61 protein-coding genes and 1 other RNA gene are annotated in these 86,013 nt (G+C 65.0%); 36 read left to right on the forward strand and 26 right to left on the reverse strand.

All coding sequences use genetic code 11. From position 1 onward, the window contains the following. The first annotated feature begins 493 nt into the window (after positions 1–493). The 13 genes from HZB53_00005 to HZB53_00065 all read left to right on the forward strand — a co-directional run bounded on the left by HZB53_00005 (position 494) and on the right by HZB53_00065 (position 14,518). Entirely contained in the window at positions 494–1,549 is a 1,056-nt protein-coding gene (locus HZB53_00005) for a hypothetical protein (GenBank protein MBI5876003.1), read from the forward strand. An 85-nt stretch (positions 1,550–1,634) separates the two neighbouring features. Beyond that, positions 1,635–2,564: a proline dehydrogenase family protein gene (locus tag HZB53_00010; protein ID MBI5876004.1), complete on the forward strand. Its 930-nt coding sequence runs from the start codon at positions 1,635–1,637 to the stop codon at positions 2,562–2,564. Between the two features lie 12 nt (positions 2,565–2,576). Continuing rightward, complete coding sequence (locus HZB53_00015) at positions 2,577–3,629, forward strand: peptidoglycan DD-metalloendopeptidase family protein (protein MBI5876005.1); 1,053 nt, start codon at positions 2,577–2,579, stop codon at positions 3,627–3,629. Positions 3,630–3,701: 72 nt separating this feature from the next. Next, positions 3,702–4,457, forward strand: coding sequence for a glucose 1-dehydrogenase (locus HZB53_00020; protein ID MBI5876006.1), 756 nt, complete (start codon positions 3,702–3,704; stop codon positions 4,455–4,457). Positions 4,458–4,814: 357 nt separating this feature from the next. Further along, a complete protein-coding gene (gene aspS, locus HZB53_00025) occupies positions 4,815–6,575 on the forward strand; it encodes an aspartate--tRNA ligase (GenBank protein MBI5876007.1) in 1,761 nt (586 codons plus the stop codon). 56 nt (positions 6,576–6,631) lie between these two features. Continuing rightward, a non-coding RNA gene (ssrS, locus tag HZB53_00030) (6S RNA) lies at positions 6,632–6,801 on the forward strand. Positions 6,802–6,971: 170 nt separating this feature from the next. After that, entirely contained in the window at positions 6,972–8,198 is a 1,227-nt protein-coding gene (locus tag HZB53_00035; protein MBI5876008.1) for a TIGR00300 family protein, read from the forward strand. Between the two features lie 5 nt (positions 8,199–8,203). After that, positions 8,204–9,358, forward strand: a complete 1,155-nt coding sequence (locus HZB53_00040; protein ID MBI5876009.1) for a geranylgeranyl reductase family protein — start codon at positions 8,204–8,206, stop codon at positions 9,356–9,358. Between the two features lie 10 nt (positions 9,359–9,368). Continuing rightward, entirely contained in the window at positions 9,369–9,992 is a 624-nt protein-coding gene (locus tag HZB53_00045; GenBank protein MBI5876010.1) for an MBL fold metallo-hydrolase, read from the forward strand. Position 9,993: 1 nt separating this feature from the next. Next, positions 9,994–11,445: a tRNA lysidine(34) synthetase TilS gene (gene tilS, locus HZB53_00050; GenBank protein MBI5876011.1), complete on the forward strand. Its 1,452-nt coding sequence runs from the start codon at positions 9,994–9,996 to the stop codon at positions 11,443–11,445. A gap of 14 nt (positions 11,446–11,459) precedes the next feature. Further along, the gene (gene hpt, locus HZB53_00055; GenBank protein MBI5876012.1) at positions 11,460–12,005 is read left to right on the forward strand and encodes a hypoxanthine phosphoribosyltransferase; all 546 of its coding nucleotides are present in this window, start codon (positions 11,460–11,462) and stop codon (positions 12,003–12,005) included. Beyond that, a complete protein-coding gene (locus HZB53_00060; protein ID MBI5876013.1) occupies positions 12,005–13,972 on the forward strand; it encodes a glycosyltransferase family 39 protein in 1,968 nt (655 codons plus the stop codon). Before hpt ends, HZB53_00060 begins: the two co-directional genes overlap by 1 nt. A gap of 318 nt (positions 13,973–14,290) precedes the next feature. Next, positions 14,291–14,518 carry a DUF433 domain-containing protein gene (locus HZB53_00065; GenBank protein MBI5876014.1) on the forward strand — a complete coding sequence of 76 codons (228 nt, stop codon included), beginning with the start codon at positions 14,291–14,293 and terminating at the stop codon, positions 14,516–14,518. Positions 14,519–14,738: 220 nt separating this feature from the next. Here the strand turns inward: HZB53_00065 and thiO are convergent, their stop codons facing one another. The 8 genes from thiO to HZB53_00105 all read right to left on the reverse strand — a co-directional run bounded on the left by thiO (position 14,739) and on the right by HZB53_00105 (position 22,601). Next, a complete protein-coding gene (gene thiO / locus HZB53_00070) occupies positions 14,739–15,854 on the reverse strand; it encodes a glycine oxidase ThiO (protein ID MBI5876015.1) in 1,116 nt (371 codons plus the stop codon). Between the two features lie 32 nt (positions 15,855–15,886). Then, positions 15,887–17,053, reverse strand: a complete 1,167-nt coding sequence (locus tag HZB53_00075; protein ID MBI5876016.1) for a pyridoxal phosphate-dependent aminotransferase — start codon at positions 17,051–17,053, stop codon at positions 15,887–15,889. 30 nt (positions 17,054–17,083) lie between these two features. Next, a complete protein-coding gene (locus tag HZB53_00080) occupies positions 17,084–17,695 on the reverse strand; it encodes a hypothetical protein (GenBank protein ID MBI5876017.1) in 612 nt (203 codons plus the stop codon). After that, on the reverse strand, positions 17,692–18,738 hold the full coding sequence (locus tag HZB53_00085) for an ATP-binding protein (protein ID MBI5876018.1): 1,047 nt from the start codon (positions 18,736–18,738) through the stop codon (positions 17,692–17,694). Before HZB53_00085 ends, HZB53_00080 begins: the two co-directional genes overlap by 4 nt. Before the next feature lie 15 nt (positions 18,739–18,753). Next, positions 18,754–19,065, reverse strand: coding sequence for a hypothetical protein (locus HZB53_00090; protein ID MBI5876019.1), 312 nt, complete (start codon positions 19,063–19,065; stop codon positions 18,754–18,756). A gap of 406 nt (positions 19,066–19,471) precedes the next feature. Then, positions 19,472–20,575, reverse strand: coding sequence for a glycosyltransferase family 4 protein (locus HZB53_00095; GenBank protein MBI5876020.1), 1,104 nt, complete (start codon positions 20,573–20,575; stop codon positions 19,472–19,474). Further along, complete coding sequence (locus tag HZB53_00100; GenBank protein ID MBI5876021.1) at positions 20,575–21,090, reverse strand: GtrA family protein; 516 nt, start codon at positions 21,088–21,090, stop codon at positions 20,575–20,577. The genes HZB53_00095 and HZB53_00100 overlap by 1 nt, the downstream gene beginning before the upstream one ends. Beyond that, on the reverse strand, positions 21,087–22,601 hold the full coding sequence (locus tag HZB53_00105; protein ID MBI5876022.1) for an O-antigen ligase family protein: 1,515 nt from the start codon (positions 22,599–22,601) through the stop codon (positions 21,087–21,089). Before HZB53_00105 ends, HZB53_00100 begins: the two co-directional genes overlap by 4 nt. Positions 22,602–23,114: 513 nt before the next feature. Here HZB53_00105 and HZB53_00110 point away from each other — a divergent pair. From HZB53_00110 to HZB53_00190, 17 genes are all read left to right on the forward strand, one after another. After that, the gene (locus HZB53_00110; GenBank protein MBI5876023.1) at positions 23,115–27,638 is read left to right on the forward strand and encodes a glycosyltransferase family 39 protein; all 4,524 of its coding nucleotides are present in this window, start codon (positions 23,115–23,117) and stop codon (positions 27,636–27,638) included. 13 nt (positions 27,639–27,651) lie between these two features. Beyond that, positions 27,652–29,931 (forward strand): hypothetical protein, encoded by a 2,280-nt coding sequence (locus HZB53_00115; GenBank protein ID MBI5876024.1) that lies wholly within the window; start codon positions 27,652–27,654, stop codon positions 29,929–29,931. Between the two features lie 4 nt (positions 29,932–29,935). Then, a complete protein-coding gene (locus HZB53_00120) occupies positions 29,936–31,852 on the forward strand; it encodes a glycosyltransferase family 39 protein (protein MBI5876025.1) in 1,917 nt (638 codons plus the stop codon). Between the two features lie 101 nt (positions 31,853–31,953). Continuing rightward, entirely contained in the window at positions 31,954–35,172 is a 3,219-nt protein-coding gene (locus HZB53_00125) for a TIGR03663 family protein (protein ID MBI5876026.1), read from the forward strand. Between the two features lie 20 nt (positions 35,173–35,192). Further along, entirely contained in the window at positions 35,193–38,888 is a 3,696-nt protein-coding gene (locus HZB53_00130; protein ID MBI5876027.1) for a glycosyltransferase family 39 protein, read from the forward strand. Then, on the forward strand, positions 38,885–40,804 hold the full coding sequence (locus HZB53_00135) for a glycosyltransferase family 39 protein (GenBank protein ID MBI5876028.1): 1,920 nt from the start codon (positions 38,885–38,887) through the stop codon (positions 40,802–40,804). Before HZB53_00130 ends, HZB53_00135 begins: the two co-directional genes overlap by 4 nt. Positions 40,805–40,828: 24 nt before the next feature. Continuing rightward, the gene (locus HZB53_00140; protein ID MBI5876029.1) at positions 40,829–41,836 is read left to right on the forward strand and encodes a flippase-like domain-containing protein; all 1,008 of its coding nucleotides are present in this window, start codon (positions 40,829–40,831) and stop codon (positions 41,834–41,836) included. Between the two features lie 39 nt (positions 41,837–41,875). Further along, entirely contained in the window at positions 41,876–43,012 is a 1,137-nt protein-coding gene (gene sucC / locus HZB53_00145) for an ADP-forming succinate--CoA ligase subunit beta (protein MBI5876030.1), read from the forward strand. Between the two features lie 36 nt (positions 43,013–43,048). Next, on the forward strand, positions 43,049–44,380 hold the full coding sequence (locus HZB53_00150; protein MBI5876031.1) for a M20/M25/M40 family metallo-hydrolase: 1,332 nt from the start codon (positions 43,049–43,051) through the stop codon (positions 44,378–44,380). A 41-nt stretch (positions 44,381–44,421) separates the two neighbouring features. Then, a complete protein-coding gene (locus HZB53_00155; GenBank protein MBI5876032.1) occupies positions 44,422–45,762 on the forward strand; it encodes a M20/M25/M40 family metallo-hydrolase in 1,341 nt (446 codons plus the stop codon). 6 nt (positions 45,763–45,768) lie between these two features. Further along, positions 45,769–47,097, forward strand: a complete 1,329-nt coding sequence (locus HZB53_00160; protein ID MBI5876033.1) for a M20/M25/M40 family metallo-hydrolase — start codon at positions 45,769–45,771, stop codon at positions 47,095–47,097. Between the two features lie 52 nt (positions 47,098–47,149). Continuing rightward, positions 47,150–48,022, forward strand: a complete 873-nt coding sequence (gene sucD, locus HZB53_00165) for a succinate--CoA ligase subunit alpha (GenBank protein ID MBI5876034.1) — start codon at positions 47,150–47,152, stop codon at positions 48,020–48,022. A 60-nt stretch (positions 48,023–48,082) separates the two neighbouring features. Further along, positions 48,083–49,333 carry a CCA tRNA nucleotidyltransferase gene (locus tag HZB53_00170; GenBank protein ID MBI5876035.1) on the forward strand — a complete coding sequence of 417 codons (1,251 nt, stop codon included), beginning with the start codon at positions 48,083–48,085 and terminating at the stop codon, positions 49,331–49,333. A gap of 30 nt (positions 49,334–49,363) precedes the next feature. Then, positions 49,364–50,074, forward strand: a complete 711-nt coding sequence (locus HZB53_00175) for a SpoIIE family protein phosphatase (GenBank protein MBI5876036.1) — start codon at positions 49,364–49,366, stop codon at positions 50,072–50,074. Positions 50,075–50,078: 4 nt separating this feature from the next. Further along, entirely contained in the window at positions 50,079–50,450 is a 372-nt protein-coding gene (locus HZB53_00180; protein MBI5876037.1) for a hypothetical protein, read from the forward strand. A gap of 64 nt (positions 50,451–50,514) precedes the next feature. After that, positions 50,515–51,522, forward strand: a complete 1,008-nt coding sequence (locus HZB53_00185) for a cation transporter (GenBank protein MBI5876038.1) — start codon at positions 50,515–50,517, stop codon at positions 51,520–51,522. Between the two features lie 287 nt (positions 51,523–51,809). Next, positions 51,810–53,414: an acetolactate synthase gene (locus HZB53_00190; GenBank protein ID MBI5876039.1), complete on the forward strand. Its 1,605-nt coding sequence runs from the start codon at positions 51,810–51,812 to the stop codon at positions 53,412–53,414. 57 nt (positions 53,415–53,471) lie between these two features. On the opposite strand, the gene glgB is transcribed toward HZB53_00190, so the two are convergent. Further along, positions 53,472–55,739, reverse strand: coding sequence for a 1,4-alpha-glucan branching protein GlgB (gene glgB / locus HZB53_00195; GenBank protein MBI5876040.1), 2,268 nt, complete (start codon positions 55,737–55,739; stop codon positions 53,472–53,474). A 66-nt stretch (positions 55,740–55,805) separates the two neighbouring features. Next, positions 55,806–57,278: a glycoside hydrolase family 13 protein gene (locus HZB53_00200; protein MBI5876041.1), complete on the reverse strand. Its 1,473-nt coding sequence runs from the start codon at positions 57,276–57,278 to the stop codon at positions 55,806–55,808. A gap of 349 nt (positions 57,279–57,627) precedes the next feature. On the opposite strand from HZB53_00200, the gene HZB53_00205 reads away from it, so the two are divergent. The 4 genes from HZB53_00205 (at position 57,628) to HZB53_00220 (ending at position 61,412) form a co-directional block, all read left to right on the forward strand. Next, on the forward strand, positions 57,628–58,185 hold the full coding sequence (locus HZB53_00205) for a sigma-70 family RNA polymerase sigma factor (protein MBI5876042.1): 558 nt from the start codon (positions 57,628–57,630) through the stop codon (positions 58,183–58,185). Next, positions 58,182–59,321, forward strand: coding sequence for a hypothetical protein (locus HZB53_00210; protein MBI5876043.1), 1,140 nt, complete (start codon positions 58,182–58,184; stop codon positions 59,319–59,321). Before HZB53_00205 ends, HZB53_00210 begins: the two co-directional genes overlap by 4 nt. A 141-nt stretch (positions 59,322–59,462) precedes the next feature. Beyond that, positions 59,463–60,080 (forward strand): hypothetical protein, encoded by a 618-nt coding sequence (locus HZB53_00215; protein MBI5876044.1) that lies wholly within the window; start codon positions 59,463–59,465, stop codon positions 60,078–60,080. A gap of 321 nt (positions 60,081–60,401) precedes the next feature. Beyond that, the gene (locus HZB53_00220; GenBank protein MBI5876045.1) at positions 60,402–61,412 is read left to right on the forward strand and encodes an MBL fold metallo-hydrolase; all 1,011 of its coding nucleotides are present in this window, start codon (positions 60,402–60,404) and stop codon (positions 61,410–61,412) included. Positions 61,413–61,853: 441 nt separating this feature from the next. On the opposite strand, the gene HZB53_00225 is transcribed toward HZB53_00220, so the two are convergent. From HZB53_00225 to HZB53_00265, 9 genes are all read right to left on the reverse strand, one after another. Beyond that, positions 61,854–62,825, reverse strand: a complete 972-nt coding sequence (locus HZB53_00225; GenBank protein MBI5876046.1) for a hypothetical protein — start codon at positions 62,823–62,825, stop codon at positions 61,854–61,856. Positions 62,826–63,063: 238 nt separating this feature from the next. Next, positions 63,064–66,627 carry an isoleucine--tRNA ligase gene (locus HZB53_00230; protein ID MBI5876047.1) on the reverse strand — a complete coding sequence of 1,188 codons (3,564 nt, stop codon included), beginning with the start codon at positions 66,625–66,627 and terminating at the stop codon, positions 63,064–63,066. A gap of 31 nt (positions 66,628–66,658) precedes the next feature. Continuing rightward, a complete protein-coding gene (locus HZB53_00235; protein ID MBI5876048.1) occupies positions 66,659–67,219 on the reverse strand; it encodes a GNAT family N-acetyltransferase in 561 nt (186 codons plus the stop codon). 1 nt (position 67,220) lies between these two features. Beyond that, complete coding sequence (locus HZB53_00240) at positions 67,221–67,616, reverse strand: RidA family protein (GenBank protein MBI5876049.1); 396 nt, start codon at positions 67,614–67,616, stop codon at positions 67,221–67,223. Between the two features lie 12 nt (positions 67,617–67,628). Beyond that, complete coding sequence (locus HZB53_00245; GenBank protein ID MBI5876050.1) at positions 67,629–68,159, reverse strand: GNAT family N-acetyltransferase; 531 nt, start codon at positions 68,157–68,159, stop codon at positions 67,629–67,631. Between the two features lie 40 nt (positions 68,160–68,199). Next, complete coding sequence (locus tag HZB53_00250) at positions 68,200–69,378, reverse strand: beta-aspartyl-peptidase (GenBank protein MBI5876051.1); 1,179 nt, start codon at positions 69,376–69,378, stop codon at positions 68,200–68,202. 42 nt (positions 69,379–69,420) lie between these two features. Then, positions 69,421–70,350: an SPFH domain-containing protein gene (locus HZB53_00255; protein MBI5876052.1), complete on the reverse strand. Its 930-nt coding sequence runs from the start codon at positions 70,348–70,350 to the stop codon at positions 69,421–69,423. A gap of 30 nt (positions 70,351–70,380) precedes the next feature. After that, positions 70,381–71,097, reverse strand: a complete 717-nt coding sequence (locus tag HZB53_00260) for an alanyl-tRNA editing protein (protein ID MBI5876053.1) — start codon at positions 71,095–71,097, stop codon at positions 70,381–70,383. Between the two features lie 33 nt (positions 71,098–71,130). Beyond that, positions 71,131–71,616: a GNAT family N-acetyltransferase gene (locus HZB53_00265; GenBank protein MBI5876054.1), complete on the reverse strand. Its 486-nt coding sequence runs from the start codon at positions 71,614–71,616 to the stop codon at positions 71,131–71,133. A gap of 669 nt (positions 71,617–72,285) precedes the next feature. Here HZB53_00265 and murJ point away from each other — a divergent pair. Further along, positions 72,286–73,836: a murein biosynthesis integral membrane protein MurJ gene (murJ, locus tag HZB53_00270; protein MBI5876055.1), complete on the forward strand. Its 1,551-nt coding sequence runs from the start codon at positions 72,286–72,288 to the stop codon at positions 73,834–73,836. Here murJ and HZB53_00275 read toward each other — a convergent pair. Genes HZB53_00275 through HZB53_00285 form a run of 3 tightly spaced genes read right to left on the reverse strand, consistent with a single transcriptional unit; the run spans position 73,813 to position 77,587 of the window. Further along, positions 73,813–75,378 (reverse strand): M20/M25/M40 family metallo-hydrolase, encoded by a 1,566-nt coding sequence (locus tag HZB53_00275; protein ID MBI5876056.1) that lies wholly within the window; start codon positions 75,376–75,378, stop codon positions 73,813–73,815. The genes murJ and HZB53_00275 overlap by 24 nt on opposite strands. A 19-nt stretch (positions 75,379–75,397) precedes the next feature. Further along, entirely contained in the window at positions 75,398–76,471 is a 1,074-nt protein-coding gene (locus HZB53_00280) for a P1 family peptidase (GenBank protein ID MBI5876057.1), read from the reverse strand. A 33-nt stretch (positions 76,472–76,504) separates the two neighbouring features. Then, positions 76,505–77,587, reverse strand: coding sequence for a P1 family peptidase (locus HZB53_00285; GenBank protein ID MBI5876058.1), 1,083 nt, complete (start codon positions 77,585–77,587; stop codon positions 76,505–76,507). 311 nt (positions 77,588–77,898) lie between these two features. Between HZB53_00285 and HZB53_00290 the strand changes: the two genes are divergently transcribed. Continuing rightward, entirely contained in the window at positions 77,899–78,795 is an 897-nt protein-coding gene (locus HZB53_00290; GenBank protein ID MBI5876059.1) for an MFS transporter, read from the forward strand. Positions 78,796–78,877: 82 nt separating this feature from the next. Here HZB53_00290 and ggt read toward each other — a convergent pair whose 3' ends face one another. The 4 genes from ggt to HZB53_00310 all read right to left on the reverse strand — a co-directional run bounded on the left by ggt (position 78,878) and on the right by HZB53_00310 (position 85,660). Beyond that, positions 78,878–80,479, reverse strand: a complete 1,602-nt coding sequence (gene ggt / locus HZB53_00295; GenBank protein MBI5876060.1) for a gamma-glutamyltransferase — start codon at positions 80,477–80,479, stop codon at positions 78,878–78,880. A gap of 8 nt (positions 80,480–80,487) precedes the next feature. Continuing rightward, a complete protein-coding gene (locus tag HZB53_00300) occupies positions 80,488–81,240 on the reverse strand; it encodes a hypothetical protein (GenBank protein ID MBI5876061.1) in 753 nt (250 codons plus the stop codon). Positions 81,241–81,545: 305 nt separating this feature from the next. Further along, entirely contained in the window at positions 81,546–84,023 is a 2,478-nt protein-coding gene (locus HZB53_00305) for a VWA domain-containing protein (GenBank protein MBI5876062.1), read from the reverse strand. A gap of 134 nt (positions 84,024–84,157) precedes the next feature. Beyond that, on the reverse strand, positions 84,158–85,660 hold the full coding sequence (locus tag HZB53_00310) for a glycosyltransferase (GenBank protein ID MBI5876063.1): 1,503 nt from the start codon (positions 85,658–85,660) through the stop codon (positions 84,158–84,160). Between the last annotated feature and the right edge of the window lie 353 nt (positions 85,661–86,013).

The raw sequence follows: 86,013 nt of genomic DNA on the forward strand, positions 1-86,013 counted from the left end.
ATTGGGCTGCGTCTGCTGGCGGAGGACGAGTGGCACGTGTATTTCTGCCAGCATGCGCTGGGCAGCCTCCATCTACGCACGCACAGCACCACTGGCCATGTAACCTATGTCCCCGAACGAGTGTAAACCATGTCTCCGGTCCATACACTCATCCCCTGGCCCCTTCTCCCCCGCGCGCGCGGGGGAGAAGGGGAAAAGCTAACGGGGAGGTGCGCGGCGGCTGCGCCGCCGCGCACCTCCCCTTAGAATCTCGCCCCCTCCCAACTTCGTTGGGAGGGGGTCGGGGGGAGGGCAACGCCGCTTTCTTGTCGAGCCAGCATGCGTGGCAAGCACCAGGGGGGCCAGTTCATAGCAAGCCGGCAATGGAAAGTACCCGCCCAAAGCCAAAATGAGAATTGCTGAGCGCGCGGGCTTGTCAGCGACTTACTGTTTATGCTAATATAGTGTGGCAGGAGCAACGGAGCTTCAAACTCATACTGGAAGGGAATACGCCATGTTCAACGCTTCCGGCAACCGCAACATGCTCATCGCCGGCGCAGTCGGCGGTATCGCCGGATTGCTGATTGGCTTAATCTTTGCGTGGATGATCTGGCCGGTCAGTTACAATCCGGGGTACCCGCCCACACTCGCCCAGAAATACAAGGATGACTACGTGCAGATGGCGGCCGACTCGTACGCCATCGATCAGAACAAGGCGACCGCGCAGGCGCGCTTGAAGGGCTTGGAAAGCGAACTCCCGGACATCTTCGGGCGGCTGAAGGCACAGGCGCAAGCCGACCGGCAAGACGTTCGCGCGGCGCGCGTGCAGAAGACGGCCGACGACCTCGGCGTCAAGATCACCAGTGCCCCGGCGACCGCCGACGGCGGCGGATTCCCGCTACAGATAGTGCTGGGACTGGTGTTGTTGATGGTCGGTGGGGCTGGCATCGCGTTCTGGCTGTACCTGCGCCGCCAGGCGCCGCCCGCGCCATCGGCGCCCTCCCCGCGTGTCGAGCGCGAGACGGCCGCCACAGCCACCATGCAGGCCCCGATGACCGTTACGGCTGAAGCGCCCGCCCCGGCGATCTTCAAGCCGGCCGCGGTCGCGCCCGTTTCGATCCCCGCCCGTCGCGATGCCGGCGAGCCGCCGCCCGGTCACTTCGTCACGACATACAAGCTCGGCGATGACGGCTACGACACATCATTCAGCATCGAAACGCCGGCCGGCGACTTCGTCGGCGAATGCGGCGTCGGCATCTCCGACACCGTCGGCGACGGTCCGCAAAAAGTGACGGCCTTCGAGGTCTGGCTGTTCGACAAGAACGATATCAAGACGGTCACCAAGGTGCTGATGAGCGACTACGCCTTTAACAACGAAGCGATCCGCAAGAAGCTGCTGGCACGCGGCGATGCGGTGCTCGTGACGCCCGGCCAGGAGCTCGTGCTCGAGACGGAGGCATTGAGTGTGCGCGCGGTCGTGACCGATTTCGGTTACGGCTCCGGCGGCGCACCCGCCAGCTTCTTCGCACGTCTCTCGATGGAGTTGGCGCCGACGATCAAGGGCGCATAGGCGTAACCTGTGCCATGAATGACCCGCATCCGCCCTTCGGATGCGGGTTTCTTTTCTGGGGGCGCTATGCCCTGGAGCTATATTAATGACGCGTGCGTTATTCATCAACCTTTCTCGCAACGACGCGTTCCAGCGCTTCGTGATCCGTTTTCCGCTCTCCCGGCGCGTCTCCCGCCGGTTCGTCGCCGGCGAGACACTCGCCGAGGCGGTGGCGGCCATTCAGCGACTGAACGCTAAAGGCCTGTTGGCCACGTTTGACCATCTGGGCGAAAACGTCAAGAGCGCCGGCGAGGCGCGCGCGGCCGCCGACGCGTACACGGGGATGTTGGACGCCATCGAGCAAAACAAGCTGCGCTCAAACGTATCGCTCAAACCGACCCACATGGGGCTCGATTTCGGCGATGACGTCTGCCTCGGCAACATCAAGCGTGTGGCGGCCCACGCCCGCCACACCGGCAACTTCGTGCGTATTGACATGGAAGGCTCGCCATACACGCAGCGCACGCTCGACCTGTATCGCGCGCTGCGCGCGGACGGCGCTGACAACGTCGGTATCGTCATCCAGGCGTACCTGTTTCGCTCGGCCGACGATATTGCAGCGCTGGCCGCGATGGGCGCGCGCGTGCGATTGTTCAAATGCGCGTACAAGGAACCTGACCATATCGCCTTTCCGCGCAAGGCCAATGTCGACGCCAGCTTCCGGAACCTGATCTCTGCGCTCTGGTCGCCGGAGGCGCTCGCCGCCGGCGCTCACGCCGCGCTCGCCACGCACGACGAGCGGATCATTGCGTGGGCCATTGACGAAGCCGCGAAACGCGGCGTGGCGAAAGACCGCTTCGAGTTCCAGATGCTGTACGGCATCCGCCGCGAGCGCCAGGAGCAACTGGCGCGCGACGGCTACACCGTGCGTGTGTATGTGCCGTACGGCACACAGTGGTACCCGTACTTCATGCGCCGCCTGGCCGAGCGCCCGGCCAACGTGCTGTTCCTGATCAAGAACCTATTCGAGAAGTAGGACGCCTCCGGTATGCACGTTCTGAACTCCCGCGTCATGCGCCACACGACGGCCTGGTGCGCGGTGCTCATGCTGTTGAGCGCCGCCGCAGCGCAGCCCGCCGATGCCGCCGAGGGGTACTACAACGGCCTCAAGTTGCCATACATCGCCGGCGCCGCGCGCATTGTGGTGCGCACCACCAGTCACGGCCCCGGCCGGCACGCGGTCGACTTCGGCCTGATCTACGAGCCGGTGCTTGCCATGTATGGCGGGCGGGTTGTGGTCGCCTCGCAGAGCGTCAACGAGGGGCGCTATGTGGTCATCGATCACGGCGATGGCTACTGCGCGAACTACCTGCACTTCGACAAGGTGCAGGTGAGGGCCGGGCAGCGCGTCCAGCAGGGCGAAGTGCTCGGCATATCCGGCAACACCGGCAAGTCGACCGGGCCGCACCTGCACGCTGCCGTCTTCCGCAAAGTGACCGCCTCCTGCACCGGGGCGGGGGCGGGTACCGAGGTAATGCTGCTGTTTGACGAGTTCCCATCGCGCGAATTGCGCGCCGGCGACTGGATCGTGTCACGCAACGGCCGCCCGACCGCCCCGTACTACCCCTCGGTGGATATCGCCGCCAGCGATTCGCTGCTGGTCAAGTGGAACGACTACTCCAACAACGAGGATGGATTCAAGATCGAGCGGCGCACGGGTGCCAAAGGTGCATGGGCGCAGGTCGGCACGGTTGGGGAGAACGCGACCAACCTGCGCGATGCCGGCCTGGCGCCGAGCACGCAGTTCTGCTATCGCATGCGCGCCTTCAATCGCGCCGGCGACTCGACGTATTCGAACATTACCTGCGCGTCGACCCTGGCTCGCGGCAGCGCGCCGGTCGTGTTGGCGCCCCCCACGGCGCCGCAATCGCCGCCCGCAGCCGGCCCGCTGTCGCCTGCGCCCGGAGCTGAGGCGTTGGATACAGCGGACAGCGCACCAGGCGGCGAGGCGTTCATCTACAATGGGTTGCTCGGATTGCGAATCCTGATGCAACAGATCGGTCTGCTGTCGGCGCTGCCCGACGAGAACGACGGGGAGTAGGTTTGGCCCGGGCGGCAATCAAGTCTTTGCATGGTTTGCCCGCACCAGACAGATATGCTATCCTCCCGCACCATGAATAACGAACTGTTCTCCCTCAAAGACAAAACAGCGATCATCACTGGCGCGTCCAAAGGCATCGGCGAGTCGATCGCGCGCGGCTTCGCGAAGGCCGGCGCGCGCGTCGTCGTCAGCAGCCGCAAGCAGGACGCGGTGGACGATGTGGCGCGCCAGATCAACGCGGCCGGCGGCGTCGCCATCGGTGTCGCGGCGCACATGGGCGAGCCCGGCGCTATCAGCGCGCTCATCGACGCAACGGTTGCGCACTTCGGGGGCGTCGACGTTCTCGTCAACAACGCGGCGATCAACCCGCAGTTCGGCCAGAGCATGGACATGGATTTCGGCGTGCTCGACAAGATGCTCGATGTCAACGTGCGCGGCTACTTCCTGGCGGCGCAGCAATGCGCGCCGCACATGCGCCGGCGCGGCGGCGGCTCGATCATCAATGTCGCCAGCATTGCCGGCCTCGAACCGATGACCGGCGGCGGGTTCTACTCCATGACCAAGGCCGCCGTGCTGATGATGACGCGTGTGCTGGCAAAGGAGCTTGGCCCCGACAAGATCCGCGTCAACGCCATCGCCCCCGGCGTCATCCGCACCAAGTTCAGCTATGTGCTGTGGAACACGCCGCAGATCCACGAGCGCGTAGCCGGCAGCGCCGCCCTGCGGCGCATCGGCGAGCCGGACGAACTGATCGGCACCGCGCTCTATCTGGCGTCGGATGCATCGTCGTTCACCACCGGCGCGACGATCGTCGTCGACGGCGGTTAGCGCCGTGTTGATTTTTGACATTAGTCCGGTTACGCCTATAATCTCGCATACAGGCTGTGACGGAGACGAGTAGCGCGCGGCAGCCGCTGTCCAGAGAGCGGGCGGATCGGTGAAACGCCTGCACAGCGGTCGCGCTGCGAAGACACTCCCGAGCTTCGAGCTAGTTGCTAGCAGCTAGTCGCTAGTCACTAGTCGACGGGAATCGCAATCCCGTTATAGATTGCGCCAGCCAAGCGGCTGGACGAAGGCCCGGCACGATCACCGGGCAAATGAGGGTGGCACCACGACGAAACTCGTCCCTTTCCGGGGCGAGTTTATTTTTTGCCTGCACGCTGGCAGGCTCACCGGAGGCACTCTATGCTCAAATCGATTAACTGCGGGGCCGTTCGCGCGGAACACGCGGGCCAGACCGTAACGCTGGCCGGCTGGGTCAACCGCCGCCGCGATCATGGCGGACTGATCTTTATCGATCTGCGCGACCGCGACGGGATCGTACAAGTCGTATTCAACGAGCAAGAGAACCCCGACGCGTTCAAGATCGCCCAGGGCGCCAAGCCGGAATACGTCCTGCAGATCAAAGGCGCCGTCCGTGCGCGGTCGGCCGAGATGATCAACCGCAACATCGCTTCCGGCGAAATCGAGATCGTCGCGCAGAGCATCCGCGTCCTCAACGAATCGAAGACGCCTCCGGTCCCGACAACCGACGATGTGCCGACGACCGACGAGAACATGCGCTTGCGCTACCGCTTCCTGGACCTGCGGCGGCCCAAACTGCAGCGCAACCTGTTACTGCGGCATCAAATCCTGATGTTCATCCGCAACTATCTGACGCAGCGCGGCTTCGTCGAGATCGAGACGCCGCTGCTGTTCAAGTCGACGCCGGAAGGCGCGCGCGAGTTCCTCGTGCCGAGCCGCCTGCAGCCGGGCAAGTTCTACGCGCTGCCGCAGTCGCCGCAGCAACTCAAGCAACTGCTGATGGTCGCCGGCATGGAGCGCTACTTCCAGATCGCGCGCTGCATGCGCGACGAGGCGTCGCGCGCCGACCGCCAGCCGGAGTTCACGCAACTCGACATGGAGATCTCGTTCGTGGAGCGCGAGGACGTGCTTCAGTTGATCGAGACGATGTTCACGCAGCTCGTCGAGACGGTCGCGCCGGACAAGCGTTTCGTGCAGAAACCGTGGCCGCGTTTTACTTACGCCGAGGCGATCGAGCGATTCGGGGACGATAAGTTCGACATCCGCTTCGGGATGGAATTGCAGAACGTGACCGCGCTCGCCAAAGGCGCGGGCTTCCGCGTATTTGACGACGCCGAGCAGGTCAAGGCAATCGTCGTGCCGGGCTGCGCCCACTACAGCCGCAAGCAGCTCGACGAACTGACCAACTACGTCAAAGACTTCGGCGCGAAGGGACTGGCATACGCAGCGGTGCTGGAAACCGAAGTGCGCTCGTCGTTCGGCAAGCTGATCGCGCCGGAGAAGATGCAGGCGATCCTGTCGGCGCTCGGCGCAAAGACGGGCGATCTCGCGCTATTCGTTGCGGACAAGCCGGTGATCGTTGCGACCGCGCTCGGCCGCCTGCGCGTGGAAATGGCCGATCGGCTCAAAATGCGCGACGAGAAACTGCTTGGCTTCTGCTGGGTCATCGACTTCCCGCTGTTCAAGTGGAACGACGAGGATCACCGCTTCGAACCGAGCCACCACATCTTCACGTCGCCGCTGCCAGAGGACATCCCGCTGCTGGACACTGAGCCGGCGAAGGCGCGCGGCGCGCAGTACGACCTGGTGTGCAACAACTACGAGGTCGGCGGCGGCTCGATCCGAATCCACGAGCGCGCGCTGCAGGAGAAGCTGTTTGACTTGATCTCGATGCCGCGCGACGTGGCCAAGGACCGCTTCGGTCACATGCTCGAAGCGTTCGAGTACGGCACGCCACCGCACGGCGGCATCGCGCCCGGCATCGACCGGCTGACGATGGTGCTGGCCGGCGAGCCGAACCTGCGCGAGGTGATGGCGTTCCCAAAGACGCAGAACTTCGCCGACTTGTTCCTGGGCGCGCCGTCGACGGTCACGCAGCAGCAACTGGACGAGCTCAAGATCAAGCTGGTGGTCGAGGAGTAGTGGCGCCCGCGCGACGTTCTTGCCACGCGCCATGTCCTGTGCTACCATGGGTATGAACAGCCCTACTGTGTGCGTGATGCTCTACCAAAGTTTTGAGCCAACACGTTTCGTGAGGGAACCGATCTCAGCCCGGTGATGCCCCTGCGGGGGCAGACCCGGACGGTAGGTGCCCACCTGCGTTCTCGCAGGTTCAAAACTTTCGGGCACACGGCATGGTGGGGCGAATTTGCAAGCCAAAGCCAGCGAGCAGTCGCTGGCTTTTTCGTTTTGGTGACTACTCATGTTGTGCGCCGAGACCTAACAGGTTTTGCAAACCTGTTAGGTCTGCCCAGCACGACCATTCGTCAACTTTTTCGCTGGGCCACTGCGCCCCGCCCCTGTGCTATAATCGAGTCCATGCCCACGTACAGCGAACATATCATCCTGACCGGCCACATCGTCGACTCGCTCATCCTCGCGCGAGTGATGGACCGCATCATGGATAATGGCGGCAACTTCGAAGTCGAGAACATCAGCATCGGCCGCCACAAGGACGAGACGAGCTTCGCCCAACTGAAGGTCTACAGCGACGACTACGACACGCTGCGGCGCATCGTCGGCATCGTGCAGTCGCTCGGTGCGGAGCTGTTGCACGGCGGCGATGTCGTGACCGCCCCGGCGCCCGCCGACGGCGTGCTGCCCGACGAGTTCTACTCGACGACGAACCTCGTCACCCAGGTGCGTATCGCCGGCGAGTGGATCGATGTGCAGAACATCGAGATGGACGTCATGATCGTCGTCGATCGCGCCGCGCGCGCAGCCCGCTGCGTGCCGATCAACGAGATCAAGGCGGGCGAACCGGTCGCCATCGGTCACGACGGCATACGGGTACACCCGCTCGAGCGCTCGCGCGAGGCCGAGATCTTTTCGTTCATGGGCAGCGAGGTCTCCTCGGAGAAGCCGAAGCGGCTCGTCATCAAGCAGATTGCGCGCGAGATGCGCGCCATCCGCGAGCGCGGCGGGCGCATCGTGCTTGTCGCCGGGCCGGCCATCGTGCACAGCGGCGCCGGGCCCAGCCTGGCTGCGCTCGTGCGCGCCGGGTACATCTCGGAGCTGTTCGGCGGCAACGCGATCGCCACGCACGACATTGAGAGCGCGCTGCTCGGCACCTCGCTCGGCGTCGATCTGAAGACCGGCCTGCCGGTCGAAGGCGGCCACAAGAACCACGTGCGTGCCATCAATACGGTCCGGCAGCACGGCTCGATCCGCGCCGCCGTCGAGGCCGGCGTGATCACCAGCGGTATCATGTACGAGTGCGTGAAGCACAACATCCCGTACGTGCTGACCGGCTCGATCCGCGACGACGGCCCCCTGCCCGATGTGATTGCCGACATGGGCGAGGCGCAGCGCCGTATGCGCGAGGGCGTGCGCGGGGTGCAGATGTGCCTGATGGTCGCCACGATGCTGCACTCCATCGCCACCGGCAACCTGCTGCCGGCGCACGTCAAGGTCGTTGCCGTAGACATCAACCCGGCCGTCGTGACCAAGCTCGCCGATCGCGGCTCGTTCCAGGCGGTCGGTTTGGTGACCGATGCCGAACTATTCCTGAGCCAACTGGTCGAAGAACTCGATCTGCCCGTCTGATCCCCATGCCCCACGACGTCATTGTGATTGGCGCCGGCCCGGCCGGCGCAGCGGCCGCCCGGCGGCTAGCCCAGCGCGGCCTGAGCGTGCTCATCCTCGAGCGCTACCGGCTGCCGCGCTACAAGCCGTGCGGCGGCGGCCTGACGCACAAGGTCTTCGAGCGGCTGGACTTCGATATCGCGCCGGTCGTCGAGGCGCGCACGCACCGCTTCGTGCTGTCCTACGACAGCGAGACGCCTTTCAGCCGGCGACGCGACGCGCCGGCCGCGACGATGGTCATGCGCGACCGCTTTGATGCCCTGCTGACGCAGAAAGCGGTCGAAGCCGGAGCGCAGTTGCAGGACGGCGTGATCGTCGACCGTGTCGAACCGGACGACGACGGCGTGACCGTGCGGACCAAGGCGGACGCCTTCCGCGCCCGCTTCGTCGTCGGCGCCGACGGCGTCAACGGCATTACCGCGCGGGCCGCGGGTCTCATGGCCGGGCGTCACGACGGCGCGGCGCTGGAAGCCGAAATCCAGGTGCCCTCGGCGGTCATGGATCGCTGGCACGACGCATTGTTGTTCGACTTCGGCTCCATCCCGTGGGGCTACGCCTGGATCTTCCCGAAGGCTGAGCATCTGTCGATTGGCGTAGGCACCTATTACGCCAGCAGCAAGCTCAAATTGCGCGACTACCTCGACCGCTTTATGGAGCGCCAGCCCGACTTGCGCGGCCCACTGACCATGAAGGGGCATCGGGTACCGCTGGGTGGCCGCTTCGAGCGACTGCACGCCGGTCGCATCGTTCTGGCGGGTGACGCCGCGGCCACCGTCGACCCGTTCATCGGCGAGGGCATTTCGTATGCCATCCACAGCGGCCAGATTGCCGCCGAGGAGATCGCCGCCGCCGCCGCGCGCGGCGATGCCAACCTCGCGCAGCACACACGGCGCGTCAATCGCGAAATCCACGCCAACTTCCGCCTCGCCCGCATCGTGACGCAGTTCTATTATCGCTTTCCGCGCCAGTGCTTCAACCTGTTTGTGCCCGACGACGGGACGGTCAGCCGGACGCTCAGCATCTTCGAAGGCACGAGCAGCTACCGCAAACTGCTCCTCACCGTCATGACCGCCGCGCCGCGCCTGGCGATTAGCCGGTTGCTGAAGCGCGCGTCCGCATAGGATTATCGTCATGCAGATCGAACTGATCGTCACCGGGCCTATCCAGGAGAACTGCTACATCGTCATGGACGAGGCAACCCACGCCGCCATCATTGTCGATCCGGGCGATGACGCGCCCGAGATCATCGCCGCCGTCTCACGCATGGGCGCACAGCCGACTGCCATCGTGAACACGCACTGCCACTTCGACCACGTCGGCGCGGTCGAGGCGGTGCGGCGCGCGTACGGCATTCCGTTCTACATTCACCCGAAAGACCAGGCGATGCTCGAGCGCGCCTCGGAAAGCGCCGCGCGCTTCGGCATGCCGATGGAACAGCCGCGCGTGGACCGCTTCATCCGCGAAGGCGAAACGGTTCCGGTCGGCGCGCACTCGTTGGCCGTGCGGTTCACACCCGGCCACTGCCCCGGCCATGTCATTCTCGTCGGCGATGGTTTTGCGCTGGCCGGCGATGTCCTGTTTGCCGGCAGCGTCGGCCGCACCGATTTGCCCGGCACCAGTTGGACCGAACTGGCGAACTCCATCCAGAATCAGGTTCTGACGCTGCCAGACGACACCGTGGTCTATCCGGGACACGGCCCCCATACGACCATCGGGCGCGAGCGGCTTACGAACCCGTTCCTGCAAGGACTCTGACATGCCGCCATCCGTCCCGTCCGCCATTGATGCGTTCCTGCACAGGCACGGCCTGCGCAACAGCAAGATCGTCGTCGGCGTGTCCGGCGGCGCGGATTCCATTGCGCTGATGCAGGGCTTGCTGGCCGTGCGCGCAACTCATGGCCTGCGACTGCACGCCGCGCACCTCAACCACCAGTTGCGCGGCCGCGAGTCGGAGCACGACGCGCTCCAGGTCGAGCAGTGGATGCGCGAGTGGAACGTGCCGCTGGCGATCGAGTCGCATGATGTCGCGTCGTTTGCGAAAGCGCGGAAGATCTCCATGGAAGAGGCCGCGCGCATGGTGCGCTACGGCTTCCTGTCGCAGGTGGCCGAGCGAGAAGGGGCGCAGGTCGTCGCCGTGGCCCACAACGCCGACGACCAGGTTGAGACCATCGTCATGCACTTCTTGCGCGGGGCCGGGTTGGCCGGCCTGCGCGGCATGCCCGAAGTCGCCAGCCATCCGCTGCACCCGCCGCTGCGTCTGGTTCGCCCGCTGCTCGCTGTGCCGCGCACCGCAATCGCCGCGTACGTTCAGTCGTGCGGCATCACGCCGCGTGAAGACACGACCAACGCCGACACCCGCTACCTGCGCAACCGCCTGCGCCACGAGTTGTTGCCGCTGCTCGAATCGTACAACCCCAACCTGCGCGCCGTGTTGCGGCAGAATGCCCGCTTGATTGGCGATGATTATGAATACGTGGCGCAGCGCGCGCGGGGCGCATGGACGCGCACCGTGCTCGACGAAACGGCCGACAGCGTTGCCTTCTCGATTGGCGGCTGGCGACAACTGCAGCCCAGCCTCAAGCGCGCCATGGTACGGCAGGCGGTCGCCCGCCTGCGCCCGGAACTGCGCACCCTGAGCGCCGTGCACGTCGAGGACGCGCTGCATGTCGCGGACGCCGGGCACAGCGGGTCGCGCGCGTCGCTGCCCGCCGGTCTGTGGCTGTTCCGCGACTTCGACGCCATCGTGATCGCGCCGAAGCTGGTGCAACCGGATATGCCGGGCGCGACGGCACACGCTGTTCAGTTGAAACGCGCCGGCAGGACACCGCTGGCGCACGGCTGGCACGTCGAAGCGCACTTGATGACGCGCGAGCATCTGCCGGCAGACGCCCTGCAAGGCATCGACCCGTATGAGGCGTTCCTGGATGCCGACCAGGCCGGCGAGCACCTGACCGTGCGCGCGCGCGCCGCATCCGACTACTTTCGCCCGTACGGGCTGGGCGGGCACGGCAAACCGCTGCGGCGGTTCCTGATCGATGCGAAGATGCCGGTGGCCTGGCGCGATCGCGCGCCGCTCGTCGTCGGCGCGGACGGCGCCGTGCTCTGGGTCGTTGGCTGGCGCATCGCCGATCCTGCCTGCATAAAGCCCGACACGCGTCACGTGCTGCATCTCCGCTTTGTCAAGTCCGACTACCCGCATCACGAGTGAAAGCGAGGCCAACCATGGAAGTCGACCGCGACGTAGCCGAAGTGCTCGTCACCAGCGAGCAGTTGAAAACCCGGATCGCCGAGCTCGGCGCACAGGTCACACACGACTATGCGGGGCAGAACCCGGTGCTGGTCTGTGTGCTGCGCGGCGCCGTCCTTTTTGTTGCCGACCTGATGCGCAGCCTCGACATGCACTTCGACGTGGACTTCATGTCCGTATCGTCCTACGGCGGCAAGAACACGCAGTCGACCGGCGTCGTGCGTATCCTAATGGACCTCGGCACCAATATCGAGAACCGCCCGGTGCTGATCGTGGAGGACATCATCGACACGGGCCGCACGCTCGCGTACATGATGACAAACCTACAGACGCGCCGCCCCGCATCGATCAAGGTCTGTGCGCTGCTCGACAAGCCGACGCGCCGGCAGGTCTACGTGCCGATCGCGTACCTCGGTTTCGAGATTCCCGACAAGTTCGTGGTCGGCTACGGGCTCGATTTCAACGAGCACTACCGGAACCTGCCCTATGTCGGCGTGCTGAAGCCGGAACTCTACGCCTGATGGTCTTGCTGGTCGCGCTGCTGCTGGCGTTCCTGGCCCAGAACCTGCTGACGCCGTATGCGCCCGATTTCGCGGGCGTGTGCGGCGTCTTGCTTGTGCTGGCGCTCTGCATGCCGCGCGCCCGCGCGCCCGTGCGTAATACGGGCGGGTGGCTGGCAGCGCTAGTGGTTCTGCTGGTAGCGCTGTGGCAGTTCGTACCCCGGCCGGTCGCCGCCATGGTGCTGTTTGCGGTGGCAACCGTGCTGTTCGTACGCGAGACGCGCACATCCGCGCCGGAACTGGCCGCCCCGCCGGCGCCGGTGCGTTACCGGACGTTGGAAGCGGTTGCCGTCGCGCTGATCATCGCAGTGTCCGCCGTCCTCTGCATATACGACAATGCGCACATCCAGCCCGGCCTGCACGGCGACGAGGCCGAGTCCGGTATTGAAGCGCGTCACCTGAACGAGGGACGGTACGGCGATCTGATCGGCGTCGGCTGGTACGATCAGCCGCTCGCGTCGTTCGTGATCCAGGCCGCCGGCCTGCGCCTGTTTGGCGACAACGTCAGCGGCCTGCGCACGACGTCGGCGGTCGTCAGCCTGCTGACTTTGCCGCTGGTCTACCTCCTTGCGCGCCGCATGTTCGGCCGCCGGGTGGCGCTGCTGGCCTTGCTACTGATGGCCACCGCCGCGTGGTTCATCGGCTACGCGCGCATCGGCATCAACTACAACCAGACGACATTCCTACAGGTGATCGCCGTCCTCTCCTTCTGGGAAGGCTGGCAGCGGCGCAGTTGGCTTTGGTACCTGATGAGCGGCATCGCGGTTGGACTGGGTCTGTACCTATATTTTGCCTCGCGCCTGGTGCCGATCCTACTCGGCGCGTGGGCGGCGTTCCGCTGGTCGGCAACGCGCATTCGCGGGCTGCGGTCGTCGCCAGACGGCGCGATCGCGCCGCCTGCGATTCGCCACCTGGTCGTCTGGGCCGCCGCGCTGCTGATCATCTTCGCACCGATGGGCGAGTTCTTCTACCAGCATGCCGCAGAGTTCAACTCGCGGGCGGCCTTCGTGTTCCTGTTCAGCGACAGCCAGTGGAACACGCGCGAGGAGAAGCTCCAGACCTATACCGGCACCACCGATGTGCCGTCGGCGCTGGCCGTGCAGGTCCAGCGGTACGTGGCGCTATTCAACTTTGGCGGCGCGCGTGACGGCCAGTACGGCAATACGCTATCGCTGCTCGACTACTACACGGCCGTCATGTTCGTGCTGGGGCTTGGGCTCGCCATCTATCGCGCGCGCGACCCGCGCTTCATGCTGCTGCTCATGTGGCTGGTGCTGACGGTTTTCGTCGGCGGCGTGCTCACGATCGAAGCACCGTTTACGCCGCGCCTGGTCGGCCTGATGCCGGTGCCGTTCATGCTGGCGGCCGTTGCGCTCGACCGGCTGATCGCCCATCTACAGCCCCGGTTTGCCCAGCCTGTTCAACCTACTCCTTTGCTGCCTGCCCGACTTCAGGCCGGGCTGGCGCGCCTGACCCCATTCATGCCTGCTGCTGCCGTGGTGCTCCTGCTGACCGGCAGCATCTACTTCAACTACTGGTCGTATTTCGAGCGATACATTCACTCGATTGACGGCTGGGCGCAGCGCGAGCCGGCCACCGTGGTCGCGAATTACGCAGTGGCGATGGGGCCGAGCGAAACGCTTTACGTCCTCAGCGCGCCCGAACTGTACGTGTGGCATGGCACTATTCGCTTTCTGGCGCCCAGCCTGCGCGGGTTCGATCTGCTCAACCCGGACTACGACCTGCCGATCCGCGACCCTGCAACCCAAAACGCATCGTTTGTGATGCTGCCGGGACATCTCCAATGGCTGGAAAACCTTAAGCTCTACTATCCCCACGGCGTCGTCCGCGAGTACACTCGGCCCTGGGGCGAGGCGTGGTTCACCATCTACGAAGTACCCGCGGAGGATATTGCGGCCAAGCGATAAAGCGCAGCGAAGGGCACCGGCGCAACGCAGGGCTTTTCCAAAGTCCAAGCGTGTGCTGCCCTATCCCTACCATCCCCCATTCGCAACTGCGGCGAACAGGGGAAGGCGTCAATTCCCTCGCCTGCGACGCCGGCGATGCGGCGGGGCGTCGGGCCCCGCCGCGCTTATCGGTCAGCGGCGCGAAGCCGCTGACCAGCGCGTCGCGGGAGAGGGTTAGGGAGAGGGCAAATCCGACGTTGAAGAGACTCTACGGCGCAACGCCGTGGCATGGTATTCTTATGAGTATGGGAATACGCAGAACAACCATAGGGGGCACAACTGGTGACGACATTACTTGATCGGATCACCATTGACCCGGCCATTAGCCTCGGCAAACCGACCATTCGCGGCCTGCGCTACCCGGTCGAATCAATACTCGAACTGCTCAGTTCCGGCATGAGCACCGAGGAGATTCTGGCCGATTACGAGGACCTCGAACGGGATGACATCCTCGCGGCCCTGGCGTTCGATGCGCGGCCGAGTCAGATCAAACGCATCAGCGCTTGAAACATACAATTGCGTCGAATTGACCCGCGTAAGTCCGATAGTTCATCGCTAAACACACGAGGCGCTTTACGGAGCTGACCTTCAACCGCCCCTGCGGCAAGGCGTGGTTCACTATCTGCGAGGCGTCCGCGGAGGATATTGCGGCCAAGCGTTGAAACACAGATCGCCATCGAGCAAGCTCGGTGGCGATCTGTCTTTTTTGTCGCGACCATCGCGGTCGCTATCCCGCTGCGCGTGCAAACCGCGCCGGTGAGAAGCGCGCCGCATCCGGGTTGACCGGCTTGCCGGTTGCCCAGTCGCGCACGCACTCGGCGGTAACCGGCGCCAGCAGAATGCCGTTTCGGAAATGCCCCGCCGCGGCAATCAGCCCCTCGTAGCCGGGCACAGGTCCTAGCACCGGCTGGTCATCGGCCGACCGTGGGCGCAAGCCAGCCCACGTCTCAATCACCGTCGCGTCCGTCAGCGCCGGCACCAGGCCGATCGCGCCGGCGACGAGTTCGTCAATCGCTTTGTCGCTGACCTGCTTGTCGAACCCGGCATCCTCGACCGTTGCGCCGATCAGCACGCGATTGCCGTGGCGCGGCACCACATACCCGGCATGGCTGTCCAGTACGCGCGTTACACGGAAATCCGGAATCTTCGCACAATCCAGCAGCAGCGCCTGGCCCTTGGCGGGGCCAACCGGCACCGCTGCTCCAACTAACTGGCTGCACCATGCGCCCGCGGCGAGGACGACCAGCGGCGCACGCTTGAGTTCACCGCCCACCTGCACCCCGCTCACCCGGCCGCCACCGATCTCGATCGATGATACCGGCGTGTTCGGGTGAATATGGACGCCGGCCTGGGTGGCCGCCATCACCAGCGCACTGGCCAACCGCCAGTTGTCCACGACGCCCGACGCCGAATAGATCACCGCGCCGGCCACCGACGGCGCCAGGTGCGGCTCCAGGCCGTGCGCTTCCTGGCGCGAAACCACGCGCACGGGCACGCCCGCCTCAGTCTGCGTGTGGCTCGATGCAGCGAGTTCGGCCATCTCGGCGTCGTTCATGGCCGCATACAGCATACCTTCGTGCTCGAATGCAATATCGATGCGGGTAGCGCGCTTCAGTTCCGCCGCCAGCGGCGCGTAGAGCGCCAGGCTGGCCTGCATCAACCGCACCAGTTCTGGCGGCCGACCCGCTGCCGCCGACGGCGACAGTACGCCGAGACCCGCCCATGACGCTTCGGTGAACGGGTCGCTCTTCTCAAAAACCTCCACGGACAGTCCGGCCTGGGCCATCCGCAGGGCCGACAGCAGACCGATGACCCCGCCGCCGACAACGATGACGTCGCTCATGATCGTGCTCCGTTTCGCGCCATGTGGCGCCATTAGCGCAGCTTGCGCACGGCCCGGTCAATGCGGTCGAGCGCCTCTTCAATGGCCTCAACCGACTGCGCATACGCAAAACGCAGGTAACCCGCCCCCATGTCGCCAAAGCCATCGCCACGCAGGCAGGCAACGTGCGCTTCCTGAAGCAGATAGCGCGCCACCTCGTCGGAGCTTTTGCCGGTGCCCTCGACGTTCGGGAACGCATAGAACGCGCCGGCTGGCATCGCGCAACGCAGGCCGGGGATCGAGTTCAGTCCACTTACAATCACGTCGCGGCGGCGGCGGAACGAGGCCACCATTCTCTCGACGTCGTCCTGCCGCCCCTTGATCGCCTCCAGGCCGGCCAGTTGCGTGAACGTGGCGACACACGAGTTGGAGTTGGTCTGCAACTTCGTCACCGCATCGGCCAGCCAGACCGGCATCACGCCGTAACCGAGCCGCCAGCCCGTCATGGCGTACGCCTTGGAGAAGCCGTCAAGCACGATGGTGCGCTCGGCCATGCCGGGCAGCGAGGCGATGCTGAGGTGCGTGCCGTCGTAGATGATGCGCTCGTAGATCTCGTCGGACAGCACCATGCAGTCGTATTGCTGCGCAGCCTCGGCGATAACTTCAAGCTCATCGCGCGTCAGCACCGTGCCGGTCGGGTTGTGCGGTGAATTTAGGATAATCAGCCGGGTGCGCGGCGTTACCGTGGCGCGGAACTCGTCCGGATCAAAGCGCCAGCCGTTCGACCCGCGCAGGCGCATCGGCCTGGCGCTCGCGCCCAGGAAGTTGGCCATCGAGGCATAGATCGGGAAGCCCGGATCGGGGTAGATGACCTCGTCGCCTTCCTCCAGCAGCGCCGTCATCACAAAGTACATGATCGGCTTGGCGCCCGGCACCACGACGACGTTTTCGGATCCAGCCTTGATCTTCCGGCTGGCTGCGATGTGTGCGGCAATCGCCTCGCGTAATTCCGGCAGCCCCGCCGAAGGCGCGTAGTGCGTGTAGCCACCGCGCAGCGCCTGCACGCCCGCCTCCACGACGTTGATCGGCGTGTCGAAGTCCGGCTCGCCGATCTCCATATGGATGACGTTATGGCCGAGCGCCTCAATCGCCCGGGCGCGCTGCAACACCTCAAATGCGCCTTCGGTGCCCAGGCGCGCCATGCGATTTGCAAGCTTCATTCGACGACCTCCAGAAACGGAGTTGGGACGCTATGCGGCGCGCCACGCCTGCGCCGCCGAAAACGCGGCCAGCGCGCCGAACGCCGCCAGCGCGAGCCAGAAGCCCGGTCCGAGCTCCGGCGCGCGGCGATAGATCTCGTCAATCGACGGCTTCAACTGCAAGAACTGGGTGGCGGGCGCCAACCCGCCGAAAACGAACAGCAGGGCCAGCACCAACGACCGGATGCGCGGCGCCACACGACGCCACAACGGCGTCACGGCAATCATCGCGGCGACAATGACGCTGAGCCGCAGTTGAGTCTGAAACTCTCCAGCTTCGAGGACATTGAAGACCGACGGTGTCAACGGCAGCGCGACGGCGAGACCGCGAACGCACCAGCGCAGCCCGGCGGGCACATCGCGTGCGGTCGCCATCCATGCGGCCAGGGCAAGTCCGAGCACAAGCAGCGGCATGTAGAATGCTTCACGCCAGACCGACAGTTCGCCTGCGCGCACCTGCGGCATGAACTTGGGGAACTCCGCGAAGTCCACCGCGGCAATCGAAAGCCCGGCCGTCGGATGCGCCACCCAGGCAAGCCAATAGCTGGCAAGCGCAAGGCACATGGCGACGACATTAGCCGAGGCAAGCGCGGCGCGTCTCACACAGATTCCCCGAGCACCGCGTGGATCTCCGTGTCTTCGCGCGTCATCTCTGCGCCAAAGCGCTCCATGAATGCGCTGCGGCGCAGGCGCAGGGCCATCGGCGCGACCGCGCGCACATCGTCCGGCCCGGCCTCGGCGCGCCCGTCGGCGGCGGCGCGCGCGCGCGCCGCTTCGAACATGGTGAACTCGGCGCGATGCGACGCGATGGCGAGTTTCTGCACGAGATGGATGCCGAGCTGGCCCGCGTCCGCCGACAACTCGATGGCGGGCAGGCGCTCGCGAGCGTCCACAATTTCCTGAGTGAGCAGCAGCGTCTCGCGCTCCCAGTGGCGTGCAAAGCCCGATGGGTCCTGCCGGAACGCGCGCACGCGCTCATAGAGCGCCAGGCGGTCGGTGGATTCCGTCAACGCGTCGACGATCACGCGCAGTCCGAAGCGATCCATGATTTGCGGGCGCAGTGCGCCTTCTTCCGGATTCATCGACCCGACGAGGATGAACCGCGCTTGAAAGGTGCCTGCTACGGGTCCGCGCCGCACGGTGTAGCGGCCCTGCGCGGCGGCATCGAGGATGACATCCACAATTGGGGCGTCGAGCAGATTCACTTCGTCCACGTACAGCAGGCTCTTGTTTGCCGCGGAGAGGATGCCCTGTTCGAGCCGGAAGTTGCCGCGCTCGAGTGCGACTTCATTGACGCGGCCCACGACGTCGGACAACCCCGCGCTGAGCGGAAGTTCGACAAAGCGCATGACGTCGGGGTATGTCAGCGCTTCCCCGCGCGCAAGTTTCTTGGCGCACTCCTCGCACACGGCATCGGGCCCGCCGCCGAACGCCATCTCCGGCTCGCAGCCCCACTGGCAGCGCGAGCGCTGCACGGTCGGCATGAGGTGCACCAGCGCGCGCGCCGCCGTCGTCTTGCCCGTGCCGCGCGGTCCGATGAGCAGCACGCCGCCCACCGCCGGGTTGATGACGCTCAGCAGCAGCGCCGTCTTCATCTCGGACTGGCCTACCAGCGCTGCGAACGGGAATGCCACGGGATCGGGCATATGGCATGCGCCGACTTACCCGCGCTCCAGGCGCTCCATCTCGCGCACGATCGTCAGTACATCGTCCTCCGGCGCCAACGTGTAAATGATCGTGGTCACGCGCCGGTTTTCCCGCGTCACGGTGATCCCGCGCCGCGCCGCCGCCGACACCGATGGCGGCTCGGTCACGCGCGAGGACGAAAACCGTACGCGGCCGCTCGTATCGACGGAGATGTCAATGGACATCGTGTCCTGTCTCGACTTGCGGCCGCGCACGCCGGCGCCGACCGTAACTTCATAGCCGGCGGCCGTGAGCCCGTCTCTGACTGCTGTGATGTTGATTGCCACTGCGTCACCTGATTGACCCGGCGTCTGCGCCGTCACGCACAGACCGCCTTGAGTTCGGCTCGCCGTTCCGGTTTCACGGCTCGGTGTGGCTCGCCTATCTGCCGAAGCGAGCCGGAACACGAGCGCGTTCAGCTGTGCATGTACCACTCATGCCGGCCCGGTGGCTGAGGTCACGTTCGACATTGTGGCTATTATAGGCGGCAACGTCACTTCGTTCAACCCGGACGGTGCGGTGATTGCCCGGATCGGCCAGACCTCACAGAGGTTGAAAACTTGCGAGGTTTTGCTGCGCGCCGTCCGCGAAGATGCTGGGAATAACGAGTGACGGATCGTCCTATAATGGGGCCACCGTGCCATCCTGCCCGGCAATGCACGATGAGCGTGATGCCGAGACCCGGCCGGGATGCTACGCCACCGCGCGATAGGCCGCCAGGAGATCCGCCGCGCCGCGCGACCATGGGAATAGCCGGGCGCGTACCAGCCCGCGCGCGATGAGGGCGGTTCGCGTACCGGCGTCCAGCACGGCGCGTCGCAAAGCATCGGCCAGCGCATCGGTATCGGACGGTGAAACCGTCAACGCCGCATCGTCGACGATCTCGGGCAAACACGGGCGATCGGAGCATACGACCGGCGTGCCGCATGCCATCGCTTCAATACAGGGGATGCCGAATCCCTCGTAGTGTGACGGCAGGCAGTACGCGGCCGCCAGCGTGTAGAGCGCAGGCAGATCATCATCGTCCACAAAACCGAGCAGGCGCACGCCGGGCGTCGAGCGCGCCGCCCTCAGAATCGGTTCATGCAGCCAGCCGGGCCGCCCCGCAATGACCAGTTCATATTCGGGCAGCGCGGCGCGCGCAAACGCGCGCATCAGGCCGACAAAGTTCTTGCGCGGCTCCAACGTCCCCAGGCCGAGCACGAACGGGCGCAGCAAGGCATATTTGGCGCGCACCGCATCGAGGCGGCTGGCATCCGTAACCGGCTGAAAGCGCTCGTCCACGCCCGCATATACCACCACAACGCGATCCGGCGGCAGGTGCAGCCATTCGCTCAGGTCAGCGCGCGTCGCCTGCGAATCGGCGACCACGCAATCGGCGCGCCGGGCCGCGCGCGGCACCGCATCCATCAGGAACGCGCGCAACGCCGGCACCGCGCCATCGGCGTAGCGCAGAAAGGTCAGGTCATGCACCGTAACTATAGCGCGCCGCGCGCGGGTCGGCGCCAGCGTGAAATTGGGCGCATGAAAGACATCCAACGGCCCGGCCCAGATCTCCACCGGCAGCGGCAACTGCGCGCGGTGCCAGGCGATCGTCAGCAGGCGTTCACTAAGCGGCAGGCGGCGCGCGCGGAAGTTCGGGCCGCACAATGCAAATGACGGCGCGTCGCGCGCCGCCAGAAGCACATACTCGTTGTTCAGGTCGAGCGCCGCCACGCCCGCCACCAGGCCTCGTGTAATTCGACCGATACCACCGCCCTGCTTGGCCGCCGAGGTATAGTCGATGCCAATACGCATTACTGGTTGAATGTCCAGAGCCGGTTAACCGCGAAGTTCCAGAATAGCACGATCAGCATGGCCAGCAGCTTGCCGATCAGCCAGTAGAATCCGAGTATGTCGGTCATCAGATACACGATGCTGAGGTTGATCAGCAGGCCGATCACCGACACGATGAAGAACTTGGACAGCGTAATGTGGTGCTGGTCGCTGTGATCCTGGTGATTATACGTCCAGAGGATATTCCAGGTGTAGTTGTTCAGCACGGCCGCGCTGAACGATATCGTGACGGCTGGGTACAGCATAATGTCCCAGGTGTCATGCCAGACAAAGAGGTGCATGACGTTGAGCAACCCGAGGTCGACGATGGCGCCGGTGGTTCCAACCACCGCAAATTTGAGGAATATCTTGACTTCGTGCAGGTTGCGCTGCACCATCGGCGGCATGCGCCGGATCAGCGGCCAGAGCAGCCGCCACAGTAAGCCGTCGCCGGCATCCGGTGTCGCGGCAGCGATGGCGTGCGATTCGTCCGTCATGATTGCCTGTCCATCCTTCCCAGCACGCCGATCAGAAACCCGAACTGGATGTTCATTGCGTGCACATAGAGGTTATCGAAGGCGTTGTGTGCGGCCAGCGAGACAAACACGCCCAGAATGCCGAACGCGAGGGCGCGCTCCATGCCCCGTGCCCGATGGGCCACGCGCCATGCGTAGCCTAGCACAGAAGCCAGCATGATCAAATAGGCCGACAGGCCCGCGATGCCGGCTTCGGCCAGCATATTCAGATAGAAATTGTGCGCGTGCCCAAGCGACAGCGGCCACTCGCGCAGGCCATACTGCGGGTAGACAACGCCGTAATTACCGATCCCGACGCCCAGCCACGGATAATCGCTGAACATATTCCACGCGGCGAACCAGTGCGCCATGCGGTCCACAATCGCAAAGTTTTCGTCGGTCAACAGCACGGCGCGCGGATCGAGCAGGTTCAGGCCGAGAAAACTCGGCACGTTCGCAATCCGGTCAGCGAGTTCGGCCGGCAATGCATTGAAGCTGCCCAGCACGAGCGTTGCGGCGCCAGCCAGAACCAGCAACGCCGCAACGACCAGCGACTGCCGCGAGCGGAATGCCAGCATGACAGCCGCCGCCAACGCGAAGCCCAGCCAGGCACCGCGCGACAGCGACAGGAAGAATGCCGCGCCGACCAGCGGCAAGGCCAACAGCGCGGATAGTTCCAGAACGCGCCGCGCCGACCTGTCAGTTCCTGCCGGACGCGTCGGCTCGGGCGTCGACCGGCCCACGCGCTCATACAACAGCCCAAGTACCAGTGATACCATGATCGGCAGCGATAAGTTCAGATACGCCGCAAACGGATTCGGCTGTTCAAATGTCCCGTATGAGCGCATGATCAGCCGGCCCGCCAGCGGCACGATGAACGGCTCCGGGCCGACATTGGCCACCGTCTGATAGATGCCAATGCCGGCCTCGACGCCCGTCGCCGCGAACGCGATTACCAGCATCGCGCGCACCTGCCGGCGGTTGAGCATGTTCGAGACACACAGGGCCATGATGATCACCTCGGCCCATTTCACGATTTCCTTCAGGCTCGCCGGCAGCGAGTGCGTCACCGTCAGCGTCAGCGCAATGACCGACAGGAAAAGCGCCAGCCCCCAGATCGGCGGAACAATTGTCCATGGTCGATCCGACCACCCTGCCGGAACGTCTCGCGCAATGATCTTGCGCGCCGCCCATGCCGCTAATAGCAGGCCAAACACCGCTTCGGTTGGCCCGGCGTTCAGGCCGCCCACCTGCACGTTGAACGGCGCGCCGAACGGCACCGAGAACAGCAGCAGCCCAACACCCAGCGCCGGCTCCACCGCCATCGCCAAAACGGCGAAAATGCCGATCGCCAGCACCGCCGCAGCGGAAAGCGGCAAGGCGGCCAGCAGCAACCCGTAGCCTGCCAGCAGTACGCAGGCAATACGCAATAAAATACCACGCAGCGTGCCATGCGTGGTCAGACCATGCAGCCGGCGGAAAACAGTTTCCATGGCTAAGTGCGATAATAGGCGCAAAGGATATGACTGTCAAATCGGCCAGCAATTCTCAATTTGACTTTGGACGCGTACTGTCCAATGCCGGCTTGTCATGCGCTGGTGTTCAGGTGTTTATCACGCAAGCCAATTCGACGAGTAATGACTGCTTCCCTCCCCCCGGCCCCCTCCCAACTTCGTTGGGAGGGGGCGAGATTCTTAGGGGAGGTGCGCGGCGGCTGCGCCGCCGCGCACCTCCCCGTTAGCTTTCCCCTTCTCCCCCGCGCGCGGGGGAGAAGGGGCCAGGGGATGAGGGGGCATACTGGCGGCCGACTCCAAAATGAGAATTGCTGCAAATCGGCGCGGCATGCGCCCGCCCATACGGCGCGACGGGCTAACCACGGTGATAACCCACATCGTTGCGTACCAAATGCTTCGAGACCTAACAGGTTTTGAAAACCTGTTAGGTCTGGCCGTTGTGCGTACTCCCCGTTTAACTCTATTGTGTGTCCCATGCTAAAATGCTGAAGTATGTTTGCGCACACGCGCCATCTGGCGGTCGTGTCCCTGCTTGGCGGCATCCTCGTTGTGGCATTCGCCCTGCGAATCTTCGGCCTGAACTGGGACGACAATCACCATATCCATCCTGATGAGCGCTGGATCACGATGGTGGCCATGGACACCTATGTCCCGGCTCAGTGGTCCGATGCGCTGAATCCGCGCCGGTCCGCGCTGAATCCCTACTGGGACCTGCGCACGAACCAGCCGCGGCATTTCGCGTACGGCAGTTTTCCGCTCTATCTCGTGCGCCTGGTCGCGACCGGCATCAGCGACGTGGCCGCCAGTGATCTCGCCTCCGGCAATCCGGCGTGGTCCGCATGGCGCAGTGCGAACGACTATGACCACATCAACCTCGTCGGGCGCTTAATATCCGCGCTATTTGACACCGCGACGGTATTCCTCGTCTTTTTGCTTGGCCGGCGCATCTATGGCCCGGCCGTCGGGCTGCTCGGCGCGGCCCTATCGGCGCTAGCGGTACAGCAGATTCAACTGGCGCATTTCTACGCCTTCGATGGGGTCACCACCACGGTGATCGTGGCCGCCGTGTATTTCGGCGTGCGGGTCGTGCAGGATGGGCAGTTATCCGACACACTCTGGCTCGGCGCGATGGTGGCGCTGGCAATTGCCTCCAAGTTCTCGGCCCTGCCGTTGCTGGCAATCGTCGGGCTGGCGCACCTGCTGCGCGTGGCGCCTGTGTGGACCCGTCTGCACCCCGCCCGGCCGGCAGGCGCACTCGGTATCGTGGCCCACCCGCCGCTGTGGGTTGCGCCCGTGCTAAGCATCGAAGTCGTACACGCCGTCAGTCGTATTCTGCTGTGCTTCCTGTTTGCGTTGCTCATCTTCTTCGCAGCCAGCCCGTTCACATTTCTCGATTTCAACGGCTATGTCGCCAGTATCAGCGAACAGAGCGAAATGGTGCGCGGCACAGCCGACTTCCCGTACACACGACAGTATATCAATACCGGTCTGTCGTACTGGTTCGAGAACTGGACGTTCTGGGCGGCCGGACCGGCGCTGGCCTTGCCCTCGCTGCTCGGACTGGGTCTGGTGGCATGGCGCGCTGTGCGACGACGCGCCGGCGTCGGCGAATGGCTGATGCTGGCTTGGATTGTGCCGTACGCGGCGGTCACGATGGCATTCCAGGTCAAATTCCTCCGCTACCTCGTGCCGGTGATGCCGTTCATGACCATCCTGGCCGGGTACGTTGTGTACCGGATCGCGCGCAGCACCTCGCAGCGTCCGTGGTGGCGCTGGGTGCGCGTGCTCCCGGCGGCTCTGGCCGTGGCGGGCACGGCGGCCTATGCCTTCGCGTTCATGCAGATATACACGCAACCCTTGACCCGCGTGACCGCGTCGGAATGGATCTACCGCAATATCCCTGCCGGGAAGTCGATCACCGACGAGGCGTGGGACGACTCGCTGCCACTCGCGCGTGTCGTGGACGGCGTGCCGCGCGCGCAGGGCGAGTACAAAGTCGTCACGATGAACCTGCACGAGCCGGACGACGCCACCAAGCTAGTCAATCTACGCCAGTGGCTCACGACCGCCGATTACGTCATTATCTCGTCGAACCGCATGTACGGCTGGCTGCCGCGCGTGACCGACCGCTTTCCGCTGACGCGCCACTATTATGACCTGCTGTTCGCCGGGCAACTCGGCTACGAGCCGGTCGCGACGTTTACGTCGTACCCGCGCCTCGGGCCGTTCGCCTTCAACGACGACCACGCGGATGAGTCGTTCACCGTGTACGATCATCCCAAGGTGTTGGTCTTTCGCAAGATTCGCAACCTGCGCGCCGACGAATTCGCGCAGTTATTCGCTGACGTGCCCGCCGCACGCCAGCCGCAGCCGTCGACCGCCGCAGTCGCCGCGCGCAGCCCGAGCCTGCTGCTCGATCAGCCGGTTGACCAGTTGCCGGTCGTGAACGACCGCGCCTGGAACGGGTTGGCCAACGCATCGCCGCTGTTCGCCATCATCGTGTGGTGGATCGTCGTCCAGTTCGTTTCGCTGGCCGGACTGGCAGCGACCGTCCGCATTTTCCACCGCTGGGCCGATCGCGGCTATCTATTTGCGAAGTCACTCGGATTGCTGACCGTCGCGTGGCTCATGTGGATGCTCGGCAGCCTGCATATTCTGATGCACACGGCGCTGGTGCTGTGGGTCATCGTCGCGCTGCTGGCCATACTGTCTGCCTATCTTTTGTATGAGCGTCGCGACGCGATATTGGCTTTCATCCGCGCAAACCGCCGCATGCTGCTCTTTGAGGAAGCGCTGTTCGGCCTGGCCTTCCTCCTGTTCGTTGGCATCCGTATGCTCAACCCGGATCTATGGCAGCCGTGGAACGGCGGCGAGAAGTCGATGGAGTTCGCGTTCCTGAACGCCATCCTGAAATCGCCTTACTTCCCGCCGTACGACCCATACTTTGCCGGCGGGTATATCAACTATTATTACTACGGTATCTACGTCGTCGGCGTGCTCGTGAAACTGAGCGGCATCACGCCGGCGGTGGCGTTCAACCTGGCGATACCGACGTTGTTTGCGCTAACCGTCTCCAATGCGTTCAGTGTCGCGTTCAACGCCGGCACAATGCGAGCCGGCCATGCGTCGCGCTCGCGGGCGATTATGGCCGGGCTGCTGGCCGCGCTCTTCGTCGCCGCCATTGGCAACCTGGACGGTCTCGTGCAGGTGGTCGACGGGCTCGGACGCGCGGGCGGCAGCGAGTTCAAGTCCAGTATTATCGGCGTCGAAGGACTCGTCAAGGGCGTGGCCGGTTTGCCCGCTGTGCTGTTCGGCGGCAAGTCGATACCGCCCTTTGATTACTGGCGCAGTTCGCGCGTGGTGCCGTTCACGATCAACGAGTTTCCGCTTTGGAGCTTCCTCTTTGCCGACCTGCACCCGCACATGATCGGCATGCCTTTTACGCTGCTGGTAATCGGGCTGGCGGCGCACGCGCTCAGGCGACCCGCCGCGAGCATGCCGCCGCCGGGCGCGGAGCTCGACGGCACGGCCGAGTTAGCCACACCGCTCGGCGCCGACAGCCTGCACGAGCGAGGCGTCAGCCTGTTCGTTGGCGCGGCACCGCCACCGGACGACAGCACGTGGCCGACGCGGATTCTGACCGGTGCGGCGCTGGCATTGACGCTGGGCGCTATCGCGGCGATCAACACGTGGGACGCGCCGACCTATCTCGGCCTGGCGCTCGGCGCGCTATTGCTGCGTCGCCACTGGACCGGCGCTGGTCACTGGCCCGGCACGTTCGTGTCTGTCGGCATCATCGGCGCGGCCAGCCTGGCGCTCTACCTGCCCTTTTTTAGTCACTACAAGGCGCTGTACGTCGGACTTGGCCTGAGCGACATACACACCGACTTCCAGCCGTTCGTGATCGTCTGGGGCCTGTTCCTGTTTGTCGGCGTGTCATTCGTCGCAGGCGAAGTCGCGCGCCGCTCGCGCGATGGATCGCCCGCCGCGCCTGTGGCCGCCGTCCTGCGGCAGTTCATGCGCCTGCCCCGCCTGCTGGAACTGGGTGAGCAGTTCGGCATGGTCGCCGCGGCCAATCAGCTTGCGCTGGCCGCCCTGGCCGCGCTCACGACCGCCAGCATCGTGTTGGTCCTGCTGAACCTGCCAGTGATCGCATTCCTGATCTGGCCGTTCGCGCTGACGGCGCTGCTGTTGACCCGGCGCGGCGTCGAGCCGCGCGCGCAACTGGCGACGTGGCTGGCGTTCTGGGCGTTCGCCATCCTGCTCGGCGTCGAGGTCGTTTACCTGCAAGACTTCCTCGGCGGCGAGTGGAAGCGCATGAACACGCTGTTCAAGTTCTATATTCAAGTCTGGGTGCTGCTGGCGCTGGTCGCCGGCATCGCCCTGCCGGACCTGTGGTCGCGCGTCAACGCACAGCGCGGCCTCTGGCCGGCGATCTGGCACACGGCGCTTGGCACGCTGGTGGCGGCGGCCATGTTGTTTTCGGTCTTCGGCACCTACGGCCGCGTGAACGATCGTTTCCCCAACGCACGCCCGCCGCTCGGCACGCTGAACGGGCTGGACTATATGAGCGTCGGCGTGTACTCGTGGCCGGATGACAAGAATACGATCGAAATGAAGTATGATCTTGATGCAATCCGGTGGTTGCAGGATAATGTCAGCGGCACGCCGGTCATTGCCGAGGCGGCTATCGGCTACTATCGTGAAGGCGGCATGCGGGTCTCGTCGTATACCGGCCTGCCGACGCTGCTGGGTATGCACCAGGGCGAGCAGCGCTACAGCGACGACGTCGGGCAGCGCGATGGCGAAGCGCGCGAGTTCTTCAACACGGTGGACACGGCGCGGGCGATGGATCTGATCCGCATGCTGCACATTCGCTATGTGTACATCGGCCAACTGGAGCGCGCCACCTATGCGCCCGGCGGGCTCGACAAGTTCGACGCGATGGTGAAGGCGGGCGTGCTCGACGTGGCTTACCGCAATCCCAAAGTCATCATCTATCGTGTGAAGGGTTAGGCGCCGTCATCTGATGATCGACTCACTCAAGTGGTACCTGGTGTTGCAAGGGTTGGGTATACTGGGACTGCCCATCGCCTTCCGTCTTTTTGCGCCGCTGCCCTCGCGTGGCTACGTCTTCGCGAAACCGCTGGCGCTGCTGCTGGCCGGCTACCTGTTCTGGATTGCGGGCATGTTCGGCTTTCTCGCCAACAGCACAGCCGGGATTGTGCTCGCCATCGTTGTCGTCGCCGGGCTGTCGGCGCGGCTGGCGTGGGAGGACCGCGCCGAGATCGCGGCGTTTATTCGAGGCAACCTGTCGCTGATCGCAGCGTCCGAAATCGTCCTAGCCGCGTTCTTTGTCTTCGGGCTTGTGTTCCGCGCCTACAATCCGGCGCTAAACTATACCGAAAAGCCGATGGACCTGCTGTTCCTGAACAGTGTGCTGCGCTCGCCGGACTTCCCGCCAAACGACCCGTGGCTGTCGGGATACGGCATCAGCTACTATTACTTCGGCTATCTGCTGGTCTCCATCGTGGCGCGACTAGCCGATGTGGGCGCGGGGGTCGCGTTCAACGTAGCATTGGCGAGCATCATAGGCATGTCGGCCGCGGGCGCGTTCACGATCACATACGATCTGATCGGGCTTGGCGAGCGCTCGCGTGCGCGGCCGCTGGCGCGCAAGGCCGTATTCGCCATTGCGCTGCTCGGCGCGCTGCTGGTGGTCGTGGCCGGCAACTACGAAGGCGTCGTGGAGTTCCTGAACGCGCGCGGCATCGGCTCATCGGAGCTCTACCAGATGCTCGGCATCAAGAACCTGCCGCCCACGCACGTCTCAGCGGCCTGGTTCCCCGACGACAACTGGTGGTGGTGGCGGGCCTCCCGCGTGCTGGCCACGCGCGACATTGAAGTCATCGACGAGTTTCCGTTCTTCAGTTTCCTGATCGCCGACCTGCACCCGCACGTCATGGCCTTGCCATATGCGCTGATGGCCGTCGCCGCCGCACTGGCGATCTTTGCCGAAGAACGCGCCGCGGCGACGATGCGCCGCTGGCAGTCACTACTGGTTCCAATCGTGTGCGGCGCGCTGGGCTTCCTCAATTCATGGGACTTTCCAACCTATACCGGCCTGGTGATCGCCGGGTTCGCGCTCAATCGGGCGCGCCGCAGCGGATGGTCGTCGCAAACGGTGAGCGACACGGCCGGATTCGGACTCTTCGTCGGCGGTCTGGGACTACTGATGTACTTGCCTTTCTATCTAACGTTCTCGTCGCAGGCGAGCGGCATCGCGGTGGCCGGCCCGCTGGTGCCGCGCACAACCTTCCCGCAGTTGATCCTATTCTGGGGCTTCTTCCTGTTTTGCGCCTGCGCGTTCATACTGGCGCATGGGCGCGTTGTGCGCGATGCGCTGCTGGGCCGTTGGGGTTGGCGCATTTTTGCCGGCGTGCTGATGCTGCTGCTCGTATTCGTGGCGCTGGTACAGTGGTGGTCGGCAGCGGCAGCCATATTGGTATTGGCGGCCGCCATCCCGCTGGCGTTGTCCCGCGCAACAGATGCAACAGACGCCGATCGCAATATGCCGGACTCCGGCGCCGTATTTGCCGCGCTGCTGCTGACGCTCGCCTTTGGACTGATCTTCGTCGTCGAGTTCGTGTACATCCGCGACAGTTTTGGCACGCGCATGAACACGGTCTTCAAGTTCTATTACCAGGCGTGGGTGCTGCTGGCGCTCGCTTCGGCGTACGCCGTGTACATCATCGCCACGCGTCCCGCGCCGGTCTGGCGCGCCGCCGGCTTGGCTCTATCCGCTCTGGCCTTTGCCGGCACACTGGTCTACCCCGCCGCAGCGTTCGCCACACAGACCAACCAGCTGCAGCGCGACGATGTGACGCTCGACGGCGCCGCGTACATGGTTCAGTATCACCGTGCCGACGCCGCCGCCATCGAGTGGCTGCGCGTTAATGCGCCGCCGTCGGCGGTCGTGCTGGAGGCCGTCGGCGGCCAATACTCAGAATATGGGCGCGTGTCGTCACAAACCGGCATCCCAACGGTGCTCGGCTGGCCGGGTCACGAGTTGCAGTGGCGCGGCAACGGCGACGAGGCGGCGCGACGCGAGCCGGTGGTGCAGCGTATCTACACGAGCCGCAATGCCGACGAAGTGCGCGAACTGCTGGGCGCCTATGGCGTTACACATATCTTTGTCGGCGAACTGGAACACGCAAAGTACGGCACCGCAATGCCAATGACCAGCATGACATCCGTGGCGGAGAAGATCTACGACCGCCTCGGCACTGCCATCTACCGGGTGAGATAGCCACATGGCCAGAAGACGCACGCGACGATCCGCAAATGCCGCACCGGAACTCCGGCGCGAGGATATCCCGCCGGTCGAGGCTGTGCCGGTGCCGGAGCCGATACCGGCGCTTGAGCGCGCGCCTGAAGAAGCAAGCGGTCTGACCGTCGAGCACGTGCTCTGGGCCGTCGTCATCGCGGTTGCGGCATTCGTCCGGATCAACGATCTCGCCTGGACGTCGCTGTCCGATGCGGAAGCAGCGCTAGCCAACGCCGGGCTCGACTTGTTGCGCGGCGGCGCGACAGCGGCGCTCGGCGCCCGCCCGCTGTTTTCGGCGCTGGCCGGCCTGGCGATGGCCATCTTCGGCGCCAGCGATGCCTCGGCGCGCATCGTCTCTGCGCTTGCCGGCATCATACCGGTAGCGCTCACGTACTGGCTGCGCCCCCTGCTGGGCCGGATCGGCGCAATAGCCGCCGCGCTGGTATTCACCGTCTCGGCCACCTTCTTGACGCAGTCGCGCACGGCCAACGGCGATATGCTTGCGTTCGCGGGCATCTATGCCGCGTTGGTCGGCATCACCCTGTGGCTGCAGACGCGCGCTCCGAGCCGGTTGTACCTTGCCGCCGCCGGCGTCGCTATCGCACTTGTCTCCAGTCCGATCGCGTACACCGCGCTGCTAATCGTCGGTGTGTTCGCTGCGCTCGCGCTCGTGCTGCGGGCGCGGCGACTGGTCGACGTTTCCAACTGGGAGCGCGCGTTCTACATGTTCCGTGGAATGCCAGGTGCAAGCCGGAAGGTGTTAGCGGTCTTCGCGCTGGTATTCGCGGGCGGCGCGACGGCCGGGCTGGTCAATCCAGGCGGCCTGCAGGCAGCGGCAAACCTGGCCGCCGACTGGCTCGGCGCCTGGGGCGGCACGCCGGCGCGGCCTGCCTCATTTGCGTTCGATGTGCTGGTGCGGTACGAACTACTCCCACTCACCTTCGGACTGGCGGGGCTGTTCTATATGCTCGCCCGCGGCGACCGGCTAGCGCTGTTCATGGCCTGGTGGCTGAGTGCGGCGCTTACGTTCACGACGCTGTCTCCCGAGCGGACACCGGCCGTTATCCTGCTTGTGTTGCTGCCGTTGGTGTGGGTCACCGGCCGCGTGGTCGACGATCTGGCGCATGCGCTGGGCCGCAGCTTTTCGGCGGCCAATGAGGGCACCTTCATAATGCTCGGGCTGATCACGCTGGGCATCATTTACATTAATCTGGCCGCCTACGCCAACGACGGCACGTCCAGTCATCTGGTCGTGGCGGCCATCGGCGCGGCGATGCTCGTTCTGATCGCGCTCATGACACTGTTTCTGGCCGCATATTACGAGCCGGCGAGCGGGACAGCCGGCGGCCATTCCGGCAGCGCGCTCATGCTGCGCGTCGCACCGGTCTGGAGAGACGGATTTGACCGCGCGTACGTGATCGCCGGTCTGCTGGCGCTGGTTGCACTGGCCTCTATGCAGGCGCGCGCCGGGCTTTTGCTGGCGTTCACGCAGTCCGACAACCCGCGCGAACTGCTCGTTTCGTCACCCGCCACCATCGACGCGCGGACCATTGCGCCAGTGCTGGCGGGACTGTCCAACCGCTGGGATGGCGATCCGACCACCGCGCCGATCGTGGCCAGCGCCGGCATCGGCCCGGCGCTGCGCTGGTATCTGCGCGATTTTCGCACCGTGCGATTCGTCGACGGCATCATCGCCACCGCCGACGAGCCGATCGTGATCGTGCCGGCCACCGACACGCAGCCGGGTTTTGGCGTGCCGTACGCGGCACAGAAGATGCGCTGGCGCTGGCTTGCCAGCGACCTGCCATCCGGAACCGGCGCATACCTGCGCTGGATGCTGTTCAACGGCATCCGAACCGTGCCGCCGTCGTATGATATAATCGTGTACGTTCAGCAAAAGTAGGCGCCGCCAGGTCTGCGTTAAATGCTGCCCGGGCCTGTTCCCCCGCAGCGCCGCGCTGAACGCGCCCGCCATACTCAAGTTTCGACCGAGGACGTTAACCCATGCAGGACACTCTCGATCAAAATCCGATTCCCATGCTTGACCGGCCATTGACCGCGCTGCTGCGCTTCACTGTCGAGTCGGCGTTGTGGCTGGGCATTGTCCTGTTCACCGTGCTGACTCGCTTCTGGGATCTCGGCTCGCGCGCGTACAACCACGACGAGTCGCTGCACACGCTGTACTCGTGGTACCTGTACCAGGGACGCGGCTATATCCACGATCCCATGATGCACGGTCCCTTTCAGTTCCACCTCAACACGCTGATCTTCTTCCTGCTGGGTGACAGCGACTACACGGGGCGCATCCTCTACGCGGTATTCGGCGTCATCGCCGTAATACTGCCGTTCTACCTGCGCCGCTATCTCGGTCGCGCGGGCGCACTGCTGGCCGCCGTCGGCATCGCCGTGGCGCCCGACATCATGTACTACTCGCGCTTCGCGCGCAACGACATCCTGCATCTCGTCTGGTCGCTGCTGGCGATCATCGGGCTGTTCGGCTTCATCCGCGAGCGCAAGCCGCGCTATTTCGTGCTGGGCGCTGCGGCGATTTCGCTGATGTGGGCCACCAAGGAAACGGTCTTCATCTTCGGCTTCAGCGCCCTCTCGTTCCTCGTCGTCGTGTTCGTGCTTGAAGGCTTGCGCCGCGGCAACTGGAACCTGATCACCGCCGTCCGCTCGCTTGACCTCGTGACAGCCGTCATCGCCATCGTCACGGCTTTGGCCATTTTCGCCATCCTCTACACCACACTCTTCACCAACTTCAAAGGCCTGGAAACGGGCGCATTTGGCGCGATCAGGTACTGGCTCGCGCAGCAGGACGTCAAGCGCGGCGACCAGCCGTGGTATTACTACCTGGTACTGTTGCCTATCTACAACTTCATGCCGCTGCTGCCGGCGCTGATCGGCACTGGCTATTACGCCTTCCGGCGCAACACCGCAACCCTGTCGTTTGGCGTGTCGGCGCTGCTGACCGCCGTCATGGCGATCGCCGTGTTCGGTCACTCGCCGGCCGCCGCCGGCGCGCCCGCCGCCGGCATCGACCCGGCGCTGATTGCGGCGTTCATCTGCGCGTTCGGCGCGCTCGGATCCGGCGTCGTGCAGTTGACGCGCGGCAAGCGGACTGACGGCATCCTGCTGCTGGCCGGCGGCTTCGGCTTTCTGGTCGCCAGCTTCATCCTGGCCGATGTGCTGCTGCTCAGGTCTGCCGTGCCGCCGGCTGCCGATGCACCGAAGGCATTCGCGATCGAACCGGGCGTCGTACTGTTCTTAATTGTCCTCGGCTGGGCCGTCGCCTCGCTGACCGTCGCGGTCCTGCGCGGCCGCAGCCGCGAGCCGTTGTTCACGGCCTTTGTGGTGCACTGGCTGCTGACGTCGTTCATCATCTACTCGTGGGCCGGCGAGAAGATGCCGTGGCTGTCGCTGCACATGTCGCTGCCGGCCATCGTGCTCGCCGCTCAGTTCCTCAACGACATGTGGTCGCCGCTGAACTGGTCCAGCCTGCGCGCGCGCGGCGCGCTCTGGCTGGCGCTGATCGTTCCCCTGGTCGGCTACTCGATCATCCGCCTGTTCGCCGTCGCGCCATTCCAGGGCATCTCGCTACAAAGGCTTGACGCAACCTTGCAGTGGTTCGCGACGGTCGTCATCGGGGCCGGGCTGATCTACGCCGGGTGGTGGGTGGCGCGGCGGCTGTCGCGGCGCGAGGCGTTGCAGGTTATCGCGGCGTCGCTCATGCTGCTGCTGCTCGCCGCCACGATTCGCTACGCGATCATAGGCTCGTTCGAGCACGGCGACGTGGCCGTGGAAATGCTCATCTACGCGCAGGGCGCGCCGGATGTGCCGGTGGTGGTCCGCGACATCGAGACGATGTCGTTCAAGCTGACCGGCGGACGGGACATGGACATCGTCGTCGAAAGCTCGGAGACCTGGCCGTTCGCCTGGTATCTGCGCAATTACACGAAGGTCGCCTACCCCGGCAGCCTGGAAGGGCCGCCGACCGCGCCGATCGTCATCGCCGGTTACGAAAACGAGAGTCGCTACAAGCCGTGGATGTCCAACTACATCGGCGTCAAGCGCAAGCTGATCTGGTGGTTTGCCGAGGACTACAAGGGCATGACGCCGCAGCGCATTGCGGACCTGCTGTCCAAGCCGGAGAATCGCGAATCGCTGCTGAACTTCCTGCTGTACCGCAAGTTCGAGGTTCCGCTCGGGCAGTGGCCGCTGCGCAAGGAGTTCACGTTCTACGTGCGGCGCGACGTCGCCAGCCTGATCTGGACGCCGTCGCAGTTGCCGCCGCCCGATGTGGAGCGCCAGGACAAGGACTTGCAGGACAAGTTCGTCACCGCTGCGCCCAAGCTCGTCATCGGCCAACGCGGGACGGAAGCGGGCCAGTTCAACGGGCCCAAGGGCATCGCGGCGCTGCCCGACGGCTCGCTGCTCGTGGCCGACTCGTCGAACCATCGCATCCAGAAGCTGGACGCCGATGGCAAGCCGCTGCTGGCCTTCGGCACGCAGGGCGGCGGCGACGGCCAGTTCCAGGAACCGTGGTCGGTGGCCGCCGGGCCGGATGGCTCGATCTACGTGGCCGATACGTGGAACCATCGTGTCCAGAAGTTCGACGCCAGCGGCAAGTTCGTCAAGCAGTGGGGCACGTTTGGCGACACGGCCGGCACGGCCGCACCGGACCGCCCGCTTGTCTTCTACGGCCCGCGCGCGATCGCCGTGGACGCGCAAGGAAACGTCTGGGTGGTAGACACGGGCAACAAGCGCATCGTCAAGTTTAACGCAGACGGCCAGCCGCTCGGCGCGTTCGGCGGCCTCGGCACCGGCGTTGGTCTGTTTGCCGAGCCGGTCGGAATCGCCGTGGACCCCAAGTCGGGCGACATCCTCGTGGCCGACACCTGGAATCGCCGGGTGCAGCGCTTCAGCAAGGACTTCAAGCCGCTGTCGCAGTGGAGCGTCCTGGGCTGGGATACCACGTCGGTCGTGAATAAGCCGTACCTCGTGCTGGACAGCGACGGCAATATCTATGCGACCGACCCGGAGGGCCAGCGCGTGGTGAAGTACGCGCCCGACGGCAAGTTGCTCGCCTACTTCGGCAAGTTCGGCGCCGACGCCAATTCATTCAACCTGCCGACCGGCATCGTTGTAGACGCGCAGGGCAACATCTTCGTCGCCGACTCCGGCAATAACCGGATCGCCAAGTTCGACCCGGTCAGCAAATGAGGCCGTAGCAACAGGGCTCCATGCCTCCGCGCACTCTCAAACGGCTCGCGGTCGCGCTGGCAGCGCTCGTTGTCGCGTGGCAAGCGCAGGTGCAGATCGGCGCTGGCGCAATGACCGAGGGCGCGCTTTTGTATGCGCTGGCGCTGGTTCTGTTTCTGCCGGCGCTGAGTCATCTGGCGCCTGCGCGCATCGCCGTTGGTCCGCTGACCGCTGACTGGGTTCCGGCGCCCAGCCTCGCGCGGTGGCAGATGGGCTTAATCGCGGCCGCGTTGCTGGTCAGCGCGGCCAGCTTCGCGCTGTTCGCGTCGCCCGCCCGCCAGCCCGCCGCATGGCTGGCACACGGCGCGGCGGTCGTCCTCTTCGCCGCCGCATTCGCGCGCCGGCTCCGGCTTACCGCGCGCGAACCGGCGCCCGGCGAGCCGTCGCGACGCATGGTCGTCGCCGCGCTGCTGGTGATCCTCGTCGTCGCGTCGCTCGCCCGCCTCTGGCAGATTGACGAGTGGCCACAGGGCACGTGGTACGACGAGGCGTTCAATGGCAACGGTGCGGCGCGCATCCTAAACGACCCCGGGTACCGGCCGATTTTCATCGAGTCCGATACCCTCCCGGCGCACTTTGCGTACCTGCTGACGCTGTCGTTCCGGCTGTTCGGCGTCAGCACCACATCGATGCGTTTCGTCACCACCGCGTTCGGCGTGGCGACGGCCGGCCTGGCCTTCTTCGTATTTCGCCGCTGGTTTGGCGTGCGCGGCGGCCTGCTCGCGGCGGCGCTGTTTGCCGTCATGCGCTACGACCTGTCGTTCTCGCGCATCGCGCTACATGGCGTCACAACCCCGTTCTACGAGCTGCTAGTGCTGTATTTCTTCGACCGCACTCTGGAGCGCCGGTCACTCAGCGACGTGGCCGCCGCCGGGCTGGCGCTCGGTTTCGGGCTGGCGTTCTACACGCCGTTTCGCCTGTTTCCGTTCGCATTGGCCGGGTTCCTACTGGTCGCGGCGGCAATTAGCTTCATGCGACACCGTCGCACCGACGCCCCAGGGCGCGAACGCGCCGCGCTCAAACAGTTCGCGGCCCCGGCCGTGTTCGTCTTCGTCGTCGGGCTGGTGGTCGCGACCACACCGCTCATCCAGTTTGCCGTCCAGTACAGCGACGTGTTTTTCGCGCGCACGGCGACCGTGTCGATCTTCGAGCGGCGCGACGAGCCCGACCTGCTGAAGGCGCTCTGGAGCAACTTCAGCAAGCATATGCTGATGTTCAACGTGCAGGGCGACCGCAACGGGCGGCACAACCTGCCGAACGAGCCGCTGCTCGACCCGCTGATGGGCGCGCTCGCGGTGCTCGGGTTCGCGCTCGCCTTGCGCCGCGCCAGAGACCTGCCCAATCTGCTGAACCTATCGGTGTTCGGCGTGATGCTGATGGGCGGCGTGCTGACGGTGGATTTCGAAGCGCCGCAGGCGCTGCGCTCCATCGGCGTCATGCCCGCCGTGGTCTACTTCGTCGCGTTGCCGCTGATGGCCGTAGGCGCGGAGATACAGCGGCTGTTCGCATCTCGCCCAACCGCCGCGCCCATCCTGGCGCTCTTTAACGTCGCGGGTATTCTGCTGCTGGCCGCTATCGGCGCATTGAACCTGAGCACGTTCTACGATCGCCAGCGCAATAACGCCGATGTGTGGACGGCCTTCTCCGGCCCGGAGACGGTCACCGCGCAAGAGATGCAGCGCCTCGGCGGCGACTACGATCTGATCGTCACCTCGCTGTGGGCCAATCATCCGACCCTGCGCTTTGTCGCGCCGGATGTGCGTGACTACGCACAGTGGACCGTCAATGATCGCCTGCCGCTGGTACACGATGCGCAGCGCGGCGTCGTGCTCTTGCTGGACCCGCTGCTTAAGGCAACCTACGACTCCGCACGGCTTTACTATCCGGGCGCTGACTTCCGTGAAATTCGCCCGCCCAATAGCGACAACGCGGCCGTGTACGCGATTACGCTGTCGCCGGGCGACCTGCAAGCCGTACAGGGCGTGGCGGTGCGCTACTACCGGGGCGAACCAGCCGGAACGCCGGCCCGCGAGGAGGCATTGTCCACGCTGTCGTTCGACTGGACGCGCTCGACGCCGCTCACCGGCACCTTCACCGCCGAGTTTCGCGCCACGCTACACGTCGCCGACTACGACGCCTACCAGTTTGCGATGGACGGCGCGCCGAGCGCGGAGATCTTCGTAGACGAAAACCCGGCCGGCGCCGGCGCGGTGACGCTGGCGAAGGGCAACCACGCCGTGCGCGTGCGCGTGCCGCCGGGCGTGCTGCGAGGTACGCTGCACTGGCAGCCATCGGGCCATACCGCGATGACGCCGGTACCCGCGTCACTGCTCTTCCGCGCGCCCGTGTCCAACAGTGGACTGCTTGGCGCGTATTACGCCAACGGCGACTGGAACGGCAAGCCGGAGTTTCTGCAGGTCGATCCCGAGATCAGCTTCTACTTTCACAATATCCCACTGCCGCGCCCCTACTCGGTGCTGTGGACCGGGAAGCTGTACGCGCCGGTGCCGGGCGTATACCGCATCGCGACCGATTCGCGCGACAATTCGCAAGTGACGATTGACGGCCAGGTGATTGTAGACAACCCGGGCGCTGCGACCATCGAGGGCACTATCCCGCTGACGGTAGGCTGGCACGATCTGGCCGTCGGCTTCGCGGACAAGACATCGCACACGCAGATCTACCTGTACTGGACGCCGCCCAGCGGCCGTCGCGAGGTCGTGCCGTCGCGCTACCTGTCGCCGCCGATGGGCCGCTACCCGACCGCCGCCGAGATCGCCGCGCTGAATGCGCCGTCGTCGCTGCCGGTGCCGCCGGGCGGCACGGGCGTCCCGTCCGCGCCGGTCAGCCCCATGCTGCTGGCGCCCGTCGCCGTGATTGGCTCCGAGGGCACCGGGCCCAGCCAGTTCAAAGAGCCACGCGCCGTGGCGGTTGGCGACGACGGGCGGTTGTACGTCGCCGATGCCGGCAATCGTCGCGTGCAGATGCTCGACGCTGAGGGTAAGTACCTGGGCGCGATCACGGGCGGCGAAACCGCGTTCGTGGAGCCGTTCGATGTGGCGGCAGCGCCCGATGGCACGATTGTCGTGCTGGACTCGGCCGAAGGCTGGCTCTACCGTTTTGATCGCGACGGGCACCCGCTCGGACGCATCGGCGGGCCGCCGCAGCAGTTCTTCCACCCGCGCGGCCTGTCGGTCGACGAAGCCGGCAATCTGTACGTGGCGGACACGGGCGGCTCGCGCATCGTCAAGCTCGCGCCGGACGGCCAGCGCCTGCAGGTGTTCGGAACGCGCGGCACCGGGCGCGGCCAGTTCATCGAGCCGAGTTCCGCGGCGGCCGATGCGTCCGGCTATCTGTTTGCCACCGACGTGCCCAACAAGCGCATTGAGGTGTTCAACCCGGACGGCCGCTTCCTGCTTGACTTCGCCATTCCGCTGGCCAATCCATTCAACGGGCCGCACATCGCGCTGGCGCCGGATGGCACACTACTGGTGACCGCACCGGAACCGCACAAGATACAGCGGTTCGCACGCGATGGCACACTGCTCGCTGAGTGGGGCGGGCCGGGGTCGGCGCTGGGACAACTGCGCTTGCCGACCGGCATCCGGGTGAACCGCAATATCGTGTGGGTCGCCGATACCGGCAATAACCGTCTCCAGAAATGGGAGATCCGGTGACGCCGCTGCGCCGCGCGGCGGGGATGGCGGGTGCGCTCGCTCTGGCGGCCATGGGATACGTCGCCGACGACCTGCTGGTGATGATCGCCGCCGCGCTCGTCGCGGCGATCGCAACTGCGCCTTCGTCCGAGGCCAGTGGTCGCCAAGCATTGAGGACCTTTCGCGCAGATACCACACTCAACAGCCGCACGCCGGTATTACTAATTGCTCTTGCCGCAGTTGCCAGCGCGAGCGCGGCACTGATCAGCCAAATTGAGCCAGCCGCAGCCGTCGCGAACTACCTGTGGCTCGGCGCGTTGATACTGGTCGGCGTCGCGGCCGGCGTCCATGATCACATCGGACTGCACTCTTTACAGATGCCCGGCAAGCGCGCCATCGCTGAAATTGCGTGCGTCACGCTCATCGCGTTGATCGCTTTCGGCCTGCGCGCATGGAACGTGCAGGAGATGCCGCCGATCATGCACGGCGACGAAGGCGAGATGGGTGTCATCGCCCGCGGCATTCTGTCCGGCGTTACGCCGCCACTATTTGAGGCCTCGCCCTTCTTCAGCCTGCCCTACGTGCTCAACTATCTGCAAGCCGCGTCGCTCGCCATCTTCGGCGTTGACGAGTTCGGCTTGCGCATGCTGTCGGTGATCGCCGGGACGGCATGCATACCGCTCATTTACGTCATCGGCCGTCAGGGGTGGGGCGTCGCGGGCGGGCTGGGCGCGGCGTGGCTGATGGCGGTCGCGCACATGCAGATCCACTACAGCCGGCTCGGCTTTGTGTTCATCGAGTCGGTTCTCTTCATGCTGGTGATGATGGCCGCGTTGGCGGTCGCGGGCAGCAATAAAGAGCCGGACAATCGCTGGTCCACATTTGCGGTGGCTGGTCTGGCGATGGGCCTCGGACAGTACTTCTACTTCGCGTCGCGGGTCATGCCGATCGTTGCCGCGCCGCTGGTGCTGCACATGCTCTTTACGCGCCGCGCCACCCTGCGCCAGGCGATCGTCATGGCGGCGGCCGTGTTGATCGCCTTTGCGCCGCTTGGCGCCTACTTCGCCACGCACCTGGATGTCTTCATCGACCGCGTCTCGTTCGTCAGCGTGCTGCGCGACGACAACATCGCGCACGTGTTGGGACGGCCCGGCACGCTATCAGGCGACTGGCCGCTGGTGCTGGCGACTCAGATGAACCACAATCTTCGTCTCTTCGTGCGCGGCGGCGATGCGGGCGGCTTCTATTTCCAAAACATTCCCGGCCTGGACCCCATCATGAGCATCCTGTTCTGGATCGGGCTCGGAATCGCCGCGTCGCAAACGCCGCGCTTTGCCAGCTTCGCGCTCGTCGTGTGGTTCACGCTCGGGCTATTCTTCGGCGGCGTGTTGACGATCGACGCGCCTTCGGCGCAACGCCTGACGGTTATGTTGCCAACCACCTGCCTGTTCGGCGCCTTGGGCCTGTCTGCGGCCTGGAACGCCGTGGCTTCGCTGCGCGTGCGTCCGGTCGCAGCGATCATGTGGAGAGCCGGCGCGCTGGGCGTGTTGCTGTCGGTGGTCGCCGTGCTCACCTGGCTCAACATCGATCTCTACTTCCGCCAGTACGCCAACGGCGCACAGGGGCGCGAGGCGATCACGGTTGCACGCCTGGCGCGCGCCGAGCCGGAGGGCACAGCGATCGTATTGATGGGACGACCGGTGCTATATTCCAATCATGGCGCGATCAAGTACCTGGCCCCAGGCATCACGTTCAGTGATCCCAAGAACGCAGCCGACGTGTCAATCGATCCGAGTCGGGGCGCGCTCATACTGGCCGTGCCGGACCGGCTGAACGACCTGAAGGTGATCCAGGCACAGTATCCTGGCACGCTGAACGATGTCGTCGACCCGCTCGGCCGGCTCGTGTTGGCGGCTTACCACATCGCCCGGCGCTGATCGGCCTATCGCCAAACACAACGCATGAACCGCCAGCGTCTCACTATTCTGATGGGCGTCGCCGTCGCACTGATCGCCACATACTTTGCCGTGAAGGATGTCAGCGGCGAACAACTGCTGGCCGCGCTGGCCGCAGCCGACTATCGGCTCGTCGTGCCCGCGCTGCTGGTCGCCTTCAGCGGCTACGCCGCACGCGCCTGGCGCTGGCAACTGCTGATCGATCCGGTCAAGCGCGTGCCGTTCGCCACGATCTTTCCGGTGCTGATTATCGGATTCGCATGGAACGTGCTCGTCCCGCTGCGCATCGGCGAACTGGTGCGCGCGCATGTGCTGGGCGTGCGCGAGCAGATCAGCCGCTCGACCTTGCTGGCCACCGTGGTCGTCGAGCGCGTGCTGGACGGTGTCGGCATCATGGCGCTGCTCGGACTGGTCGGCGCGCTATATCCCGGCCTGCCCGGCTGGGTCGAGGACTTCACGCGGATCGCCACACTGCTCTTCGGCATCGCGCTGTGCGGCCTCGTGATGCTGATCGTGAGCGAGCGTTTCTCGCTGAGGCTGCTCGGCATCGTCACGGCGCGCCTGCCGCAGGCGATTGCCAGCCGCGCAACCACCCTGGCCGAGGCGTTTGTGCGCGGCTACGTCGCGCTGCGCTCGCCGGGCCATCTGGCCGGCATCCTGCTCGGCACCGCGCTTGCGTGGCTGATAGAGATCGGCACCTACGCGATCCTGTTCGTCGCTTTCAACGTGCACATGCCACCCCCGACCTTCGCTGCCGCGTCGAGCTTCTATGCGGTCGTGCTGAATCTGGCCACGCTGGTGCCGTCGCCGCCCGGTTATGTCGCGACGATCGAGGGCTTTGGCGTGGCCGCGCTCGGCGCGTTCAACGTCGAGCCGGCGGTCGCGCTCAGCCTCACCGTCGTCGGCCACGCCGTCCAGTTGGCGGCCATTGTCGTGTTGGGCGCGTGGGCCTTGTGGCGCGAGGGGTTGTCCGCCTTTGAGTTGCTGCGCTCGGCAGGTGACAGCAAAGAGTAAAATGCGGTATAATTGCAAAGGCAACCAGAGGAGGCCCCATTGAACCTTCACGAATACCAGTCCAAACGAATCTTCTCTCAGTACGGCATCCCCACCCCGCAGGGCGAACTCGCACAAAGTCCCGATGAAGCATATGCCGCCGCCAAGCAACTCGGCGGGCGCGTTGTCGTCAAGGCGCAGGTCCTGACCGGCGGGCGCGGCAAGGCCGGCGGCGTCAAAGTCGCGAAGACACCCGAAGAGGCGCAGGCATACGCGACGCAGATTCTCGGCATGAGCATCAAGGGCTTCAAGGTCGAGCAGGTATTGATCGACCCTGCGGCCAACATCAAACAGGAAATCTACCTCGGCGTCGTGCTGGACCGGGCCATCGAGCGGCTGGTGATGATCTCGTCGGCCGCCGGCGGCATGGATATCGAGGAAGTGGCCCGCACAGCGCCGGACAAGATCGTGCGTATCCCGCTCGACCCGTCGCTCGGGTTGGCCGACTTCCAGGCCAAGCAGATCGCCTTCGGCATCGGGCTCGACCCGGCGCTGGTCAAAGAGTTTGCCGTCATCGCCAAAGGCCTGTCGAATGCCGTGATGTCCAGCGACGCCACGCTCGCCGAGATCAACCCGCTCGCCGTGCTCGGCGACGGGCACCTGATGGCGCTCGACGGCAAGATAGTGATTGACGACAACGCACTGCCGCGGCATCCGGACCTGGCCGCCCTGCGCGACGTGGGCGCCGAGGATGTGGCCGAGATGGAAGCACGCCGGCACGACCTGTCGTATGTAAAGCTGGATGGCACAATCGGCTGCATGGTCAACGGCGCGGGCCTCGCGATGGCGACCATGGACGTGATCAAGTACTTCGGCGGCGCGCCGGCCAACTTCCTCGACATCGGCGGCGGCGCGCAAGCTGACAAGGTGGCGGCGGCGCTGCGCATCATCCTGTCCGATGCGTCGGTCAACGCGGTGTTGTTCAATATCTTCGGCGGCATCACTCGCTGTGACGAAGTCGCGCGCGGCATCGTGCAGGCGCTCGGGCAGATCAACACCAAGGTCCCGATGGTGGTACGCCTGGTGGGCACCAACGAAGCCGAAGGCCGCGCCATCCTGGCGTCGGCCAACATGGAAACGGCGACAACGCTCTCCGAGGCGGCGCAGAAGGCGATCGCCGCTTCGAAGCGCGTCTGAGCGGCCGTCCTTACATCATTCGACGAGAGGCGTCCTTTGGCATCTTTCAACGAGCAGGCCACGCAGGCCGAGGCAGTCCAATTGCTGCAGTCGCTGCTGCGGCTCAACACGACTAACCCACCGGGCAATGAAATCCTGGCTGTGCAGTTCATCGCCGAAACGCTGAAGCGTGAGGGCGTCGATTCGGTCATCCTGGAGTCCGCGCCCGGACGCGGCAATCTGGTGGCGCGCATTCCCGGCAATGGCGCGCGTAAGCCGTTCCTCATGATGGGTCACGTGGATGTGGTGCCGGTCGAGGAAACCCAGTGGATTCACCCGCCGTTCGGCGCGGAAATCCACGACGGCTTCCTGTACGGGCGCGGCGCCAAGGACATGAAGAATGTCGTGGCGATCGAGTTGATGATCTTCATGCTGCTGAAGCGCCTCGGCGTGCCGCTCAAGCGCGACATCATCTTCATGGCCAACGCCGACGAGGAAGCGGGCGGCATCTACGGCGCCAAGTGGATGGTCGAGAACCACCCCGACCTGATCCGTGCCGAGTACGGCCTGAACGAAGGCGGCGGCGACGTGTTTGACATCGGCGGCCGCAAGTTCATCGAGTGCCAGACCGGCGAGAAAGGTAACTCGCGCTTTGTCGTGCGCGCACGTGGTACACCGGGGCACGCCAGCCAGCCGCACAACGACAACGCGATCCTGCACCTGGCCGGCGCCATCGACACGCTGGGCCAGGCGCACCTGCCGCACCACACCACGGCGACCGCCCGCGCATACGTCGAGGGCATCGCGCGCCAACTCGGCCCGGACGGCGAGGAATGGCTCGGTCTGCTCGACCCGAAGGCGTTCTGGAGCACGCTCGACCGCCTGCCGATCGACTACGGCATGCGCCGCCAGTTGATCGCCACGTTCCACAACACGACCGTGCCGACGATTCTGCAGGCCGGCGCCAAGACCAACGTGATCCCTTCCTATGCCGAGGCGCTGGTCGACTCGCGTATTATCCCCGGCGTCACGCATGACCAGTTCCGCGCGGAACTGCGCGCCGTGCTGCCGTCGTCGGTGGAGTTCGAGGTGACCGGCAACACCCCCGGCATCGAGGCCAAGCCCGACTCGCCGCTGTTCGACAAGATCCAGACGGTCATGGGCCGTTACGTGCCGGGCGCGCAGTTGCTGCCAAAGCTGGTTGTGGGCGGCACAGACGCGCGGCACCAGACCAAGCTGGGCACGCAGGTGTACGGCTTCTGCGCCAGCAACGCCGCGCCGGCTGAGGGCGACCGCGTGCACGCTCACAACGAGCGCATTCATGTCGACGACCTGTTGTTCGGGTTGAAAGCGATGTACGGCATCGTGTCGGAGTTCTGCGCCGAGTAGGCGCGCCGGCACATCCTACCTACCCGCGAGACCGACGCCACATGACCATTCAATGGGATTCCGTGCGCGAAGAGACGACCGCGCTGCTGCAGGACCTGATCCGCTTCGACACCACCAACCCGCCGGGCAACGAAACGCCGTGCCTCGAGCACGTCGCGGCGGTCCTGCGCCGCAACGGCATCGAGTCCACACTGATCGAGTCCAAGCCCACCCGCGGCAACCTGGTGGCGCGACTGAAGGGCAACGGCAGCAAAGCGCCGTTCATGATGATGGGCCACGTCGACGTCGTGCCCGTCGAGCGCGACAAATGGACGGTCGAGCCGTTCGGCGGCATTGTCAAAGACGGCTTCGTGTACGGGCGCGGCGCGCTCGACATGAAGAACATCGATGTCATCCAGATGATGGTGCTGCTGCTGCTGCACCGCGAAAAAGTGCCGCTCGCGCGCGACGTGATCTTCATGCTCAACGCCGACGAGGAAATCGGCGGCAAATGGGGCGCGCAGTTCATGCAGGAACAGCATCCGGACCTGATTACCGCTGCCGCCGGCGTCACCGAACTGGGCGGCAACGCCTTCGAGTTCGCGGGCAAGCGCTTCTTTATGGTGCAGACTGGCGAAAAAGCCGGTTCGGGATTCTACCTGCGCGCGCATGGCACGCCGGGCCACGGCTCGATGCCGCACGACGACAACCCGGTGCTCAAGCTGGTCCGCGCCCTGAAGCGGCTCGGGTCCGTGGAGCGCCCGATTCACGTCTCGCCCACTATGCGCCAGTATGTGGAGACCATCGCGCGCGCCGCCGGGCCGGAAGGCGAGATCTGGTACGGCCTGCTGGACAACGCGACATTCGTCGAGACGCTGAACGCGCTGCCGGTCCACGCCAGCATGAAGAAGATGCTGCACTCGCAGTTTCACAACTCGATGGCGCCAACGATCCTGAGCGCCGGCACCAAGGTCAACGTGATTCCCTCGCTGGCCGAGTGCCATGTGGACTGCCGCGCCGTGCCCGGCCAGACGCGCGAGGACGTGCGCCGCGAAGTGCAGGCGGTCGTTGGCGACGAGATTGAGATCGAGTTCCGCTCGGAGATTCAGTCGAAGGGCGTCGAGCAGGTCGAGGCGACCCAGTCCGAGCTGTGGAAATTGATGGACAAGCACATGCAGGCGGCCGCGTCCGACGCCGTGTTGCTGCCGTTCCTGCACACCGTCGGCACCGACGGGCGCTTCCAGGTCAAGCTCGGCACGCAGATCTTCGGCTTCACGCCGGCGCTCTCGCCGATCACCGAGTACGACCGCATCCACGGCCACGACGAGCGCGTGGCGATCAGCGACCTGGAGTTCGGCGTGAAAGTGCTGTACAACGTGACCAAAGAGTTCTGCGGAGCATAAAACACCATGACCACCGACTGGAATGCCATTCGCGAAGAGTCCGTGCGGCTGCTGCAAGGGCTGATTCGCTTCGACACCACCAACCCGCCGGGCAACGAGCGCGCCTGCGTGGACTACATCGCCGCTCTGCTGCGCAAGGAAGGCATCGAGTCCACGATCCTGGAATCGGCGCCGGGCCGCGCCAACTTGATCGCGCGCCTCAAGGGCAACGGCTCGCAGCGACCGTTCATCCTGATGGGCCATGTGGACGTCGTGCCGGTCGAAGCCGAGAAGTGGGACCACCCGCCGTTCGGCGGCGAGATCCATGACGGCTATCTGTACGGGCGCGGCACGCTCGACATGAAGGGCATCGACGCCGTCGAGATCATGACGTTCATCCTCCTCAAGCGCCTGAATGTGCCGCTGGCGCGCGACGTGATCCTGGAGATCAACGCGGACGAGGAGATGGGCGGGCGCATGGGCGCCGCCTGGATGATGGAGCACCACCGCGACCTGATCGATGCCGAATACGGCATCACCGAGTTTGGCGGCAACACGGTGACCATCTTCGGCAAGACGTTCGTCGTGGTTCAGACCGGCGAAAAAGGCGGCGCACAGTTCACCGTGCGCGCACGCGGCACGCCGGGCCACGCCAGCCAGCCGCACAAGGACAACGCGGTGCTGAAATTGTCCGCCGCGCTGGAGAAGCTCGGACAGGCCGAGTTGCCGATCCACGTGACCGCTACAATGCGCACGTACATCGAGTCGATCGCGCGCGCGGTGGGACCGGCCGGCAACGCCCTGCTCGGACTGCTCAAGCCCGAGACGTTCACGGCGACACTCGCCGCCCTGCCGGTTTCCGACGGCCAGAAGTCGATCCTGCACTCGCAGTTCCACAACTCGATCGCGCCGACCATCCTGCGCGCCGGTTCGAAGATCAACGTCATCCCGTCCGTGGCCGAGGCCGACATTGACTGCCGCGTGGTTCCCGGCCAGCACGCCGCCGACGTGGAGCGCGAGGTGCGCGCCGTGCTCGGCGATTCCGTCGAGCTGGAGTTCCACAGCGACCGCACCGGCATCGAAGCCAGCCCGGACACGCCGCTGTTTGCGCTGATCGCAACAACCATGCAGAGGCATATGCCCGACGCGGTGACCGTGCCGTTCCTGGTCACCGGCGGCACCGACGCGCGCTTCAATGCGCAGATGGGCACGAAGCTGTACGGCTTCTGCCCCGGCATCGCCGACGCCGACGACATGGGCGGCGTGCACGGCCACAATGAGCGCGTCAGCGTGCAGAAACTCGGCTTTGCGACCCAGGTGCTGTACGAGGTCGTCAGCGAGTTCTGCCGGGCCTGATTGGCTCCGTCGTGCATCAAACGGATTCATCACACAAAGCACTGGAGAGTTCATGAGCATCATCGTCAACAAGGACACCCGTCTGATCGTGCAGGGCGTTACCGGCCGCGAGGGCGAGTTCCACACCCGCCAGATGCTGGCCTACGGCACCAACGTGGTCGGCGGCGTGACTCCCGGCCGCGGCGGCTCGCGTGCCGCCGACGATCGGGTGCCGGTGTTCAATACGGTGGCCAGCGCCGTCGCCGCGACCCGCGCCGACGCGAGCGTCATCTTCGTGCCGGCCGGCGGCGCCGCCGACTCGGTCATGGAAGCAGCCGACGCGGGCATCAAGACGATTGTCTGTATCACCGAGGGCATTCCAGTGAAAGACATGCTGCGCGCGAAGACGTTCGTCGACCTGAAGGGCGCGCGGTTGATCGGACCCAACTGCCCCGGATTGACGACCATGGGCGAGTGCAAGGTCGGCATCATCCCAAACTCGATCGGCAAGCCCGGCCCGGTCGGCCTTGTCTCGCGCTCCGGCACCCTGACATATGAGGTCGTGCATGCGCTGGCACTGCGCGGCATCGGCCAGACGACGGTACTCGGCATCGGTGGCGACCCGGTCATCGGCACGCGCTTCGTGGACGCGCTCAGGCTGTTCCAGGACGATCCCAAGACCGAGCTGATCGTCATGATCGGCGAGATCGGCGGCAACGACGAGGAGCGTGGCGCGCAGTTCATCAGGGAGTACGTCAAGAAGCCAATCGTGTCGTTTATCGCCGGGCAGACCGCGCCCGAGGGCAAGCGCATGGGGCACGCCGGCGCGATCATCAGCGGCGGCGCCGGCACGGCAAAGGACAAAATCGCCGCGCTGACCGCCGTCGGCGCCAAAGTCGCGCGGCATCCCGACGAAGTCGCGGAACTGGTCGCAGCCGCGATCTAGGGTTGAGCATGCGAAAAAGCGGGCAGGCCGGCAGATTGGTCTGCCCGCTCCGTTTACCTCATGGATGAACTGATTGAGCGCTGCCGGGCGTTCTTTGCGGCCCGCCACGCACAAGCGTACCTGGTCGGCGGAACCGTGCGCGACGAGGCGCTCGGACGCAGCCGCCACGATATCGACTTCGCCGTAAATAACGGCGCGCTGGCGCTGGCGCGCGGCCTGGCCGATCACCTCGGCGGCGCGTATTATCCGCTCGACGCGGAACGCGAAGCCGGGCGCGTCATCCTGCGCGGCGGGTCGATCATCGATGTCACCCTGCTGCGCGGCGACTCGATTGAAGCCGATCTCGCCGCCCGCGATTTCACCATCAACGCGATGGCGCGCGGGATCGGCGTCGATTCCACGCTGATCGATCCGCACGGCGGCCTGACCGATCTGAGAACGCGCGTCGTGCGCGCCGTGTCGGATACGAGCTTTACCCAGGATGCCGCGCGCGTGCTGCGCGCGCTGCGCATCGCCGCCACGCTGGGCTTCGAGATCGATCCGCATACCCGTGCCCTGCTGCTCACCGCGCGCCCTCTATTGCGCGACGTGTCGCGCGAGCGCCTGCGCGATGAAGTGGTGCGGATTCTGGCGCTGCCCCGGAGCGGCGATACCCTGCGAGCGATGGCGGACGCCGGCCTCGTCGAGCACCTGCTTCCCGCATGGACCATCAACGACGACGCGCTGGCACGGCTCGGCCAGTTGGAAACCTACTACGCGAGACTGGGCGACCGGGCGGACGCGGAATCGATTCTGAAGACCGAACTCGATCAAACGCTGAGCAGCGAGCGGCCGCGCCTGATTGTAACCAAGGCGGCGCTATTCTTTGCCGACGCACGGGCGGCCGCGCGTGATCTGGCGGCGTTGCGCTTCGCCGCGCACGAAGTGTCGTATGCCGGCGCCCTCGTCCGCCATGCCCGAAAGCTCAGCGCGATGACGGTGGACGTGTCGCGGCTGGATTGCCATCGCTTCTTTCGCGATACTGGCCCGGCTGCGCTGACGCTGCTCGCCATCGCCCTCAGCGACGAGCGCGCCCGGCAACGCTGGCCCGTCGCGTTGCAGTTCGTAACGTGGTATCGTGACGAGCACGCGCGGGTCATTTCGCCGCGCCCGCTGATCAACGGTGCCGAGTTGTCCAGCCGGTTCGGGCTTGTTGGGCCGGCGATCGGAGCGATGCTGGTCCGGCTCGTCGAGGCACAGGTCGCTGGGCAGGTATCGAACGCGGACGAGGCAGCCGTTTATGTCGAAAGCGTGTTACGCGCCGGCCGCTAACGCGCCCGGTATGGCAGAGCGAAGGGCACCATGATTGACGTTCAGACTGCGGTAGCCAAAGTGAACAAATGGGCGATGCCCGAGAGCGGCGATACGGTCGAGATGGTGGAGCGGCCGCACGGCGGGCTCTCCTTTGTGCTGGTCGACGGCCAGTCGCACGGCAAGGGCGCCAAACGCATCAGCAACACGGTGGCTCGCAAAGCCATCGCATTGCTGGGCGAAGGCATTCGCGACGGGGCCGCCGCGCGCGCCGCGCACGACTACCTATATACCCAGCGGCAGGGCAAAGTGTCTGCCGAGCTGCAGATCATTTCGGTTGATCTGGCCACACGCACGCTGGTCATCTCGCGCAATACCCACTGCCCTGTCTTCATCGTGGAAAACGGCGAACTGCGCGAGCTGACCGATCCGTGCGAGGCCATCGGCATCCACATCCGCACGCGCCCGGCCATCACGGAGATGCCTATTAGCGTGCCGTTGACGATCATCGCGTTTTCCGACGGCTTCCTGAGTGCAGGGCAGTTCAGTGGCCGGCAGTTCGAGAGCCGCGCACTCGTGAAGTCACTATGCACTCAGCAATTGCACGCGAGTGCCATCGCCGACCAACTGCTCACAGCGGCGGTCCAGATGGATATGGGCCGCCCGGACGACGACATCAGCCTCATGGTCATGGCCACACGCGACCGACCGGAAGAAGAACAAGTCCGGCGCGTGAGCGTCTCGTTTCCTGTCGCCGGGTAGAACCATGAAGGTCGCGATCGTCGGCGTGTGCGCCTCGGGCAAGAGCACGCTGGCCCGCGCACTGAAACGATTGGGCTACGAAGCGGTTGACGTGGCACAGGAGCATTCCGACGTGCCGTATATGTGGCGCGCGATCACGCGCCCCGATCTGCTGATCTACCTCGAGGCGAGCGACGACACCGTCGCGCGTCGCTCGCCGTATCACGGCACGGTCCAATTCATAGCGGACCAGCGCGCCCGCCTGGCGCACGCACGCGCGCACGCCGATGCCGTCATCGTCGTGGACGAATGCACCGCCGAGGGCGTCCTGGCGGTTGCGCTTCGCGCACTGGCGGACTGGCACAACACCGATCAAGGAACACACGATGGCTCATGACAACTCTGCGCCGGACGCCCTCACCGCAGCCGGCGCATCGCGCAAAGACAACGATCGGTCGGAGTTGCGCCCGTCGCTCACACGGTTTGCCTGGCTATCACTCGGCGCCGCCGTCTGCACCATCGGCCTGAAGAGCGTCGCATACATGCTGACCGGCTCCGTCGGGCTGCTCTCCGACGCCCTGGAGTCGTTCGTCAATCTGGTGGGCGCACTGATGGCGCTGGCGATGCTGACGATTGCCGCGCGCCCGGCAGATGAAGACCATGCCTACGGGCATGACAAGGCCGAGTATTTCTCAAGCGGCGTCGAGGGAACGCTGATTTTGGTCGCAGCGCTCAGCATCGGCGTGGCCGCCATCCAGCGGTTGACGGCCCCCAGGCCGTTGGAACAGATCGGCCTCGGCCTGATCGTTTCGCTGATGGCGTCGCTCATCAACCTGGGCGCGGCGCTCTACTTGATGCGCACCGCCAAGCGCTACACATCGATTACGCTGGAGGCCAACGCCCAGCACCTGCTCACGGACGTCTGGACGTCCATCGGGGTGCTGGCCGGCGTCGGCGCCGTCGCCCTCACCGGTTGGGAGGCGCTGGACTCACTGGTCGCCATCCTCGTGGCCGCCAATATTTTGTGGACCGGCTTCCAACTCGTGGGCCGCTCCGTTCTGGGATTGATGGATACGAGCTTGCCGCACGCCGACCTCGAGACGCTGCAAAAGGCGCTGGATCCGTTCGCCGCCGCCGACGTGCAGTTTCATGCACTGCGCACGCGACAGTCGGGCGCGCGTCAGTTTGTCTTTCTGCATGTCCTGGTGCCGGGCGAATGGACCATCCGGCGCGGGCACCAACTGCTGGAGAAAATTGAGGCGAGCATCCGCCGGGTATTGCCCGGCGCCAACGTGTCCACGCACATCGAACCGCTCGATGAACCGGCGTCGTGGGACGACGTGCCGCTCGACCATCTGCCCGATGAAGGCGCGGACGCGGAGGCGGCGCAACCCAAGCCTCGCAATCCGGATTCGCCGCAGCAATTCTCATTTTGGAGTCGGCCACCAGTATGCCCCCTCATCCCCTGACCCCTGCTCCCCCGCGCGCGCGGGGGAGCAGGGGAAAAGCTAACGGGGAGGGCAACGCCGCTTTCTTGTCGAGCCCGCTTGCGTGATAAGCACCAAGGGGCCAGTTCATAGCAAGCCGGCATTGGAAAGTACCCGTCCAAAGCCAAAATGGGAATTGCTGGATTCGCCGCCAATCGGTGGATAAAGCGCGAGGGCTATGCTAGAATAGCACCCGGTAGCCGCTGTATGCGACAATAAAATCAATCGCTGTCACGGTTAAACATCACCCCCTACCACGGAGACCTTTTATGCCCATCCTTTCCGGCGGTGAGGCCGTCGTTCAGTCCCTCATCGCACACGACGTCAAGCTGATCTTCGGCCTGCCTGGCGTTCAAAACGACCATTTTTTCAATGCCATGTATGATGCGCGCGAGCGCATCAAGATCATCCACACGCGTCACGAGCAGGGCGCGGCGTACATGGCGCTCGGCTATGCCCTGGCGAGCGGCGGCGTCGGGGTGTTCAGCGTCGTTCCCGGCCCCGGCCTGCTCAACACGGCGGCGGCCATCGTGTCGGCGTACGCGGTCAACGCCCGTGTCCTGTGCCTAACCGGGCAGATCGCCACGACGTCGATCGGGCGCGAATTCGGCGACCTGCACGAAATCCCCGGCCAGCTCGAAATTCTGCGCACGCTGACCAAGTGGGCGGAGCGCGTGAATAGCCCGGCTGAAGCCCCGATGATGGTCGCCGAAGCGTTCCGGCAGATGAACTCCGGCCGGCCACGTCCCGTCGCGCTGGAGGTGCCGCCCGACGTACTCGAAATGCGCGTTGAAGTGGACACCGAGGTGCCGCCGCCGCCGACATTCGCGCCGCCGCTCGATCTCGACCGCATCGAGGAGGCCGCCAAACTGCTCGGACAGGCGCAGAATCCGCTCATCTGGGTCGGTGGCGGCGCGCAGGACTCCGGCGCCGACGTGCTGCGGCTGGCCGAGCTCCTACAGGCGCCAATCGGCGCGTTCCGCAACGGTCTCGGCGTCGTGGACAGCCGGAACGATCTGAGCCTGTCGCAGCAGGCCGCGCGCGAGTACTGGAACAAGGCTGACGTCGTCATTGCCATCGGCGCCAACATGCGCACGCCGCTCCAGCGCTGGGGCAAGCCGTCGTCGACCAGGCTCATCCGCATCGACGTAGACCCGACGACGCACAACAAGTTCGTGCGACCCGACGTCTCCATCACCGCGCGGGCGCAGGACGCCCTGCCGCAACTGCTGCGCGCCGTCGAGCGACACAACCGCAAGCGCGAGCCGCGTGCCGAAGAGACGCGCGCCTTGAAGACGGCCTGGGAGCAGAAGGCCGAGGCGCTGCAGCCGCAGTTGTCGTACATCAAGGTCATGCGCGAGGAACTGGGCGAGGACGGCATCTTCGTGGACGAGATGACCCAGGTCGCCTATGTGGCCCGCATGACGATGCCGGTCTACAAGCCGCACACCTACATCACGAGCGGCTACCAGGGCACGCTCGGCTACGGCTTCCAGACCGCCATCGGCGTCAAGGTCGCCCGGCCGGATGTGCCCGTGATCTCGGTCAGCGGCGATGGCGGCTTCATGTTTGGCGTGCAGGAACTGGCGACCGCCGTGCAGCAGCGCATCCCGCTGGTGGCGATTGTGTACAACAACAACCAGTACGGCAACGTGCAGATGATGCAGAAGTCGATGCATGGCGGCCGCGTCATCGCGACCGATCTGCACAATCCCGACTTCGTGAAACTGGCCGAGAGCTTCGGCGCGCTCGGACTGCGTGCCACGAACCCCGAGGAACTGCGCGGCGCAATCCGCAAGGGCTTCGCTCAAAGTGGCCCCACGCTGATCGACGTGCCGATCGGCGACGTGCCGAGCATCGATCGCTTCCGCTAAAGAACGCAAAGCGCCCCTGCCAGCAGACTGGCGGGGCGCTTATTTGTTTCGGTGCGGTTACGCGTTCGCAGCCGGCGCGCCTGCACCATTGTCCGGCGCTTGCAAGTCCACTGGCGCGGGGGCCACACACATTAGAATCGTCGTCGCCAGCGGCGGCAGGCGTAGTACCAGCGAGCATGGCTGGTTGTGCCATGGCGTGCGCTCGGCGACAAGCGCTCCAGTATTGACGACGCCGCTGCCGCCGTACGTTTCGGCATCGCTGTTCAGCAGCTCCCGATAGTCGCCCAGCACCGGTACGCCGATCCGGTAGTTCTCGCGCGGCAGCGGCGTGAAGTTGCAGGCCACGACCGTAAAATCCGCCGGGTCTTTGGCGCGGCGCAGGAAGACGATCACGCTCCGGTCGTTATCCTGAAAATCGACCCACTCGAAGCCCGACCACGTAAAATCCACCTCGAACAGCGACTGCTCGGCACGATACAGCGCATTCAGATCGGCGACGTATTGCTGCAGGCCGCGATGGCCCGCGTCCTCCAGCAGATTCCAGTCCAACGCGCGGGACTCACTCCACTCGCGCCACTGGCCGATCTCGCCGCCCATGAACAGCAGCTTCTTGCCGGGATGCGTCGCCATGTAGCCGTAGAAGGCGCGCAGGTTCGCGAACTTGCGCCACAGATCGCCCGGCATCTTGTCGAGCAGCGACTTTTTGAGATGCACCACTTCGTCATGCGACAGCGCCAGGACAAAGTTTTCGTTGAATGCGTACCAGAGCGAGAAGGTAATCAGGTTCTGATTGTTGCGGCGGAACAGTGGGTCCATCTGCATGAACTTCAGCATGTCGTGCATCCAGCCCATGTTCCATTTGAGGTCGAACCCAAGCCCCCCGACGTAGGTCGGCCGCGTCACCATCGGCCAGGCCGTCGACTCTTCCGCGATGGTCAGCACATGCCGCCCGTCGGCGTGCACCAACTCGTTGAACCGTTTCAACAGCTCGATCGCGTCGAGGTTCTCGCGGCCGCCGAACCGGTTCGGCACCCACTGGTCTGGCTGTCGCGAGTAGTCGAGGTACAACATGGAGGCGACCGCGTCCACGCGCAGGCCATCGACGTGATACTCGTCAATCCAGAACAGTGCGTTGGCCAGCAGGAAGTTGCGCACCTCGTTGCGCCCGTAGTTGAACACCAGCGTGCCCCACTCGGCATGTTCGCCCCGGCGCGGATCGGCGTGCTCGTACAGGTGTGTGCCGTCGAAGTACGCCAGACCGTGCGCATCCTTCGGGAAATGCGCCGGCACCCAATCGAGCAGCACGCCGACCCCGTTGCGATGGCAGTAATCGACAAAGTATTTGAAATCGTCCGGGGTGCCGTGGCGGCTCGTCGGCGCGAAGTAGCCGGTGACCTGGTAGCCCCATGAACCATCGTACGGGTGCTCCATGATCGGCAGCAATTCGATGTGTGTGTAGCCCATCCGGCGCGCATACTCGACTAGTTCATGCGCCAACTCGCGGTAATTGAGCCACCCTTCCAACTCAGCGCCGCGCTCGCCCGCCGGCGTCTTCCGCCATGACCCCAGGTGAACTTCGTATATTGCGATCGGCGCGCTCAGGTCGTTATGCGCGGCGCGGCCGGTCGTCATCCATTCGTCATCGCCCCAGGCGTATTGGTGCAGATCGTAGACGATCGACGCCGTGTTGGGACGCAGCTCCGACTGAAAAGCGTACGGGTCAGATTTGTCTACCTTGGAATGGAAGTCGGCGGTGCGAACTTCGTACTTATACGCTGTGCCAGCCGCTAGGCCGGGAATGAAGATGTCCCAGATGCCCACCGGCGAGTGCAGCCGCATTGGGTGCGCCCGGCCATCCCATCCATTGAACGGCCCGATCACGCTCACCCGCCCTGCATTGGGCGCCCACACCGCGAATGTAACACCGGAGACTCCGTCGACGATGGCCGGATGCGCCCCCAGCTTGTCGTATGCGCGTTCGTGCTTGCCCTCGCCCAACAGATATAGGTCGTACTCACCCAGTACCGGTGGAAACGCATACGGGTCATGGAACGCACGGGCGGAGCCATCGGGCATGATGGCCTGCAGTTGATAATGGCCGGGAATCTCACTGGTCGGCTCCTCGGTCTCAAACAGGCCGGCCTCGTGTACACAGGTCATGGATTGCGCAACGCCGTCCGGACCGGCGACTCGGCATTCGCATGCACCCGGCAAAAATGCGCGGATGACCGTCAGGTCGCCGTCTCGGTGCGGCCCCAGCACGGCGAACGGATCGCGCTCGCGCCCGGAAACAAGGGACTGGATTCGCTCTGCTGGTAGCGTCATCATCGATGAACTCCGTGCCGATCCCGCGCCCGCTTGCAGACCCGGTGCATACAACCACCCGTCGCGCTATGCCGCATCGTGCCTCCGAATCAACTGATACACCATCCCGCTGCGCGGCGGCAGCACCATATCCCACATATAGCCGCGCGTCACCTCAGCCGATTGTGGCGACCAGACATCTTTGAGCACATCGCCGTCAGTCAGTACGCCCGCCGTGCCAATATTGGCAACTTGCAAGCGGTCGCCGGCGTTGAACAAGACGACGAGAACCTCTTCTGCCGTATGGCGGGCAAACGCAAAGACCATGCCTTCAGCGTACAGGACCGTGAATGCGCCGGTGCGCAGAGCCGGATGGGCACGGCGCAGCGCAATACACTTGCGCACATACGCCTGCATGTCCGTGTCCCACTGGCGGCGATCCCACGGCATCGCGCGCCGGCTGTCCGGGTCGCGCCCGCCCGGCAGGCCAATCTCGTCGCCATAGTAAATGCATGGCGCGCCTGGGTAGGTCATCTGCATGAGCGTCGCCAGCCGCATGGCGGCCTCATCGCCGCGCGCAATCGTCACAAAGCGCGCGGTGTCGTGGCTGTCCAGCAGATTGAGCATCGTGTGCGTCGCGGCAGACGGATATCGCGATAGCAGCGTCTCGATCTGCGCAGCGAACCCGATCGCATCACACGGCAAAACGTCGCCATAGCCGCCCTGCCAGAGCGAGGCGTCGCCGCGCTTCCCGATGAAGAACTCGATGCACGCCTTCGTAAACCCGTAATTCATCACCGCATCGAACATATCGCCGCGCAGCCAGCGCTCGGCGGGGCCCCAGATCTCGCCCACAATATACGCGTCTTGGTTGCCTTCTTTGACCACCCGCCGGAACTCGCGCCAGAACGGATCGTCGTCAATTTCGCTCGGCACGTCAAGCCGCCAGCCGTCAATGCCAAAATCGATCCAGTGCCGCGCCACGCGGAAGATGTAATCGCGCACGGCCGGATTACTCGTATTGAACTTGGGGAGCGCTTTCAAGTTCCACCAGGCGTCGTAGCCCGGCGGGTGGCCGTCGTCGGCATAGGCGTTGAGCGGAAACGAGCGCACGTGAAACCAGTCCAGATACAGCGATTGCGCGCCGTTCTCCAGGATATGATTAAACTGGAAGAAACCGCGACTGGCGTGGTTGAAGACACCGTCCAGCACCACCCGCATGTCATTCCGGTGCGCCACGTCAAGCAGTTCGCGCAGCGCGGCGTCGCCACCTAGGAGCGGGTCGACCCGCACGTAGTCGTGCGTGTGATAGCGATGGTTGGCCGTCGACTGGAACACCGGAGTAAAATACAGCGCCGTCACCCCCAGGTCGCGCAAATAGCCAATCTGCTCGGCCACCCCCAGCAGATCGCCGCCTTTGAAGCCCAGCGGTGTAGGGGCGGACTCCCAGGGCTCCAGATTGGTCGGTTTTGGCACGCGGGGGCTGCGTGCATAGCGATCCGGAAATATCTGGTAGAATATGGCATCGCGGACCCAGGCGGGAGTGTGAAGGGTTTCCAAGTAGCTCCTCGCAGTGTGACGGACTGCCGTACAAGTATAGCACAGTGCGGTCGGCCGGGGCCGCGCTCGGCTGAGTTACCGGAGGAGTCTGCCGGTTAATCGAGGCGAGCACTCCGATAATGAGTAACCAGAAGCGTTGCTGCGTGTGCCCCTCGCACGGCACGCCGTGGCCAGCAAACTGAAGTAAAGATGTTGGCGCTGATAGCTCGGCGCTTTGATGTATCTTTTCGTAAACGACATCCGTTATAATCAGTGGACAGACCTATCACGACCAGAGCGACAACGCAATACTCCTGGGTGCCCGCGCCGCGTTGTGATGGGCCGATCCCGGACATCGGAAAATCAATACGTGAGTGCTGACGAAAGCCGGTTGCTGAGACGGGCACGCAGAAATGATTCGGAAGCGTGGTCGCACATATACGACTTGTATTACCCGCGCATCTATGCGTTTATGCTTGCGCGCATCCGCGACAGCATGTTGGCCGAAGATCTGGCCGCGGATGTGTTCGTAAACGCCTTGCGGGCCATCAACACCTATGAAGAGCGCGGCCTCGCGTTTATCGCCTGGCTGTACCGTATAGCGCACAACCGGTTGATTGACCATTACCGGCGCAGCGGCCGCACCGGAACCGACAGCCTTGACGAAATGGACGAAACCGGCGACCGACTTGACGATAAAGCGATCACCACCAGCGGTGGATTGGATCTGGAGCGAATCGACCTGCAGCAGGCGGTCGGGCGATTGACTGCCGAGCAACAACAGATTGTGCAGTTGCGGTTCGTTGAAGGTATGACCAGCGAGCAGGTCGCAACCGTCATGAGCAAGAGCGTGGCCGCGGTCAAGATCATGCAGCATCGGGCATTGAAAGCCCTGAAACAGTCATTGCATCATCCGAGTAATACATGAAAACCCCGTTGTACGACGGCGATCTTGAAGCAGAACTCAAGTCCGCCTTAAGCGGCGCCGGTGAGAGCGACGACGTCCATGAACTCATGACCGTTGCGGCGCGCCTGCAGTCCGAGTATCGCCCGACGCCTCCGTCGCTGGCCGGCGCTGCCCGCGGCCGTGCCCGCTTGATGGCGGCAGTTGCCGAACGGCCGGCGCGCCCCCGAAAAGTCACGGCGGTGCAGGACGCCGGCCCACTGGCCGCGTTGCAGCGCTGGCTGTCGGCGGGGAACCCGCTTGGCCGCATGGCCATCGCGGGCACGTTCGCGATTGCCGTCCTGCTGATGAGCAATTCCGTGCTGACCATTTCGGCGGATAGCCTGCCGGGCGACCCATTGTACGGAATCAAACGCGCGCAGGAGCAGGTTCGCTACACATTCACGCTGGATGAGACGGTGCGCGAACAGCTGCAAGAGCAGTTTGATGTTGCGCGCGCACGCGAAGTGGAAGCGCTGCGCAAGCAGATGCGTACGCAGCGTATCGAAATCGGCGGAGTCATCGAAGCGATCAACGGGCGTGGCATCGTCGTAGAGGGTCTGTCGATTGCTCTTCCCGACAGCTTCGATATGACCAAACTACATGTGGGCGATCGCATTGTCGTAGTCGTTCAGACGCAGAGCGATGGCACCATTGACTTTGTCGAATGGCGCTCCAGCGCACCGTCCCCGTTCCTGCCAAGTGTAGCGGAAACGTCAACCGCCACCGCGCAGCCAAGCGCTACGGCCCGTCCAACCGAAACACCTGAGCCGACACGCGTTCGGCCGCCAACAGAAGCGCCGCAGCCTTCACCGACGCTGCGCCCGACCGAGCCGCCGCGCCCGACCGCCACCGAGCGGCCGGAACCGACCAAAGCGTCCGAACCAACCCAGGCACCCAAGCCAACCGAGCGCCCCGAGACCAGCGAGACGCCACGGTCAACGACGGTAACGCCGGAACCGACTAAGGCGCCCGAATCGACCAAGGCGCCGGAGCCGACTAAGGCACCCGAATCGACCAAGGCCCCGGAACCGACTAAGGCACCCGAATCGACCAAGGCCCCGGACTCGACCAGGGAGCCGGAGTCGACCAGGGAGCCGGAGCCAACTCGCAGCCGATAGGCATGCGTTGCTTTCGCGCCTTATCGCGCCAGCGCCCCACTCAACCTACGAGACGGGGCGCTGTTGTTTTCACGGCGCGCTTTTGGCGTTCGACTGCGCGGCGATATAATCGTCTTACACTGATTCATGGAGCGTTTGCCGATGACCACGGATGCCGACATGCTGCAGCACGCGTCAGAGAATGTTCGCGAAGACAAATCGCTCGTTTCCAATTTGCAGGCGCCCGAAGCAGCGATGCTGACCGATTGGGGCGTGGCCGAGCTATCGCGAGATGACGGCGCCTTGGATGAGCGTATCAACCGCGTGACCGCCGCCATGCGGGAAATCAACGATCTGGTTGGCAACAAGATGACGCTGGTCTCCGATGACATCGAAGAGCGTATGGCGGTGCTGCTCGTGGGCGACCTCGACGCCGGCGCGCTGGTGCGACTTCAGATCGAGCGCGAAATTGCGCAGGTAACGGCCGAGAAAGACCACCTGGATCATATGGAGCTCCTGCGCCAGTTCACAGCCCTCACTTCGCAGGCGTGGCTGTCAAAGGCCGCGCATGCCAACCGGGTGCGGCCGCTCGCCCCGCGCGCGGCCGCAACAGCACAGGTCAAGGTGCACGTCGATGGCGTGGACGACACCGTTGCGCCTGCGCTCGCGCAAAATGCAGCACCGGCGGAGAAGACGCAACGCCTTCGCCCCATTCCTCGTCCAACTCCAATCCCGGCGCGCAAGACTGGTTTGCTGGCCCGGCTGTTTGGCGGACGATAGCGCAACCAGATCTCCCGATGAAGTGGGTGATCGGAACCTGGAAGACAACCACGGTTCACGGATCGCACTCACGAACCACCGGGTGATGCGCGCGCGGTGCTCACCACCGCGCGTGAAAATGGCCTGGGGCAAGGGCGTTCGATTGAGCGCTCGCACAACCAACATATTCACGGATGCTCTGTAGTTCTTGCATATTCTTAAAGTATCGAGCAGTTTCATCCCATCATCATCGTCCACACAGACGCTTTCAGAAATTGTAAAGCTGGCTTGACATACCTCTCGCAAATGTGTTATCGTTGAGTTCACCAACGAGGTCATGCTATGAAGCGAGAGCGAGTTTCTGACGACGTAGTCGTCTTTACCAGCACGCAGTACGCCCAGGTCACAGCTGGCGCCGTACTGACGCCGGCTGGCTGCGTGCTGATCGACACGCTGCCGTTCCCGGATGAAACGCGCGAGATCGCCGACTACCTCAAATCGGAAGGCTCGCGCGGCGTCGTGCGCTATGTTATCAACACGCACCGGCACGGCGATCACACGCACGGCAACTACCTTTTCCCGCAAGCCGAGATTATCGGGCACCGGCTCTGCCGCGAGACGATGCTCAAGTGGGGCATGGATAGCCTGCGCGAGGCCAAAGAAGCAACACCGCAACTGGCGGAGATCGAACTGCGTACGCCCGATATAACCTTCGAACGGGAAATGTCGATCTATCTCGGCGGCATGACGCTCGAACTGCTGTATCTGCCGGGCCACACGGTCGACAACGTCGGCGTGCTCATTCGCGGCGAGAAGATATTGTTCGCCGGCGACGCGTTGACGCCGTTGCCTTACTTTTTTTGGGGCGACTACGACATGCTGGTCGACTCGATGCGGCGCATCCGCGCCATGGAGATGGAGCACATCGTCCAGGGGCACGGCGACGTGCTGCTGCGCGGTGAGATCGCCGAAGTGATCGACGGGCACCTGGCCTACCTCGATAACATCTTCCAGAAGGTGAAAAAGCGCGTCGAAGCGGGTGCTTCCGAGCGCGATCTGGCGCGCATCACGCTGGAGAAGGTCGGCGGGTCGCCGATCGCCATGGATGGGATGGCCCGCAGCCTCCACAACGGAAACTTGATTAAGTTGTACCGCACGTTCAAAGAGGCTGAAAGCAAGGGTAAGGACGAGGCCCGCCCGAGGGAGAAGGACGCCAAGGACAAGCGCGAAACGCGCACGACGTCGCCCACACCCAAAGCACCGCGCGCGCGCGCCGCAACGAAGCCGCCCACACCGCCCAAGCGTGGTCGCACGGGTCAGGCGGCGCGCAACAGGGCGACGACCGCCACTTAGAGCGATTTCCTAATCAGTTGATAGTACCAGCACGCTGCAACGTCACTCCGGCGGAAGTTGCTAATGCGCCAGGGGCGCACACTCGCGCATGGAACTGGACGCGCCCGCGTAGGGGCGGTTCGTGAACCGCCCAGGGATGCCAGACAACTCGCTCACCCGGCCAGGTGGACAGGTCAGAGACCTGTCCCTACGGCCAAGGGTCGCGCCGGCACGCCTATTTCCATGGGAGCCGGAGTCCAGAATTACGGACTGGATGCCGGCGCTGGTCAGCGGCCTCACGCCGCTGACCGTTAAGCGCCCGCTGGCGCGAAGCCAGCGGGCAACGGCATGACGGGTTGCCTGCGGCGGTACGCTCCAGCTATCCAATCGGAATCTGCTCTAAACGCCGGCGGAATCAGATGTACTCACGGGCGGGCATCGACATGCCCGCCCGTTGCTGTGTTAGCGCAATGCGATGTAGAAATAATACGACTGTTCCGCCGCCCACAGTCCGAGGTTGCCGGCGCGATCCACCGCTCGGACGGACCAGTAATAGGTATCGCAATTGAACGTAGCGCCCGGCGGCGTCACACTGATCGCCGTGGTGCTGCCCGAGGCGATGGCAAGCTCCAGCGGGAGTCCACGCAGCGTGACCCGCTTATAGATACGCCATTCGTATCGCAAGACACCACTCAGATCGCTAACCGGCTTCCAGTACAGCGTCACCAGATTGGCAGAGCACCCGGACGAGGCGAGCCCGCCACTGGGCGCGCCGAGCGCCGGAACGGGCGGCGGTGTCGTGTCGTGCACATCGAGGACATACGGCACATCCTGCGTGCGCCCGGCCGTGATGAAGCGCAGCGTGTAAGTCGTATCCACGCGCGGGCACACGTCCCGCGAGTCGTGACCCCCGACCGGCAGCGGCGTCGTGCCCAGATCGCCGCCAAAGACGTAGACTGCCTGCACATTGTCGACCGCCCAGTATAGCGTTGAGCAGCCGCCGAGTTCCAGCGGATTCGGCTTTGCGCTGATCTGCACATTGGGTGCCGGCGTCGGCGTATAGGTGCGCGTTGGGGTGGCCGTCGGGCGCGGCGTGCTGGTTGGCGTGACGGTCGGCGTATCGGTCCCCGTCGGCACGGCCGTCGGGGTCTGCGTAGCAGTCGGGGTGGCGCTGGGTGTACTGGTCGGCGCATTGGTGGCCGTCGCTGCGCTCGTCGGCGCCGGCAGCGGGGTCGCTGCCGGTTCGGGTGTCGGCACATCCGTGTTGGTCGGTGTTGCGGTCAGCATGGGCGCAGCGCTGGGCGTCGGCGAGGCCGGAGCGCCTCCGTTGGCCGCAAAGGCGGCTGCCATGCAGAACAGGCACAAGAATAACGCGCCTGCCAGCGCCGCCCACACACGGCGGTCTGGCGTTCGCGGCAAAGCAGTTAGATTCATATCCCCTTCTCCCTGAAAGAATTATAGGGAGGCAGCGCAGATGAGTCAATTGGGGAATAGCGGCGATTGCTCACGTCGACCAGACCTCACAGGTTTTGAGAACGTGTGAGGTCTTAGCCTGCGCGACACGCGACGATGTGGGTATCACCGAGGACATGCGGGAGACGCATGCTGATCGCCCGGGGGTGCCCACAACGCGACGCCCCCAGGACATCGATCGTCCTGGGGGCTTTTGCGGCTACTTGCGCTTGCGGGCTGGCTTGCGCGTCGCCGGCTTCTTCGCGGCCCGCTTGCGCAGCACCGGTTTCTTGACGGCTGGCTTTCGCACTACCGTCTTTGTAGCGCGTCGCGCCCCGGGCTTGGATGGCGCCTTCTTGGCAGCCGGTTGGCGCCCGGCAGGCTTCTGCGGTGCCGCCTTCGCGCCCTTCCTGGGCGACGACGCCACACGTTTGGTGCTGGTGCTCGGCTTTTTCGCTGCCACGCTGGTCGTCCGCTTCCTGGCAACCGGCTTGGCCGCCTTGCGCGGCGCGGCCAGCGCCTTGTGCTCGGCGGGCGCTGCAATCTGCCCGGCCGGGGCTTTGGGGGCCGACAGTTGGCCCGCCAGCTTCATCGGCGCGGCCACCGCCGCGGTCATGCCGATCGTGCGGACCGACAGCGTCACGGTGCCCTCGTCCAGTTCGACCGTGGCCACCGAAGCGCCATGAGGAGCATCCGCGCGCGCCAACTCGACCGCCAGCGTCTCTTTCATGACGTACGGGCCGAACTCCGACAACGCGTCGGCAATCGCCTCGCTGCCTTGCCAGGTCGCCCGCATCATCTCCTCAACGCGGAGACCCGCTGACTTGCGCAGGTCATTGAACTGGCGCACCAGTTCGCGCGCCACACCCTCGCGCCGGAGCGAATCGGTCAACTCGGTTGACAGCGCGACCGCATACGACGCATCACCCGAGACCGTCCAGCCATGGCGGGGCATGAGCTTGACCTCGACCTCGTCCGCATTGACGGTAAACTCCTGGCCATCCAGCGTCACCGTCACGCTCTCGCCGTGCTGCAACGCGGGCGCGTAGTCCGCCGGGTTCGCGATCAGGGCCTGGCGCACGCGCGGGAACTCCTTACCAAACTTCGGGCCGAGCTTGGCCGGCAGCGGATTGAGCGCCAGTTCCGCTACGCCACTCTGGCCGCCCGCAAACTCCACCCGCTTGACGTTCCACTCCTCCATCAGTTGGTCGGCCAGCGCTTGCATCGCATCGCGCTCGGAAGACTTCGGCAGAACCACCATCGCCTCGGCCAGCGGCTGGCGCACCTTGAGCCCAGCCTGCTTGCGCGCCGCCAGGCCCAGCGACGCCAAGCGCATGACCAGGCGGGTGTCGGCCATTAGCGACTCGTCAACCAGGGCGGACTGCGGCGCGGGGTAGTCGCAGTGATGCACCGACTCCGGCGCGCCGCTATCGACGGTCCGCACCAGGTTCTGGTACAGCGATTCGGCCAGGAACGGCGTGAACGGCGCCATCAGCTTCGAAAGCGTAACCAGGCACTCGTACAGCGCGGCATAAGCGGCGCGCTTGTCGGCATCGGCCTGCGCCTTCCAGAAGCGCCGGCGCGAGCGGCGCACGTACCAATTTGATAGGCGCTCGACGAACTCCTCGATATCGCGCGTGGCCGACGTGACATCGTACGCCGCCAGTGCGGCGTCCACGTCGCGCACAAGCACTTGCAGTTCCGAAAGGATCCAGCGGTCGAGCGCCGAGTAGGCCGGCTGCGCCTCGCCGGGCTGCCAGCCGTCGATGTTGGCATACGTCACGAAGAACGAATAGGTGTTCCAGAGCGTATTGAACAGGCCGGACACCACTTCACGCGTCAGCGATGACTCGCTGAACCGGTACGGGTTGCCGAGCGACGTCGTGCGGAACAGGTACCAGCGCAGCGCATCCGCGCCGGACGACGCCAGGATCTTCCACGGGTCCACGACGTTGCCGCGCGACTTCGACATCTTGTTGCCCTTCTCATCCAGGACGAGACCGAGCGTGACGCAGTTCTTGTAGACCGGCGAATCTTTGAGCAGGACGCCCAGCGCGTGCAGCGAGTAGAACCAGCCGCGCGTCTGGTCGATTGCCTCGCAGATGAAGTCAGCGGGGAACTGCTCCTCGAACATGTCGCCCTGCTCGAACGGGTAGTGCCACTGCGCAAACGGCATCGCGCCCGAGTCGAACCAGCAGTCGATGACGTCCGGCACGCGCGTCATCGTGCCGCCGCAGCGGCCGCACGTCAGCATAAGCGCATCCACCCACGGACGATGCAGGTCCAACTGGCTCCAGTCCACCGCGCTCGCATTGGAGGCGCGCGCCCGCAACTCGGCGACCGAGCCCATGCAGTCGTACTGGCCGCACGTTTCGCACTGCCAGACCGGCAGCGGCGTGCCCCAGTAGCGCTCGCGCGACAGCGCCCAGTCGACGTTGTTTTCCAGCCAGTTGCCAAAGCGCCCACTCTGGATATGGCCCGGGAACCAGTTAATCGTGCCGTTCGCCTCGACCAGCCGCTTCTTCACGGCCGTCGTGCGGATATACCACGACGACTTCGCGTAGTAGAGCAGCGGCGAGTCGCAGCGCCAGCAAAACGGGTACGAGTGGTGCACGCGGCCTTCCTTCAGCAGCAAGCCGCGCTGCCGCAGATCGCGCGCGATGTCCTTGTCGGCCTCCTTGAAGAACTTGCCGGCGCCCAGGTGCGCACCGAGTTCCGGCATCAGATGGCCGTTCAGGTCCACCGAGAATAGCGTCGGCAGATCGTGCCGCCGCCCGACATCCAGGTCGCCGTACGCCGGGGCGATGTGCACCATGCCGGCGCCCTCGTCCACGCTGGCCGTCTCGTCGGCGACGACGCGATACGCCTTCGACAGGTCGGGCGTGTCGCCGCGCCCCGGAACGCCGGTGAACAAGTTCTCATAGCGCGTGCCAACCAGCGCGCTGCCAGCCACCGCCTCCAGCACCGCGCCGTGCTCGCCGAAAAGATCATGCACCCGCGCAGACGCGACGAGATAACGCTCGTCGCCCGACTGAACGAGCGCGTAGTCGGCGTCGCCTTTGAGCGCCAGCGCCACGTTGGCCGGCAGCGTCCACGGCGTCGTCGTGTACGCGACGAAATACGCTCCCGCGTACGGACCGTCCGCCGCGCGGAACTTGACATACACCGACGGGTCGTCCACGTTGTCGCGAAAGCCGAGCGCCACTTCGTGATCGGCCAGTGAGGTCGAGCAGCGCGGGCAGTGCATCGTGACCTTGTAGTCCTTGAACAGCAGATCCTGCTCCCAGAGCGTTTTCAGGATGTGCCAGCCGGACTCGATGTAGTTGTTGTCGTAAGTGATGTAGGCGTGGTCGGTGTCCACCCAGAAACCGATCCGGTCGGTCAACTTCTCCCACTCCTGCACGTACTCCCAGACCGACTGGCGGCAGAGCCGGTTGAACTCCGCGATGCCGTATTTTTCGATGTCCTGCTTGCCGTTGGAGCCGATCTTCTTTTCGACTTCCAGCTCGACCGGCAGTCCATGCGTATCCCAGCCGCCCTTGCGGCGCACGAACTTGCCCTTCATCGTATGGTAGCGTGGAAAGACGTCCTTGAAGATGCGCGCCAGCACATGATGGATGCCCGGCCGCCCGTTGGCGGTCGGCGGCCCCTCGTAGAACACATATCGCTCGCCCTTCTCGCGCAGTTGCATCGATTTCTCGAAGGTGCCGTGCGACTTCCAGTACTGCAGGATGTTTTCTTCTTGCGCCGCGTAGTTTACCTGGGCGCCAACGGGTTTGAACATGGATCGAGCCTCTTTCACACCGTATGAACACTCAACAAATCCGTGCGGGCGTTGCCAGCGCCGCCCGCAGCGCGGCGATCTCCGGCCAGCCGACGGCCAGTTCGATCACTTCAGCGCCGTACTCCACGCCGCCTTCCCAGATCTGCTCCGCGATGATGCGGCCACCCCAGTGCTGGTAGACAGCCAGCGCTTCGCGATTCTCGGCCATGACCCACAGCGTCAACGCGTGGCCGCCCATCAACTGAAGCCGCCGGACCACACCGTACATCAGCGCACGGCCGACGCCTTGTCGCCGGTTGCCGGAAGCAACGTATAGTGCGGAAAGCTCCGCGTCGTACACGCAACCCGGCAGCGGGCGGCCGCTCGCGTATCCGACAATGCCGGCGCCGGCCGCGTCAGCCACGACCAGCACGCTGCGCCGGTTGGCCTGGATCCATTCGCGCCAGGCCACGGCCTGGCCAGCGACCGTGAACTGCGCAAGGTATCCGCGCGGCACGATACCTTCGTAGGTCTCGTGGTAGGTGTGCACCTGCACGTGTGCGATGGCCTGGCAATCGTCAAGCCGAGCCCGCCGCACCCGCACCGCGTGCATATCAGTCCGAATGCTCGAGAATCGCTTCGGCCTCGATCTCGACGAGCATGGCCGGATCGATCAGCCGCGAGACTTCCACCATACTGGTGGCGGGCCGGATATCGCCGAAGCATTCGGCATGCGCCCGACCGATCGCCTCCCAGTCGCCGATGCGCGTCACGTAGATACGCGTGCGCACCACGTCCGACAGGCTCGCACCCGCCTGTTCAAGCGCATGGGCGACGTTGCGCAGCACCTGCACGGTCTGCGCGTACGGATCGTTGCCGCCAACCAATTTGCCGTCCGGCCCGGTCGCCGTCGTGCCGGAGACGTGCACGACGTTGCCGACCCGCACCGCCCGCGAATAGCCGACCAGCGGCTCCCACGGCGTTCCAGACGATATGTTACGGCGTGTCATTCGCCACTCCGGCTAATCGTACAGTACATGGAGGTCGGACCACGCGACGGCCACTTCGTGCAGGTGGACGTCGTACTCTTCATTGCCGTCCCATTCGTGCTCCTCGACCTGCTCCGCGCCCAGTCGCCCGTACAGCGCCTCGATCGCAGTGTTGCCCTCCAGAAACCAGGCCAGCAACGAACCGCACTCTTTTGCGCTCAGGCGGCGCGCCATTTCGCGCAAGAGCTTTTCCGCCAGAGCCGTGTGCTGGTACGACGGCCGTATGTGCAGACTGGACAGCTCGGCGTCATGGCCCAGCGTCCCGCCATGATCGGCCCAACCGAGCGCGTACCCTGCGATCCGGCCGTTATTGTCCGCCACCAGGATGACCTCGCCGGTCTGCCGCTCGATCAACTCGCGCCACTCGCTTGCCTGCTCCGGATACGAGAAGCGCGCCAGGTATTCCTGCGGCAGCAGGTGCCCGAGGTCTGCGTACTGGGCATCGACCTGCACCTCGGCCAGCCCCTGGCTGTCGGCCGCCACCGCGTCTCTGATTGCGATCATCGAAATGTCCGTGTCCATGATTGACAAGGTGGGCGCCATCCTATTTCTCAAACGGGCCTTTGACCAGCAGGGCGCCGTCGCGCATCATCAGACGCCCGCGCGCAATGACCGTGCGCGGCTTCAGGCCGGCGTCCCACGCCACCAGGTCCGCATCCGCGCCGGCAGCAATGCAGCCCTTGCGACCGGTCATCTTCAGCACGCGCGCCGGCGTCTGAGTTACCGGCTTGAGCATCTGCTCAAGCGGCAGCCCGCACTCGTTGACCGCCGCGCGCCATTCGTCCGTCAGGAAGTCCACGCCCGCGTTGAATAGTCCGATCGGTTGGCGCTTTTCATTGCGGATCGGCATCGACACGTTGCCATCCGATGTGAACGTGATGCGATCCAACGGCACGCCCAGGTTAAGCAGGTTTTTGAGCGCATCCGGGATGCGCAGTCCGGTGCCGCTGCCGCCGCGCCGCGACATGATCGCCGTCAGGTCGATCGTGCCGCCCATCTCGACGAACTTGACCGCCGGCTGCATGTGATCCGGATCGTAGCGGTTGATGTGCGTCGGGTAGAAGCACGACGCAGGCATGCCGGTGCGCTCGATCAGGGCGAAGAGCGGATCGAGGCTCGACGCCCGCTCGCCGACGTGCATGTGCACGATGCCGGCCTTGCCGCCAACGCTGGCGCCATGGACCCCCTCGACCGCCGTGCGCGCCATATCCTCTTCGGTGCAGTAGGCCATGCTCTCCGAGATCGCAAACTTGACGCCGATGCACGGGTCGATCAACATCACGTCGCGCTTGACCGATCCCGTGATCGTCACGGACGGCAGGAAGAACGAACCGGTGTAGAAGAAGTACGTGATACCGCCCAGTTGCAGTTCGCGCCCCTTCATGTACAGATCCACCAGGTTGCGCGCGTCGCAGTCCGCGCCGAGGACACCGACGCAGGTGGTGATGCCGGCGCGGATGATGTCGCCCAGTTCGATGTCGGTGACGCGCCCGCGCGGCCCCTCGTAGTCGCCGCCGCCCAGCGGGTGAAAGTGGCCGTCGATCAGGCCCGGCGTCAGCGTCAGCCCGCTCAGATCGAGCGTCTGCGACACCAATCCGGCGGCGCGCGCCGCCGCGCCCGCCCCGGCGCCCACCGCCACGATCTTCTCGCCGTGCAGCAGCACATCGACCTTACCCAACGGTTCCGGCGCATAGACCTCCGCGCCAGTCAATACGATCAACATCGCATTCCCCTTTCAGTCGGCGCGCAGCGCGCCATGCGCCGCCTACTTGATTGGCAGGGTCCCGCTGACCGGCGTCGTGCCCGACAGGTTGCCCAGGATCAGGTTCAGGCTCGAGTTCTGCGGCACCAGATAGATCACACTTTTGTCGCCCAGCACGTCCTTCAGCAGGCGCAGGCGCTCAAGCTCAAGCGCTGCCGGGTTCTGCGCGAAGACCTGGTATTTGGTGGCGCTGACGCGGCTGTCGCGGCTGGCCACTTCGAGATCGACGTCGGTCCGGGCTTTTTCGGCCAGCAGTTGCTTCTGAAGCACGAGCACTTTCTGGTCCTGCTCGAGTTGCTGGTTGGCGGCCTGCTGGCGGATCAGGTCTTGTCGCCGCTTCTCGGCATCGATCTGCGCCGTCAGCAGCGCCTTTTCGTTCAGGATCTTGCTGTACGCCGGATCGAGGGTCACATTCTTGACGCCGACCGACAGCACGTCGACCGAGAACTTGCTTGTTTCGTTGACCAGGTCCTTTCGGATCTGCTGCGCCAGCGAGTCGCGGTCATCCAGCAACTCCTCCAGCGTGAAATTGCGTACCGCTACCTTGATAGCCTGCGCGGTGATGTTGGACACCGTCTCCTGCAGGCGATTGTCGTCGCGTGCCAGCAGCGACCAGTTCGTCAGCAGGTTCTTCATCGATTCGCAGTCGGTCTTGCGCTTGAACTGCACGGTGATGTCCGTGCCGACCAACTGCGTGTCCTTCGTCGCCACTTCCTTGTCGCCGACGACGAGCGTCAAGGCGTTGGATGAGACCGATGTCAAATCGCTGAAGAGGCCAAGGTCGGTATACACGCCCGGCCCGACACAATTTGTAATGCGGCCGCCGTCGCGCTGGGCAGCCACTTCATTGGTGGCAACCGCCTCGTTGAGATAGCACCCCGTGCTGGTCAGCGCGGCCAGCAGCGCGATCGCAACCGGCAGAAGTCGTTTCATGCTCGCCTCCCCAAAGAAGGTGATTTGTTGTCAAGCATCGGCAATCTGAATCCGAATCCGTTTGTTGATCTTGCCTTTGCTCTCGTACCCGACGACTTTGACGCGCCCGATTTCATGCGTGTGCGCGACGTGCGTGCCGCCGTCGGCCTGCAAATCCAGTCCTTCAATATTGACCGTGCGCACCTCCGGGATGCCCGGCGGCAGCAGGTTGATCTTCGTGCGAATCAAATCGGGAATCTGGAACGCGATATCGCGCGGCAGAATCTTGACCGTGATCGCGTAGCCCTTCTGGATCTCGGCATTGACAGTGGTCTCAATTTCCCCCACAAGCTCTTTCTGCATGCGCTCGAACTCGAAATCCATGCGCGCATCGAGCGGCTCCATATTACCGCCGGTGACGTGCGCGCCGTAGTCGCGGTAGACGACGCCGCACAGCACGTGCAGCGCGGAGTGCGTGCGCATCAGCTTGTAGCGCCGCTCCCAGTCGAGCGCGCCCGTGACGAAACTACCTGGTCCCGGCAAAGCGCCGCCTTCGAGCGTGTGCCAGGCGAGATCGCCCTCTTTCCTGACCTTGGTGACGCGCCAGGTGTGGCCATGCCCCGACAGCGTGCCAAAGTCGCACGGCTGGCCGCCGCCGCCGGGATAGAATGCCGTGCGGTCGAGCGCCACTTCGCTGTCGCGGGACTCCAGGACGCTGGCCTCAAACTGCTTGACGTAGGCATCCAGTTGGTAGATCAGAAGATTCATCGGCATGGTCACTCCTCGCGCCGCGCGGCGCCATCACACCGAATCGCGGCCGGGCTCGCGCGCGCCGTTCAACGTGCGCATGCTCGTAAGGTACGTGTCAAAACCGAGCGACTGCCAGAACCGCAGACCGCCCGGGTTGGTGGCGAGCACATCCAGCGTGATCAGGCATCCGGCCGGCAGCCGCTCTACCGCCAATCGCTCGAATGCGCGCCGGCCGATGCCGCGCCCGCGCAGCGCGCGCTCAACAAAGAACTGGCGCACATAGACACGCGACCGGCCCGGACGGTACTCGTCGCTTTGCGCCCGCCAGACCGCATAGCCAGCCAGCGCCTGCCCCAACCCGATCACGTCGATCGCGTATTCGCGGCGCGCATGCCAGTCTTCCATACGCGCTTGCAGCTCGGCGATCGACATGGCATTCTCGCTGCCTTCATCCTCGATCAGCCGCCGGTTCATACGCGCCAGTTCCGGCCAATCGCCCGCTGCTGCCGGTCGCACCGTCAAGGCCTGATTGTCCATCGAGTCCGCACCGGCCACTGCACATAAACGAAAACTCCCGTCCCGCGCAGGGACGAGAGTTCAGACGAATCCCGTGGTACCACCCTTATCGGCCACCGTGCACGGCAGCCACTTGGCCAGGCGCAATCACGCCTGCGCGGTGGTAACGGGGCGCGGCCCCGGCGCAGATTACTTGCCACCCAACACGGGCATGGCGTTCGTCGCACGGCTCCGGAAGGATTTTTGCACTCGCAGGCGGCGTCCGGCTCGCACCACGCCCGGACTCGCTGATCCGCCCCGCGCATGCTACTCGTTTCCATCAACGCGGTTGGCCTTTATTATGCGACCGCCAATTCGGATTGTCAAATTGCCGAGGTCGCAAACGCCGCTGCGGCCCCCTGGCTTATCGAAGGGCCGCGCGTCGTAACCGCGCAGCTTCAGACAGCCGGCGGCGTCGACAGGCTCTGAGACCTCGCGGGTCTTGAAGACCCGCGAGGTCTGCTATCCTGATCCCGTTTGTTCCCCGCTTGCCTCCCGTCCCCCTTTCACGTACAATTTCGCCATTCTGCTGTACGGCACGGCCCGACGTTCAAGACGCCACCGCCCTGCGGCACGTTCAAGCGACTGCCGCGCGCCTGCGCCCGGCAGTCGCGGATGGATATATAGCACTTCGCACGAGGGAGTGACCGTTTGCCAATCGCGCGTTCCGCCAGTGGCGGGAGTTCGTTAGTTCGCTCGACGCTCATCGTGATGGCCGGCTACCTGGCCAGCAAACTGGTCGGCCTGGCGCGCGACCCGCTGATCGCCCGCGCCTTCGGTGCGCGGCCTGAACTCGATGCGTACTACGCCGCGTTCAACATCCCCGACCTGCTCTTTACATTGATCGCCGGCGGCGCACTGGCGACCGCCTTCATCCCGGTATTCACCGAGGCGCTCTCGCAGCGCGGCCGAACCGACGCATGGCGCTTGGCCAGCGCCGTCATCAACTGGGTGATTCTGCTGACATTGGTGCTGGCGGTGCTGGTCGCGCTGGCCGCGCCGGCGCTGATCGGCTGCTGCCTTGCGCCCGGTTTCTCGCCGGAGCAGCAGGCGCTGACCGCTGAACTGATGCGCCTGATCCTCGTTTCGACGGTCGTGTTCGCGCTGGCCGGCGTCCTGATGGGCATTCTGAACGCCCAACAGCACTTCCTGTCGCCGGCGTTCGCGCCCGCGCTTTACAACCTCGGCATCATCGGCGGCGCGCTCTTCCTCGCGCCGCGTTACGGCATTCATGGCCTCGTGTACGGCGTGATCATCGGCTCCGTCCTGCACCTGGCCTCGCACATCCCCCCAATAATCCGCCACGGCGTGCAGTACCGCCTGCTGCTCCTGCCGCATGAACCGGCGCTGCGCGAAATCGCCCGATTGATGGGGCCGCGCATCGCCGCGCTCGGCGTGATCAAGATCAATGCGCTGGTGGCAACCAACCTCGCCTCGCGGCTCCCGGACGGCAGTGTCGCCGCTCTCAATCTGGCTTGGAACGTCATGCAGATCCCGGAGACGATCATTGCCACGGCGATTGCCACGGCGTTGTTCCCGACGCTGTCGCGCTTCGCCGCCGAGGGCCGCACGGAGGAGCTGAAAGTCAGTGTGGTGTCGGCGTTCCGCGCCATCCTGCTCCTGAGCATCCCGGCGCTGGTCGGGCTGGTGCTGCTCGGCCGGCCGGTCGCCCAACTGCTGTTCGGCGGCGGCCGCTGCGATGCGGGTTGCGTCGATGCGGTGGTGTGGGCGTTGCAGTTCTACGCGCTGGCGCTGATCGGCCAGTCACTGCTCGAGGTCGCGGCGCGCATGTTCTACGCGCAGAAGGACACGAAGACGCCGCTGGTTGCCGCGGCCATCGCCATGGGCTTCAACGCGCTCATGGCCGTTGCGCTGGTCGGGCCGCTGGCGCACGGCGGCATCGCGTTGGCCAATGCGGTCGCGGTCAGCGTCGAGGTGGGGTTTCTGCTGCTGGTGGCGCGCCGTCGCCTGCCGGGGATGCCGCTGAAGCGGCTGGCGACGCTGGCCGTGCAAGGCAGCGTCGCCGGCGGCAGCATGGCGCTCGCCATCGCGGCGTCGGCGCTGGCGGGCATAACCTCGCCGCTGCCGGCGCTCGCCATCGGCGGCGCAGCCGCCGCCGGTTACTTCGGCATCATGTGGATTGCGGGCGTCGAGGAGTTGCGGGCGCTGCCGCGCCGGCTACGTTCCGGCCAGCCGCAATAGGAGCAGCATCGCCACCTGCCCGGTCTGCTTCAGCTTCGCGACGTCGATCTGATCGAACGTATCATTCGGCATGTGGATGTCGCCGTAGCGTTGCCAGATGAAGAATATGGCCGGCACCCCGCGCTTCAGGAACGACTCGTGGTCGCTGCCTCCACTTACCTGTTCGCGTCCGGTTTTCACGCCCAGGTCCCGCGCTGCGGACTTCGCCTGGTCTGCCAGCGCCGGTGAATCTTCGGTGATGTTGAGGCCGTCACCCAGTCCGGCCCCGACCACGTCGAGATTGATGTAGCCCTTCGTCTGCGTCAGTGGAAATAGCGGGTGATCGACGTAGTACTTCGACCCGATCAGCCCGGACTCTTCCGCGCTCCACGCCGCAAACACGATTGTGCGCTTCGGCTTGATTCCCGCTTGCACGAACTGCTCGGCCAGCGCGACGACCACGGCCGCGCCCGATGCGTTGTCGTTGGCGCCCTGGAAAAGCAGCCCGCCCGGGTCAACGCCGACATGGTCATAGTGGCCGCCCACGATCAAGACCTCGGCGGACAGGCTCGGATCGCTGCCGGGCAAGGCGGCCACGACGTTCTTGGTCGGTGCATCCTTGATGTCCACTTTCAGGGACATGCGCACCCGCGCGGATGTGGCGATCGCCACCCCTTCGCGGCTGGCGCGCTCTTCGAGTTCGGACAGTCGTCCGGCGCTGCCCATCATGATTTGCGCCGCCGTGTTCGACACAACCAGCAGCGGGTGCGTCTCGTTCGGCAGGCCGCTGCCGGCAATGTACGAGCTCTTGAACGCCAGGTTGTCCGGGCTGTTAGTGATCACGAGCAGGCCCGCCACACCGTTGCGGAACAGGTTGGCGGCCCAGTCGCTCACGCGCTGGTTAGGTGGCTGGAAGACCAGCGCGATCTTGCCATTCAGGTCGGACGCCAGCCGTATATCGCGCTCCGTGCCGCGCCCGAGAAAGATTACGCTGCCTTCCGCCTGCGCACTGGCGGTCATCCACTGCCCGCTCTCGCGGAAGTCCACGCGAGGCACGAACGACTGCTTGACCGCGCCGCCGTCGCCCAGCAGCGCCAGCGCCGGCGCATCGGCCAGATCGACGAACGGCAGCATGAAGTTCTGGAAATAGGTGCCGCCATCGCCGATCGGCTTCAGGCCGGCGGCCTTGAAGCGTCCCGCGATGTACTCGGCGGCCAGATCGCCGCCGGCGGCCCCGGCTTTGCGGCCCGCCATCGCCTTGCTCGTCAGGACGCGCGTATGCTCGTACGCCGCGCTGCCGTCAAAGGCGCGCACCAGCGCCAGCTCGTCGGACGATGATGGCGCCGTCGTTGCCGCAGCGGACGCGGGCGTGCCGGAGCGCGGCGGGAAGGTCGGCACGACGACTTCGGGGCTCGGCAGCACCGGGAGCGTGCGCGGCGTCGCCGGTGCGCGGGTAGCTGTTGGCTCGGGCGTTGGCGTCACCTGCGGTGCGCAACTCACGAGCCAGAGCGCTCCAAGCGCAATCCCGATCAGAGCGCGGTGCAGCGATACTGACATGCTCATCACAAGCGGGCTCCTCGCACTACCGCACGCGATAGCGCTCCACGATGCGGCGCGTCTCCTCGAGCGGCAGCGCGTGAGCCGTGCGCCCGCGATAACCGACGGTCGTCTCCGCGCCGGTTAGCGAATTCAGGATCGCCTCCTCGGTCGCCTCGGCCACCGCCTCGAAGAACACGTTCAGATGGTGGTGTGGGACCATCGCCAACGGGTACAGTTGATCGGACTTGGTCGGCAGGTCGTTGCCGGTGGCGAACGCCAGGAACAGGTCGCCGCTGCTGTTGTTGCCCAGCCCGCCGACGCGTGCCAGCCCGACCGTGGCTCGCTGGGCAAGCCGCCGGCACTGGGTGGCGATCAGCGGCGCGTCGGTCGCCACGATCACGATGATCGAGCCGTCCTTCAGCCGCTCGGTCCACGGCGTCGGCACCTGTTCCGCGTCGAGCAGGCGGCCAACCGGCACGCCATCGACGCGCAAGAAGCGGCGCGTGCCGTAGTTCGACTGCACGAGCACGCCGACCGTGTGAGTGCCGACCGGCGTCGTGACGACGCGCGACGCCGTGCCGATTCCGCCTTTGAAGTCGTGGCAGATCATGCCGGTGCCGCCGCCAACGCAGCCTTCATCAGGCACGCCGCCGCGCGCACTCCCCAGTGCCGCCAGCGCATGTTCGCGCGTCAGATGAAACGCGTTGATGTCGTTCAGCCAGCCGTCGAATGTCTCGGTCACGACCGGCAGGTAGAACCGTTGCGTGTCGTCGCGCTGCGTTTCATAGTAGACCAGCGCATCACGCACGATGCCGACCTGATGCGTATTGGTAATCGCGATCGGCGAGCCAAGCATGCCGGACTCTTCGAGCCACGGCAGGCCGGTCATCTCGCCGTTGCCATTGAACGAGTGGAACCCGGCAAACGCCTTGTTCATCCAGATGTCGCCCTCGCGCGGGACGATCATCGTCACGCCGGTTCGCGCCACACGCGGCTCGTCGTAGTTCAGCGTCGTGTGGCCGACCAGCACGCCCGGCACATCGGTGATGGCATTGTTGGGTCCGGTGGGAAGCTCGCCAATGGTGATGCCGAGGTCCCGCAAGCGCGCGCGCGTCATAGTTGTTCTCTCCCGATCTTCGTATTATTGATGTCAGCCAGCATAGCGGCGAACCAGCGCCAGCACGTCGTCCACCGGCAGGGCGTACCGCACATGATCGTCGCGACCCACGGTCGTCTCGGCTGTAAAGAGCGAGTTCAGCACCGCTTCCTCGGTCGCTTCAACCACGGCCCGGAACAGATCGTCCATCGACTCTTCGCGCACGATCGCCGGGCGCATCGCCGCGACGTCCGGCGCCTCATGGGTAATCCGGTAGGCCGTGCTGAAGGCAACGGCGAAATCGCCGGAGCCGTGCCCGTACAGGCTGCCGGTGCGCGCCAGTCCCGCCGACACACGGCCGCACAGGCGGTGCAGTTGCCGCGCGTCGCACGGCGCGTCGGTGGCCAGCACGATCATGATCGAGCCTCTGTCAGCCGGCGCGGTGACGGGCGGCTCAATGTGCCGGCCAACCGGCGTCGGCCCAACGCACAGGTCGCGCGAGGCGCCGAAGTTGGATTGCACCAGCGCGCCGACCGTGTAGCCGGTGCGCCCGATCCGGCTCGCGGTGCCGATGCCGCCCTTCCAGCCGTAACAGACCGTGCCCGTGCCCGCGCCGACGCAGCCTTCGGCGACGGCGCCCTCGGCCGCGCTTGCAATCGCAGCCAGCACGTGCGCGGTAGTCACGTGTCGCCCCTGGATGTCATTCAGGTGACTATCGTTGGTTTCGCCGACCAGCGGGTTGACGCTCGTCGTGCGGATGCCGATCTCGGGGCTCTGGCTGATGGCATAGTCTACCAGGGCGTCGAACACCCGGCCGACATTGAGCGTGCTGGTCAGCGCGATCGGCGTCTCGATGTTGCCCAGTTCCCGCACCTGCTCGAAGCCGGTCGGCTTGCCAAAGCCGTTGATGGTTTGCACCGCTGCCGGCGCCTTCTCGCGAAACAGGTTGCCGCCATGCGGAAGGATCACGGTCACGCCGGTGCGCACCGGACCTGCGCCCGGGCGCAGCGGCCCATCGCCGCTGACCAGCGTCGTATGCCCGACCTTGACCCCGGCCACATCGGTGATGGCGTTGAGCCGGCCGGTCGGCAGTTCGCCCGTTGTAATGCCCACCTCTCGCATGCGCGCACGCGCCATGGTTCGCTCCCGGTGTACGTTGTCGTGCCGAATGGCCGCGTGGCCCGCTCAGCACTGTCTACAGTCCACGATTCTACCATCGGACGGCGCATTCCCCAATGCGCTGTACGATTCAACCCGCCATGCCTTGCAGGTAGGGGCGAAGCATCGGGGCCGCGCGGTACGATAATGAGAGCCCGTACGCCCGATGCTTCGCCCCTACGACGCGCATTGGCGCGGCCATCGCATCCGGAGTAAAATGTTGCCTTGCGAGCGCGGCGCCATCAACACGTCCGCTGGCCGCGCACGCCGACATCAAGAGGAGCACTCCCTTGCAGCGCACCGCAAATCAGGGCCCAGGCATCTTTGCGCGCCTGCCCGTTCATTACGCATGGATCGTCACCGGCATCACCTGCCTCGTGCTGCTGGCCGCGGCCGGCGTGCGCGCCGCGCCGAGCGTTCTGATCAAGCCGCTGGAGACCGAGTTCGGCTGGAGCCGGTCGAGCATCTCGTTCGCCGTGGCGGTCAGCATCCTGTGGTTCGGTCTGGGCGGCCCGATCGCCGGCACGCTCGTCGATCGCTTCGGCCCGCGCCGCATTATGGCCTTCGGATTGGTGTTGATTGCCGCCGGCACCTTCGACACGCTGACGATCAGCGAACTGTGGCAGTTCCACCTCTTCTGGGGACTGATCGTCGGCGTCGGCACCGGCGCGCTGGCCAACGTGCTCGGCGCGGCGATTTCACAGCGCTGGTTCCGCAAGCACCGCGGTCTGGTGGTTGGGCTGTTCGGCGCGGCATCGGCGGCCGGGCAACTGATCTTCCTGCCTACGCTGATGAACATGACCGCCACCTCCGGCTGGCGCAGCGCGCTGACGTTCGTGGCCGTCTTTGTCGCCGCGCTGCTCGTGCCGCTGATCGTGTTCATGCGCAATCGCCCGGAGGACGTCGGCCTGCGGGCGGTCGGCGACGACGGGGCGCACGTCGAAGGCGGCGAAATGGCGCAGCGCACGCCGCTGCGCGAGGCTTTGCGCACACGCGACTTCGCACATGGTCGGCGCGAGCGTGGCCGCGTACACCGGCGGCGCACTGCACGATGCGCTGGGCGACTACACGGTGGCGTTCATGTCTGCCGCACTGCTCGGGCTGATTGCGGCCGGCTTCTCATACAGCATTCAGCGCGGCCGCAAGTGGCAGGCCGTCCCCGCTTGATACACAACCATCACAACTGAACGACCGTAGAAACCACGAAGGCACTGAGTACTCGGATAGAGTATTCAGTGCCTCTGTCTCTTCGTGGTGAAGCGCTTTGACTCAGATTGCGACTGCCATGCCATCCCCGCGCGAATCCGATGCGCCGGTCATGACGCCGCGCGCCGCATCGAAAGCGATCATCTGCGCCACCCCGCCCACGTCGGCGACACGCACCGGATGGCCCTTCGCCTCCAGCGCATGCCGGACATCGGACGGCAGCGCGGCCTCCACGTCCAGGCTCATTGGCCGGTCCAGCCCGGCCGGATCGGTGCCCGGCACGCTCAGCCAGCGCGGCGCATCGACTGCCGGCTGTAAGCCCAGCCTATGATCCAACACGGCGGTGATCAACTGCACGCCCGCTTGCGTCTGCAGGTCGCCGCCCGGCGTGCCGCCGACCAGCGACGCTTTGCCGTCGCGCGTGGCGAGAAAACAGGAGAGCGTGTGCATCGTGCGCTTGCCCGGCGCCAGTGCATTCGGATGGTTCGGCTGCAGCACAAACCCGCGTCCGGCGCGATTGTTGAACAGGATGCCGGTACCCGGCGCGACAAAATCACTGCCGAACGCCTTGGAGAGGCTGTGAATGAACGACACCGCGTTGCCGGCCGCATCGGCCACGCAGAAGTAACTCGTATCCCCGTCGGCCACCGGCAGCGGCAGCGTCTGCGTGGAAGCCCGCAGCGGATCGATGGCGGCGCGCGCGCCTTCGGCGTACGCCTTTGACAGCAGCGTGTCGAGCGGCCAGCTCACAAAGGCCGGGTCGCCGGCATAGCGGTTGCGGTCGGCGAACGCGATCTTCTTCGCTTCGATCATCAGGTGGATCGCATCAGCCGAGTTATGCGCAAGCCCGGCCAGGTCGAAGCCTTCGAGGATGTTCAGCATCTCCAGCAGCATGAATCCCTGCGACGGCGGCTTCGGCTCGTAGATCGTATGCCCGCGATACGTCACCGACGGCGGCTCGTAGAGCTCGGACTGATGCTTCGCGAAATCGCTCGCGGTGAACAAAGCGCCGGCATCGTCCAGTCCCTTGAGCAGAGCGCGGGACAGGTCGCCGCGGTAAAACTCCTCAGCGCCGCCGTCCGCCACACGGGCCAGGCTGCGCGCCAGATCGCGCTGTACCAGCCGGTCGCCGGCGCGATACGGCTCTTCGCCGCGCAGGTAAGCCTCAGCCGAGGCCGGGAATTTGGCCAGGTTGCGCGCACTGGCCGCAAAGTGCCCCGCCATGCGCGGCGGCACCGGGAAGCCCTCTGCGGCGTACGCGATGGCCGGCTCCAGCAACTGCCCGAATGGTCGCGTGCAGAAATGCGCGTGAAACGTCTCCCAGGCATGCACGGCGCCCGGCACGGCGATGGAGAGCGGCCCGTTGAGCGGCATCTGCTTGAAACCGCGCTCACGATAGAATTCGATGGTGGCGCCCGATGGCGCGCCGCCGCTGCCGTTGAGTCCGAACACCCGGCCGTTGGACGCTTGATAGCCCAGCGCGAACACATCGCCACCGAGCCCGCACATCGGCGGCTGCACCACCGCCTCTACGGCGGCGACCGTCAGCGCGGCGTCGAACGCGTTGCCGCCGTCGGCGAGCACGCGCGCGCCGGCCGATGCGGCCAGCGGCGAATTGGAGCAGACCAGACCGCGCGCCGAGTAGACCTCGCTTCGTGAGTGCATGGCATTCCTCAGGCGGCCGGAGTATCCGCAGTCTCGGTAACCGCGTCTGCGGCATCGGCCTCGTCTTCGAGTTTCGTGTGCGCCGCATCGAGCACCGGGCGCAGCGCCTGCTCGACGGCTGCCTGTTGCACGGCGCCGTACAGGTACTGGCAGACGTTAGCGACGGCCCGTGCATGGCCGCCGGCGGTGTCATCGGTCGCCGCTTTCTGGAATACGTCCCAGGTTTCGGCGTTGCTGTTCTTGAGCCACGCCAACCCAAGCTTCCGCAACGCGTCCTCCTCCGGCGACCAGTGGCCGCCCTCGATCTCGGACACCAGCACCTTGACGCCATCTTGCGACCCTTGCAGGAAACGCAGATACGAATGCGAGCTGCCGGTCGCGGCAATGTCGTCAATGCGGTGCGCCAGGTACTGCAAACCTTGCGCTGCCAGCAGGCTTGGCAGATGGTCCAGCGTGTGTTTTTCCGTCCACGCCTGCTTGATGTTCCAAATCAGCGCGCCCTTGGCATTCGGCAGTTCGGCGCCGGCGCTTTCCTGGCTGATCTTCCCCTGCTGCACATCGACGACAAGCTGGCGCACGGCGTCATGCGCGTCGGCATCCAACATCGCCGTCCCGTACGACATGAATGTCTCGTGTATAACCTGTTCGGTCTCTTTCGTCAGGAACTCGACCTGCGCGCCCTGGCGCGCCGCGCCGATGTGCGATCGCTTCTCCAGCTTGTGCTTCCGTTTCTGATCCCGGCTGAGTTTCTTTTTGGCCATGTGCAACCATCCCGTGTAGACTCGAAAATAAACCTGACAGGATCGGTCTGATCCTGTCAGGCTGAATGTGCCGCGCAGATTGTAGCGAAAAACGCCGGTTGGCGCAAAGATTCAGTCGTGCGTCCAGCAATTCTCAATTTGGCTTTGTACGGGTACTTTCCAATGCCGCTTGCGATGCGCTGGCCCTCAGGCGCTTGTCACGCAAGCTGGCCCGCCGAAAAAGTGGCGCTGCCCTCCCCCCGACCCCCTCCCAACTTCGTTGGGATATTGGCAGCCGACTCCAAAATGAGAATTGCTGTCGTGCGTCAGCGCCGGTACAGCCACAACGCGGCGGCCATGCCCACGGCCACCAGCAGGCCGAGCGCGCACGGCACGCCGAACGCCCCGGGGGCCCCACCCGTCGCGGCCGGTGCAGACGTCGTGACGGCGGGAACTGGCGTGTTCGTTACAGCCTGCGGCGCGGGCGTTGACGCCAGAGCGTTTGGCGTGACCAGCGGAAGCGTCGCCGGTGTGACCTGGGCCGCCGGGCCGCCCGTATCAAAGATCTCGTACGCCTGCCCGTCGAGCACGACAATCACGTTGGCGCCGAGTGCAAAGTAGCGCGACCATTCCGGGTGCTTGTCCAGCAGGCCGTAGTAGTCGGCGCTCTGGAAGGCGACCTTCGTCGTCGTCATCTTACGGTTGTCAAAGGTCGTGTCGGTCCAGACGCCCTTGTTGTTCACAAACGCGCGGTCGCCCACGTACTGCAATGCCAGATACGCTTCGCGCTGCGCGGACGGCGTGGCCGTACCCGCCATGCCCGGCAGCGGTACGGCAGCCGCAGTGGTCGGCGCGGCGGCCGGCGCGTTGGCAGACCCCATGCGCGAGTTGTTCTGCGACTGCTCGACGGCGCCGGCGCCGCTGGCCGCGGCCGGTGTGGCGTTGGCCTTCTGCATATCCGCCGCCGCCTGGTCGCGGCCCGGCTGGTTCAGCACCTGGCTCGTCTCGTTCACCAGGAACGAGGTGTAGGGCGTGACGATGCCGTAGCGCACCGACAGCGACACGATCTCGTCGACGATCTCCTTCTGCGCGCCGCGCAGCCGCACCTGATCGAGCAGGTAGCCGATCTTGCGCGTCGCCCACAGGCGCGCCAGCGACGCATCGCCGCCGGACTGTGCGAACTGGACGTCCCGATAGACGTACGACTGCGGGCGGCCGTTGATCGTGCCGGAGAGCGTAATCGTGCCGTTACCGCCGCCGCGATAGCGGCCCGCCAGCACGATCTGTTGCCCGGCAAACAGGTCAACCAGCGCCTGCGGGTACTGGTCGTTGACCGTCATGCCGCCCCAGTCGATCTTGATGTCGGCCAGCACGGGCGTGGACACCTTGGCGTAGAAGCCCGAAACCACTTCGTTGATGTTCTCTTGTGGCTTGATATACGCGCTGGCGCCACGCAGCCCCTGCGACAGCGAGTCCAGCAGGACCGTGTTCACGTCATAACCGACGCCAAACGTGAACAACCGCACGTTGCGCTTCGCGGTCTGCAGCGCGCTGGACAGAATGCGGTTGGGGTCGGTCACGCCGGTCGTCGGCATGCCGTCGGTCATGAAGATGATGATCGCCGGGCGCTCGCCGTCCACCATCGTCAGCGCTTCGAGCAGCGCCTGATTGATATCGGTGCTGCCCTCGGCGCGCACGGCGCTCACGAACGCCAGCGCGCTCTTGATGTCCGAGGCCGGGCGCAGGCTCGTCGCGTAGCGTGTTACGCCGGTGCTGAACGTGATGATGTTGAAGCGGTCGGCCGGATTCAGTTGACCGATGACGTACTGCATCGCCTGCTTGGCTTGATCGATCTTGTTGCCCTGCATCGAACCCGACACGTCAAGCACGTAGATCACGTCTTTCGAGACCACTTCGCCCGGGCGCGCCTCAACCTTCGGCGCGGCCAGCAGCACGAAGAAGCCATCCTCGCCACTCGCCGGCTTGTACGTCAGCAGGTTGACGGCGATATCGCCCTGCGAAGTCGAGAAGTACAGCGCGAAGTCCTGGTCGGGCCGCACGTTCTTCGCTTCCCAGCCGGCTACCGCCGCGTACTCCCCGTTGCGCTTGACCGCAACGTCATGCGACGGCGAGTAGATCGCCTTGATGGCGTCTTTCGATTTGATATTCACGGTCACCGAGGCGTCGAGCAACGGGCGCGACGAGAACTTCTCGGTGTTCAGCGGGTAGACATACTTGATCAGGCCGTTTTCCGCAGCCAGCACCTGCTTGTATTCCAGTTCGATACGCTTCTCGCCATGCGCCGGTATGGGGTAGACGCGCGCCTGAAACGCGCCACGCCCCACGTACTCCAGCAGCGCCGGGTCGCGCCGCTGGTTGACAATGCCCGTGTAGATCTGGCGGGCGCGGTTGGCATCCAGCACCTCGGCCTCCAGGCGCTTGCCGTCCACCCACATGGCAAAGTCCGACACCGTGGCATCGGGTGGCAGCGGGAAGATGTACAGCCCTTCCAGGTCAACGCCGCTGTCGTTCAGAAACACCTGGTCGACGCGCGTTGTCGCAACCTGGTTGTCGATGGTGACCGTCACACGGTGATATTTGATGGCGAGGGACGGACTGACCGGCACGCAGCGCGCCCCGGCCGGGCACGGCTGCAGCGTGGGTGTGGGACACGGTCGCGGCGCTTGCCCATCCATCGGCGGCGGACACGGCACGACGATGCCGTCGGCGCGCACGGGCATGGCGCCCCAGGCAAACGCCAGCAACAGCGCGAAAAACAGAACGAATCGGAACGGGTGTTTCATGGCAGCCTCCTTTATGGCGTCTCAACAACCAGACGCCGCGCAAGGGCCGTTTGTTCCCGTCCGGGCGCAAAAAGAGCCGCTCTCGGTGATCGACGAGAGCGGCCCAAATTCCAGAACGGTCAGGCAGTCGCGGACTAGCGGCGTCGCAGCCGGAAATCGCCACCAGCGTTCTGCCAGATGCTCAAGCCGCCAACATAGCCGTAACCCATGGCGTAGATCAGCAGCCACTGGCTGACGCGCCCGGCCGCCTCGTGGTTGCCCACGACGTAAAACGCCAGCGCCGCCACAGCCGCCAGAAGCTCGGCCAACACGATCGGATCGCGCGGCAGCGAGTACCGCTTGTGCCACCACTGGTCGGCGCGCGAGCGCAGATCGAACTTGGGCGTGCGCTTGAATGTGTTGTCTACCCCCAGGATCGCCTCGACGGCGGCGCGCGTGTTGTTGAGCGACATGCCGGTGCCCAGCACGATCAGCATGACCATCGTGGACACGAAGCGAGCCGCGTGGCGGGCGCTGGACAGCGGACTGTGCGGGCGATCGCCCGGACGCGCGCCCGAACCCCCGCGCCGCATCATCGCCGTCGTGTAGAGGGAGATCGAGCCAAACAGCGCCCCCATCAGGTACGGCAACAGGCTGAACAGCGGCGATTGCTCAACCGACATCGGCAGCGCCAGAATAAACGCGATGACCATCAGCGGGTGCATCAGGTACCCGCCCAACTGCAACGTTGCCTGCACTTTGACCATCAGCGGCAGCCGCGCCATCCAGACCATCGGCAGCAGCTTCTTGATCGTCTGCACGGACCCCTTCGCCCAGCGAAACTGCTGGCGTTTGTAGGCGTCGATCTGGGCCGGCACCTCGGCGGGCACGGCGACATCCGTGCGGAAGCGAAACTGCCAGCCGGCTAGCTGCGCGCGGAAGCTCAGATCGAGGTCCTCGGTCAACGTGTCGCCCTGCCAGCCGCCCGCCGCGTCAATGCACGCGCGCCGCCAGATGCCGGCCGAGCCGTTAAAGGCCATGAACCAGCCCATGCGATTGCGCGCTTCCTGCTCCACTATGAAGTGCCCATCGATGCCGGCGGCCTGAATGCGAGTCAGCAGCGAGTAGTCGGCATTGACATGGTCCCAGCGCCCCTGCACGCAGCCGACGCGCGGATCGGTGAACGACGGCAGCATCTGCCGGAGGTAGTCCGGGCGCGGCAGGAAATCGGCGTCGAAGATGGCGATGAATTCGCCGCGCACGCGCGGCATGGCGTCCGCCAGCGCGCCGCCTTTGAAGCCGTGCGGCTGCGCGCGCCGCACCACTTCGATCCAGTGGCCGTTGGCGGTCATACGCGCCGCTAGGCGGTCCACAATCTCGCGTGTCTCGTCGGTCGAGTCGTCGAGCACCTGGATCTGCAGGCGCTGGCGCGGATAGTCGAGCGCGCCAATCGCGCCCAGCAGCCGCTCCACGACGTATCGCTCATTGAAAATTGGCAGTTGAACCGTGACGACCGGCACATCCGCCGTTGCGGGCGCTGCCACCACGTCGGCGGCGCGCGGGCGCGGCTTCAGCCAGAAAATGGCCGTCAAGATCAGGCTGTTGAGTCCGTAAATTGCCAGGATCAGCAGGCTGGCAACGTATAGCCCTTCTACCATCGCTCACCCCATAGAATCATACATATCAAGCCCTGAATTATAGCATGGGCCGCTCGACATCACCGAATGTGCATAGCGCCACCAGCAATTCTCATTTTGGAGTCTGTCCACCAAGTTACCCCCCTCATCCCCTGGCCCCTTCCCCCCCGCGCGCGGGGGAGAAGGGGAAAAGTGAATGGGGAGGTGCGCGGCGGCGCAGCCGCCGCGCCAATCCCCATCGAATCGCTCCCCCTCCCAACTTCGTGTATAGACCGGGGACATGGTTGACAGGTGTTCGGGGACATGGTTGACACTCACATACGGTATGATGACCCTCATTCAGGAGGTGTCACATGCCATGGACCGAGGTCTCC

The organism is Chloroflexota bacterium, from assembly GCA_016235055.1.
Lineage (GTDB): Bacteria > Chloroflexota > Anaerolineae > JACRMK01 > JACRMK01 > JACRMK01.

Bases quoted from the DNA above. Each gene is read 5' to 3' on its own strand.
- HZB53_00005 (MBI5876003.1), top strand. From the start codon at position 494: ATGTTCAACGCTTCCGGCAACCGCAACATGCTCATCGCCGGCGCAGTC.
- HZB53_00010 (MBI5876004.1), top strand. From the start codon at position 1,635: ATGACGCGTGCGTTATTCATCAACCTTTCTCGCAACGACGCGTTCCAG.
- HZB53_00015 (MBI5876005.1), top strand. From the start codon at position 2,577: ATGCACGTTCTGAACTCCCGCGTCATGCGCCACACGACGGCCTGGTGC.
- HZB53_00020 (MBI5876006.1), top strand. From the start codon at position 3,702: ATGAATAACGAACTGTTCTCCCTCAAAGACAAAACAGCGATCATCACT.
- aspS (MBI5876007.1), top strand. From the start codon at position 4,815: ATGCTCAAATCGATTAACTGCGGGGCCGTTCGCGCGGAACACGCGGGC.
- HZB53_00035 (MBI5876008.1), top strand. From the start codon at position 6,972: ATGCCCACGTACAGCGAACATATCATCCTGACCGGCCACATCGTCGAC.
- HZB53_00040 (MBI5876009.1), top strand. From the start codon at position 8,204: ATGCCCCACGACGTCATTGTGATTGGCGCCGGCCCGGCCGGCGCAGCG.
- HZB53_00045 (MBI5876010.1), top strand. From the start codon at position 9,369: ATGCAGATCGAACTGATCGTCACCGGGCCTATCCAGGAGAACTGCTAC.
- tilS (MBI5876011.1), top strand. From the start codon at position 9,994: ATGCCGCCATCCGTCCCGTCCGCCATTGATGCGTTCCTGCACAGGCAC.
- hpt (MBI5876012.1), top strand. From the start codon at position 11,460: ATGGAAGTCGACCGCGACGTAGCCGAAGTGCTCGTCACCAGCGAGCAG.
- HZB53_00060 (MBI5876013.1), top strand. From the start codon at position 12,005: ATGGTCTTGCTGGTCGCGCTGCTGCTGGCGTTCCTGGCCCAGAACCTG.
- thiO (MBI5876015.1), bottom strand. From the start codon at position 15,854: ATGAGCGACGTCATCGTTGTCGGCGGCGGGGTCATCGGTCTGCTGTCG.
- HZB53_00075 (MBI5876016.1), bottom strand. From the start codon at position 17,053: ATGAAGCTTGCAAATCGCATGGCGCGCCTGGGCACCGAAGGCGCATTT.
- HZB53_00085 (MBI5876018.1), bottom strand. From the start codon at position 18,738: ATGCCCGATCCCGTGGCATTCCCGTTCGCAGCGCTGGTAGGCCAGTCC.
- HZB53_00095 (MBI5876020.1), bottom strand. From the start codon at position 20,575: ATGCGTATTGGCATCGACTATACCTCGGCGGCCAAGCAGGGCGGTGGT.
- HZB53_00100 (MBI5876021.1), bottom strand. From the start codon at position 21,090: ATGACGGACGAATCGCACGCCATCGCTGCCGCGACACCGGATGCCGGC.
- HZB53_00105 (MBI5876022.1), bottom strand. From the start codon at position 22,601: ATGGAAACTGTTTTCCGCCGGCTGCATGGTCTGACCACGCATGGCACG.
- HZB53_00110 (MBI5876023.1), top strand. From the start codon at position 23,115: ATGTTTGCGCACACGCGCCATCTGGCGGTCGTGTCCCTGCTTGGCGGC.
- HZB53_00115 (MBI5876024.1), top strand. From the start codon at position 27,652: ATGATCGACTCACTCAAGTGGTACCTGGTGTTGCAAGGGTTGGGTATA.
- HZB53_00120 (MBI5876025.1), top strand. From the start codon at position 29,936: ATGGCCAGAAGACGCACGCGACGATCCGCAAATGCCGCACCGGAACTC.
- HZB53_00125 (MBI5876026.1), top strand. From the start codon at position 31,954: ATGCAGGACACTCTCGATCAAAATCCGATTCCCATGCTTGACCGGCCA.
- HZB53_00130 (MBI5876027.1), top strand. From the start codon at position 35,193: ATGCCTCCGCGCACTCTCAAACGGCTCGCGGTCGCGCTGGCAGCGCTC.
- HZB53_00140 (MBI5876029.1), top strand. From the start codon at position 40,829: ATGAACCGCCAGCGTCTCACTATTCTGATGGGCGTCGCCGTCGCACTG.
- HZB53_00155 (MBI5876032.1), top strand. From the start codon at position 44,422: ATGACCATTCAATGGGATTCCGTGCGCGAAGAGACGACCGCGCTGCTG.
- HZB53_00160 (MBI5876033.1), top strand. From the start codon at position 45,769: ATGACCACCGACTGGAATGCCATTCGCGAAGAGTCCGTGCGGCTGCTG.
- sucD (MBI5876034.1), top strand. From the start codon at position 47,150: ATGAGCATCATCGTCAACAAGGACACCCGTCTGATCGTGCAGGGCGTT.
- HZB53_00170 (MBI5876035.1), top strand. From the start codon at position 48,083: ATGGATGAACTGATTGAGCGCTGCCGGGCGTTCTTTGCGGCCCGCCAC.
- HZB53_00175 (MBI5876036.1), top strand. From the start codon at position 49,364: ATGATTGACGTTCAGACTGCGGTAGCCAAAGTGAACAAATGGGCGATG.
- HZB53_00180 (MBI5876037.1), top strand. From the start codon at position 50,079: ATGAAGGTCGCGATCGTCGGCGTGTGCGCCTCGGGCAAGAGCACGCTG.
- HZB53_00190 (MBI5876039.1), top strand. From the start codon at position 51,810: ATGCCCATCCTTTCCGGCGGTGAGGCCGTCGTTCAGTCCCTCATCGCA.
- glgB (MBI5876040.1), bottom strand. From the start codon at position 55,739: ATGACGCTACCAGCAGAGCGAATCCAGTCCCTTGTTTCCGGGCGCGAG.
- HZB53_00210 (MBI5876043.1), top strand. From the start codon at position 58,182: ATGAAAACCCCGTTGTACGACGGCGATCTTGAAGCAGAACTCAAGTCC.
- HZB53_00215 (MBI5876044.1), top strand. From the start codon at position 59,463: ATGACCACGGATGCCGACATGCTGCAGCACGCGTCAGAGAATGTTCGC.
- HZB53_00220 (MBI5876045.1), top strand. From the start codon at position 60,402: ATGAAGCGAGAGCGAGTTTCTGACGACGTAGTCGTCTTTACCAGCACG.
- HZB53_00225 (MBI5876046.1), bottom strand. From the start codon at position 62,825: ATGAATCTAACTGCTTTGCCGCGAACGCCAGACCGCCGTGTGTGGGCG.
- HZB53_00230 (MBI5876047.1), bottom strand. From the start codon at position 66,627: ATGTTCAAACCCGTTGGCGCCCAGGTAAACTACGCGGCGCAAGAAGAA.
- HZB53_00235 (MBI5876048.1), bottom strand. From the start codon at position 67,219: ATGCACGCGGTGCGGGTGCGGCGGGCTCGGCTTGACGATTGCCAGGCC.
- HZB53_00240 (MBI5876049.1), bottom strand. From the start codon at position 67,616: ATGACACGCCGTAACATATCGTCTGGAACGCCGTGGGAGCCGCTGGTC.
- HZB53_00245 (MBI5876050.1), bottom strand. From the start codon at position 68,159: ATGATCGCAATCAGAGACGCGGTGGCGGCCGACAGCCAGGGGCTGGCC.
- HZB53_00250 (MBI5876051.1), bottom strand. From the start codon at position 69,378: ATGTTGATCGTATTGACTGGCGCGGAGGTCTATGCGCCGGAACCGTTG.
- HZB53_00255 (MBI5876052.1), bottom strand. From the start codon at position 70,350: ATGAAACGACTTCTGCCGGTTGCGATCGCGCTGCTGGCCGCGCTGACC.
- HZB53_00260 (MBI5876053.1), bottom strand. From the start codon at position 71,097: ATGAATCTTCTGATCTACCAACTGGATGCCTACGTCAAGCAGTTTGAG.
- HZB53_00265 (MBI5876054.1), bottom strand. From the start codon at position 71,616: ATGGACAATCAGGCCTTGACGGTGCGACCGGCAGCAGCGGGCGATTGG.
- HZB53_00275 (MBI5876056.1), bottom strand. From the start codon at position 75,378: ATGAGCATGTCAGTATCGCTGCACCGCGCTCTGATCGGGATTGCGCTT.
- HZB53_00280 (MBI5876057.1), bottom strand. From the start codon at position 76,471: ATGACGCGCGCGCGCTTGCGGGACCTCGGCATCACCATTGGCGAGCTT.
- HZB53_00285 (MBI5876058.1), bottom strand. From the start codon at position 77,587: ATGGCGCGTGCGCGCATGCGAGAGGTGGGCATTACAACGGGCGAACTG.
- ggt (MBI5876060.1), bottom strand. From the start codon at position 80,479: ATGCACTCACGAAGCGAGGTCTACTCGGCGCGCGGTCTGGTCTGCTCC.
- HZB53_00300 (MBI5876061.1), bottom strand. From the start codon at position 81,240: ATGGCCAAAAAGAAACTCAGCCGGGATCAGAAACGGAAGCACAAGCTG.
- HZB53_00305 (MBI5876062.1), bottom strand. From the start codon at position 84,023: ATGAAACACCCGTTCCGATTCGTTCTGTTTTTCGCGCTGTTGCTGGCG.
- HZB53_00310 (MBI5876063.1), bottom strand. From the start codon at position 85,660: ATGGTAGAAGGGCTATACGTTGCCAGCCTGCTGATCCTGGCAATTTAC.